Raw genomic sequence first — 115,343 nt, 5'->3', positions numbered from 1 at the left:
TGACGGCCGTGGTGAAGTAATTGTTGGTCGCCACATAGGCGCCGGTCGTGTGGTAGGAAGCAACGTAGGTGGTATTGGCGGCGATGGAAACCGCGGACGGCAGATTCACCGTCTGCCAGCCGGAGGCTGCCGTGTTGGTAAAGGTCGCGCTGGCAAGAAGGGTGCCTGTCGAGGTCCAGAGATCAACGACGTCGGCGCCAGTATCGCTGGCGCTGCGATAGAACTTCAGCGCCGTAATCTGACCGGCCACGGAGGAGGTGAACTTCACCCCGACCTCGAGCTGTTGCCCGTCATTAAGGCTGGTCTGCGCCGGTATATTTGACGCGCTGAACAGGCTAACCGGAACCGCTCCGGGTGGTGCCACCGTGAAGCTAACGTTCGCGGTAGCGGTTCCGCCGCGTCCGTCCGAAATCGTGTAGCTGAAGCTCGCCGGACCGGTATAGCCGGAATCGGGTGTGAACGTGATGGTGTTGTTCTGCGGATTGGGCTGGGTATTGAGGACGACGGTGCCGTTCGTCGGTGCGCTCACCCCGATGACGCTCAATGCATCGCCATCGGGATCGCTGTCGTTGGCGGTCAGGGACGCGGCCGCGATCGTCGCCGCCAAATTCTGTGCGATGGTCGGCCCAACATCGTTCGCGGCCACCGGTACGCCATTGGCGGTGGACGGATTGAACATGACGTCAACCCAGTAATTCTCCCCCGAAAACGTGTTTGTTGGGAACGCGCGGTTACTGCTGTAGGTATAGACGCCATTGCCGTTGGCGAAAGCGGTCAGTGGACCGCTCGTCACATTGCTCGTGAAGTAATCAGGGCTGACGGAGTAGTGGCCCACATTCGTGTGGTAGGAAGCGACATAAGTGGTGTTCGGCGTCAGTGTGATCGGGTTGGAGAAGGTCACGCTCTGCCAGCCGGATGCGGTTTCGTTTGTGAAGGTAGCGGTCGCCAGCAAGGTACCGGTGCTGGTCCAAAGTTCGCCTGTGTGGGTTCCCGTATCCTGGCTACCCTTGTAGAAGCGGATCCCGCTTACAGTACCGGCCACCGAGGTTTGAAACTTCACGCCTAGCTCGACAGCGCTTGCATCCGTGACGTTGACGATATCGGGGGTTGCCGAGCCTGAGAAAAGCGTAATGTAAGATGGAGCAGAGACGACTACGGTGCGACCTGCTGAAGGCGTTTCCAGATTGATGGAATCGTCGACCGCGCGGCTCTTAATCGTGTAGGTCCCGGCAACCTGCGGCGACCAGGTATAGGTCCAGTTCTCGTCGCCGATTGCATTATACCAGGTTACTCCACCGTCAGTCGAAACCTCTACGGCGCCGATCACGCCACCACCAAGGTCCGATGCCGTACCGGAAATTGTGACCACGCTTTGCGCGCTAAAGCTGGCTATCGGATTGATGGTGGAGGTTGGAGCAGTGGTATCGGTTGAGGCGGTCGTGGGGACCAGCCCCGACTGAAGCGTTCCCGGCTGGATGCCCATGTCGGCCAGAAGGTTGACCATCGCCTGTTGGACGCGCGGGTCGCTGGGAGTTGGTTGCAGGTCGTGATTGTCGCTCAGGCCCCACGACCAGTAGACGGTTCCGGCGCCGAAGACCAATGCGCCGCTCGGCGCGCGATAGAGGGTTAAATTATGTGTCGAGACGCCAGGTCCGACTGTGTTGCCATAGTCGAGTAGATAGGTACTGACCGGGAGCGTTGTTGAGGAGAGCCGGACCAGGCCGGCCGGATCGAACCCGTTGTCGGGCGCTTCATCCCACTCGTAGCCGAGATAGTTCTTCGTCAGCGTCGCTGTCTGCCCCTGCTGAAGATTGGCGACGGTGGTATTGCGCCAAAAGCGCAGGTTGGCGTCGTCGTAGGGAATTGTGATTGCCTGCAGGGCGTCGGGTTGGGTGACGCCGACGTCATCGACCTGGAACAACTGCCCGATCAAGGCATTTTCCGGAATACCTCCGCCGGTCGCTGGCGGGCTGAAGCGCGGATCACGAAACGTTCCAGTCCACTGGTCTGTCGGATCAATCGACGAATTTGCCCAGGTCTCTTTATAGGAGATCAATGTGCGGTAGGCCGTGCCGTCGCTACTTATGCTGTTGCCCCAGCGCGTGCGCCAATACATCTCGTTGCCGCTCCAGAACGACAAATTCACGCCGGCATCGCGGGCCGCCTGGACGTTGTCGCGTTGCTGCCCCGACCAGTATTCGTCGTGGCCAACGTCGAGATACATTTTGTGGTTAAGGAGCAAGCTGCCGTAACGGTCAGTATCGACGCCCGCCATGTAGGAGACATCGTAACCGTTCTGCTCTAGCCAGTAGATCGCTGAGTACTCAGCACCGAACAGATAGTCTTGCGGCCCGGAGGCCTGACCAATTCCGCCACGGGTGGCAATCGGACGGTTGTAACTCACCGCGTACGCGCGTCCTGCGCCTTGACCCGTTGCCGGACCGTTACCGCCATAGAAATTTGCTCCGCCCCAGCCATTATAGGCCTGCCACGTCGTATCCGAGGTTTGGAAGATGATGTCGCTGGTGCTGCTGTCATCCCTCACGATGAATGGGATATGATTTGCGCCTTCGACTCCGTCCTGGCGCACGAGCTTCGCAATGTAGACGCCGGACACTGCATCCGCCGGAACGTCCCAGGATGCGGAAACAGACCAATTGCCGGCATCGACGAGGCCGGTGGTCGCGTCGCGCAGCGGCGCAGGCTGGTTTTGCACGCCCGTATGCTGGATGGTGGTGACCAATCGAGCACCCATGCCGCCATAGTAGCCAAGGCGGTAGATCTCGATCCGGTAGTTTGATGAGTCCGTATTGATCTTGAAGTCAATTCTGTTGCCATTATCGACGCTGATGTCGGTAGCAAAACCTTCGATATTCGAGCTGCCGGCGCCATCGATATCCCACACACTTTGCGGGGTGCCCTGCTTCTGATTCTCGAGCACGATCGGGTTAGTAGATGTCGCGGCGGCCGTGACGAGGTTGGACGATTCCGTGGTGGCGGCTCGCGAAACCGTTGTGGTCGTAACCGAACCCGACAGAACTCCGCCTTGGCCGGTCCCAGGCCCCGGATCGGTCTGGCCTCCTACCAACGTCCAATCTTTGATTGGAGCAACATTCTGTAAAGACATCTCCGCGCTGACCGAGGCTCCCATGATCCCGGCCTGGCCGGTCAACAGGAAATCCGCCCCGCCTGATACTCGGCTATCATTCACTTGGCCGCTCAAACGCACATGCGCCGCGTTGGCCGCTATCTGGTCGAGCACCCGCGTAGGAGCCAGGAAGTAGCCGCAACCACAAATAGCGGCAGCCGCCGGAGGGGGCGCAGATGACCCAATGCTAGTTGGGGCCAACGCCGCCGAAGGGACCCTGCCTAGGAGCACAACGGGCTCTGACATTGCTGGCGTGGCTGCCGCAGTGGCTGGCGCTCGAACTTCCGCTGTCAACCCTGCGAAGCGTGCCTCGGCGATTTGAGTGAAAGGCGAGGCGGCGGCACCCAAGCCGATCATGCCCGGACCCTCCCACCATTTCCGCGCGGCGAGAAGCTGCTCGATATCAGTGTCCAAATCGGATGTGCGGGCATTTCCTCGCAGGAGAGTGCGCGGCCAAGTCTGCAGTCCGAGAGCAATACGGCCCAAACCGGAATCTACGTAGAAGGACCTCATGATATCCTCGCGCGAGAAAGGGGAATACGTATGAGAGGCTGCAGCCGTGATGACTGGGCGGATACAGGAGCGACAGCTTCAATGGACGGCCCACTCGTGGATCGCTGGACCGCGATGCTGCGCTGGGTAGTGACCTCAAGCGAGCACGCATGCTGGTTCGACAAGTCACAGCGTTCGATCTGCCGCTCGGCCATGGTCGCGTCGCTATCCGCAATAGTTGCTAAGACCATGGCCGCACCGGCAACGTTTAATTTCCATTGAATTTAAATGAAATATTAATTCTTTAAAGATATTTAATATCAAATTTTCTTCCGTGTCGAGCAGCAAAGTTTTGGTGGTGACCAAATGTCGATCCAAGCCGACCCAATCGGCAAATAGCTCTGGTTTTCCAGCAGATTGGTCCGGGAAGGACGTTTGGCCTGCTATAACCATTCTGATTGTTTTTTATTGAGGTGATCAACCTGAGATTTAATATGGGGTGGAGCTCGCCCCAATTTGCCTCTCCAGCGCGGAGGTTCCGACAACGCTCCGCAGACGCTTTGCCGAGGTCATTTTTGCGTCGGGTCTGCTCGCGACGGTTCCTTCCGCAATTAAGCAAGAGCCTTTCACTGGGAAAGGGGATGATGGTTGAGCAGGACCGCGTCCTGCGAGCCAAGTCCTGCGAGCCAAGTTGAATACCTTGCTGAGAAAATGGTCGCAGTGTGATCCCAAGCGCCCCCTCGAGACCGAGGCGACTAGACGGTGACAGTAGAGATTGCAGCCGTTCGCGGAGGCGATCTTCGTCAGGGCCTTACGAAAAGCTACGGCCGCCTTCAATCGGAAAGCCGAAAGATTGCCCGGATAACGCACGGCACCTGCCGATCACGAGAATACAAGATTTGGACCGGCATAAAATCCCGCTGCACCAATCCGAAGGTGCAGCGTTATCCGCGATATGGTGGCCGGGGCATAAAAATCAGTGAGCGGTGGCAGACTTCTTTCGAGGCGTTCCTGGCTGATGTTGGCCCATGCCCATCGCCGCTTCATGAGATCGATCGATAGCCCAACAATGACGGCCATTACGAGCCCGGCAACGTTCGCTGGGCTACGGAAGAAGAGCAGGCGTGGTCGAGGCGAGGTGACCATCACTACAGCCGACGGAACGCAGCAAACGAGGTGGTGAGATGATGGTGATCCGCAAAGACGCTTATGTGGGGATCATAGTCTGCGCGACTGTGATCGGGTTGTCGCTGGCGTGATCGCAGCGCAGTGGGGATGATCAGGATGGCGAAACCGAGCAGACTGCCACCGACCGGGAGCGCAAGTTTCAACTCCATTACGCCCGCGTCATGCTCGCGGAAGCGCGGCGGCGCCGCACGTTCCACGGCATGTATGCCAATCTGCTGCAGTGGGCCGCCGAGGCGCGAAAGCGGGCCGCATCGATTGATCCACGCGGCAACCAGCCGGGCCTGTTCAGATGAGGGGAAAAGCAATGCACGAGCACAAGATCATCACATTCCGCGGCTGGCTGGGCGAGGATGCGGCCGCCGAGCTCAACGAGCTCGGGCCGATGGCTGGCAGGTAGCAGCCACCGCATACGCCGTTCCGGAACTACCCAGCACCATGGTGACGCACGTCTATGTGCTGAAGCGGTCGATCGAGGCGGAGACTTCCCAAAACGTGGCCAATAATCCGGTCGGAAAAGGAGGTGAGGCGCCGAAGGGCAAGCGATGATGAGAAATGGCGCTAAGGCGCGAGCACCGTGCAAAGCCAGGACGTATTCCCTCGGGTGGTCTTCGCCTCATCTACTACGCTCATTTCCCGTTTTGCATCACGCAAAACAGCCATAGATCGACGCGACGTCGTATAAGTTGAGAGAATGATGCAGCCGTCGGATTTTAGGGTTTGGGCATAGCGTCCGAGCGAACCTATTGGGTCTCGCAAATAGTAAAGGGACTCGTTAAAAACGATGGCATCGAAGCGTCCGACTGGTTCATGGATATCAGCATTCGCCTGAGTGAAACTGGTGCGCTGGTCGTTGTGGAGCTGTAGTTTGCTTATTGCCACGTCGGAAATGTCGATACCAACATAGCGCTGATACCCGAGCCGCTTGAAGCGTTCGAACAATACGCCGTCTCCACAGCCGACGTCGAGGTATTCCCCACCGCGTCGATAAGCGTCCATGAACCCGATTAGGAGCCAATAGTTGGCCAGCTCCTTTTGCAGGTGAGACCAGCGTCCATCCCCATATTCAGCATCCCATCTTGCCTTCTCTTTCGGGCTGTCGCCGAATCCCTGCGCGATCTCCCACTCGCTGACTGCCCGCCCCAATAAATCGCCAAATGGCAATCTGGAAAGCCCGAAGGCGTAATATGCCGCCCGCGCGCGCCGCCATGCCTGATAATGAAGTGCAGAAAACATGCTCAGGCCCGCTCAAAGATTAAATCCGCTGACGGGTGCCTTTTTAGCTGTTTCGAGAGGAGGGCGCTAGATGGATCGCCCTCGGCGAGGAAGGCCGCATCGCCTTTTGCTGCACCCGCGGCGTTCACTTCGTCCTCGCGTACCGTCTGCAGCTCTGGAAACAGGAACGGCCTTCGCGGGACCGGGCCGCGATCGTCGAGAAGCTTGCGCAGCTCGCTGATGAAGGCGGCGTTGGGCTAACATCGCACGCCACTGCCATCGAGCGCGCATTGGCTGCGGTTGTCGCCGTCAACGAGGCGATCGATAAGATGGGCGCCACAGGAGAACTGAAGGCCTTCAACCGAGCCTTCAAGGACGCCCGGAACGTTGATCCCAGCATCCGCTATTTCGACTATTTGCATGCCCGTAAGGCGAGCATGCTCGAAGCCATGGCGAGGGAGGCGCATGCGTGAACGAACCTCGAAGCGCCGGTGGAAGGCACGCTTCCGGATGGGGAAATGGATCCCGCTGGAGGCCGTGTACAATCATCGGCTGGAGCGCCTCGTCGACGGTGCGGAGACGCGCTACGGGACGATGTTTAGGCGGTGCTTGCCTGTCACAGGACGGCGGTCGGCGCAGAACGCTTGGCGTGAGCGGGGGTAGGGGGCAGGCGAGGATTTGGCCCTCTTTCGTCCCCAAAAGGGGCACCTGCCGAGCTACGTTCCGAAGGTTGCGCACCCCTTCTCACGGGAAGCTTGGGCGGTAATTTAGCGGTATTTGTGCACACTGAAAAACCCCTCCTCCTCCTCCTCTGTGAGGGAGGTGCATCTACCGGTCACCATCAGTGCACCGGTGCAAATCAGCGCGATTTTGGCCGAGTGCTAAAATTATTTCGTTCATAATACGGTGCATCGACCCGGTGCATGACGGTGCATCTACGGTACACCGCTGCTGATTTCCTCTAACCTGCGAACCTCAGCATTTGTACTGAATTTGCTGCGGTTTTTGGTGATGCTCTCTGACGGTGCATTCGCGGAAACCGGCAACCAGCAATCGTGCACCGTTGACAGAACTTGAATTTCAGCGCTTTCCGTAAGGCGCGGACTTGCCAGAAGAGCATCTGGATGAGACCGGCCTTCAGGCCGTCCGGTCGAATAACCACCGCAGGCATCCATCCTTGTCCCGATCCAGACGCCATTCCATCCAGGGAGACCAGGACACACACCAGCTTCGCGATGCGTGTCTGCAGCCGAACGCATCGAACAACCGGCAACACACCCGAGACCGGGCGAAGCAAGCCCGGGTAGATGCTCAAGCGAGGCTGGACCGAGGGCCGGCCGAAGATCGGTGGCTGATCTGCCGGAAAAATTCGGACCGATCGCCTCGCAGGCAAGACGAACCTGTCATCCTCGCGATGGCTGGTGAAACTGTTCGAGATCACTGACGGTGGGGTCGCGACGGGACGCGCGCTCTCGCGTCGCCATTGCGGTGGAGGTGCCAGTTAAGCCGCCTATCTTCGCCGCGGGCGTCTCGCGCGCCGGCAAGCATTGAGCTCCAGCTAACGAAGGGACACGCCGATATTGTTGGTGTGATCAGGATAATGCCACGGTGGAAAAGGGTCGCTCAGATTGCGCCAGCTCTCCGGATCGAACCCAGAGTCCGAACGGGCAAGGCAGGCATCGAGCGAGGCTCGGATGTACACTTCGTCCATGTCTGAACCGATGAACACGAGTTCCTGGCGACGGTCGCCCCAAGTGCTATCCCACCTGCCGTTGAGATGTTCTTGAAATTGAGGATGGCTTGGCCAGCTCGGCTTCGGGACCGTCGCCCACCAAAAGCCCATGGGCTCGCACCGACGTTGTATCCCGGCAACGGAGAGAAGGCCCACCCAATTCGGACGCGTGGCAAGCCAGAAATGTCCCTTGGCGCGTATGACACCCGGCCAGGGCTCATTGAGAAAAGACAAGAGTCTGGCGGGATCGAAGGGACGTCTTTCCCTGTAAACGAAACTGGATATGCCGTACTCCTCTGTCTCCGGCACATGGGAATCGGGGCTGTATAGTTCCCTATACCAGAGCGGATGTGTCGCAGCCTTCGCTTCATCGAAAAGGCCGGTGTTAAGAATCGCCTCGAGAGGAACCTTGCCGAAGTCAGTCTCGACCTGACGTGCCTGGGGATTGAGTGCGGCAATTACCCTGCGAATTTCCGCACGCGTTGCCTCAGTCGCTTCTGACGCCTTGTTGATCACCACCACATCGGCAAACTCGATCTGGTCAACCAGAAGATCGACCAACGTTCGCTGGTCGTAGACATCGCGCAACTCACCACGGTCGCGCAGCAGATCGCGACTGCTATAGTTGGCGAGCAGGCTCAAGGCATCCACGACGGTGACCATCGTGTCGAGTCTCGCAACATCGGAAAGAGAGACACCGGCCTCGTCGCGAAACGAGAACGTTGCCGCAATCGGAAGGGGTTCAGCAATCCCAGTTCCTTCGATCAGTAGATAATCAAAGCGCCGTTGTTCAGCCAATCGCCTGACCTCCACCAGGAGGTCGTCGCGTAACGTGCAACATATGCAACCATTGCTGAGTTCCACGAGCGACTCGGTCGTGTGTGATAGATTGGCGCCACCGTTGCGGACCAGATTCGCGTCTATGTTCAACTGACTCATGTCATTGACGATGACCGCAACGCGCAGGCCTTCGCGATTCGTCAGTACGCGATTAAGTAATGTTGTTTTGCCTGCACCCAGAAATCCGCTGAGCACCGTTACTGGCAGCCGATCGGCCTTGCTCGGTCTGTCCTTCATTAAGTCTTCCTGGCTCAAGACCTGCGGACGGAACGGAATGGCGCGCAGGCATGCAATTCTACTGCGTTCGCAGTTCGCTCGCGATTAAATTTCGGCGTCAATCTAATATGGTTACATAGATTATGTAAAGTTAGCCAAGCTGCTCACCAATTAAATGATTGCGTTAAGCTGAATGAACACTCGCTTGCAGTGCATCCATTTGGCCGGCGAGCCGTTTCCGCAGAAAGATGTAGCGGCATGTCTGATAAATCGCGAACAGGCTGGATAAAGGTGGTCTCGAGATCGGTTACACAGAGCGCGATCGAGTACGGAGATAACAAATCAGGGCGCATTTATTGTGGGCCCCCGATAGCCGGCGCAAACTAGTTGCGGCATTTACCTGAGCCACATTGTTGAATGCGCGCAGAAAATGCCAACGGGTGAGTTGATCGTTCGCAGCCGTTTATTTCAGTTTAACTGTCTATGTACGTTTCCATGCATATGAGCGCAGCGCAAAGCAGAAAGGCGACGGTTGCCGTTGTCCCCTCCTATTCTTGCCAAGATTGCTAGTCAGCAGAGCAGACCAGTAAAGCAAAGGAGCATCGAGGACTGGCTGTGACCATCAAGAATATCGTGATCCCGTTGGAAGTTGAATATCTCCAGGCGGCTGCAAAGCAGCGCGGTGTCTCGCGTACGCGACTTGTGCGGGCTGTGATGGAGAAGGTCGTTAAGGATGAACTGGTCGCGGATATTCTGGGAGAAAACGAAGTGCCGGCCGAGCCGCTCCCAACTAGGTATCGACGCTTTCGAGATCGAGATACTTCATCGACATGAATCCGTGCACTGGGCTCAGAATCCGCCGCTGCGATCACCGCCTTCGACCGCCGTTAAGATGGAATGGACAATCCAGAGGCCACCTCGCGTGCATCTGGTGATATAGCTCGCAACGATGGTTTGCGTCCTTTATTGACGTTTTGGCGCGCGAGGTAATGCAGAGGGGAGTCCGAGGCAGCTTTCTCTCTGCTATCGCGGTCGAAGTCGAGCCGCAACGAAAGCCTGCAGCACCGATGAACAATTGATCCCGCAACGTTACTGGCCGCATGTTGTGATAAAATCTAAGCCCTGCGCAATTCTGGGCAAGAGCGACAAAGTGAGACCGCACATTGCGGGTTAGTTGGCGCGTTTGCTGGAATGATCCTCGGGCGTTCAATCGGCCGAAGATGATAGGCGGGGGCGATATCAATCAGGAGCAGAACAAGAGTTGCGTCGGACCGGCGGCAAACCGCGGTCAAACCACTGCTTGTCGCTTGATAAGCTTGAAGCCATTTGGCACTCTTCGGCGTGTGCGCTCCAGATCGGGGTTCTTATGAAAAAATCGTTCTTTGCAATTGCTGGCGCAGCCATTTCGCTCGTGGTCCTTTCAACCAGCAGCGCTTACAGCGGTCCTTATCCCTTCGGGGATGAGCCTTATCGGCTGGATTGGGGATATGATTCTGCGGTGGAATCCGGATGCTTGAAGTGGAATTGGCAGTTGCACCAGTGGAACGATCACTGTGCGCGCTATGTCCAGTCCAAAGCCTATATGCACCCCCGCGCTTCGCACGTCGTAGTCCGCACAAAGGGGTAGGGGCTGGCCTATTCGGCCCCGATTTTACGTGGAGTCAGTGCGTGATCAGGAGCGCTGGATCGTGCATGCGACCTGACTGTGCTTTCCGAAGTTGAGCAGCGCGTTCTCGCGGAAGCCGTCCAGCCATACTCCGCGCCCGGCATATCGGTAGCCGACGCCCATCGGGACCAGCCGAACGTGAATGCCCCCGCGGTTGCCCGTGTGCAGCGATGCGGTAACGACTTCACCGACGACGCTCGTTGCAATCGGGCAGAGCGGATACTGCCTGCCATTCTCGCAAGTGAAAACGAATTCGGAGCAATTACCTATTGAGCCGGGCCCAGCGGTTATCAAACCGAGGTCCGCTGCGCCGGCCGGATGCGCGCTTGCCCATGCGGTGAATCCCAATGAAGCTGTGATCAAAACGAATTTGCCCAATGCGGCGCGCATGGCTGCCCCCAAGTCAAAAAAGAGAATGCAGTCAACAGAGCAAGAATCAGCCGTACCGTCAAACTGATAATCCGTTGTGCACCGGCAGGACCGTGTCTTTGGCGGTGGTTTGCTGCTGGTCACCCTGGATCGAGCCCGGCCCTTGCGATTTCCCGTTGAGGACAATCTCCCGACGAATCCGCCATCAGGGTCGGTGCTGACCAATCAAATCGCGGCGATTAGATTTTTTGTCCTCCGCCTGCACTCATGACGTTCACGGTAATCTTCTGGATTTCCGTACGGCCGCCGGCATATTTGACCTCAATCGTCAACACGTCATTACCGAGGAAATCCGCGGGCGACTTGTAGAGCGCGACATAGGCCGGCACTTCCAGTGCCAGGCAGGCCTTGTAGTTGGTAGCCTTGACCTTCGCGTTCTTGACGACAACCTTGCCGGAGGCGGGCGGGCTGACCAGTCGAATCGTTGGCAGTGGCCCGGATGTGCAATCGGGTTGCACGTTGAGGTAGACCCCGATCCGGGTGTCCCTGTTCGGCACGCTTTTGACCGTTCGCTCGACCGTCCGGGACTGCTCCTGGGCCGAGGCGCAGCCTGCCAGGCCGGCGAAAAACAGGGCGCCGGTGAGCAATAAAACCTTCATCTGATGTCCTCGCTCGGCCGCGAATGTTGGTCAGTTCGAGGCAAGTCGCTCATTTCAAAGCCGTTTTCAAGGCGGCAGCCGTCGTTTCAAGTTTACCACAGCGAGGCAAAAAACGGAGGTTAACCAATTGATTTTGTTGACCGCGCCGGCTGGTTAACAATAGCTTAATACGTCAAAAGTTTGGAATATTTTTTGCAAACTTGAATTAAACGCATTTTTTGGCGGAGTACTTTGACTAATGAACGCGCAATTTCAGGTCGCTCAGCTTTCCGGTTCCACCCCCGCCAACAGTTCCGCACCTCCCCGAATTTTCAAGCTGACGAAGCCGATGGGCGACCAGGCGGTGGTCGTCAATCTCGGATACGACCAGAAGGTCAAGGTCGATTTTTCAGGGATCGCGAATGAGAAGATCACGCTCGTCCATGTCGGCGATAGGTTGATCATCCTGTTCGACAACAAGTCGACCGTGACAGTCGAGCCGTTTTTCGATTCAAGGCATGATGCCCTGAAGAACCTGACTATCGAAGTGGCGCCGGGGCGCGACGTTTCGGTCAGCGAATTCGCAAGCCTATTTCCGATCACCACGGACCAGTCGATTTTGCCGGCGGCCGGCGAGGGCGGCGGGAATGCCCAAGCCAGCGGCGCGAACTTCAGCAATAGCTCCGTCGATCCGCTGGCAACGGGCAATCCGCTCGACCTGCTCGGACAGGAGTCGCTCGGCACTTTCGCCCTTACTCCCGAAATTTTCAACGGCACTCCGAACGTCGCGCCCTCGGGCAGCTTCACGCTCGCGGGCGTCTTGACGGTTCATGACGAGACGCTCGGTGTACAACTCACCGCAGATGATCAAGCCAATCCACTCTTGCCGGCCGTCTTCCAGCAGGCCGGACTGATTGGGTGGGCGCAGAGCGCCGTGTCCGAAATCGCCGCGGCGAACGTCAACTTCGGCACCAATGGTCCCGGTACGGTGGCCTATGTGCTGACCACGTCGACCGGCGCCGCATTTGCCGGAGTCGATACCGGATTGAAAGCGACCGCAACCGGGAATGAGATATTCCTGTTCACGGAAGGAAATCTCATTGTTGCGCGTGAAGGGAACGGCACGACCCCCAACGCCGGCGGCGCAATCGCGTTTGCGCTCTATCTTGATCCCGTCTCCCTCAAGCTGAGCGTCGCGCAATACGAAGCCGTTCAGCACAGCAACACGCTCGATCCGAATGATCGGATCGAACTCGCGGACGTTGTTTTCGTTCAGCAAGTCGTTACCGATGCGCTCGGCGTGGTCGTCACGCACGTATCGACAGATTCCATCGGCGTCGCATTCGACGATGACGGTCCGGCCATTTCCGTATCGGTGGTCGAGCCGGTCGAAGGCTCTGCGCAGCTGGCGACTTTATCGCTCGACGAATCTATCGGCTTTGATCCCAACCCCGACGGCTTCCCGGGACCGCTTGATGATACCGGCTCGACGACGCCGGATCCGACCGGCACCGTCCCGATCGGCGAAGTGAAGACGGCCGTGGGCGGCGAAGAGCAGGGTCAGGGCGCTCTGCAGGCGTTGTTCAATGTGGTCAAGGATCCCGGAACGGACGGTGAGAAGTCGACCACCTATCAGTACAGCTTCTCGCTGACGGGGGGCCCCGGTCCGTCTGGTAGCGTCGCCAGCACACTGAAGGTGACCGATCCCAGCGGCCTGTACGGTGACGACACCATCTATCTGTTCAAGGTCAGCGACACCGAGATCGTGGGTCATGTCGGCAACGATCCCAATGGTCCGATCGCGATCCGCATCACGCTCGTCAACGCAGGCAGCCTGTCGGGCGGTCAACTCGTGATCGACCAATACATGGCAATCGACCATGGCCAGGACGGCAACAATTTCGATTCCAGCAAGGCCCTTACCCTGCTCAGCTCTAACCAAGGTGAAGGCGGGGTCGTATTCGCGAGCCTCGGCATCACGCTGACGGCAACCATCACTGACGTTGACAACGACACCGCAACGTCCTCGGCAACGATCCAGATCGCCGGCGGCGAAACGTCCAGCATCGTTTTCCAGGACGATGGTCCAGTGCTGATCGGCGAGGGTAGCGTGATCGGCACTGTCGACGAAGACGGGCTGGCAGTTCACAATGCCGACGCTGGACGCACGGGAGAGCTAGGGGGAACGGGTTCGGCCGTTGCTACCGGCTCGCTGGCCTCGCTGGTCGATTTCGGCACCGATGGACCTGCGGCGGCCGGATTCAAGGTGGCTGTTCAGAACACGCCAGTCGATTCCGGCCTGACGTCGCAGGGCGCTCATGTGCTGATCGTGTCCGATGGCACGACGCTGCATGGCTATGTCGAAACCGGCGTTGCCGGATCGGGCTTCTCTGACGGTGATCGCGAAGTCTTTACGCTAACGGTTGGAGCGAATGGCTCCTACACCTTCACGCTGAAGGACCAGATCGATCACCCGACGCTGAATAATTCTGACGGGGACAACGGCGAAAACATCCTCACCACATCGCTCGATCTTTCGGCCTTCATCGTTGCCACAGACGGTGACGGTGACCACATCAATCTGGACGAAGGAACGTTCAAGATCGAGATTCAGGACGATATCCCCGTCCTGACCGGCGCCTCGATTTCCCGCACGGTCGATGAGGACGATATCCTCACGCCGTGGTCGCAGGGGACCAGCCCGAATGACGGCAGTGCCGACGGCTCCACCACCGAGGATTCCACTGGCGCTGCGATCGTGTCGGGCACGCTGGCCGGCCTGGTTTCGGTCGGCGCCGACGAGACCGGCTCGTTCGGCTTTTCGTCCGACGCAATTGCGAAGCTGAGCGCGCTTGGATTGTACTCGAAGCAATCCGCCCAGGGCGATGGCGAGAACGGCAAGCTGCTGACCTATGCGATTTCAAACGGCCCGGTTGGCTCCCACGAAATCATCATCACGGGCAACGAACCAAGTCCGCATGGCAACCCGGTCTTCTCGCTGACGTTGAATACCGAGACTGGGGCGTACGAATTCCGCTTGTATGACGAATTGATTCATACGGAGGGCAGCGGCCAGAACAGTGATCTGCGCTCCGGCCCGCTTGACGATGGCGTCCAGCACTCGATTCCCAACATCGACCTCGGCTCCATCCTCACCTTCACCGACAAGGATGGCGATAGCATCTCCTTGACCGGCAAGTTCACGATCAACGTGACTGATGACGTTCCGCATGCCGATATCGATCTTGGTTGGGGTTCGGTCACGGTCGACGAAACGCCAGGCAACCAGGCGGACGATACGACGTCAAACAGCGTCAGGAATCTGTTCGCCGACCTCGAAGCAACTTTTGTCAATGGCGCGCGCCTTGTCGGCGATGATCCGGACGTGTCGGGCGACAGCAATGGCGGCAATTCGGGCAACGGCGCAATCGCCTACGCGCGGTCGGATTTCGCTGTTGTTATTGACGATTCTGTCATCGGCGCCGATTATCCGCCCTATCCGCACACGTTCACATTGAGCGTGGCAGGCGGCAACGGAACGGACTCCGGTCTGTTCGTGACCGACGGCGGCAAGATTGTGCTCTCCGTCAATGCCGACGGTCTGATCCTTGGCACGGTTTCTGACGCCAACAGCGCCTTCGACGGTAAGGTTGCGTTCGCGATTGCCATTGATTCCAACGGCAAGGTCAGCGTCGCTCAATATCTCTCGATCAAGCATGACGACCGCGGCGATTTCAACGAGAGCAACGACAACGGCCACAATTGGAACGACGCGCCGCCCGACGACCCGCTTACGGTCCAGCAAAATCTCGACGGCAAGATCATTGCTACGCTTGCCGTCACCGATTCCGACGGCGACAAGTCGTCCGACTCAGTCAATATCGGCAAGCTGATCACCTTCCTCGATGACGGTCCGTCGGTCGAAGTACATACCGCAAGCGGCTTCTCCGTCGTTCATGACGAGACGCCGGACGTTCAGTCATCCGACGACGATACGACGGTGCAGGCGGTCAGGGATTTGTTCGCCAATGTTCACCACAAGGGCTCGGATCCGCACCTTACGAACGCCCAAAAGGTCGATGGCGCGATCGGATTTGCGCAGAGTGAGGGCGCGGCGCTGACGGTTTCGACCAATTTCGGCGCCGATGGTCCGTCGACCTCCAATTCCAAGGTGTTCTCGCTCACTTTGAACGGTGGAAACGGCACTAATTCCGGTCTCGAAACCACCGATGGCAAGAACATCTATTTGTTCAAGGAAGGCGATCTGATCGTCGGCCGCTACGACGGGCCGGACTTCGGCTCTGGCGTGAGCAACAGCGGAAGCGACCCGGCGGCATTTGCGATCGCGATCGATCCGGTCACCGGCAAGGTTTCAGTAGTCCAGTACGTCTCGCTGGAACACAATAATACGGGCGACGCGGACGAGTATGTTGCGATCGCAAGCAATAAGGTTTTTGCCACGGTTACGGTCACCGATGGTGACGGCGACTCCGCGAGGGATTCGGCGGATATTTCCGGCAAGATCCGCTTTGAGGATGACGGCCCGACGGTCACCGAGGCCACGATCTCGGTTGCCGTGGATGAAGACGGATTGCCGACGCGCAATCTCGACGCAGACCGTGCTGGCGAGACCACCGGCACGGGATCGGCCGTTGCCAGGGGCACCGCAGGCGCGCTGAACGCGCTGGTCAATTTCGGTGCGGACGGTCCGGATTCGCCGGCATTCGAGCTCGCGGTTCAGAACAGCCCGGTCAACACCGGCCTGGATTCCAAGGGCGGCGACGTCTTCATCGTATCCGACGGCACGATGCTGCGCGGCTACGTCAACCAGGGCGGGACTTCGGGTTACCAGGTCGGCATCGATCGCGAGGTCTTCACGCTCACGGTCGGATCCAACGGTTCCTATATCTTCACGCTCAAGGACCAGATCGATCATCCGTCGCTGAATGGCGGCGGCGGTGACAACACCGAGAACCTGCTGACGACTGCGCTTGATCTGTCCAAGTACATCATCGCCACCGACGGCGATGGCGACACGGTCAAGCTGGCGACCGGTGCGTTTACGATCCAGATCCGGGACGATATTCCAATCCAGGTCAGTGGCGCGTCCGTTACTGCGACCGTTGAAGAAGACGACCTAACCAACGGTAACAGCGGCGGTAATTCGGTCGGCAATAACGAAGACGGGTCGAGCGGCAAGACGGTTGCTAACGGTTCGCTGACCTCGCTCTTCAAGGTGGGCGCGGACGAGAACGGATCGTTCGTTCTCGACAGCAGCGGCATCTCCGCCTTGCAGAACCAAAATCTAACGTCTCACAATACCGCGCTGAGCTACAGCATTTCGGGTGACACGCTGACCGCCAAGGCGGGCGGCATCACCGTGTTCATGCTGCAGATCCAGTCTAACGGCAACTACACGTTTACGTTGAAGGACCAGCTCGACCATGCCGCCGGCAATGGCGAGAACACCGTCAGCATCAATCTTTCGTCCGTCGTGCGCTTCGTCGATTACGACGGCGACGGCGTGACGCTTTCCAGCGGTTTCACCATCACCGTCCAGGACGATATCCCGGTTCAGACCGGCGCGTCGGTTTCCGGTGCGGTTCAGGAAGACGCGCTGACCGACGCCAATTCGAATCATCAGTCGATCGGCAATGCTGAAGGCGGCCAGACCACTGTTGCGACGGGGTCGCTGGCGACGCTCGTTTCGGTCGGCGCCGACGAGCAGGGAACCTTCTCGCTGATCGCCAACCCGAGCGGCCTGACGGCAGTGACGTCCAAGGGCGCTGCGGTGCTCTACAGCGTCTCGGGAACGGTGCTGACCGGTTATGTCGATAGCGATGGCACGGCCGGATTCTCCGGCGGCGACCGCGTGGTGTTCACGCTCGACGTCCAGCCGAACGGCAACTATTCGTTTACGCTGAAGGACCAGATCGATCATCTGCCGAACGCGCCGGCGAATGACGATAACCAGAAGCTGATCCTCGATTTCACGGGCGCGATCCAGTTCACCGATCAAGACGGCGATACAATTCGGCTCCAGGGGCCGACCACGACGACGAAGGTGACAACCGGGCTAACGCTGCAGCCGGGGCACTACGACACCTATACCGTGGGCGGCGTGACGTTCGACGGCCTGACCTTCACCGGCACGGCTGCGAACAGCTTCGTCAATACGGCTGGTGACAATGCAGCCTCGTTCAACGTCTCGGGGCAAGGCGTCGGGATCGGCAATAACCTAATCCAGGACAACCAGGGCTTCATTTTCGAGCGAGCCGGCACTGATGCGGTCAGCTTCACCATCAATGGCAGCGGCACCGGAACGATTTCCTGGGTTGCCTATCATGGCGGCGTACCGGTGTCCGGCAGCGCGGGCTCTGACAGCGGCACGCTGACGCTGCCCAGCGACGGAAGCGCGGTGACGATCGACCCGACCGGGACGTTCGACCATCTCGTCATCCGCTTCGATCTTGCGGACGGCGACAAGATCCGCGTCAACAATATCTCCTATACCTCCACCACAACGACCAGCGGCGGCGTGTTCACGATCGGAATCGAGGACGATATTCCGGTCGTCGGACCGAACGCGTCGGTGACCGTCGACGAGGACGATCTGGCCTCCGGCAATCACGACACCGCATCTGCAGGCGACAACGCCGCATCGGTGTCGCCGATGACCGGCACGTTGAACTTCTCGGTCGGCGCGGACGAGGCGGGTACCGTCAGCTTCGCGTCGCTGGACGGATTGGCGGTTGTCGATGCCGGCAACCATGCAATCACGGCGGGCAACCAGGCGCTTCAATACTTCTGGGATGCCGGCACCGACACCCTCTATGCGTCGACGCTGACCGATACGCCGTCGCATGCGTTCGCGACGGCCGCGTTCAAGATTCAGGTCAACCCGTCGACGGGCGCGTACAGCTTCTCGCTGCTTGGACAGGTCGATCATCCCGTCCATGATGATCCGAACGTCGGCGGTACGCAGACGGCCTATGAAGACAACATCAACATCAATCTGACCTACACCGTCACCGATCGCGACGGCGATGCCGTCAAGGGCACGCTCTCGGTTTCGATCGACGACGATATGCCGATCATCGGGCCTGTGGCGGCGGTGAACAATCTCGTCGTCAATGGCAGCTTCGAGCAAGGTCACGGTCTCGGCAATAACCAGTGGTCGATCTACCATAGCCTTGCCGGCTGGACCTCATCGGATATCGGCGTGGCCGGTCCCCATGGGGATGTGCCGTTCGAAGTGCAGACCGGCAATGCCGGCGGCGTGTTCGCACAGGACGGCAACGCGCTGATCGAGCTCGATTCCGATCTCAGCAGCGGGAATCTGTCCGGCGGCGACCACTACAACGACTCCGGCCACACCAACACGATCATTCAGCAGGTGATCGCCGGTACGCATGCCGGCGAGGCCTATGAACTGACGTTCTACTATTCGCCGCGTCCCAACGAGGGTAACGCCGACAGCGGTAGCCTGAACGTGTTGTGGAACGGGCAGGTGGTGAAATCGATCGACTCGACGGGCATGACGGCGGGTGTCTGGCAACTGATCACCGTCAGCGTGATCGGGACCGGTCCGGGCGATGTGCTCGGCTTCCAAGGGGCCGGGCAGGAGAATTCGCTCGGCGCCTATATCGACAATGTCAGCCTCGTTCCCGTGACCTTCGTCGACGAGGACGGTCTGACAGGGCCGCTCGCGTTCGGTAGCCACGACACTCAAGTGGGCGACAATTACGTTGCCAACACGGATGGCGACGCCAATGAGACGACGTCAACAGGCTACCTCAACATCAAGTGGGGTGCCGATAACCTCGATAGCGGCGTGGACATCAATTCGGGTTCGTTCGGCACGCTGACCCAGGATCATCCGGATGGTGTCGGCGATCGCAGCCTGACGTTCGCCAATGCGAGCGTCGGCGTGTCGGGCGTGTCCGCGCTCACCTCGATGGGCGAAGCGTTGGTCTTCTCGACCAATGGCGATGGCACCATCCTGACTGGCGTTGCCGGCGGACGCACCGTCATTGAAGTATCGTTGTCCGATGAAGGCGCTGGCGCATTCCGCGTCGTGCTGAAGGATCAACTCGACCACGCTACGGGCAACAACGAGAACGACATCCGCCTGACGTTCAACTATACCGCCACCGATTCCGACGGTGACGCTGTGAACGGCAGCTTCACGATCGGCGTCGATGACGACATGCCGTCGGCGAACGCGGACACCGATTCCGTTTCAACCGCCGTGCAGACCCTGAATTTCGATGACGTCGTGCTTGCTGAGAATGGCGAGACGCCGATTGCGTCGCCCTATCACGGCTTCAATTTTATTCAGGCGGGTGTTCACAATCCGCCGGGCTCAGGTCCTTACGCGACTTATGCGCCTCACTCCGGCAGCAACCTTGCCTTCGTCGGTGAAAAGAACGGCGTGGAGCAACCGGGCTATACCGGAACTGCGGGCGACCCAATCACCATCGCCCACACCGATAGCAGCAGGTTCACGGCGCTTGGAGCCTGGTTCTCGTCGAATGGCTCTGAGCCGATGACGATTACCTTTTCCGGTTATGTGAATGGCATTCTGGTCAGCAGCTTTTCGCAGGAGATCCATCAGGGCGCAGCCGGTGGGCCCACCTATGTGAATCTCTCCGCTCTGGGCAGCGTCGACAAGATTGTAGTCGACGGTCCCGGTTACTTCGGTTTCGATGATTTTTCATACGCCGACAATGCGACGGCTACTGGCAATGTCATCACCGGGGTAGGCACGACCAATTTCGGCGCAGATGTGCTTGGCGCAGACGGCGCGAAAGTTACGGGCGTCGTCGGTATCACCACCGTCACGACGCCGGACGGCTCGCAAAACTTCCAGGTCATCGGCCAGTACGGCACGCTCGTTCTCAACGAGAACGGCGACTACACCTATACCCGTTTCGACGGGTCGCCGGTTGTTGCGAACGACGTCTTTACGTATGCGCTGACCGACGGCGACGGGGATGTCTCGACCGCGACGTTGACGATCGGCATTTCCGATCACGGCGTCACGATTTCGGGCATCAACGACGAAGACGGCGATATCACCGTCTATGAAAACGATCTGCTGGCGAGCCGTGGCGTAGGCGAATCGGCCGGCTCGAGCCCGGACTCCGGAAACCTCTCGCAGAACGGAACATTTACTATTGCGGCGGCCGACGGGGTTAACAGCCTGATGATTGACGGTCACGCCATCGTCACGAACGGAGTTTTTACCGCTACTTCGTTTACGACAGCAACCGGGAATACGTTTGCAGTAACCGCGTTCAACGGCACCACCGTAAGCTACAGCTACACGCTTGTTGACAACGAGCAGCATGCTTCGCTGCAGGGTAACAACGGCCTGCCCGAAAACCTGAGCGTCGTAGCTACGGACAGCGACGGCGAAACTGCTACGTCGACGATCAAAATCAATATCGTCGACGACGTTCCGACGGCGGCCAATGACATCTGGGCAACGACCGTCACCGATGCGACGGTTTTGACCGGCCTGTTGGGTAACGACAGGTTCGGTGCCGATGGTGTCGATACGGATAATTCGCCGCTCATCGGCCAGGTTACCGTCACAAATGGCGCGCACGGCACCGTCGTGTACAACGACAACGGCACCTTCACCTATACACCGGACGCTGGCTATACGGGTGCTGACAGCTTCACCTACACGATCAGGGACGGCGACGGCGATACCTCAACGGCAACCGTGACGCTTAGCAGCGTCCAGACGAACTCGTTGCCGACCGCAGGAAACACCTCGGCTTCGCTGGACGACGAAGGTCTTCCGAACGGTATTGCGGGCAGTACCTTCGGCGACGATCTGTCCGGGCAGGCCATCAGCACCAGCGGCACCTTGCCGCACAACTACAACACGGACGGCAAGGCGACCTCGGATCCGATCAACTTCGCGCCGATGGACGGCACGCCGGGTCTGGTTGGTTCCGAGAGCGTTACGTATAGCTGGAACGCCACCAACAATACCCTGACCGCATCGTCCGCCGCGCGCGGCGCGATCTTCACGGTCGTCGTGGATGGCGGGTCGGACAATGGCAACGGTAACTATGTGTTTACGCTGCTCAAGCCTGTTCTCCATGATGCGGGCAACAACGAGAACGACGCGACCGTCAACCTGACCTACGAGGTCAAGGATGCCACGCTGCCCGCCGCCGACAAGGCCACCGGCACGCTGGCCATCACCATCGATGACGACATCCCGGTCGCTGCGCCGATCGTCAAGACCGTGACCGAGGGATCCTCGGACACCAACATCCTACTGATCCTCGATCGTTCCGGAAGTATGGGGTTCGCTTCCGGAGTATCGGGTTATGCGACGCGTCTCGACTTGCTCAAGGCGGCCGCCAAGGAGTTGCTCGACCAGTACGACGCCGCCGGCGACGTGAGGGTCCAGATCATCAAGTTCAACGACTCCGCGAACAAGCAGGGCAGCGTGTGGCTGTCGGTAGCGGATGCAAAGACCTACATCGATGGCCTGACGGCGGACGACGGCACTGATTACGACGAGGCCGCGGCGCTCGCGCCCGATGCGTTCGCTGATGCGGGCAAGCTGACAACATCAGGCGTGCGCAACGTCTCCTACTTCATCTCGGACGGGCAACCCGATCCAGTTGACGACCAGGTGTCCGGCTCCGAACTGACCAACTGGGTCAACTTCGTCAATGCTAACGACATCGTATCTTACGCAATCGGACTGGGCTCCTCGGCGCCCAGCACCTACCTCGATCCGCTGGCCTATGACGGCACGGGCTCCGGCACCGATACGGACGCCCTGATCGTCACCGACCTGAACCAGCTCCAGTCGACGTTGTCCGGTACGGTCAATCCGTCCGTTTCCGGCTCGGTGATCGACGGCAGCATTCCGACTTCGTTCGGCGCTGACGGCGGCTATGTGAAGTCGATCGAAATCGGCGGCAAGATCTACACCTACAACCCCGCGACCGACGCGATCACCACGTCGGGTTCGGGCTGGAACGCCGCCACTTTCAACGCCACCTCCAACAAGTTGACGATCACGTTCACCGGCAGCGCCGGCGAGAGCTTCGTCATCGATCTTGATGACGGCACTTATGTCTACACGCCGCCGACCACAGTCGCGGCAGACTTCAGCCGTCCCTTCACCTACACCTTGACGGACAATGACGGCGACACCGCAACTTCGACGCTGACGATCAACGTCGATAACGTGAACGGCGCGCCGGTTCTCGACGCATCGGATTCGCCGGTCATAGCGGCCGTCAATGAAGATGCGCCTGCGCCGTCCGGCGCAGTAGGCACGCTCGTGTCCGCACTGCTCGATACGGCCGGCGGCGGCTTCGACAACGTGACGGATGCAGATGGTCCCGGCCTCGGCATCGCCATTACCGCTACCAACAGCGCGAACGGCACCTGGTACTACTCGACCAACAATGGCGCCACATGGACTGCAGTAGGAACGGTCAGCAACGCCAATGCGCTGCTGCTCGAAGCCGACGCCAATACCCGGCTGTATTTTAAGCCGGCTGCTAATTTCAACGGCACGGTGACGGACGGCATCACATTCCGCGCGTGGGATGAGAGCACCGGGACCGCCGGCACGAAGGTGGACACCTCGACCAACGGCGGCAGCTCCGCGTTCTCGATCGCCACCGATACCGCATCGGTCAACGTCAATGCGGTGAACGACGCGCCGACGGCAACGATTACGCCGGCGCCCTACAGCGCAACCGAGCAGACGAACCTGAACCTCCACAACACCGGCATGTCGGTCGGCGACATCGACGCAGGCAACAATGTCATCTCCATGACGTTGTCGGTCGAAACCGGAACGCTGACCGTTGCGGCCGGCAACAGCGGTGTCAATAGTATCACCGGGAATGGGACTTCCTCTGTCACTGTTACCGGGACGCTCGCAGAGCTCAACAATCTGCTGGCCGGCACCGACACCAATGGCGGATGGTTCGGAAGTGGCGGTACGATCGTCTACAACGCCAATGTGGATGCGCCGCCGGCGAGTACGACGCTAACGCTGCTGGTCAATGACACCGGCGACACCGGCAGCGGTGGCTCGCTGACCGCTACCAAGACCGTGACGATCAACATCACCGCGGTGAACGATGCGCCGACTGCTGCCGCAGATACGGTCATTACCAATGTCGGCAACAATGCAGCCGTTGTGATCCCGGAATGGGCGCTGGTAGCCAACGATACCGATCTGGACAACGTACTGGATGTTACTGCGGTCAGCGCAGGCACCAGCGGTACGACCTCTCATGCGACCGGGACAGGCAACGGCGGTTCTGTAACGTTTACGGACGACGGAAGCAACTTGAACGGCGGGAACAACGGCTCGTTCACCTATAAGGCCACTGATGGATCTGCCACGGCGGCGGCTGTCACAGTGACGATCGACAACAGACCGACGAGCGCAACGACCCTGACCGGTGGTAACGCCAACGAAATTTTGATCGGTAGGTCTGGGGCTTCCAACGCGCTTAACGGCGATAACGGAAATGACGTTCTGATCGGTAACAATCTCGCCGATACACTTAACGGTGGCGACGGGCGCGACATCATGTTTGGTGGTGCCAGCGGGGATACGTTTAGCATCTTTAGTGGCGAATCTGCAGTTACGATCGGAGGCAGCGGAAACGGCGGAACGATTGCCGGCTACGATATTATCAAGGACTTCAATGTTTCTGCTGACAAGCTAACGCTCAACGGCACGCCTTTTGCCGCGTCAAGTACGGCGGGTACGAACGGATCCAACTCGGACCTGACGATCGGCGGAAATCAGGTAAGATCGCACGCCATTTCGAACGGCATTATCACGTTTGATGATGCGGACTCCTTCAGTAGCGCGCTCTCGCTTGATTCAATCCAGGATGTCGCTGCTGTAGTCGACTATCTCCGGCAAAACGATTTGGGCGGCGGCGGCGCTACGGTAGCCTTCACGGCCACGATCGACGGCGTCAACCACACCTATGTCTACGAACAGGTTGGCGGTAACCAGAGCGACAACAACGATATCCTGGTCGATCTGGAAAATGTTACCCTGACGAGTGGCGGGACCAGCCTCGCGACGTTGATCGGGAACGGGCGCGTCGATCCTATAGTTCTTGATCTCGGAGCTCACGGCATTTCGTTCAGCTCCATCAGCGACGGGGTCCAGTTCGACATCAATGGCGATGGTGCACAAGACCAGACTGCCTGGACCGCCGATGGCCAGGACGGCATTCTTGCGCTGGATCTCGACGGCTCCGGCAGGATCGAAAGCGGTAACGAGCTGTTCACGCCGAACTTCAGTGGCGGTCACTTCGCTGACGGCATTGCCGCGCTGGCGAGCCTCGATGGCAACAATGACGGCGTGGTCGACAGCAAGGATCAGGCATTCGGCGACCTCGTGGTCTGGCGCGACGCCAACCACAACGGCGTCAGCGAGGGCGGCGAACTGATCAATCTCAGCGACCTCGACATCAAGAGCATCGATCTTACGACGACGCCTGGCGCTCCCATCGACGGGCAGACGATTGCGGGGGTCGGCTCGTTTACGTACGCCGACGGTACCAACGGTACCTTCGTCGAGGTCGATCTCGATGCGTCGCTGGGGGCATCTGCTCCGGCCGATACGGCCCACCACGAGCTGCCGCATGGATTCGATCAGATCCTCGACTTCGGGCCGGGCCATGGCGAGCTGAGCTTTCCGCCGGGTGGTCTGGACTCCCAAGGCGAAGGCGAGCTGATGCATTTCACGACCGTCGATCAGCCGCTCACGCATGAGGCCTACGGCGATACCTCAGCGGCGGCTGCGAAGATGGCTCTTGCCGTCATTCAGGCCGGCGGGACGGTGGATGCGGCTCATCTGCAGCCGGGTCTCTGAGCTGACCCATCGAATAAAGCCCGCCGGATTCGTCTGGCGGGCTTTTTTCTTGACCTTTCGGGACGCCGATGGCGGCAGAGCGTATGCGTTACATCAGCAAGGGCAGGGTGTTCAGCCCGGATTCGCCGTCGGTCGACGCGCCGACACCAATCGTCTTGTCGCTGGTGGCTGCCGCGGGCGCCGCCTCGACCTCGCCGCCAACGAGCGGTCGCTTCGCATAGGGCGTGGCGAAGAGATGAACGCCCTGGTGATCGATAGCGAACAGAGGCGTGAAGCGGGAGGCTTCGGAATCCGCCATCAGCGTGGAGAATCGGTTGTCAAGCAACAGCCAGCGGCCGTCTAGGCGCGCAGCCAGTACAGCATGATCCTGGCGGACCATACGGTCACGGACCAGCACGAGCTGCAGGTCGTTGCGGGGGAATCCCGCAGCGCTCAGCACGACATACTTGGTGATCGCATAATCTTCGCAGTCACCTTTCGTCGAGGCGAACGTCGCAAGCGGCGTACTCCATCGATCCGGCTCGCCGTGCTGCGATAGATCGCTGACGTAGCGGACGGCCGCGTTGACGCCCCGGTTGGCCTCATCAAGCTTGTCGCGTCCCAACTTCGCCCCGACCGCGTCGACGAGCCGCAGGAATTGGGCGGCGTGCGCGGGACAATTGCCGGCGTCCGCCCGGCAATGATCGAGGATAGCCTGATCCTTCACCATGGCGGCTTCGACGCCGCGCCATTTGCGCCAGAGCAGGCCGTCGGGCGCGCGGAATGTGAACAATCCGAACGGTTCGGCACCAACCGCGGGTGCTTCCCGAAGCGCAGGCGGCGCATCCGTCGCCATGTTCGAAGGGGTGAGGGCGGCGAGGCGGACCGCATCGGTGATGCCCCGACCACGCTGACGATCATGCTTGGCAAGGACGGCATTGATGCTGAAGAATTTCGCCGGCGACGCCTGGTCGCCGCCCGGCGCGAGATCTGCTCCGGCCTCGTCCAGCGACATATCCTCGGCGGCCAATGCGCCGGATGCAGCGCCAACACAGAGCGCGAGAATAATCCCCGCGGCCAACGCGTGCGAGCGCGGGCTCCGCAGTTTTACGCGCGGCGTCATGACGTCCCCTTTGTCCAGGAGCGTCAGCCAACGTCTTTGCGTCGATCGGCCGCCCCAATCTGTTATCGGGACGGAAACTGCGGCCTTCGCCGCTTATGGTGAGTTAAGGGGAGGCAAGGATAGAGGGAATGTCGGAAAAGGCGGTCAATCGCCGGTTTTCCGGATGCTTCAAAATCACTTCAAAGTTGAACTGGTGAGAGTAACGTTCCGTTAAGCAACATCCTCACCGCTCGCGCATGGCCTCGTCCCGCAGGGTACGGGCCGGCTTGAGAAGGTAATCGAGCACGGATTTCTCGCCTGTCAGGATCTCGACCGTGGCGACCATGCCGGGAATGATCGGCAACGAGTTATCGGTCGTACCCAGATGGTTCTTATCGGTGCGAACCATTACGCGATAGAAGGTTTCCTGGCGCTCCGACCGGTCGGCCGCCTTATCATCGACGATAGTATCGGCGCTTATCCGCTCCACCTTGCCCTTTAGCGAGCCGTACACCGACGAGTCATAAGCCGAGAGCTTTACCACCGCGTCCTGATTGGGGCGGATGAAGGCGATATCCTGGGGCCGTATGCGGCCTTCCACCAGCAGCGTGTCATCCAACGGGATGATATCCATAACATTGGCGCCGGGCTGAACCACCGCACCGATCGTCGTCACGTTCAATTTATTAACGATGCCATGCACCGGGGCCTTCAGGTCAGTGCGGCGCACGCGATCCTGAGCGGATTTGATGTTTTCATCCAGAACCGCGAGATCTCCCTTTGATTTGGCCAGATCTTCGTCTGCCTGCGATCGAAAGGACGCAAGGGTATTGGCGATCTTCGATTGTGCCTCGGCGAGCTGCCCGCGCATTTCGGTGGCCTGGCGGTCGAGCCGCAGCATCTCGATCTCGGGTACCACCTTCTGCTCATAGAGCTTGCGGGTGAGTTCGAGTTCGCGTTCCAGAAGCTTGAGCGTGCCCGTCAGTCTGGTTACCTGTTGCTTTAGGACGTCCACATCCTGCGCCAACTTTTGTCCCCGCATCTTGAAGACGCTGGTCTCGGTAGCGACTGCCGCGGGAACCACTTGGTCGAGTTGTTCGGGGAACATAATCTCGCTTCGTCCGCGCGCCTCTGCCTCTAGTCGAGCAACGCGCGCCGCCATCGCACCGCGTCGTTCCCTGATCTCACCAAACTCGGACGCGAACTTGGTGTCGTCGATTCGCATCAGCGATTGGCCCTGATTAACGATGGCGCCTTCCTGAACGAGGATGTCACCGACGATACCGCCTTCAAGGGTCTGGACGACCTGGGTCTGGCGGGAAGGCACGACGCGGCCATTGCCCCGTTTAACTTCATCGAGGACCGCGAAATGCGCCCAGACCAGAAACGTCACGAGCAGGGCGAGGAAAGCCTGCAAGAGCATGCGCGAGGTTCGCGGTGTGCGCATTGCCGCTGCCGCACGGATGTCATTGGCGAAGGCAAAATCAGATGCCGGCATTGGGATTTTGCACCAGGGCTGCGCGAGGCGCGACAGTGGGTTGAGCCACGGTTTCGGGCGGAGCTGCCGCAGGCTTGCCTTGCAGCAGAGCGAGGACCTTGTCCCGTGGTCCGTCTGCAACCAGCCGACCATTGTCAAACAGCAGCAGACGATCGACCATTCCGAGAAGCGAAAGGCGATGGGTGGAGATGATGATGGTCATCTGTTCTCCGCGCATGCCCTTGAGCCGTTCCAGGAATTCAGTTTCGCTGCGCACGTCAAAATGCGCGGTGGGCTCGTCCAGGAACAGCACGCGAGGCTTCCTGATGAGCACGCGCGCCAGCCCGATCGCCTGTTTCTGCCCACCCGAAAGACTGCGGCCACCTTCGGCGATGGGCATGTCGTATCCCATGGGATGGTTGGCGATAAAGCTCTCGACGCCGGACAGACGTGCCGCAGCAAGCACCTCTTCGTCCGTCGCCTCGGGCTTGCCCAGCGCAATGTTGTCGCGCAGCTTCCCGAAGAAGAGGTCGGTGTCCTGCATCGCAAATCCGATGCCGGCGCGCAGGTCCGACGGATCATATTGCCGGGAGTCGACGCCGTCGACGAGGATGCGTCCTTCTTCCGCCTCGTAGAGACCGAGCAGGAGACGTCCGACCGTTGTCTTGCCGGAGCCGACACGGCCGATAATTCCAATTCGCTCGCCGGCCTCGATCTTGAAGGAAACCTTGTCGAGCGCTTTGCCGGGCGCGTTCGGATACGAGAAGCTGACGTTTTCGAAGCTGATGCGGCCCTGCTCAATTTTGCGGGCGACATAGGCGCGTTGCGGAGACCGCTCGCGTTCCAGCGACATGATACGGTCGATCGACTTGAGCGCAGACAATGTCTGGGTGCCGCGTGTAATGACGGACGCGATCCCGGCAATCGGCGCCAAAACCCTGCCAGCCAGCATATTGGCAGCAACGAGGGCGCCAACGCTGAGCTTGCCGTCAAGAATGAGAAACACGCCGATGATGAGCAGGAGGAGGCTGGTAAGCTGTTGCGCCGCATTCGCGCTCGTCAATGTCAGCGACGACCAGAAATGGACGTCTTCTCCCGACCGCGCGGTTGCTGCGACCGACCGCTCCCAGGCCGTTTGCATCCGGGCCTCGGCGCCTGTTGCACGGACCGTTTCCATCCCCGCGAGGGATTCCACCAGCACGCCATGGCGTGCAGCGGACTCGGCCTGCATTCGTTTTATGGCGCGGTCGAGCGGACGCTGCATCGTAAATCCGAGCGCGAGCATGATGGGCAGCATCACGAGCGGAATCCACGCCAGCGGACCGGCAATCGTGAACAGGATGGCGATGAAGAGCACGGCGAAAATGAGGTCCGTCGCAGAGACCACGCTGCCGGACGTGAAGAACTCGCGAACCGAATCGAAGTCACGAAGCTGATTGGCGATGATGCCGACTGAGGTCGGACGCTGCGCCATCTTCACCGCCATCACGTGTTCGAAGATGTTGGCGGCGAGAACGACGTCTGCGGTCTTCCCGGTCATGTCGATGATGCGGCTCCGCACAGTGCGCAGCACGAAGTCGAAAACGATGGCCAGACCCATTCCGATCGCCAGCGCGACCAGAGAGGGGAGCGCGCCGTTCGGAATGACCCGATCGTACACGCTCATGGTGAATAGCGGCGTCGCCAGCGCGAGCATGTTGATCAGGAAGGCTGCGAGAGCAACGTGCCCGTAACTGCGCCAATGCACTTTGACGACCGACCAGAACCAGTGGTTCCGGGGAAGATCTCCCGCGGCAACGGCTCGCGCATTGGCTTCGGTCGCGGCTCTCACCAGGAAGGTGTAGCCTGTGTAATCCGCATTGAGCGCTTTGATGCTCTGAACCTGCGGCGCGGCAGGCTGGTTCGTCGGGTCTAGGATCTTGGCGCTTTGGCTAGCCTGATCGATTCCCAGAAGGATCAGCGCCTTGCCGGTCTTCATGATCAGGACCGCAGGGAGAACGATGGCGGGGATGTCGAGGATGTCCCGCTTGACCGCCTCGGTTTCCAGTCCGGCGCGCCTGGCGGCACGGTCATAGAGAGCGACCGACAGCCGTCCATCAAGGATGGGCAGCCCGCCCAGTAACGCCTCGCGACTTACCGCTCGGCCATGATGGGCAGCCAGATAGGTCAGGGACGCTGCGAGGGGGTCCTGACGTGGCGGATGGACGTCGGCGGCGCTAATGACCCCGTCCGCTTCGTCTTTGGCCAGCCGAGCTTGCGCCTGTTTGGAGGTCCGCGAGAACAACCTAGTGCCTCTGATCATCAGTAAAGTAAATAGGACCCGCGCAACCGACGCGGCTAATAAGCCATCAGAATATAATAAAGCGCCGTCCGAAGCATGGGCTGGATTCGGCTATTCTTTCAGACAGTTAATTAGCAGACACTTCCGGCGTCATTAACCGCACATTATATTAACGCTCACCTCAGATAACTGTCGTTTACTTCTTCTCGGAGGGGAAGGCCGACAACAGCCAATACGGCCTGCCCTCATACGCCGAAGCATACGACATCGATAGCTGCGCCGTCGGGTCGACGTGAGCGACGACCGCCTGGCTTGGGCTACGGCCATGCTTCTGGGCGAACCATTCCGGCGCTCCGAGCATCCTTGCTGCGACAGCCCCACGCGGCCAGCGATCGGTAAAGCCTGCCCGTGGTTCCGCGGCAGCAAAGGCCAAGGGAGCTGCGGAAGCGTCGATGGCCGCATTTGCAACACGCAGCGGCTCCGATCCGGTTTGCGGCAAGGTCACGCGTGGCGTCGGAAACTTGTAGACGGGCAGGCCAAGCGGCGCCAGATCGATCGGCGCAGCATCCACGGGAGGAGGAGCCTTGAGATATTCAAGCAGCGTCCCCATCGCCGCCAGCATCTGATAGTCGGCGAAGACAATGACGCCACGCGAAGAGGTCAGCGAGACCGCCGCGTTGAAATACTGGTTCTGCGCATTGAGCAGATCGATCAACGACCGTTGACCGAGTTCATATTCCTTATCATAGGCCGCGATGGCTTTCCGGTCCGCCTGCAATTGACGCGTCAAGGCCGCAACGCGTGTTGCAGTAACCGTCCGCGCAGCCCAAGCCTTGTCGATGGACTCCAGCGCGTCCCGCTGCAACCGCGCGTGACGCATGGTCGCTTCGGTGTGACGCTCGGCCATCTCGGTGCGGCGCCACGCATCCTGGCCGCCGCGGAAGACGTCCCAGGACATCACGACCTTGCCGCTATAGTCGTCGTGAGTAACGCCGAGATACGGATAGGTATTGTCGAGGTGGGTCGCCCGGCCCTCGAGCGAGACGTTTGGCACGAAAGCGCCGTCCGTGACCCGGAAAGCGTGTTTGGCCGCGTCCACATCTGCCTGCGCAGCCCTGATGGTCGGATTGAAGCGAACCGCGATCGCCAGCGCTTCATCCCTGGTAGCCGGCAACCCCGCCAGCGGGGCCGGGAAGCGCAGATTATACGCCTCCAGTCCCACGACCTTGCGGTACTTGGCCCGGGCCTCCTCCAGATTCCTTCGAAACTCCGCGAGCGTCGCCCTCGCGTTTTCCACGCGCTCCCGCGCCTGTTCCAAGTCGCCTTCGCCGGCCCGACCGCCCGAGAAGCGGGATTGCACGTTGGCGAATATCCGCTCGTGGTTGGCAACGTTTTGCTGCCCGAGATCAACCAGCCTCATATACCGGACGACATCAACATAGGCTTCCGCTGCATCCAGCGCGATCAGTTCTGTCCGTTCCCGGACCCGGAAGGCGGCCGCGTTAACCCTGGCCGTTTGCCGCCAGATGTCATGAATGGAAGCAAATCCATCGAACAGTACCTGTCGTACGACAACCGACCCTTGGGTTCCATTTCGCCAAGTGCCAGTTCCGGGTGCGGGAACCGGCAGCGCCGAACCGCTCACCACCGCAGCGCTCTGGTCGAATTTTTCAGGACCGTACCGGGCCTCCACGCGAACCTGTGGCAGCAATGTGCTCTGCGTCTGGCGGAGTTCTGACTCTGTTGCGCGCCGATTTGCAGATGCCTCGCCGACGCCCGGATTCGTGAGAGTGGCCTGCTTCAATGCATCATTAATGGAAAAGGGTTCCGCAGCCACAGGCGCGGCTGTCGCCAAAAGCACGCTGGCGACCGCACAAAACGACGATTTCATCTGCCCCCGTCCCCACCCAATTTGAAAAAACTTGATGTTAAACGCTTCAATAATTGCGCTAAATCGGGCACAAGCTAGCAAACGGAACCGGATTCCCCTATGACATTTCAGCCACACGTTTGCCCAACTTAAGGCATCCTTGAATAACTGTGAGTTCCGGTTAATTAGTAGCATAATACCGACGGGCCGATGGGATCGGCGGCAACGGCTCGCAGGCATCTAGCGAAACGGCCCCAGTTTCTGGAAAGAAACTGGGGCCGCCTTCTTCCGGGTTGGGCTTGGGGGCTGGTCCCCGGAAGCCATGCTAGCTCAAAGAGCGGGCTAATAGGCGGTTGATGACCGCGCAGCTTCGTTAGCGGTATTGGTCATCCTTGCCGTTTGGGCTGTTGTCACCACCACCATTGCCGTAGCCGTTGTTACCCTTCCGCAGGCCGTTGCCCGAACCCGCGATTGCGTCGGATGTCAAGGAAGTAGACAGCAACAAGGTAATCGCTGGAGGAGTTACGGCTGAAAACCTGCCTGCCGAAATGAGAAAGTTCCGCCGGTCGTTGAACTCTTCTTGCGCGCGGGTATCCATGACGGCCTCCCACCGGTTATTTTGGACGGGCCTCCCACCGGTTATTTTGGCAAGGATTATCTCATTTAAATTCCGGCCGAGTAGCAATATTTAATTCGTTTTAATCACCATCTGTTGACACGACCCTGCGCCGTTGTCGTGTACGTGCGCCGCGCTGAATTTTTGAAGGCGCCTTCAGAGATACCAGGCCAAGACGGCCCTGAGCAGGGCGTTTTCGATCACGGGAAGAACGACGATCTGGTTCATGCCCGCTGCGCGAGCCGTCTGCGCTGCGATGGAGTCATCGACCTTCAGATGCTCGTTGATGGCGGGCATGCCCGTCGCCCAGGCGCCGCCGATACTGCCTTCGCCTTTACGTATCGCTTTTGCGGTGTAGAGTGAGGCCAGATCGGCATTCCTGCTGCAATCGCCAGACTGAAACACCAGTTCCGTTCGCGCCGGGTTCGGCACCCAGATCTCGAAACGCCTGGCGATCGGCGTTGCCTGCGCAGACAGGAAGGTCATGACCCAGGTCTGGTCCGGCGGCGTCGTGTAGGGAATGCCGACACCGCAATTGATTCCGATTTCGCTCGCTTCCTCCCAGCGAAGGAAACTCCTGGCATTGTGCAGGTCCTTGATAATGAGCGGCATGCCCGCCTTCCACGCACGGCCGGGCAGGCCAAACCCGCGCGGGAACTTTGTATGCCGTGAATTCAACTCGAACATGTCGGCGGTACCGTAATAGCCGTCGACCAGTCCCATTTCGTGGGACTTCTCGGGATCGTTGTGCCAGAGCTCGATCGCGCCGACGTGCTTTTCGTCGTCGCCGCAAAGCAGCACCATCACGGCCATCAGGAATTCGCCGGCAAAAACCGGCAGCGCCACGCCGCAGCTCAATCCGGCTTCGATCGCCTCATCCGTGCGCTTGAAATAGGAGTTTGCAAATTTCGTGAGGATGACGGGACGGCGGCAAGCCCAGGCCTTGCCGGGCAGCCCTTCGTCATAGGCAAACAGCGCGTTCTCGCTGACAGCCTTGAACTCCAAATATTCGTCGCTGCAAAGGCAGCCGCCGAATTCCAGGCGCGTGCGGGTTCGGTCGGGCACCCACAATTCAACGACGCGAATGAATGTCTTCATCGGACGCACCTGTCGCTACGCCTGACGTCAGCATCGGCGATCTGACGACGATATGTGCGATCAAATTACAGGCAGGCGCCGCCCAAAGTTCGTGCGGGGTCTCGGTCCTTGTCTGCGATCTCACGTCCGGTGACGATTGCCGAGCGCCGTCGCGATCGATTGTGGATTCCGGATGCGCTCGATCAGCATGTCGATGCGATCGCCGCCCCAGAACAATTCGCCATTGAAGACCATGGTCGGCACGCCGAACACACCGAGCGCTTCCGCCTCATTGATGATGCGGTCGTGCTCTGCCCGCGCGGGGCCGTGGACGTAAGCTTCGAATTCTTCTGACGACCCGCCGAGCGAGGCGATCACGCTGGAGATCTCGGAGAGCTCGTCGATCTCGAGATCATGACTCCAGAACCGGCGGAAAACCGTGTCATGATAGGAGCGGAACAGGCCGTGGCGCTGCGCGAACAGCATGCCGGCGCTGGCATAGAAGGCATCGTAGATGCGCCGCGGACCCTTCATGATGAGGCCCTGTGCATTGGCGTAGCGGCGCGCGTCCATATAGGCGTAGCGCACCTTGCGCCAAAAATGCGGCGTGCGCTCCTCCACCGTGCCCATGAATTCCGGGATGCGCAGCGTGTAGGGCAGCCATTCGAGTTCGACGCCGTAGATCTCCTCGAGCTCGAACAGCCGCTTGTTGGCGACGAACGCGTAGGGGCTCTTGTAGTCGGTGTAGACGCGGACGCGCGGCCTATCCATGGCGTTTCCCCGTTCCATCGGATCAGTATCTCCGATCCGAGTAGAGCACGGAACCATGCGACGCGGTTTTGACATTCCACATGAATGGGCCCCGCCAAAACGAATGGGCCCCGGTGCATAAGAGCATCGCGGGGCCCTACATCTTCGTTATAGGCGAAGGATTTCTGGTAGACACCAGTATGTTCTCAGGATCCGGCTTGCGCGTGGCCTTTGCGCTCCAGTCCTGCGGATAGGTTTGGATTGTTGAAGGTGCAATGAGGCTGGCAGCTGCTTATGACCTCAACCGCACCTGGACCTTGCGCTGAGCAAGGTCACCGGGCTGATCCGGTGGCGTCATGCTCCTCTCCAAGAGTTGGCCAACGGACGATGCGTCCGCTTCCGCTGCGTGTCGTCTCGATCATCTAACCGAGCCGCCAATGCCTGCGGAGCGGGGAGCCCAATGCTCCGCAACTCCTACAGGTGCAGTCGTGCTAAATGCTGCGGCAGATGAAGGCAGGTGTCAAGTAAACACATCTGTCGGGTTCCCGCGCGCATGTATGTCAGGCCTTCATGTGGCGGTAATCCTGTAAATCAGGATCGTGGGTCATCGACCAGTAGTCCACGAAACGCCATGGCATCGCCGAAAAAACTCTACCTTGCTTGTTGCGGTAATAGGTCGTCATCCCGGGATGCGTCCAGATCAGTTGTGCGTGCTCGGCATCCACCTTCTCGATGTATCGATCGTGCGCCTCGGGGCGAACATCGATCGCAGCGATACCTTGCTCGATCATTTCGACGAGGCAAGCCGAGATGTAGCGGCTCTGGCACTCCGACTGGAAGATCACGCTGCCGCCATGTGCGGGACCTGAATTGGGGCCGAGCATCACGAAAAGATTTGGAAAGTTCGGCACCGTGAGCCCGAGATAGGCGGTTGGGTTGTCGTTGGCCCAGGCCGCCTTCAGATTTTTTCCATCGCGCCCCGTGATGTTGAGGCGAGCCGCCATCTCCGTGACCTTGAATCCGGTGGAAATGACGATGATGTCTGCGGGCCGCAACTTGCCGTCGGAGGCGACGATGCCGTCGCGCGCGAAATGGTCGATCCTGTCGGTGACCAGTTCGACATTCGGCTTCGTCAGCGTCTTGAACCAGTTGTTGTCAAGCAGGATGCGCTTGCCATAAGGCGGATAGGTCGGCACGCATTTCTCGATCAGATCGGGGCGATCCTTCAACTCCGAGAGAATGAAATTGGTAAGCTCCTCGCGATGCCGGTCGTTACCTTTGTTGACGGCACGCTCGGGATGCGGCCAGTCGGGGTCCTTGCGCAGGAACGGCAGCAGGCCGTCGCCATATCGCCAGAACATATTGAAGCGATACCACTGCACATAAAACGGCAGGTGCACGAGCAGCCATTGCGCGCCCTCGGCGATGGGATCGGAATAGCCCGCCACCGGGCGTGCCCATTGCGCGGTACGCTGATAAACGGTGACCGACGCCACACGGTCGGCGATCGACGGCACCAGTTGCATGGCGGTAGCGCCGGTGCCGATGACGGCGACGCGCTTGCCGTCGAGCTTGATGTTGTCGGACCACAGGGCGGAGTGCAGCATCACGCCCTTGAAATATTCCTCGCCCTTGAAGTGCGCTGGGTGGGGGTCGTTGAGCTGACCGATCGCACTGACCAGCGTGTTCGATTCAAATATCTCTTCGCCATTGGCGGTCTTCAACGTCGATATCCAGCGTCGCTTGCTCTCGTCCCAGCGCGACGACGTCAGCTCCGTATTGAGCCGGAGATGCTTTCGGATGTCGTATTCCAGCGCCACCTTCTTCAGGTAATCGAGCAATTCCTGGCGCTGGGCGAAATAGCGCGTCCACGGATTACGCGGGCCGAATGAGAACGAGTACGAATGGTTGGGCGTGTCGACGCCACACCCGGGATAGCGATTGACATACCAGGTGCCGCCGAGTTCGTCGTTCTTCTCGACAATGGTGTAGGGGATGCCGAGCCGGCCAAGGGCGACGCCGAGCGCGATGGCGCAGACACCGGCGCCGACGATCAGCACGTGCTGCTGCGCCAGCTTTTCGTCCGATGGCGGTTTGGTCCAGCGCGCCTCCCGGGGAATGAAGCCCATTTCCTCGCGCATCAGCGACGCATATTCAGGTGCCACGTCTTCGCCCAGCGTCGCCCGCATCATCTTCAGCATCAATTCATTGCCGGGATCGGTGAAGACGGGCTTCGGTTCACCGTTTGCGAACAGCTTCAAGACGGCCGCGCGGATCTCGCCCTGGATTTCCGGGGGCATGCCGGCCTGCGGATCCGGAATCAGGCGGACGTCGCGCTTGGGCCTGTAAGGCGGTTCCAGCCAGCGCTCATCGCCGGTCATGTGCACCAGCACCATCAGCAGGACACGGATATCGCCCTCGGCGATGGCCGATGACAGATCGAGTTTCTTGCGCGGCAGCTCGATATTCATGCTGGTGTCCTCGTTTTACGCGCCCGGTGCTTTCGGCAAGCCGCCATAGGCGGCCCAAGTGGTGCCGGCGATATAGCCGGCATCGACGGGAAGGTTGATTCCGGTGACGCCGCTGCTCATTGGTGAAAGCAGCCAGGCGATGGCCTGCGCGACTTCGATCGGCTCGACCAGCCGGTTCATCGCGGTCGGACTTTCGAGCCACTTTTTGTTCAGCGCGCCCGAAGCGATGCCGGCTTCCAGCGCCGCGGTGCGCGTGAAGCCGGGCGAGACCGCGTTGACGCGGACGCCGCTGCGTCCCCATTCGGCCGCCAGCGTCTGCGTGATCTGGATGACACCGGCCTTCGCCGCGGTATAGGCGTGGATCGGGCCTGAGGTCATGCCGGCAACGGAGGCGACATTGACGATCGCGCCGCGCCGGCGCTCGGCCATCTTCACGCCGACGCTTCGGGCCACCAGAAACGTGCCGCGCAGATCGATATTGACCTCGCGGTCCCATTGTTCCATCCGCACGCGTTCGATTTTGTGCATCTTGCCGAACACGCCGGCGGCGTTGACCAGCCCTGTGATCGGGCCATGCGCGGCCTCGATATCGGCGATGCCGCTGACAACAGCACTTTCGCTCGCGACATCGAAGGGCATCGGCCACAGGATGGTTTGCGTGTCCGCGAGCGGTTCGGGCGCAATATCGACAATAACGACCTTCTGGCCCTGTCCGGCGAGAAGCATCGCGGTGGCGGCGCCAATGCCGCGGCAGCCGCCGGTGACGAGAACGATGCCTTCAGCGGTCATGGCTGTTGCCCTTATCCGGTGTGAACAGCCCACGCGTGACCAGCTTTCGATAGGCGGAGATGACATGGTCGGGCGCGGCCGTTACCGCGCCGTCGGAGTATGAGTATCGCCGGCTCAGGTAGCCGCGCGCGCCCATGAACATGTGAACGATGGCTTCGAACTCCTCGTCGCTGAAATCAACGATGGCGCCGGCCGTGCGGGCGCGCTTGAGAATGCGCACATAGGCGGTCGCGATATTATCGAGATGCTTCTGGTAGCCGACCGGTGCGAAATACTCGGCCTCGTTGAGGATGCGCAAAAATTCCGGCACCTCGCGGATGAAATCGAAGAAGGCGCTGAAGCGCTCGATCTCCTGCCTCGCGGCATCTGCGGTCCCGGTGCGCTCGCGGATGAAGTGAACCATGTCGATGCCGATCTTCGGCAGCAACTGATCGAGCAGTTCCTGGCGGTTTTCGAAATGGTTGTAGAACGTGCCTTGGGCCACGCCGGCTGCCTCGGTGATGCGGGCGACGGAAGCCTCGGCGTAACCGTACTTGCCGACGATCTTGGTGGCGGCGTCGAACAATCTGCGCTTGGTCCAAGCGTTGCGCTCGACGCGGTTCAACTTCGTGACCTTACCGGATGCGGCTTGCGATGATTGCGTCATGCGTGAGTTTCCAGTTCGGCGCGCAGCACGCGCTTGAGCACCTTGCCCGAAGGATTGCGCGGCAGATGATCGCGGATAATGAGTTGCTTCGGTACCTTGAAGCCGGCGAGGCGCGTGCGGCAATGTTCGATGAGATCAGGCAAATCCAGCGTGGCGCCGTCCGAAAGCACCACGACCGCAACCGGCTTCTCGCCCCAGCGCTCGTCCGGCATGCCGACCACGGCAACCTCGCGCACCTGCGGCAGCTCGTAGATGACGCGCTCCACCTCGGAGGAGGCGATGTTCTCGCCGCCCGAGATGATCAGGTCCTTCTTGCGGTCGGTGAGATAAAGGAAGCCATCTTCGTCGAGATAACCGATATCGCCGGTGCGGAACCAGTCGCCGAAGAAAGCGGCGGCGGTCTTTTCCGGATCCTTCCAGTAGCCTCGCGTGACCTTCGGTCCGCGCAAGCAGATCTCGCCGTTCTGGCCTGATGGCAGCCGGTTGCCGGCGTCATCGCGAATTTCGATTTCGACATGGGCGATGGCGCGCCCCGTCGAACCGATCTTTTTGATCTCGCGGCCGGCTTCCATGAAAGTGTCGCCGCCGCAGGTCTCCGTCAGCCCATAGGCGTCGATGTAGCGGGCATTTTTGAAGTAGCCGGAGAAGGCGCGGATGCGTGCTTCCGGGGTTTTCTCGCCGCCGCCGATCGCCCATCGCAGGCTGGAGACATCGTAGCGGTCGCGGGTCGGGCAGGTGAGGATCGCGGTCGTCATGACCGGCGCAAACCAGGCGGCGTTGAGCTTCTCGGCTTCGATGGCGGCGAGCGCCTGCTCGGGCTCGAAGTTACGGTGGATGGAAAGCAGGCCGCCATGCCAGAGCACCGCAATACCCGGCAGGTCGAGCGCGCCGACATGATAGAGCGGACCGACCACCAGCAATCGCGTTTCTGCGCTCAATCCCAGAGCCAGCGTCTGATCGGCCGACTTCCAGTACATGTTCTCGTAAGTGAGCATCACGCCTTTGGGGCGGTCGGTGGTGCCTGACGTGTACATCAGCCGCATCAGGTCGCGCGGCTGCCGCACCTGCATCGGGGCGGGCGCGATGTCGGGCGCAAGCCGCGTGACCGTGGATTGCGCTGACGCGTCGAGCAGCACTACCGGTGCGCCGCTGGCGGCAAGCCTTGCGAGTTCTTCGTCCGCAATCAGGATGCGCGCGCCGGAATTGGCGACGATGTAACCGACTTCATCTGCGGACAGGCGATAATTGATCGGCAGAAACACCGCGCCGATGTGGCTGGCCGCAAATGCCAGTTCGAGAAAGGCCGTGCTGTTCTGCATCAGCACCGCGACGACGTCGCCGGGGCCGATCCCGCGCGCGGCGAGCCAGCCGCCGACCCGCCGGATGCGGTCATCGAATGTGGCGTAGGAGACATCCTCGCCGCGGTATTTCAGCGCACAGCGGTCCGGCGTCCGCCTGGCGTGGAAAGCGATGAAGCTCGAAAGGTTGATCATTTGCCGCTCGAAACGCCGCTTTCGGTCTGGTTTTCCGATATATGAATTCTGACTCGTAATTCATCTTTGGCTTGACGTCACCCCCCTCGCTCTGAAATCCTCTGGCATACGGAGACGTCACGATCTCCGGAAGGGATTGGGAACGCCAACCCCACAGGGAGGAAGCAATGACGAGAACCCGCAAACCGGGCGTAAGCCGACGTGCGACGTTGGCGATAATGGGCGCCGGTGCCGTATCATTCGCGACGCCCTGGGTGGCGCGCGCGCAAGCCAAGACCATTAAGGTCGGCATGCCGACCATTCTCTCCGGCCGCGTGGCACAGCTTGGAACCTCATCGCGCAATGGCGTGATGCTGGAAGTCGAGAAGGTCAATGCTGCCGGCGGTCTCGCTGGACGCCAGATCGAGATGGTGATCCGCGATTCAAAGGGGCAGCCGCAGGAAGCCGCCCGCGTCGCGCGCGAGCTCGTCAACACCGACGGATGTGAAATCCTGATCGACGCGGAAGCGTCGTCGGGCGCGTTCGCGGTGCACGAGGTGGCGCGCGATCTCGGCGTGCTCTGTCTTCACACCAATTCGGAAACTTCCGCGCTGACCGCCGATCCCAAGCAGCACATTCCGAACGCCTTCCGCACCGCGCGTCAGGGCGTGCATGACTCGATCGTCGGCGGCAGCTATGCGGCGGCGATTGCGAAAGCCAAGGGGCTGAAGAAATGGGCGACCTGTTCGCCCGATTACGCCTATGGCCGCGACACCACCGGCGAATACGTGACGTATCTGAAGCGCTTCGCGCCCGACATCGAGATCATCAGCGAGTCCTGGCCAAAGCTGTTCCAGCCTGATTACACCGAGGTCGTGACAAAAATCCTGCAGGCCAAGCCGCAGGCGCTGTATTCCTGCCTGTGGGGCGGCGACCTCACGTCCTACATCGACCAGGCCAACATCTACGCGCTGTTCAGTCAGATGGAAGTGTTTGCAGTCAACATGGCCGACTACACCGCGCTGACTGTCGTGAAGAACCTGCCGAAGGGCATTCACTCCGGTAACCGTTATATCAAGACATATCCTGCAACGCCGGAGAACGCCGCGTGGGGCGATGCCTATAAGGCGAAATACAATGAGTATCCCACCAACTGGTCCTGGGAGAATGCGACGGCGATCATGCTGCTGGCGGAGGCGTCCAAGAAGGCGAATTCCGCCGACGGCAAGAAGGTTGCGGAGGCGCTCCGCGGTCTGAAGATCAAGTCTCCGTTCGGCGCCGACGGCACGGTCACGATGCGTGCGGAGGACCAGACGCTGGTGGGTTATGCGATCGGCTGGGGAACCACGATCCCACAGGAGCCCTACGTGCCGCAAGTTCAGCCGGGCGACTGGAAGACGATCTTCGAACTCGAAGCCGAGTGGAAGAAGAGCAAGGGCTATACCTGATTGAACGCGACGGCGGAGGCGGCGCAAGCTGCCCGCTCGCCGCCGAATGATCTTCGCGTGCTGTTCCGGCGCGCTCGAATGGATGTTCTCCCTTGGACCTCGACGCGCTTACCGGCTGTCTCGCCAGCTCCGCCTGTCTGGTGACGCAAACCACCAGCGGCTTCATCATCGGCATGTTGCTGTTTCTCGTCGCCGTCGGGCTGACGCTGATCTTCGGCGTACTGAAGGTCGTCAACTTCAGCCACGGCGCCTTCTATATGTTCGGCGCCTATTTCGCGATGACGGCCTATCAGTTCTCCGGCAGTTTTGCGCTGGCGATGCTGTGTGGTGCGGCGGGTACCGCCATCCTCGGTCTCATCTTCGAACGCGTTTTCATGAGCCGGGTCTACGGCGCTGACGTGTTGATGCAGCTTCTCGTCTGCTACGCCTTCGTGCTGATCTTTGATGACGTGGTGCGGATGATCTGGGGGCCCGAGTTCAAATCGATGGGCATGCCGGCGGCGTTCCAGGTAGCGCCGCTGTTCATCGCCGGCGGGGTGGTGCCACCATACTATCTGCTCTTGATCGGTGTTGCGCTCGTGGCCGCCATGATCCTCGGCCTCGGCCTTGCCCGCACCAGGATCGGCAAGGTAATCCGGGCGGCCGCCCATAACCCGGGCATGGTATCCGCGCTCGGCATCAACACCGGCCTGATCTACGGCGGCGTGTTCGCGCTTGGCGGCATGCTGGCGGGACTGGCTGGGGCGCTCGCGGCGCCGGTGCGTTCGCTGACGCCCGGCATGGGATTTTCGGTGCTGATCGAATCCTTCATCGTCACCGTAATCGGCGGCATGGGCTCGATCCTCGGCGCGTTGATCGGGGCGCTCTTGATCGGCATGATCCGCTCGTTCGGTTCACTGGGCTTTCCGCTGTTTACCGAGGGGCTGATGTACCTGTTCATGGTGATCGTGCTGGTGTCGCGGCCGACCGGCCTGTTCGGCAAGGAGGTCGCATGACCGAATTGCAGGCCGAGCAGGCACTCGAGGTCCCCCATGAAGCAAAGACCCGGCGCAATCGGGATGCCGTGATCGCGCTTGCGGTCTTTGTCGTGCTGGCGCTGTTGCCGGCGGTCTTCAGCAGCAAATTGCTGCTCGACTTCGTGATCCGCTGCGCCGCCTACGGGCTGTTCGCGACGTCGCTCAACCTTCTGGTCGGTTACACCGGCCTGATTTCGTTTGGCCACGGCATGTTCTTCGGCCTCGGCGCCTACGGCTTCGGGTTGATGATGCAGAAGACCGGCGTTCCCGTCCCGGTGGCTTTCGTTGCAACGCTGGCGATCACGCTTGTCGTCGCCCTCGTCATTGGTGCCATCTGCGTGCGGCTGAAGGAAATCTATTTCGCCTTCGTAACACTGGCGTTCCAGATGCTGATCCACTCGACGATTCTGTCCTGGGTATCGCTGACCGGCGGCGATCAGGGATTGCGTGGTGGCATTCCGCGACCGCCATTTTTGGGCATTGATCTGTCGAACCAATTGCATCTCTATGTCGCGAGTTGCGCGTTGCTGGTGATCGGGCTGTTCTTGATGCATCGGATCGCACAGTCGCCGTTCGGCTACACGCTGCGCATGATCCGCGACAACGCAACGCGTGCGAGCTTCATCGGCATCGACGTCTGGCGTGCCAAGTTGACGATCTTTGTGCTCGCGGCGCTGTTCGCCTCGACCGGCGGGATCATCATGGCGCTATTCGTCTCGGGGGCCTATCCGGAATTCGCCTATTGGACCATTTCGGGCGAAGGCATCTTCATCAACATGCTCGGCGGCGTGACCACGTTCCTCGGGCCGATGGTCGGCACCGTGCTGCTTCTGATCCTCAACGACACCGTCACCCGCCTGACCGATTATCACGGCCTCGTGCTGGGGATCGTGATCCTGTTCTTTGCGATCGGCCTGCGGAAGGGCCTGATGGATTTCGTCGTCGAATGGTACGCGCAACGCCGTAACGGTGCCAGGGAGCGCGGCTAGCGATGCTGGAGATACGCTCCCTTTCCAAGTCGTTCGGCGGCGTCAAGGCGACGGACAATGTCACGCTGGATTTCGCGGACGGTTCGCTCACCGCCGTGATCGGCCCCAACGGCGCCGGCAAGAGCACTTTCTTCAACCTGATCACCGGCGCGCTGAAGCCCGACGCTGGCCAGATATTGCTCAACGGCCTCGACTTGGCCGGGCGCACGCCGCCTGAGATCGTTCGCCACGGCATCGGCCGTGCGTTCCAGGTCGCGAGCATCTTTCCGTCGCTGACGGTGCAGGAGACGATGCTGGCAGCGGTGTGCGCCGATCAGCGCAAAGCCGGCCTCCTGCACCGTCGCTTCCCGCTGGCGGAGACCCGCGACCGCGCCGAGCATGCGATGGAATTGCTGGGACTGGCCAGCAAGCGAAACCGCACCGCGGCGACGCTGTCGCATGGCGACCAGAAGCTGCTCGATATCGCACTCGCGCTGGTACTCGATCCCAAGGTGCTGCTGCTCGACGAGCCAACCGCCGGCATGGGCACTGAAGAACGCTGGCGCATGATCGAGAAGGTGAGAGAGCTCTGGGAGACGCAGAAGATCACGGTGGTGTTCATCGAGCACGACATGGATATCGTGTTCAAGATCGCGCCCGAGATCGTCGTGCTCTGCTACGGCCGCATACTTGCAACCGGCAAACCGGATGCGATCCGCCGGAATGAGGCGGTGATCGAGGCCTATCTCGGCACCGAACATCATGCGGGGATCACTGTATGAGTGCGCAGCCGGTCGTGCAGGTCGAAGACCTCGACGTCTATTACGGCACCAGCCAGATATTGTTCGGCGTCGGCCTGGCGGTGCGGCAGGGCGAGACGATGGCGCTGCTCGGCCGCAACGGCGCCGGCAAATCGACCACCATGAAGGCCATCATGGGGCTCGCGCCGGCCCGCCGCGGCACGGTCACCTTGCAAGGCAAGGTTGTCTCCGGGCTGAAGCCGCATCACATCGCGCGCGCCGGCCTCGGCTTCGTGCCGGAGGATCGCCAGATCTTTCCCGAACACACGGTCGAGGACAATCTGGTCATCGGGACAAAGAAGGGGCCGAACGGCGAGGACGAATGGCCGATCCGGCGCATTTACGAGGTGTTTCCGCTGCTGGAGCCGCTGCGGCATCGGATCGCGGGAAGGTTGTCGGGTGGCGAACAGCAGATGCTGGCGATCGCGCGCACGCTGATGGGCAATCCCGCATTGCTGCTGCTGGACGAGCCGAGCGAGGGGCTGGCGCCGATCATCGTGCAGCGGATCGGCGAACTCTTGCGGCAGCTCCGCGGCACCGGAGCCACCGTGCTGATCGCCGAGCAGAACATGCATTTTTGCCTTGGCCTTGCGAGCCACGCGACGGTTATCGACAAGGGCCAGATCGTCTACACATCCGGGATCGAAGAGCTGAAAGCCAACGAAAACATTCGGCAGCGCTATCTCGCGCTGTAGCTTTCGGCCTAGCACTATCGACGATCTGGTCGAGGCCGGCGCGGTGCGTCAGGTCAGGGGAGGCACGGCATGAGTACCGATCTGGTTGGTTATTCTGTATCTAGCAATATTGCCGAGATCATGCTGGATCGCCCGCCGGTCAATGCGCTCAGCATGGACCTGATCGACGCGCTGCTGGCGGCGCTTTCGAAGGCGAGGGACGACGAGGCGGCGCGCGCCGTTATCATCGGCAGTGCGCACAAGGTGTTTTGCGCCGGGCTCGATCTCGACATCGTCCGAGGCAAGCCTGGAATCGAGACCAAGAAGTTTCTCGAACGGCTGTATTTCGCGCTCAACGATATCCAGTATCGCATGGGTAAGCCGACGATTGCCGCAGTCGACGGCGCGGTTCGCGCCGGCGGCATGACGATTGCGATCTCCTGCGACATGATCATCGCGGGCGAAGGCTGTACCTTCGGCTATCCGGAGATCGATGTCGGGCTGATCCCGGCCATTCACTTCGTGCAACTGCCACGGCTGGTTGGCAAGCACCAGGCTTTTGGGCCGCTGTTCCTGGGCGAGCCTTTCGATGCGGCAACCGCCTTTCGCATGGGGTTGCTGAGTGAGGTCGTTCCGAAGGGAGCCGCGCTGGATCGGGCGCGGGAGATCGCGCGCAAGCTTGCGGCCAAATCACCCATCGTCATGAAGATCGGGCGCGATGCCTTCATGCGGGCGGTCGACGCCGATTTCCGCCGCTCGGTCGAAAATGCCGCCGAGAGCTTTGCACTCGTTGCAACGACGGAGGACTGTCAGGAAGGCTTGAATGCGTTCGTCGAGAAGCGAACGCCAAACTACAGGGGGCGCTGATGGCGGGATTGTATTTCGAGGAGTTCGAAGTCGGCCGCGAATTCCATCATGAGTTCAGCCGCACGGTGACCGAGATGGACAACACGCTGTTCAGTCTCCTGACCATGAATCCGCAGCCGCTGCATATCGATGCGCATTTCGCCGAGAATACCGAATTCGGCCAGCGGCTGTTCAACAGCCTCTATACGCTTGGCATCATGATCGGTATGAGCGTCTACGATACGACGCTCGGCACCACGATCGGCAATCTCGGCATGACCGATGTGAAATTTCCAAAACCGGTATTTCATGGCGATACGCTCAGGGCGCACACCAGGATCATTTCCAAGCGTGAGAGCAAGTCGCGGCCGAACCAGGGCATTGTCGAGTTTGAGCACACCATGACCAATCAGCGCGGCGAGGTGGTGGCAAGCTGCCGCCGAACTGGCCTGATGCATTGCAAACCGAAGGCGTAAACCGATGCGATCGTTCCTGTTCGTTCCCGGCGACAGCCTGCGTAAGTTCGAGAGCGCCAAGAAGACTGCGGCTGACGCGCTGATCCTCGACCTCGAGGACTCGATCGCGCCGGATGAGAAAGTCGGCGCGCGGCGGATCGTGCGCGAGATGCTCGACGCCCGGAATCCGAACCAGAAGATGTATGTCCGCGTCAACGCGCTCGATACCGGCTTGACGCTTGGCGACCTGGCCGCGGTCATGCCGGGCCGGCCAGACGGCATCGTGCTGCCGAAATGCGCCGGCGCTGCCGACGTGAACCGTCTGTCGCTGTATCTCGATGCCTTCGAGGCCGCCGCCGGGATTGAACAGGGATCGACGAGGATCGTCACCGTAGCGACGGAGACCGCAAGGGCGGTGCTCAAGCTGCTGGATTTCGAGAACATGAGCCCGCGCCTGTGGGGCATGATGTGGGGCGCCGAGGATCTCGCCGCGTCGCTCGGCGCGTCGCGCAACCGGACCGCCGGCCGCTTTCATGGTCCGTTCCTGCTGGCGCGCGATCTCTGCCTGATCAGCGCGGCCGCAGCCGGCGTCGTCGCCATCGATACCATCGCCACCGACATCAACGATCTCGACGCGCTCAGGGAAGAATCCATTGCCGCGCGGCAGGATGGGTTCCTTGCCAAGGCGGTGATCCATCCCAAGCACGTCGATGTCGTCAACGCCGCCTTCATGCCGACGGATGAGGAAATCGCCTGGTCGGAGAAGGTCGTGAAAGCGTTCAACGACAATCCGACGTCAGGTGTCGTGAAGATCGACGGCAAGATGATCGACAAGCCGCATCTGCGCGCCGCGGAGAAGATTCTGGCGTTGCGAGGACGGTAGCGCGCTCATCTGCGCAGCCCTTAACAAGGTATTGCCTTAACAAAGTATTGCCTTAACAAAGTGTTGCCATCGCGCCCTCAGCGCATATCCGCATCCTGTTTTCGGACCTAGTCGCACCGGGCGAATTGGTGTTTTTTACAACCTCGCCCGATTCGAAAATTGCTGCCTATCGAGATTGCCGTGACACCGCCCCCCGCCGCAGCCGCCAGGCTGGACAGCGCTCACCTGCCTTTGCCCGAAAAGAAGTCGACGATCCGCAAGGCGCCCGCGCGCGCCGATCGGCCGTTCAAGGGTATCGCGCTGGTGCTGGCCTCGACGGTGTTTCTCGGCGCCTCCGACGTCACGGCGAAATATCTGTCGGCGACCCTGCCGTCGATCGAGATCGCCTGGATCCGCTTCCTGGTGTTCGCGATGATCATGACGCCGGCGATGCTGCCGGGTTCCCCGCTCTATGCGCTGCAGACCAAACGCCGCGGCCTGCATCTGTTGCGCGGCGCAGCGCTGTTGGGCTCGTCGCTGTTCTTCATCTCCGGCCTGCGGTTTCTTCCCATTGCAGAAGCCTCCGCCACGGGTTTCGTCGCGCCGCTGTTCGTCACGGCGTTGTCGATCATCTTTCTCGGCGAGAAGGTCGGCCTGCGCCGCTGGATTGCGACCGGCGTCGGCCTCGTCGGCGTGCTGATCATCCTGCGTCCCGGCACTGGCGCGTTTCACCCCGCGGCGTTCTTTCCGCTGGTCTCGGCGCTGGCCTGGGCCTGCACGCTGATCATGACGCGGATGATGAGCGGCACCGAGCGCGCGATCACCACCATGACCTATTCGTCGATCGCGGGCCTGTTCATTCTCTCCGCGCTGGTGCCGTTCGTCTGGGTGACGCCGACCTGGCACGATATCGCCTTCGGCATCCTGATCGGTGTCGCATCGACCGCGGGGCAGTGGATCGTGGTGCTGGCGTTCCGCTACGCCGACGCCTCCGTGTTGGCGCCGTTTTCCTACACGCAATTGCTGTGGGTCAGCGTACTCGGCTTCCTGATCTTCGGCGAAGTCCCGGATGCCTACACGATCACCGGCGCCGCCTTCATCGTCGCCTCAGGCCTCTACACCGCCCATCGCGAACGCGTCCGCCGCTCGCAGCTTCTGACGGTCTCGGGCGAGTCGTCGCCCAACGCCTGATCCAGGTCACCCACAAGGCACCAGTTCCTACGCCGGCAAGGGCGTTGTACGCTATTCGTGGTGATCCTCCGTGCTAAGGTGAGCAAAATCACCGGGAGGATCCTTCGTGCGCGCAGCCATTTTCCGCAACGGGGAAATTGTCGTCGACGAGATGCCGGAGCCGAAACCCGGTGCCGGGCAGGTGCTGGTGAAGTCGCTGGCCTGCGGCATCTGCGGCTCCGACCTGCACGCGCGCAAGCACGCGCACCGCATGGTGGAGCTCGCCAGGCATTTTCCGGGCCGCAAGCCGATGGACCTTTCGCGCGATGTCGTGTTCGGCCATGAATTCTGCTGCGAGGTGCTGGACTATGGTCCCGGCACCACGGGCAAGTTCAAGGCGGGCACCAAGGTTTGCTCGCTGCCGGCGCTGCTGACCCCGGAAGGCCCGCAGGGTATCGGCTATTCCAACGACAATGTCGGTGCCTATGCCGAGCGCCTGCTGCTCAGCGAAGCACTGCTGCTCGAAGTTCCGAACGGCCTCGCCGCCGAGCACGCCGCGCTCACCGAGCCGCTCGCGGTCGGCGTTCATGCCGTGGCAAAAGCCAACATCAGGGGAGGCGAGGTGCCCTTGGTGATCGGCTGCGGCCCGGTCGGGCTCGCCGTCATTGCAGCGCTGAAGATCAGGGGATTGCACCCGATCGTGGCCGCCGATTACTCGCCGGCCCGCCGCGCGCTCGCCGAAAAGCTCGGCGCCGACGTCGTCGTCGATCCCGCACGCTCACAGCCCTACGCGACCTGGGCCGAGCATGCCCAGATGTCGCCGGAGGAAAAGGCCGCGCGCCCGCCGCTGCAGGCGCTGTTGCCGGCGCTGAAACCCGCGCTGATCTTCGAATGCGTCGGCGTGCCCGGCCTGATCCAGCAGGTGTTCGAAGGCGCGCCGCGGGATGCCCGCATTGTTGTGGTCGGCGTCTGCATGGAGACCGACCGCTCCGAGCCGATGCTCGGCATCCTGAAGGAGCTCAACGTTCAATACGTGCTCGGCTACACGCCGGAGGAATTCGCCTATTCGCTCCGCCTGATCGCGGAAGGGCAGGTGGACGCTGCCTCGATGGTGACCTCCACCGTCGGCATCGGCGGCGTCGCCAAGGCCTTTGCCGATCTCGCCAACCCGGGAGTGCACACCAAGATCATCGTCGAGCCGTGGCGGTGAGGGCCGTCTAGCAGGGTAGGGTGGGCAAAGGCGCGTAGCGCCGTGCCCACCATTCATCCACAATCTCGTTTGATGGTGGGCACGCTGCGCTTTGCCCACCCTACGGCACTACAATGCTACGGCGTCGGATGCTTCGGATATTCGAGCTGCATCGCGACGAAGTCGGCGGTATCCGTTCCGTAGCGCGCAGCAATGCCCGCAAGCGCGTTGTCCAGCGCTTCTGCCGGTTTCGCATTCTCGCTCGCCGGCAGCAATCGCGCCGCGGGCCAGCTCGCCGCAACCTGGTCGGGAATGATCCGCAAGCCGCCGCGACTGTGCTGCGCGCCGCCAGTGCTGGCGAACGTCACCGCCTGTGAGCGATAGGTCCGCGACCAGGCATCGGTGACGAGCGCCAGCGACACCTCGTCGACACCGCCCTTGAGTTCGATGCCGAGCTGCTCATGCGCCCAGAACGCGGCCGTATTGCGGATAGCCGTCAGCGCAAACGGGCGCGTGAACTTGAACGCGTCGCTCTGGTGGCGCGTATCCCACTCGGCGAGGCCGATCTCGCGGCCGACGGCGCGCGCCTTGTCAGGTCCGGCAATCGCCTCGATCAGCGTGAGCGACATCGGCATCGACGCCGTGATCCCAGTGGTCGTCGCCACGCCCTTGTCGACCACCAGCCGCCGGTCTCTGACATAACGCATGGTGGGATGCTTGCCGCGCAACTCCTTGACGGAATACCAGTGCGTGGTGGCCTGCTTGTCGTGCAGCAGCCCGGCATCGCCGACCACCTTGGCACCGACGCAGACGCCGATCACGATTGCACCCTTGGCCGACTGGCTCCGGATCCATTGCAGCGCCTCGGGATCGTCGTCGCGGCTCATGGCGGGGACGATGACATAGTCGGCGCCGTGAGAATGCTGTGCATCGAACTCCGCGATGGTCGCCTGCGGTTCGACCTTGAGCGTCGGATAGAGCGTCACCGGCCCCGGTTTCGTCGCCAGCGTGACGACATCGGCGACGTCGGCGCGCTTGAGGATGCCATAGGGCATCAGATAGTCGGTGGTCTCGGTGGCGTCGTTGATCCCGATGATGGCGATCAGCGGACGCTGCCGCTTCGGCGGCTTCAGCGCCGCGATCGTCGCATCACGCTCGTCTTGCGTGATCGCCGGCGGGGCCGCGGCCGAGGGCGCCGGTGGCAATGAGAAAATCCAAGCTCCGCCGACCACGGCGACAAGCGCGACTGCGCCGAGCGCGCTCCACAATACACGTCGCGAATTCATCGGTTTGCCGGCACGCGCCCTCACTCATATCGACCAACCACAGTCTACAGCCGCAGTGATCCGCCTGAAATGACGTAAATCCGGCGAAAACGGCCATGCGTCCAGGAATGTGAAATGACAGCGGCGACCTCGACGACGAAGTCCGCCTCAATCTCGTATCCCGGACGCGGTGCAGCGTGTCCCGGCGATGCGAAGCATCGTCCGGTACGCTGCGCCGCAGAGCCGGGACCCATTGTACCCGCGAGATGGACCCCGGCTCTGCAGCGCACCGCCGGAGTCGCGCAAAGCGCGATCCCGGACGCGCTGCGCAGCGTCCGGGGAACGCAAGCTGAGAGACTTTCACACAGCATGAACGGCGATCGCTGCCGCCGGGATCCTCCCGGTTTGCGGGAATGTCCATCCGGCCCAGTGGCCATTGTCTCATGCCGGGTGAGGCCGCAGCTTTGCGGGTGAGTGTCACGACCTCTGGACAAGGAGGGCTTCATGCCATCGGACAGACGTATGTTCCTGGGCGCAGGCCTCGGCGTCACCGCCGCGCTCGCTTCGCACGCCAGCGCCTTGGCAGCATCGGCGCAAGCGGTGTCGTCAGATGGTTCGCCTCTGCCTGCCAATGTCCGCCTCGAGCCGGAGGTTCGCGCCGCCGCGGCCCATGATTTTGGCCGCCTCATTCACCAGCAACCGCGCGGCGTGCTCAGGCCCGCATCGAGCGCCGACATTGCGGGCCTGATGCGCTGGGCCAGAGGCGCCGATGTCAAGGTGGCGGCGCGCGGTCAGGGCCACTCGATCTATGGCCGCTCGCTGTCCGCGGACGGCGTCGTGGTCGATATGAGCGCGATGAACGCAATCCGCGAGATCCAGCACGATCGCGTCGTGGTCGACGCCGGCGCAGTATGGCGAGATCTGCTTGACGCAACCTTGGCGCAGGGACTCACGCCGCCGGTGCTGACCAACTATCTCGGTCTATCGGTCGGAGGAACGATCGCGGTGGGCGGCATCGGAGCGACGTCATCCCGGCATGGCATGCAAACCGACAACGTCATCGCGCTGGACGTGGTGACGGGCGATGGCAATGAACTGAGTTGCTCGGCGGACAGTAACGCCGATCTCTTCGACGGCGTCCGCGCCGGCCTGGGCCAATGCGGCATCGTTACTCGGGCAACACTGCGCCTGGTGCGCGCTCCCGAGCGTATCAGGCGCATTCAGCTCTTCTACCGCGATTTGCGCTTCCTGATGGCGGACCAGCGGCGCGTGCTGACGGAAGGGCGCTTCGACCAGTTGCAGGGGGCCATTCTTCCCGATGGCAGCGGCGGTTGGCGGTACCAGCTCGACGGCGCGATCCCTTATAGCAGCGGCTCGGCCCCCGATGACAAGGCGGTGCTTTCCGGATTGTCGGATGAGCGCGGCGCCGCCGTCATCACTGACCTGACCTATCGCGAGGATGCCCTGGCGTTTGGAAAATTTGAAAATCTGCTGCGCTCCAAAGGCCAATGGTCCAATCCGCAGCCCTGGTTGTTGACGTTCCTGCGCGGCAGCAACGCCGAACGGGTCGCCGGCGATATTCTGGCTGGCCTGAAGGGCGATGCCGTTGGGCCGTTCGGGCGGATAACTCTCTACCCTTTGCTCACGAGAGCGTTTCGCACGCCGCTGGTTCGCCTGCCGAAGGAAGACATGGTCTTCGTCTTCAATCTCATTCGCATCCCCGCATCAAACGATGCGGCGGCGGCAGAGCGGATGGTTGCGGCAAATCGTACGCTCTACGATCGCATTCGCGAAGCTGGCGGCGTTCAGTATCCGGTCGGTGCCTTCGCCATGTCGCCTGGCGATTGGGAGGTTCACTTCGGATCAAGCTGGCCGCAGCTTCGTGAAGCCAAGCGGCGCTACGATCCACAACATCTGCTGGCGCCGGGATATAATGTATTCTGACGTGCTAAGCTAAAGCAGATCGGTCTTCAGGCTGCTCGCCAGAAAATCCACGAACCGCCGGACGCGCGCCAGCGGCGCCCGTGTCGGCGGCCAGACCAACTGAATCTGCATTCCCTCGGCTTCAAATTCCGGCAGCACGATCGCGAGCGCGCCCTGCGCGACGAGATCGCTGATCTGCCACAGCGGCAGCCGGGCGAGGCCGGTGCCTTCGCGCGCGGCAGCCCGGATCGAAGCGGCGCTGTTCGAACGAAAGCGGCCGTGCACCCTGATCGACTGCAGCCGGCCGTCGATCCGAAACGGCCATTTGTCGATCACCTCGGCGCCGGCCCGCAGGATGCAGGCGTGCCGCTCGAGATCGCCTGGGTGCTGCGGCCGGCCATGTTCGGCGAAATAAGACGGCGCGCCAACGATGACCACGCGCAGCGTGTGCAAGCGGCGGGCGATCAGGGATTCATCGGCGGAGTCGCCGATCCGCACGGCAATATCGAGGCCATCAGCAACGAGATCGACCTGCTCGTCGGAGGCGCGAAGCTCGACATCCACGTTCGGATAGAGCTTTAGAAAGCGGCTGACGATCGGCGCCACGTAGGATGACGCAAACAGAATGGGCGCGCCGATTTTCAACGGTCCCAGAATTTCGCCGCGCAGGTTGGCTGCCTCGGCCCGCGCCTCGATGATTTCTGCAACCGCCGGCTTGATGCGTTCGTAAAACACCCGCCCGGCCTCGGTTGGCTCCGACCGTCGCGTAGTGCGTTTGACGAGCTCGACGCCGAGCGCGCGCTCCAGCGCCATCAGGGACCGGTTGAGGGATTGCAACGGTCGCCGAAGATGACGTGAAGCCGCCGCCTGGCTGCCCTTCTCGATGACCGCCAGGAAGGCTTCGAGATCGTCCAACCGTTCCAATTCGATATGCCGCGTCTGATATACCGCCCCTTGGGAAGGTGGATCGAACATCCAGTAATTGCAAGGTCGGCGGCGGAGGCAGGCAAATCACTTCTGATTTTCAGAAATCGTGTCAAGCCCGGGAATCGAAAATATTCCGCTTCACGCGAGAGGCAAATCAGCCGCATATTTCCGCCCGTCTCACCCATTGAGGGGCGCTCGCGATCGTCACGAACGTGCGGTGAGATGCGATGGACGCGGAATGCGCAAGACGTAGGCGCAGGAAGCGTACGGCGAAGTCGTGTGGTTCGGGCGCCGCGGTGCTGGCGCTAAGCTGCGTGAAACTGTTTGCGCAGCGACGGAGGCAAAAGAGCCGTTCTCCGGGAAGAGCACGAAGTAAGCCGTAAAGCCATTGCGCAGGGAAGGCCGGGATGCTCCCGCTGTACCTGTATGCTCGTGTGCGTGTTCTTTATGCGCAATGGCACACGAGACCGCGGGTGCAGCAAGCACCCGGTCTTCCCTGCGCCCTCTGAATGAGGAGGGCGGGAAGCTGAGAGCAAAGCTCGGACACAGTGTGTCGCGAGAACGTTGCCTCATATTCAGTCGTCATCCCCCGCGAAAGCGGGGGATCCAGTATTCCAGAGACATCGATGATAGAACCGAGAAGCCGCGGCGTACTGGATCCCCGCCGGAGCCTGTCATCGGGCGCGCATTCGCGCGACCCGTTGGCGGGGATGACAGTCGAGTGTGCGTCGCCTCCATCGTCATTGCGCGCGAGCGATGTCACACCGGCAGCGCGATCGAATACTTCACCTGGCTCAACGCAAAACTCGACTCGATCGAAGCGATGCCGTCGAGCCGCGTCAGCTTGGTCTTCAGGAACGCTTCATAGGAGGAGAGGTCGGCCGCCACGACGCGCAGGAGGTAATCGCGATTGCCCGTCATCAGATAGCACTCCAGCACCTCGTCCCATTTCGAGATCGCCTTGGCAAACCGGTTGAGGTCTTCCTCCTTCTGCCGCGCCAGCTTGATCGAGATGAAGACGCTGACATGGAGCCCCAACGATTTCTGGTCGACGGTCGCGATGTAGCGGGTGATGACGCCGCGTTCTTCCAAAAGCTTGACGCGGCGGTGGCAGGGCGACACCGACAGGCCGACCTTGTCGGCAAGCTCCTGCATGGTCATGCGGCTGTCGGACTGCAGCAGGGCAAGGATCTTGCGGTCGATGGCATCGAGGGAGGGCATTGGGATGAACTCGGGGTTTGGAGGCGGATTGTGGGAAACTATCCCAATATTGGGCGGGATGTCGCAGGAAATTGAGAATTTTGGCAGCCCTCCGCCCGCTAAAATCGGCGCATACTGAACGCCTCCGGAGCATGGCCATGCCGATCGAGCCCGCACGCCTGGAAATGCTGACCGCGCTGGCGCGCAAGGTTTTGTGGCTGTCGTCATGGACCATCCATCACGCCAATCACGTCAGGCCTAACGTCGACGGCTTGAAGGTCGGTGGCCATCAGGCCTCATCCGCCTCGCTCGCCAACATCATGTCGGCGCTGTACTTCTCCGTGCTACGGCCGCAGGACCGCGTCGCGGTGAAGCCGCATGCGAGCCCGGTGTTTCACGTCATCCAGTATCTGTTCGGCCACCAGACCCGCGACAAGCTGGAAAATTTCCGCGGCTTCAAGGGCGCGCAATCCTATCCGTCGCGCACCAAGGATGCCGACGACGTCGATTTCTCCACCGGCTCGGTCGGTCTCGGCGTCGCGCAAACCCTGTTCTCCTCGCTGGTGCAGGATTACGTCACTGCCCACGGCTGGATGAAGGAGCGCCCCGAGGGGCGGATGATTGCGCTCGTCGGTGACGCCGAGATGGACGAGGGCAATATTTTCGAGGCGCTGCTCGAGGGCTGGAAGCATGCGCTGCGCAACACCTGGTGGGTGGTCGATTACAACCGCCAGAGCCTCGATGCGGTCGTCCGTGAAGGGCTGTGGGCGAAGTTCGAGACGATGTTTCGCAATTTCGGCTGGGAGGTCGTGATCGTGAAATACGGCCGCCTGATGCAGGCGGCATTCGCCGAGCCCGGCGGCGAGGCCTTGCGGCGCTGGATCGACAATTGCCCGAACCAGATGTACGCCGCGCTGTGCTTCCAGGGCGGCGCAGCGTTCCGCAAGCACTTGCAGGACGACATCGGCGATCAGGGGCAGGTCTCGCAACTGATCGACCGCCGCAGCGACGACGAATTGCTGGCGCTGATGTCCAATCTCGGCGGCCACGACATGGCTAGCATGATCGAGGCGTTTGAATCCATCGATGACGATCGGCCCGTCTGCTTCATCGCCTACACCATCAAGGGCGTCGGCCTGCCGATGCAGGGCCACAAGGACAACCATGCGGGCCTGATGACGGTGGCGCAGATGGAGAAGTGGCGCGCCGCGCAGAACATCCGCCCCGGCCATGAATGGGACAAGTTCGAAGGCCTGTCGCAGTCGCCGGCCGAACTCGAAGCATTTTTGGCGGCAGCGCCCTTCAACCAGGAAGGCCGCCGCCGGCTGACCGCGCCTGACATCGAGGTGCCCGAGCGGCTTGCCTTCAAGCCGGCGGCGCAGATGTCGACACAGCAGGGTTTTGGGCTGGTGCTCAATGAACTCGCGCGCGGCGATACCGAACTGGCCGCGCGCATCGTAACCGCATCGCCTGATGTCACCGTCTCGACCAATCTCGGTGCCTGGGTCAACCGTCGCGGGCTGTTCGCCAAAGCCGAAAACCACGACCTGTTCCGGCAGGAGAAGATCCCGTCCGCCTACACCTGGGAGTTCTCGCCGAAGGGGCAGCACCTCGAGCTCGGCATCGCCGAAATGAATCTGTTCATCATGCTGTCGGCGCTCGGCCTGTCGCATCAGATCAACGGCGAGCGGCTGCTGCCAGTCGGCACGTTGTACGATCCCTTCATCGAGCGCGGCCTCGATGCGCTGAACTATGCCTGTTATCAGGACGCGCGCTTCATGGTGGTGGCGACGCCATCCGGCATCACGCTGGCGCCGGAAGGCGGCGCGCATCAGTCGATCGCGACGCCCTTGATCGGCATGGCGCAGGACGGGCTGGCTTCGTTCGAGCCGGCCTTCGTCGATGAACTTGCCGTGATCATGGGGTGGGGCTTCCGCCATATGCAGCGCGAAGACGGCGAGGGCGGTTCAGTCTATCTGCGGCTGTCGACCCGCACGGTCGACCAGCCGCAGCGCATCATGACTCCGGCCCTGCAGAGCGACATCACCGCGGGCGCTTACTGGCTGCGTGAGCCAGGCGCCAATTGCGATATCGTGATCGCCTATACCGGCGCGGTCGCCCCCGAGGCGATCGAGGCGGTGGGCTTGATCGGCGAAAGCCACCGCGATGTCGGTTTACTGGCGGTAACCTCCGCCGACCGGCTGCATGCGGGTTGGTCCGCCGCGCGGAACTTGCGCCGTGACCGCCGTGGCATCCAGCATCTCAGCCATATCGAAAAGCTGCTGGCGCCGCTGTCGCGCGATTGCGGCCTCGTCACCGTGATCGACGGCCACCCGGCCGCGCTCGGCTGGCTCGGCAGCGTCCGCGGCCACCGCACTGAAGCGCTCGGCGTCGAGCAGTTCGGCCAGACCGGCACGATTGGCGACCTCTACCGCCACTACGGCATCGACGCCAACGCCATCATCGACGCCGCCGAAAGCCTCACCGTAGGAGCGCCGGTGCGGCATCGGAAGATGGCGGTGTAGCCGTCGTTTATAACCGTCGTCCCATAACCACAGGGGGTAGTTGCGTCAGGAAGTATCTGCCAGCGTGGCCAAAGATAGGCCGCGGCGTATGGGTCCCTGCGTTCGCAGGGACGACGGTAAATGGAGGCACCTTGCTTGCCTCCGCTCCCCATCCTTATATCCAGCGCCTGCCGCATTGCGGCACCCCGCATATGGCGGGTTCAACTGCCGTGGCTTTCGTGCAAGGATGCCTGCCGAACGCTTCCGTTCCTCCCTCCATTGCTCCGAGATTAAAGAGGTTTCCGATGGTCAATCGCATGCAATTCTACATCGATGGCGCCTGGGTCGATCCCGTCGTCAAGAAGTCCACCCCCGTCGTCAATCCGGCGACCGAAGAAGCGATGTATGAAGTTGCGCTCGGCTCCAAGGCCGACCTCGACAAGGCCGTTGCCGCCGCCAAGCGCGCCTTCGTGACCTATTCGCAGACCAGCCGCGAAGAGCGCATCGCGCTCTTCGAAAAGATCATCGAGGTCTACAAGGGTCGCATGAAGGAGATCGGCGCCGCCGTGTCCGACGAGATGGGCGCACCGCTGCCGATGGCCGAACGGCTGCAGGCCGGCGCCGGCCTCGGCCACATCGCCTCCACGCTCGAAGTGCTGAAGAACTATCACTTCGAGGAGACGCTTCCTTCGGCCGTGGTCGTGCGCGAGCCGGTCGGCGTCGTCGGCATGATCACGCCGTGGAACTGGCCGCTCAACCAGATTGCCTGCAAGGTCGCGCCCGCGCTCGCCGCCGGCTGCACCATGATCCTGAAACCTTCGGAATTCACGCCGACCTCGGCCCTGATCTTCGCCGAAATCCTCCATGAAGCCGGCGTGCCGAAGGGCGTGTTCAACCTGCTCAACGGTCTCGGCCCCGAAGTCGGCGCCGCGATGGCCGAGCATCCGGACATCGACATGATCTCGTTCACGGGCTCGACCCGAGCCGGCGTCGACGTCGCCAAGCGCGCTGCGCCCACCGTGAAGCGCGTCAGCCAGGAACTCGGCGGCAAGTCGCCGAACGTCATCCTCGAAGGCGCCGACCTCACCAAGGCCGTCACCGGCGGCGTGATGCACATGTTCAACAACTCCGGACAGTCGTGCAACGCGCCATCGCGGATGATCGTGCCGCTGTCGAAGATGAAGGAAGTCGCCGCCATCGCCAAGGGTGTCGCCGACAAGACCAAGGCAGGCGATCCGCGTGCCGAGGGCACCACCATCGGCCCCGTGGTCAATCGCGGCCAGTGGGACAAGATCCAGGCGCTGATCAAGAAGGGCATCGACGAAGGCGCAACCCTGGTTGCCGGCGGTCCCGGTCTCCCCGAGGGCGTCAACAAGGGCTTCTATGTCCGCCCGACCATCTTCGCCGACGTCACCAACGAGATGACGATCGCCCGCGAAGAAATCTTCGGACCGGTGCTGACGATCATCGGCGCCAAGGATGAAGCCGATGCGGTGCGCATCGCCAACGACACGCCCTATGGTCTCGCCGGTTATGTCTCCGGCGATACGGTAGAAAGCGCGCGTCGCGTCGCTCGCCAGATCCGCGCCGGCAACGTCAACCTGCAGGGCGTGCCGAACGACCGCACCGCGCCGTTCGGCGGCTACAAACAGTCCGGCAACGGCCGCGAATGGGGCAAGTACGGCCTCGAGGAATATCTCGAGGTCAAGGCGGTCGCCGGCTACAACGCGGCGTAATTGATGCGGCACTCGCGCCGTTCGTGAAGATGCCGGCTGCGGAACCGCGGCCGGCATTTTTTTGACCAGAATCGTCGTCAGGCTGAAGCCACCGTCAATGCGCGCCGATACAGCGACAATCTACAAGAAAAGTGTGGAGGATGCCCGTGAAGAAAATTGCCGTTGCACTCGTCGCGCTGATGTCGCTGACCGCCGCCGCGGACGCGCAAACGCCGAAGGATCTGCTCGCGGCCCTCAGGGTAAAGTGGAACACGCCGGCGGAGCCGTTCAAGATGATCGGCAACGTCTATTATGTCGGAACCGACGGCCTTGCGTCCTATCTGATTACGTCGCCGCAGGGCCATATCCTGGTCGATACGGTGATGCCGGAGTCAACGGCGCAGATCAAAGCGAACATCGAGAAACTCGGATTCAAGATCACCGACGTCAAATATCTGCTCAATACCCACGCGCACATCGATCACACCGGCGGCCTCGCCGAAATGAAGCAGGCCAGCGGCGGCCAGATGGTCGCCGGCGAAGCCGACAAACCGCTGCTCGAAGGCGGCTACTATCCGGGCGCGCGGGAAGACACCTCGCTCGCGTTTCCGCCCGTGAAGGTCGATCGCACGGTTCGCGAAGGCGACACGGTCAAGATCGGTGACGTCACGCTGACCGCCCGCGAAACCCCCGGCCACTCGCCGGGCTGCACGAGCTGGGCATTCTCGGTAAAGGACGGCGATGCCACGCGCTCGGTCCTCATCTTCTGCAGCGGCACGGTGGCGCTGAACCGCCTCGCCGGCAATCCGACCTATTCCGGAATCGTTACCGATTACCGGAAGACGTTCGCGCGGGCAAAGGATATCAAGCCGGATGTGCTGCTCGCGCCGCATCCGGAAATGTACAAGATGGCGGAGAAGCGCGCCAAGCTCGCCGAAGGTGGACCCAATCCGTTCGTCAGCCCCGGCGAGTTCAACACCTATGCGGCGACACTGGAGAAGGCGTTCGAAGACGCGCTTGCCAAGCAAACCGCCGCCGCGCAGGAAAAGAAGGGCTGAGCGGGCGAGTCTCTGACCATCCTGTCGTCCCGGACAAGCGAGCGTAGCGAGCGCCGATCCGGGACCCATAACCACAGGAAGTCGTTTTGCGAAGGCTGGTGCTCCAACCTGCTTCAACAACTCGATCCTGTGGTTATGGGTCCCTGCGTCCGCAGGGACGACAGTTGTGTGTGCGGGGAGCTATCCCCCCGGTGCGCCCTGCGTGTTCACATAGAGCGCGTAGATCGACTGGCTTGCGGCCATGAACAGTCGGTTGCGCTTCAAGCCGCCGAAGCAGAGATTGGCGCAGCGCTCGGGCAGCGCAATGCGACCGATCATGACACCGTCGGGCGCGAACACCACGACGCCGTCGAGCTCGGGATCGCCCATGCCCCAGCCGCACCATAGATTGCCGTCGATGTCTATTCGGAAACCGTCCGGCGTGCCTGGTCCTGCATCGACAAACACGCGCTTGTTGGAAAGCTTGTCGCCGGAAGGCGAGACGTCATAAGCGAGGATCTTGCGGTTGGGTACGCCGCGGGACTCGATGATATAGAGGATTTTTTCATCCGGCGAGAAAGCGAGCCCGTTCGGTCCCAGCACGCCTTCTGCGACGATGGTGGCTTCGCCGGTCGCGGTATCAAGCCGATAGACATTGGCGTCGATCTCGGGTTCGGCCTTGTAGCCCTCATAGTTGCCGAGGAGGCCGAACACCGGATCGGTGAACCAGATCGAGCCGTCGGACTTCACGACGACATCGTTCGGAGAGTTCAGCCGCTTGCCGTCGAAGGAATCGATCAGCACCGTGATCGATCCGTCATATTCGGTGCGCGTCACCCGCCGCCCGCCGTGCTCGCAGGTTACCAGGCGTCCCTGCCGGTCGCGGGTGTTGCCGTTGGCGAAATCCGACGGCTTGCGGAAGATGCTGACCGCGCCGGTCTCCTCCTCCCACTTGATGATACGCTGGTTCGGAATGTCGCTGCAGAGCAGATACCGCCCGTCGCCGAACCACACCGGCCCTTCGGCCCAGCGCAATCCTGTGGTCAGCCGCTCCACCGCCGACAGCTTGAGCCAGTATTTTTCGAAGCGCGGATCGAGCGCACGGATAGCCGGATCGGGGTAATAGGTGGCCGGGCTCCAGCCGGCTGAATGCGATGCTGCATCGGACATTTGCTGTTCTCGTTGGTGCGTTCCCAGAGCGTTTGGGTTAGCTATCATTACCTGCTAATGACCGCAAATCGATCGCGAGACCAAGAGGAAACAAATGCCACGCATATTGATGACCGGCGCGGCCGGCGGGATCGGCACATCCTTGCGCAAGCTGTTGCCGCCGATCTATCCGGACCTGTTGCTGAGCGACTTGAAGCCGCCGGCCGATCTCGGCAAGGACGAGAAGTTCAAGCCGGCCGATCTCGCTGATCTGGCGCAGGTCGAGGCGATCTGCGAAGGCATCGACGGCATCCTGCATTTCGGTGGCTATTCGGTCGAAGGTCCGTGGGATTCGATCCTGCAATCCAACATTATCGGCGGCTACAATCTGTTCGAAGCGGCGCGGAAAAAAGGCGTCAAGCGCGTAGTGTTCGCCTCGTCGAACCATGCGGTCGGCTTCTATCCGCGACATCACCGGATCGGCACCGACGTCACCGCGCGGCCCGACAGCCGCTACGGCGTCAGCAAGGTGTTCGGCGAGGCCGTGGGCGGGCTCTATGCCGACAAGCACGGGCTTGGCGTCACCTGTATCCGGATCGGCAATTTCGGCGAGATGCCGCTGGATCACCGCCGCCTGTCAATCTGGCTGAAGCCGGAGGACCTGGTGCAGCTCTGCCGCATCGGGCTCGACCACCCCGACATTCACTTCGAAATCTTCTACGGCGCCTCCTACAACGAGCGCGCCTGGTGGGACAACCATCGCGCCTACGAGCTCGGCTATCGGCCGACCGGCCGGGCCGAGGATTTCCGCGAGCACGCGATAGCCGAGCAGGCCAAGCTGAAGCCGGATCCGGTCGGCGATTACTACCAGGGCGGCACGTTCTGCAGCATGGAGTTCGACGGCGACGAGAGCCGGATCATCGACTGGAAGTGAGGTATCGAATTCCGGGTCATGCACCCTTGCGGCGCGGGCCCGGAAACCATACTGACGATCATATCGTGGCCGGGGCTTACCAGATGCCTGGAAGCCAAGGCCTCGAAAAAGGGAATAAGAAGATGGCCGACGGACTTCGCAAGGGACTGACGAGTTATGGCGATGCTGGCTTCTCGCTATTCCTGCGCAAGGCCTTCATCAAGGCCATGGGCTACTCGGATGATGCGCTGAACAGGCCGATCGTCGGCATCACCAATACTTACAGCGACTACAATCCCTGCCACGGCAACGTTCCGCAAATCATCGAAGCGGTGAAGCGCGGCGTGATGCTGTCGGGTGCGATGCCGATGGTGTTCCCGACGATTTCGATCGCCGAGAGCTTTGCCTATCCGACCTCGATGTACTTGCGCAATCTGATGGCGATGGACACCGAGGAGATGATCCGCGCGCAGCCGATGGACGCCGTTGTGGTGATCGGGGGATGCGACAAGACGTTGCCGGCGCAGATCATGGCCGCGGTCTCGGCCGATCTGCCGACCGTCGTCATTCCGGTGGGCCCGATGGTGGTCGGGCATCACAGGGGCGAGGTGCTCGGCGCCTGTACCGATTGCCGCCGGCTCTGGGCGAAATATCGCGCAGGCGAGATCGATGACAACGAGATCGAAGCCGTCAACGGCCGGCTGGCGCCGTCGGTCGGCACTTGCATGGTGATGGGCACCGCCAGCACCATGGCGTGCATCACCGAGGCACTCGGGCTGTCGCTGCCAATGAGCGCGACGATCCCGGCGCCGCATGCCGAACGTTTTCGCTCGGCCGAGGCCAGCGGCAGGGTCGCGGCTGAAATGGCGAAAGCCAAGGGACCGAGGCCGAGCGAGATTCTGACGTCGGCATCGTTCCGCAACGCGCAGGTCGTGATGCAGGCGATCGGCGGCTCGACCAATGGTCTGATCCATCTCACCGCGATCGCCCATCGCTCGCCGCACAAGATCGACCTCGAGACATTCGACAGGCTCGGCCGCGAGGTGCCGGTGCTCGTCGATCTGAAACCGTCGGGCGAGCATTACATGGAGCATTTCCATCATGCCGGCGGCGTGCCGAAGTTGATGGCGCAACTTGGCGATCTCATCGATCTCGACGCCAAGACCATCACTGGTCAGACGCTGCGCGATGTTGTCGCTGGCGCGGAAGATGTTCCGGGACAGGACGCCATCCGTCCGCGCGACAATCCGATCAAGGCCGAAGGCGCAATGGCCGTCCTGCATGGCAACCTCGCGCCGCGTGGCGCCGTCATCAAGCAATCGGCGGCGAGCCCAAAACTGCTGCAGCACACCGGGCGCGCCGTGGTATTCGAATCGGTCGAAGACATGACGCTGCGGGTCGACGACCCGGATCTCGACGTCAACGCTGACGACGTGCTGGTTCTGCGCAACGCCGGCCCCAAGGGCGCGCCGGGCATGCCGGAAGCGGGCTATCTGCCGATCCCGAAGAAGCTTGCGCGTGGCGGCACCAAGGACATGGTGCGGATATCAGACGCGCGTATGAGCGGAACGGCGTTCGGCACCATCGTGTTGCACATCACGCCGGAGTCGGCCGTGGGCGGGCCGCTGGCGCTGGTGAAGAATGGCGACATGATCCGGCTCGACGTCGCCAAGCGTAGCATCGACCTGCTCGTCGACGAGGCGGAGCTGGAAAAGCGACGCGCGGCGCTGGCACCGGCCGTGACGCCCGACTGGGCCAAGCGCGGCTACGCGCATCTGTTCAACGAGACGATCCTGCAGGCCGACGAGGGCTGCGATTTCGACTTCATGCGCGGGCAGGGGAAGGACTAGCTTTTCGAAGCCACGATGTCGTCCCTGCGTTCGCAGGGATGACAGCGAAAGTGAGGCGCTGTACACGCCAAATGATCACTTCGACTTGCTGGTGAACTTCTTCACCGCGACACGAAATTCATCCGTTTGCATGGCATCGATGATCTTCGCTTCCTCGGCATCGAGCTGCTGCTTCGTCGGCGTAACCGCGGCCTGATAGATTAGCGACTTGGTGCCGGCGATTGCGGCGTGCGGGTTCTGCGCCAGCCGCTCGGCGAATTTGCGCGTTTCGGCTTTCAACTCCGCCGCCGGAACGACGCGGGCGACCAGGCCCCACTCATAGGCCTGCTGCGCGGTAAAACTGTCTTCGGCCAGAAAGATCTGCAGGGCGCGGCGGGTGCCGACGGTGCCGACCATGCCGACCGTGCTGCCGCCATCCGGCGAGACGCCGATCTTGGCATAGGCTGGCGTGAAACGGGCGTCATCGGCTGCGATGCAGAGGTCGGTGACGAATGCCAGGCCCATGCCAGCACCGGCAGCGGACCCGTGGACGCTCGACAGCACGATCTTGGGCATCCGCCGCACCGCTTCGATGAAGGCATGGTAGTGCTTCAACAGCTCCCCGACCACGGGCGCGATCGTATCGTTCGCGGCGGCGGCGCCGATGGTCTGCAGGTCGCCGCCGGCCGAGAAGGCGCGGCCTTCGCCCTCGATCACCAGCACCCTTATGTCGTCATTGCCTTCGACCTCCGCGCCGAGCTGCTCGAGCTTTTGCGCGATCGACAGATTGATCGAGTTGAAGGCCGCGGGGCGATTGAGCGTGATCGTGGCGATCGGGCCCTCGATCCTCAGCAGGGCAGGGGCGGCGGTATCATCGGAAGTCGACATGGCAAGGCCTCGGGGGCGCGCGGACGGGCGGGACATTTAAATAGAGAAGGCAAGAGGTGACAATCCCCGGCCAGGCCCGCAAAATGCGGCAAACGCCGCCCTCAGGGCCGCAGATGCCCTTGCGTCCCGTCGTTCCATGAGGTCAGATAGCGCCCGTCATCGTTCGGGACGGACACGAGCGCCGCTCCCAAGGGACGAGGCAGGCAAGCCAAAATCACCGGAGAGGAAACGACATGGGTCATTCCCGTGCGCTCGAACGTAGGATGTCCCTATGACGGCAGGAGCGGTTGTCATTATCGGCGCGGGCCACGCCGGCTATCAGCTTGCGGCCTCGCTGCGCCAGCACGGCTTTTCGGAACGCATCGTGTTGTTGAACGATGAAGGCCATCTGCCCTACCAGCGGCCGCCGCTGTCCAAGGCCTATCTGAAAGGAACCGGCGGGCCCGACAGCCTGATGTTCCGGCCGGAAAAATTCTATCTCGACCAGAAGGTCGACCTGATCTCCGATCGCGCGGTGTCGATCGACCGCGCCGCCTGCAAGGTGGCGCTCGCCTCCGGCGCTTCGCTTGACTACGGCCATCTGGTGCTGGCGACCGGCGCGCGCAACCGCCTGCTCGACATTCCCAACGCCAATCTCGACAGCGTGCGTTATTTGCGCACGCTCGACGAAAGCCAGTCGCTGCGCGACTACATCACCGAAGGCCAGCGCGTCGTCGTCATCGGCGCCGGATTTATCGGGCTGGAGTTCGCGGCGACGGCGCGGGCCAAGGGCCTCGAAGTCGACGTCGTCGAACTCGGCACGCGCGTGATGGCGCGCGCGGTGACGGCGGAGATCTCGGAGTTTTTCCAGTCGCGCCATACCGCGGCGGGCATTCGTATTCATCTGGGCGTGCAGGTGACCAGCATCGAGAGCGACGGCCACAAGGTGATCGGCGTCAGCCTCAGCGATGGCCGGCACATGAAAGCCGACCTGATTGTGGTCGGCGTTGGCGTGTTGCCGAATGTGGAACTGGCGGCGGACGCCGGCCTTCCGGTCGCGTCGGGCATCATCGTCGATGAGCACCTGCTGACCGCCGATCCCAATATCTCGGCGATCGGCGATTGCGCGCTGTTTGCGAGCCCGCGTTTCGGTGGCTCGCTGCGGCTGGAGTCAGTGCAGAACGCCACCGACCACGCGCGCTGTGTCGCGGCCCGGCTGACCGGCGATGCCAAGCCGTATGACGGCCTGCCCTGGTTCTGGAGCGATCAGGGGCCCGACAAGCTCCAGATCGCGGGACTAACCACCGGCTACGACCGCGTGGTGGTGCGCGGCGATCAAGCCAAGGCGGCATTCTCGGCTTTTTGCTACAGGGGCGGGCAACTCGTCGGCATCGAATCCGTCAATCGCGCGGGCGATCACATGTTCGGACGGCGCCTGCTTGCCGTCCATGGCTCGATCACGCCCGAGCAGGCTGCCGACGCGAGCTTCGACCTGAAGAGTGCGCTGACTTAAACTTGCGGCTTTGTAGGGTGGGCAAAGCGCAAGCGTGCCCACCATCCTTGCGAGATCCTGGATGGATGGTGGGCACGGCGCTGTCGCGCCTTTGCCACCCTACGAAGTCAGGCTACGTACGTAAAACCGCCGGTACCTCCGCTGCCGTCGGCATCGACGGCGCGGCGCCCATTCGCTGCACGCAGATCGATGCGGCGGCATTGGCATATTCAAGCGCGTCGCGGATTGCCTTGCCGTTGGCAAGCTGTGCGGCGAGGGCGCCGACGAAGCAATCGCCGGCGCCGGTGGTGTCCACGGCCTTTACGGCCCGTCCCGCGATCAGCGAGGGTTCGCCGCCGACAAGCGCGAGCACGCCGCGCTTGCCGAGTGTAACGCAGACGATTTTCTCGGAGCCCGCTGGCAGGCACCGCGCCGCTTCGGCGAAACGGATGGGGTCGTCGGTGTCGCGAAGATCGGTCTGGGCGAGAAGCCCGAGCTCGGTTTCGTTGAGAACAAGGATATCGACGAGGTCGAGCAGCTCGGGGCCGCAGACGGTCGCCGGCGCCGGATTGAGGATGGTGGTCGCGCCGGCCGCGCGTGCCCGTTTGAAGAAGGCGATGATCGTGGCTTGCGGAATTTCAAACTGACTCACGGCAACGTCGCCTTTGGCAAGCACGGGGGCTGTGACATCCCCGGTACTGACCAGCGCATTGGCGCCGGGTACGACGACGATGGTGTTGTCGGCGTCGGCGATGGTGATCACGGCCGTTCCGGTATGGACATCCGCGGTGTCCTTGACCAAAGCGAGGTCGACGCCTTGGGCGGTGAGAAACTGCCGCAACTGCTGGCCGAACGCATCCGCGCCCAGCCGGCCGATCAGCGTTGACGGTGCGCCGAGCTTTGCGGCGGCCACGGCCTGGTTGGCGCCCTTGCCGCCTGGAAAATAATGCACCGCTCGGCCTGCGACGGTCTCGCCGACCTTCGGATGTCGGTCGGCCGTCGCCACCACATCCATGTTGATGCTGCCGGCGACGAACACGCGCCCCACGCGTACTAACCCCCGTTCGCTTGCTCAGGCGCTGACCTGAAACTCCCGCGTGATCGCCTCGATGTCGGCGATCGTCGGCAGGCCGGCCTCATTGCCGAGACGCTGGACCTTGAAGGTCGAGGCGGCGCGCGCAAGCTCGAAATGCTCCTGCCAGCTTTTAGCGGGATTGGCGAGATAGGAATAGACGTAGGCGCCGTGGAAGACGTCGCCTGCGCCGTTGGTATCGATAACGCGTTCGGGCGTAACCGGAAGCGCGGGAAGGCGGCGGACGGCGCCGGTCTCGTCATACCAGAGCAGGCCCTTCTCGCCCATGGTGACGCCGCCGATCCGGCATCCGCGGCTCTTCAGATAATCCAGCATGGCCTCCGGCGTCTTGTCCATCTGTTCGCACAGCCGTTCGGCCACGATGGCGACATCGATGAATTCCAGCAGCTCATGGGTGTTGGTGCGCAGGCCGCCGCCGTCGAGCGATGTCAGAATGCCGTCCTCGCGGCAGAGTTTGGCATAATGGATCGCAGCGTCCGGCTGATGGCCGTCGACATGCAGCGCGCGGCAGCCCTTCAGGTTCAGCATCGGGAAGGGATGAATGTGCTCGTCGTCGCGGCAGCGTACGATGGCGCGTTTGCCGTCTTTCGGCATGATGAACGACAGCGACGAGGAGTTGACCTTGCGCGGATGGATAGAGATTCCATATTTCGCGGCCATGTCCTGAAACATGCGGCCGAGCCAGTCGTTGGCCATGGTCGAGATCAGGTCCGGCACGATTCCGAGCTTGGCGCAGCAGAACGCCGCCGTCACGGCGTTGCCGCCAAACGACACCGCATAGGCGGAGGCCACGTGTTTTTCGTCGCCGGTCGGCATGTGGTCGGTGATGAAGGTAACGTCGATATAGGTCTGTCCGATGAAGAGGGCCTGCATGCGTTTTCCGTCATATCCTGCAGAGTGTTGGGCAAAGATGGTCCCGGCGCGGCGCACACACATTAGCACTGGTTATCGGATGCATTCGCTGAAATTATTCGCAACCGTGCCGTCTTTGCTGCTTGAGATGGGAGTATAGAGGAGACTGCGACCGTCCTTAAGGGGGGCTGGGGCATACCGTCGTATAACGGCTGACGGCTGCCCGGGTTTCCCCAGCGGTGCGACAAAAGTGGAGGAAATGATGACGGTTTATTCCGGTCCCGTGTTCGACATGGCGGTTAATCAGTTTGGCGTCATCGCCAACCATCTGGAAATTCCGATGGATGAGCGCGATCGTATCCTGATGCCGAAGCGGGCGGTTACTGTCTCTTGCCCGATCCACCGCGACGACGGCACGGTCGCAGTATTCGAAGGCTATCGTGTCCAGCACCACCTCACCCTCGGTCCGACCAAAGGCGGCACGCGGTTTGCACCCTCTGTCGACATCGGCGAGGTCGCGGCGCTCGCCATCTGGATGAGCTGGAAATGCGCGCTCGTCGGGCTGCCATATGGCGGCGCCAAGGGCGGCGTCAACGTCGATCTCTCCACGATTTCCAAGCGCGAATTGGAAGGGCTGTCGCGGCGCTACATGCAGGAGATGATCCCGTTCGTCGGTCCGCATACCGACGTGATGGCGCCGGACATGGGCACCAACGAACAGGTGATGGCCTGGTTCATGGACACCTATTCGATGTACCAAGGCCAAACCGTGACCGAGATCGTGACCGGCAAGCCGGTATCGTCGGGCGGCACGCTCGGCCGTCGCGAAGCCACCGGGCGCGGCGTCGCCTATCTCGCCAAGCGGGTGCTCAAGGAGCTATCGATCAATCCGGGCAGCGCGACCGCCGTGATCCAGGGCTTTGGCAATGTCGGCTCCTACGCCGCGCTGGAACTACAACAGTATGGCCTGAAGATCATCGCGGTCAGCGATCACACCGGCGCGCTGCACGATCCGAAGGGGCTGGATATTCCGGCGCTGATGCGACATGCGGGCGCGCATGGAAGTATCGCCGGGTTCTCCAACGAGTTGACTTTCGATCCCGAGCAAATCCTCACGCTGCCCTGCGACGTACTGGTGCCGGCGGCGATGGAGCGGGTGATCGATGCCAGGGGCGCCGAAAACCTCAAGTGCCGCGTGCTGGCCGAGGGCGCCAACGGCCCGACCACGCCGGAGGCCGATCTGGTGCTGGAAAAGCGCCAAAGCGAAGTGTTCCTGATTCCCGACATTCTCTGCAATTCCGGCGGCGTCGTCGTCAGCTACTTCGAATGGGTGCAGGACCTGCAGCAATTGTTCTGGGAGGAAGAGGAAGTGACGCGGCGCGAATACGCGATCCTCGATCGCGCTTTCGACCACATGCTGCAGCGAGCGAAGACGGACAAGATCCCGCACCGCACGGCGGCGATGGCGATCGGCGTCGAGAAGGTGCGCGCCGCCAAAAACGTGCGGGGACTTTTTCCGTGATCACCGGCCTCGATCACGTCGTCGTTCTCACCGGCGACATCAACGCAGCCTCCGCCGCTTACCAGACCTTGTTTGCCCGCGCACCGGCCTGGCAGAACAGCGGGGACGGCGCCGACCGCGTCCTGTTCACGCTCGACAACACCACGCTGGAATTGATGGCGCCGAGCGGCGAGGGCGCCAACGCCGACCGGCTTCGCAGCGTTCTTGCCGCGCAAGGCGAGGGGCTCGCAAGCATCTGCTACCGTACCAGCGACATCGCCAAAATGCATCGCAGGCTCGACCGGCTGACGCTGAAGCCGGACGTGATCGCCGACGTCGAAAGCCGCGACGCGATCTCGGGTGCCGTGCTGTCGTGGAAGCGCACGCGCGCGGCAACGGAGGCCACGCGCGGCGTCCGCATGTTTTTCCTCGAGCGCGACAAGGAGCGCCCGCTGTCGGTGCGAACCACGCCCGGATCGATCACGGCGCTGGACCATGTCGTGGTCTCGACGTCGGACCCGGAACGGGCCGCAGCGCTCTACGGTGCGCGGCTCGGCCTCGACATGGCGCTCGACCGCTCGCACCCCGATTGGGGTCGGCTGATGTTCTTCCGCTGCGGCGACCTCGTCGTCGAGGTCACGCACCGGCCGGGCAAGGAGACGGATACGTCGCAGGACAAACTTCGAGACAAATTTCAAGACAACCTTCAAGACAAGCTTCGCGGCCTGTGCTGGCGCGTCACCGACATCGACGCCACCCATGCGCGGCTGGTCCAGGCCGGCGTCGACGTCTCGGAAGTCCGCACCGGCCGCAAGCCGGGAACGCGGGTGATGACGGTACGGAACGGCACATGCGGCGTGCCCACGCTGCTGGTACAGCCGTCGGCGGGGAAGGACGCGTGAGGGGAGGTGAACAACCTTCATTCTCAAACGCTTCCCTGCATGCTACAGCTTGCCGATGCGACCAACGGGCAACTGATTTGGCAAAGGCAAAACGCGTTCAGAAATGGCAGCGCGACCCCGAGGGGATGCGGCTTCGCATTCTCGAGGCCGCCAAGCAGGAATTCGCCGCCCATGGCCTGGCCGGCGCGCGCGTCGACCGCATCGCGGCCAATGCCGGCGCCAACAAGCGCATGCTGTACTACCATGTCGGCAACAAGGAAGACCTCTACCTCGCGGTGCTCGAAGGCGCCTATGAGAAGATCCGCTCCGAGGAGCGCGGGCTCGATCTCGAACATCTCGATCCGCCCGAGGCGATCGAACGGCTGATCGATTTCACCTGGAATTATTTCCTCCGCAACCCAGAGTTTTTGGCGCTGCTCAACACCGAGAACCTTGCAAAAGCGCGCCATCTGAAGCGCTCGACCAAAGTGAAGTCGATGCATTCGCCGTTTGTCGAGATGATCCGCACTGTGGTGACGCGCGGCGTCGAAAGCGGCGATTTCCGCGTCGCCGTCGATCCCGTCCAGCTCTATATTTCGATCGCCGCGCTGTGCTTCTTCTATCTTTCCAACAGCGCGACGCTTTCCGTGATCTTCGGTCGCGACCTCCTGAAGAAGGAGGCGAGGGACGAGCGCCTCGCCCATATGGTGGCGCTGGTGCTGGCGGCGCTGACGGGGAAATCGACCGCGGATTTCGGCAAGACCGTGGGGCAGGGCGTCCGGCCGCCAGCGCATCAGCCGGTGTGAGCCGTCGTTCCTGCGTTCTCGCAGGAACCCATAACCACCGCTTCCAGTTGTTGCACCGTGTGGTGGCCCCAGCCGTCGCAAAACACCCACTTGTGGTTATGGGCCCCTGCGTTCGCAGGGGCGACGGGAATTATCCGGGTTGCGAGCCGCCAAATTCGGCTCCGAAAGTCACAAATTGTCACACCAAACCCGCTTGCCAGTATTTATCCAACGGGTTAATTTCCCGTCCATAAGACGATGACCAGGGAGCGGGACGTGGCCGAGCTGAAGCGCGAGAGTGGCGTGTCGAAAGCGCTGAACGCGGCGTGGGTGCGGCCGTTCTTGTTCCTGCTGTTCATCGTGGTGATGTGGGACCTCACCATCCGCCTGTTCCAGATTCCGGCCTACCAGATCCCGGCGCCGGGCGATGTCGTGGCGGTGCTGCGGACGGATTGGCCGGAACTGCTGCGGCAGGCCTGGCCCACCACTTACGCCACGATCTGTGGCTTTGCGCTGTCGGCGCTGTTCGGCATTCCCGTCGCGATGCTGATTGCCGGATCGAAGACGGTGGAGAGCTATGTCTATCCGCTGCTGGTGTTCTCCCAATCTGTGCCGAAGATCGCGATCGCGCCGCTGTTCGTGGTGTGGTTTGGCTTCGGCATCATCCCAAAGGTGATCTCGGCGTTCCTGCTCGGGTTTTTCCCCGTCGTGGTGTCGGCCGTGCAGGGCTTTAAGTCGGTCGATCCCGACATGGTCGATCTCGCCCGCGCGATGCAGGGAAGCCGTTTTCAGGTGTTTCGCGCCGTCAACCTGCCGCACGCGATGCCGGCGATTTTTTCCGGCCTGAAGGTCTCGGTGACGCTTGCCGTCGTCGGTGCTGTCGTCGGCGAGTTCGTCGGCTCCAATTCCGGCATCGGCTACGTGATGCAGCGCTCGATCGGCACCTTCGACCTGCCGACGATGTTTGCGGCGCTGGTGATCCTGGCGCTGCTCGGCGTCGTCCTGTTCTGGGTCGTCGATCGGATCGAGCGCCTCGTGATTCCCTGGCATGTCAGCCAGCGCGAGGACATCATTTTTGCTTCCTAAGCCAAACCAACAGGCGGCCTATCCAAGGGCTGCATCACCAAACGGGAGGATGACCATGATACGAGTGATAACGGCGATCTCCGCCGCCCTGATCTGGACCGCGCTTTCGGTGCTTCCGGCATCGGCCGCCGACAAGGTCGTGCTAATGCTGAACTGGTACGTCTATGGCGAGCACGCGCCGTTCTATTACGGCAAGGCCAAGGGCATTTACGCCGCCGAGGGCATCGACCTCGAGATCCAGGAAGGCCGCGGCTCGGCGGCGACCACGCAGGCCGTTGCGGCCAAGACCGCCAATTTCGGCTATGTCGACGTGCCCACCATGATGCGCGCGGCCGTGAAGGGTGCCCCGATCGTGGCCACCGGCGTGCTGCTGCAGACCAGTCCGATGTCGGCGATGGGCTTTGTCGAAAAGAACATCAAGAAGCCCGAGGACATCAAGGGCAAGACGGTGGCGATCACGCCTGCGGACTCGATGACACAGATCTGGCCGCTGTTTTTGAAGAAGACCGGCCTGAAGGAAAGCGACTTCCAGACGGTGGCCGGCGACGGCCAGACCAAGCTCAACGCCGTCATCAACGGCCAGGCTGACCTGTTGCTCGGCTATGTCATGGACCAGTCGATGAAGATCAAGGACGCGACGGGTAAGGACGTCAACGCGATCAAGTTCGCCGACTACGGCATCAACATGGTCTGCTCGGGCGTCGTCGCCAACACCGATTTCGTCAAGGCCAATGCCGATCTCGTCAAGCGCTTCATGTCGGCGACGACGAAAGCGGTCGAAGCCGCCGAGAAGGATCCGAAGGGCGCGGCGCAGTCGATCCTGGATGCCAACCCGAAAGGCGGCAAGATCGAGACGCTGACGAAGGGTTTTGAGCTGACGATCCCGCTGTACCGCACGGCTGAAACCAAGAACAAGCGGCCGTTCCAGGTGACCGACCAGAACATGACTGACACGGTCAATCTGATGGTCGAATATGGCGGGTTGGATGCCAAGGCCAAGGACAATCCGAAGGCGTTTTATACCAACGACTACCTGCCGCAGGGCGGTTCGTAAATAAGCCGTCATTCCGGGGCGATGCGCAGCATCGAACCCGGAATCTCGAGATTCCGGGTCTGGTCCTTCGGACCATCCCGGAATGACGGGCATCTCGACAACGGAATGAGCTAAATGAATCCTGCGACCAAACCAACCGAGATCGACCAACCAGCCGCGCATCTGCGTCTGGTATCCGATCGCGCCAGCGGCGCTGCGTCCGGGATCACGCTGTCAGGCGTCTCAAAAACCTATCGTTCGCGGGACGGCGACGTGCCGTCGCTGCGGCCGCTGGATTTCCACATCAACGAGGGCGAGTTCTTTGTCGTGGTCGGCCCGTCCGGCTGCGGCAAGTCCACGCTGTTGAAGATGATCTCCGGGCTGCTCGCGCCGTCGACGGGGGAGATTCTGGTCGAAGGCGAGCAAGTTACAAAACCGCACGGCAATGTCGGCATCGTGTTCCAGAACGCGTTGCTGCTGCCCTGGCGCAACATCCTCTCCAACGTGATGTTGCCGATCGACATGAAGAAATTGCCGCGCGACGAATATCTGCCGCGGGCGAAAGCGCTGTTGAAGATGGTCGGCCTCGAGGGCTTTGAGAAGAAATTGCCCTGGCAATTGTCCGGCGGCATGCAGCAACGCGCCTCGATCTGCCGCGCGCTGGTGCACGATCCCAAGATTATGCTGATGGACGAGCCGTTCGGCGCCCTCGATGCCATGACGCGCGAGAAGATGAACGTCGAGCTCATGCGCATCCAGCGCGAAACCGGCAAGACCGTCCTGCTGATCACGCACTCAATTCCGGAAGCCGTGTTCCTGGCCGATCGCGTGCTTGTCATGACCGAGCGGCCCGGCGCGATCGCTGCGATCTACGACGTGCCGCTGCCGCGCCCGCGCTCGCTCGACGCGATGGCCGATCCCGCCTTCACCGAATTGGTGCAGCGGATTCGCAAGCACTTCTTCACCCAAAGCGCGCTGGACTGAAAGCTGGCTCGATGCCGTTACGCCTGGCCGTACGAGACATCTCCTTCTTTGAACGTCCGGTCACCTTCGCCCGGCCGTTCCGGTTCGGCGCGGTCGTCATCAATGCGACGCCGCAGGCCTTTGTGCGCGTCGAGATCGAAGTCGAAGGCAAGGGCAGGGCTGCCGGCGCGAGCGCCGAGTTCCTGGTTCCAAAATGGTTCGACAAGCGGCCGCATCTCGCGCCAGAGCAGACAGTCGAGGAGCTGCGGCGCTCGCTTCTGATCGCGCGCGGCATCTACCTGGCGTATTCCGGCTTCGAGACTGCGTTCGGCCTGCATGCGGCCTGCATCGGCGCGCAGATTGAAGCCTGCGCGCGAGAAGACATTCCGCCGCTGGCGGCGGCCTACGGGCCGGCCGAAATCGACAAGGCGATTCTCGACGCGCTGCTGCGTTGCACGGCAACCAGCTTCTTCGACGGCATGGCCGACAACATCGCAGGCGTGGATGCACGCCTGTCGCGCGATCTCGGCGATGATGACGTGTCGCGCTTTCTCGCAGCCCGCAAGCGGCTGGAGCGCGTCGCGATCCGGCATACGGTCGGCATGGACGACAAGGTCGAAGGCGAGGGCGGCGTTGCCGACATCAGAGAAAACGCCGGCGCGCGCTACTTCAAGCTCAAGCTAAACGGCGACCCCGCGCACGATGCCGATCGGCTGATCCGGATCGGCAATGAACTGGCGACGCTGTCGTACGATTACCGCGTCACGCTCGATGCCAATGAACAGTACGCCGACCTCGCTGCATTGAATGCGCTTGTCGAGCGGCTCGACCGCGACGCCGCGCTGCGGCCGATCGCGCAAAAGCTCCTCTATATCGAGCAGCCGATGCCGCGCGATATTACGCGCCAATCGCCGCTCGGCGCGTTGGCGCGGCGCGATTTCATCGTCGACGAGGCCGACGATTCCTACGACGCCTTCCCGGTGGCGCGGGCGCTCGGCTATAGCGGCATCTCGTCGAAATCCTGCAAGGGGATCTACAAGGCCATCATCAATGCTACGCGCGCGGCCAAATGGAGCGACGCCGGCGAAAAATGCTTCATCTCCGGTGAGGACCTCACCTGCCAGGCGGGCCTTGCCGTGCAGCAGGACCTCGCGCTTGGTGCACTGATCGGCGTCACCCACGCCGAGCGCAACGGCCACCATTACGTCGACGGTTTTGGCGACACGCCGGCCGCGGAGGCGAAGGCGTTTCTCGCGGGCCATCCCGATCTCTACGTCCGCGACGGCAATAAAATTCGTCTCGCGATCCATGACGGCGATCTCCTGACGAGATCGCTGACCACACCTGGCTTCGCCACGGCCACGCATCCGGACTGGTCCGCGATGTCGCCGCTCGCGCAGCCCACAGCCAGAATTCCTTTGGAGAAAGCAGTATGACGACCAAACGCCTCGGCCTGATCATGAACGGCGTGACCGGCCGCATGGGGCTGAACCAGCATCTGATCCGCTCCATCATCGCGATCCGCGACCAGGGCGGCGTGCTGCTGTCGAACGGCGACCGCATGCTGCCCGATCCGATCCTGATCGCCCGCGATGCGGACAAGGTGGAACGGCTCGCCAAGCGCTTCAATGTGGAGCGCTGGTCCACCGATCTCGAGAAGGCGCTGGCCGACAAGAGCGATACGATCTTCTTCGACGCCGCCACTACGCAGGCGCGCCCCTCGCTGCTGACCAAGGCGATCGAGGCCGGCAAGCACGTCTATTGCGAAAAGCCGATCGCGACCAACCTGGAGGAGGCGATCCAGGTGCTGAAGCTCGCCAAGACCAGGGGCGTCAAGCACGGCACGGTGCAGGACAAGCTGTTCCTGCCGGGCTTGAAGAAGCTCGCCTTCCTGCGCGATTCCGGGTTCTTCGGCCGCATGCTCTCGGTGCGCGGCGAGTTCGGCTACTGGGTGTTCGAGGGCGGCTGGCAGGAGGCGCAGCGGCCGTCATGGAATTATCGCAGCGAGGACGGCGGCGGCATCATCCTCGACATGGTCTGCCACTGGCGCTACGTGCTCGACAATCTCTTCGGCGAGGTCGAGAGCATCTCCTGCCTCGGCACGACCGACATCCCCGAGCGTTTCGACGAAAAGGGCAAGAAGTACACGGCGACCGCCGATGATTCCGCCTATGCCACGTTCCGCCTCAAGGGCGGCGTGATCGCGCATATCAACATGAGCTGGGTGACGCGCGTCTACCGCGACGACCTCGTGACCTTCCAGGTCGACGGCACGCACGGCTCCGCGGTGGCAGGCCTGACCGACTGCGTGATCCAGGCGCGCCAGGCGACGCCGCGGCCGGTGTGGAATCCGGACGAGAAGCGCACCCATGATTTCTATGCCGATTGGCAGAAGGTTCCCGACAACGTTGTCTACGACAACGGCTTCAAGGAGCAGTGGGAGATGTTCATCCGCCACGTCTGCGAGGACGCGCCCTACAAATACACGCTGCTGGAAGGCGCCAAGGGCGTGCAACTCGCCGAATGCGCGCTGCAGAGCTGGCGCGAGCGGCGCTGGATCGACGTTGCCCCGATCAAGGTGTGAGGAGGCTTAAGCATGAACAAGCCAGTCCTGCCGATGTCATCGCTATCGCTGAAGCTGCCGACCGGGAATCACAAAATCGAGGATTATCGCCTGGCGGCGTCGCGGACGTTTCCGGCGAAGCTTGAAGGTGCGCTCAACCGCGTGGCCTTCTCGGCCGCGCACGTCGTGGCGGACCCACTCGCCGACAACGACCCGTGGCTGACATCCGCCATCGACTGGGACCGCACCATCGCGTTCCGCGAGCATGTCTGGGATCTCGGCCTTGGCGTCGCCGAGGCGATGGACACCGCGCAGCGCGGCATGGGGCTGGACTGGCCGACCTCGCTGGAATTGATCCAGCGTTCGGTGAAGGCTGCGAAAGCGAAGGACAATGCGCTGGTGTTTTCCGGCGCCGGCACCGACCACCTCGCAGTGGAAGACGCAAAATCGATCGACGACGTGATCCGCGCCTATGAGGAACAGATCGCGGCGGTCGAGAAGGCCGGCGGCCGCATCATCCTGATGGCCTCGCGCGCATTGGCAAAGCTTGGCCGTAGCGCCGACGACTATGCAAAGGTCTACAATCGGGTGCTGTCACAGGTTCGCGAGCCCATGATCATCCACTGGCTCGGCGACATGTTCGATCCGGCGCTGTCGGGCTATTGGGGAACGGCCGATCTCGACAAGGCGATGGATACGGCGGTTGCCATCATCAACGCCAACGCCGCCAAGGTCGACGGCGTAAAAGTCTCGCTGCTCGACAAGCAGCGCGAGATCGACATGCGCCGGCGGCTGGACAAGAACGTCAAGATGTATACCGGCGACGATTTCAACTACGCCGAACTGATTGCGGGCGACGAGCGAGGTTTTTCGCATGCGCTGCTCGGCATCTTCGATGCCATCGCGCCGGCGGCTTCCTACGCGCTGTCGCGGCTGGCTGCCGGCGACGAGGCCGGTTTCCATGACGTATTGGGGCCGACGGTGCCGCTGTCGCGACATATCTTCAAGGCGCCGACGCGGTTCTACAAGACCGGCATCGTGTTCATGGCCTATCTCAACGGCCATCAGGATCATTTCACCATGGTCGGCGGGCAGGAGAGCACGCGCTCGACGCTGCATCTGGCCGAACTGTTTCGCCTTGCGGATAAAGCTGGGCTGCTCTCCAACCCCGAACTGGCAACGCGGCGCATGAAGACGGTGCTGGCAATGCGCGGCATCGAACCCTGATGCGTGATTTCTCGAGCGATCATCGCTGGCTGTCGCTGAACACGGCGACCGTCCGCAAGCAGGGCGATCTCGTTGCCATCATTGACGCCTGTGCGCGCCACGGCATCCGCGCCATCGATCCCTGGCGCGACCAGGTTGCGGCCATCGGCCTCGACCGCGCAGTGCGGGCCGTGCGCGACGCAGGCCTTGAATTGTCCGGCTATTGCCGCGGCGGCATGTTCACGGCGGATGCGGCGCATCGCGTGGAGGCGCGCGACGACAATCGTCGCGCGGTGGATGAAGCCAAGGCGCTGGGTGCGCCCTGCATCGTGCTGGTCGTCGGCGGCCTGCCGCAATATTCGCGGCCGGGAAGCGCCGCCTCGAAGGACATTGCGGCTGCGCGTACGCAGGTTCATGACGCGATCGCGGAAATGCTGGAGTATGCGAGAGAGGCCAACATGCCGCTCGCGATCGAGCCCTTGCATCCGGCCTACGCCGCCGACCGTGCCTGCGTGAACACGACGAAGCAGGCGCTGGACATCTGCGATCAGCTCGATCCGCAGCGCACCGGTGCGCTGGGCGTTGCGCTCGACGTCTATCACATCTGGTGGGACCCGGAATTGATGCCGCAGATCGCGCGCGCGGGGAAAGATCGCCTGCTGGCGTTTCACGTCTGCGACTGGCTGGTGCCGACAAAAGACATCCTCAACGACCGCGGCATGATGGGCGACGGCGTCATCGACATCACATCTGTGCGATCAGCGGTCGAGGCGCAGGGCTTTGCCGGCTATTCCGAGATCGAAATCTTCTCCAACGAGTGGTGGGCAAGGCCGATGGCCGAGGTCCTGCAGACCTGCATCGCGCGGCATCGCACGGTGGTCTAGCAGCCGTCACGCGAAGAAGCTTGTCTCGCTGTCTCAATGACGGACGATGTTGTCTCGTATGTGAACTGACGCGCGTTCTGGTTGTGATAGCGTCACGTGAAGAGACAGCGCGCGGTTCCAGATTTAACCTTTTCCGCGGGTATTTAGCTTAACAAAGGGTTACCGTTGCGCCTCGATAAACTCCGGCGCTAGCTAGTCGCACGGAGAAAGTCTCCTCGAGCGATGAGCGACACCATGAAAATCCTTTACGCAATTGCGGCACTGGCCCTGCTGTCGACATCGGCGCAGGCCTGGCAGGTCGTGGAACGCTGCACCTACAGCAAGTTCCACGGCAGGGTATGCACGACGTCCTATCTGGACGATCCGGTGCGCAGCGAGGCGCAGGATCAGGAAGACGCAAGGGCAAGGCGCACCAGCATCGAGAAGTGGGAAGCGTTCTGCAAGCCGCAACGCACCTACGACAACGAAGGTGTCGTCCGTCTGGTGTACGCCCGCAAGGGCTGCGAGTTCGGCCGCAGCGAGTAGCACGCTTCTCCTCGCCGCAAGCGGGGAGAATTCCGAGCCCCACAGCTCGATGAACGGGCAACGCGCGCCCAAAAGACCGCTAAACCTTTATCGACCAAATTGCGATCCGGTTAGTCACACAGCTTTACGCCGCCTCAATGCTTGTCGGTCATTCCTGACGGACGCATTCATCAAGGGGCAGTGTCCATGCGCGTCTTCATCGCAATCTCGATCGTCGTCGCTTCGGTATCGTCCGCGTCCGCGCAATTCGCGATGGACCACGGCCATGCCGCAGATGCCGCCCAGGCCGCCCGCGCGGCGCGGGCCGAAGCGAATGCCAAGGCCGCGGCCATTGCTTCGGGCGCGCCGTTGCTTCCCAGCCAGCAAACCAATTTCTACGTCGGCAGCCGCGGCACCGTGAAGATCACGCCCCGGACTGCGGAAGAACTGAAAGCCGATGAAGCCGCCCAGGCTGCCTGGAGGGAACGCTGCCGGCCGACCGTGGTCGAAGACCGCGAGGGCCTGCGGCGCGTGAGATATGCCGAACGGGATTGCGACCTTTCCCGCTTCAACACCGCGGGCAACTAGAACTTCCCGACATCTGTGGCGGAATCGGGCCGCGTGGAGCCGTCCGCTCCGGACCGGCAATCCGGGTTGCCTATGGTGTTCATTTTCGACGAGCGCTCTGCGGTCATCGTAACGCAGGCGATGGAGCGCGCTTTGGCATTGGCGCGCGCGGTGAAATGACCGGGGCTTTTTCCCGAAAACCTGCGGCGCTATCGTGATTGAGCAAGGAAGGCGATGATCTTTTTTCTATCCTCGCTCGATGAGAGGCCGCCATACGGCTTCATGCTGTTGCCGGGCACGACCTCATCGGGGTTGGCAATGAAGCGATCGAGCTTCTCCTCATCCCAGACGAATCCTGCCTCCTTCATTGCGCTGGAAAACCCATAGTCTGGTAGCGATCCAGCTTTCCGTCCGACAATCTTGTGCAGGTTGGGACCCAGCCGATTGTCGCCCTCTCTCATGATGTGGCACGTCCGACAGGCATTGTTGAACGCCTGTTGTCCTGAGACGCCCTCCGCGCCTTGCGGCGCCTGGGGCAGGGCGGAAGGCGAAGCAAGCATATACGCCAGTCCGCTCAACGCGCCTATCAGGAACGTCCGACCGTGCCGCCAACGTGCATCTCCACGGCTGGATATTGGCCGGGCGAGCAGCGTGACAAAATGCGATTGCCTCATATTCGATCCTCGTCAAGAAGGATGCCGGGCATGTTTCGGTCACTGGCTTGCGACCTGCGGCATCGTATTGAAGCGCGCCTTCTGCTCGTTGCTCAGCGTGGCATAGAACTCGTCCAATGCCGGCTGCACCAGCGCGGCTGCCTGCAGCATGGCCTCGAGCCGCTTCTCCATTGCCTCCAGCCGCCCGAGCGGTGTGAGCGGCACGTCGTCGGGGCAGGCGGCCTGCAACTTCTGAACCGCGTCGTTCGTCGCCTTGCTCAAGAGATCGAGCGCATCCTTCTGTTTGCCTGCCGGACGTATCACGGCCTCGATCCGCTCAATCGGTAGCCGAGTGAGGCTGGACTTCGGATCGCCGCAGGCCTCGGCTTGCGTATTCGCTTCCTGCGGCGGCTGCTGTTGCGAACGCTCGCCGACGTTCGGGCCGAGCGCGTTGAAGCGCGCCTTTTGCTCGTCATCCAGCGAATTGTAAAACCGCTCAAGCGCCGGACGCACGATCCTGACCGCGTCGAGCGTTGCCGTCACGCGGTTCGTCATCGCGCGCAGGCGACCGGGCGGCGTCATGGCAAAGGAGTCGGCGCAAGTATCCTTGAACACGTCGGCGGCCTTTGCTGCGGCGGCCTTCAGTTCGTCGAGCAGGGCGCGCTGCTCGGGCGTCGGCTGCACGGCGCGCACGATCGATGCAATCGGCCAGGCGGTCACGCCCTCATCCGGTTCTCTGCACACCTGCCGGAGCGTCTGCCGGCTCACGCTTGCGCGCTTGCCCGGTCGATAATCCGTGACCGCCGCCCCTGGCTCGGGATATCTGGCGTAGGCGGAATACGGGCTGTCCGTACCCCAAAACACCGTGTCGACGAAGTCGTCATAGGCATAGGCCCAATAGCCGGGGTCGTAGGCGTGGGGCCAGAACGTGTAATTGAAGATGTCGGAATAGGCGTAAGGCCAGAACACCGGGCCGAGCCATGCCACGAATGCGGCGCGATGGCCGCGCCGCCAGGCGTGGCGCGGAGCCCAGCGGTTCTCCCGGGCGGTCAGCGCCGCGCGGGCTTGCAGGGCATCATTGCTGCGGAACTGCGCGGAAAATCGCCCACGGGCCGCCGCCTGCATGGCCGCGGCGGAGGCGGATGGTTCAGCCGAGGGCTGAGGCCCTAGCCGCTGCAGGCGTGCCTGGTCACGTTCCTGGATGCGCTGCTCGCGCTGGAGCAGGCGATTTTGAGTCTGCAGCATTCTTTGCTGCTCGCGTTGCGCCCGGAGACCTTCCGGCTTCTGCGACTGCAACTGCTGGACACGCTGCTGCAAGCGATCGATGCGGCTCTGCCGCTCCGTGCTCTGGCGCGAAAGCATATCGCGCTGCCGCTCCTGCACGACTTGCCGCCGCTCTTGGATACGCTGCTCGCGCTGCTGGAGGCGCTGCTCGCGCTGTTGCGCACGCGTTTCGATCTGCTCCTGTCGCGACGGTCGGGCGCCCACAGCGGGCGATGTGCTCGGGCGCGATGGTGCGGCGATGCGCGGCTCGGGTCTCGTCACGGCCGGTCGCTGCGGCGGCGCTGCACGCTGGATCTCGGGTCGTGGTCCTGCAACGCGCGGTGTGACCGCTCGCGGCGGTGCGGCGATTTGCGGCGCCGCGCGCGGGGCCATTGCTGGACGCTGAGGCGGGGGAGCTGCACGGAACGCCGGCGCGGCGGGTCGCGCCATTGCCGGAGGTGCCGCGGGGCGGGCCATAGCCGGAGGTGCCGCTGGGCGGGCCATGGCTGGTGGTGCGGCGGGGCGGGCCATAGCGGGTGGTGGACCCGCCGGTCGGGCTGCGGGCGCCGCCCCGCCGCCTTGGCCAAGGCCTCTTCCTGGTTGGGCAGACGAGCCGGTGCTCACCGCCATCGCGGAGATACCGAGAAAAAATGCTGCGATGCGAGCGCCGCTCGAAAGCATGATCTCACTCCCTCGCTTCGTCGCCCAAGAGCATCAACGCGCAAGCGCAGGAATCGTTCGTCGCGGCTATGACTTACGTTGCGATTTTACGACGCAGGACCAATACAGTTCGCCTGCGCCTTAGGCTTGCTGCGTCACAAGTCCCTCATGGTGAGGAGCGCCAACGGGTCCGCGCATAGCGCGGCCCGATGACAGGCTCCGCGCGTCTCGAATCATGAGGCCCCGTCTGTGGCCTACACCCTTCGAGACGCCCGCTTCTCGCGGGCTCCTTCGGAATAAGCGCAAGTGCGCTTATTCCTGAGATGATGGGGATTGAGCAGCTATGACGCAGTAAGACTAGTTGACCGTGCAAGGCACGCTCAGAAATCCACGGAAGCGCACGCGGCCGCCGCGTACCGGTTCGCCGTCGAACGCATAATCCGGAAAGCGCGCGAGGAAACGCGAGATCGCGATGGCGCCCTCGAGCCGCGCCAACGTCATGCCGGCGCATTGATGCGCGCCGGTGCCGAAGGCCAGATGCCGGTTCGGCGTGCGGCCAATATCGAAACGTTCGGGATCGGCGAACTGGGCGGGGTCGCGGTTGGCGGCGCCGATGCACAGCGTCACCGGTGTGCCCGCCGGCATCGCGATGCCGCCGAGATCGAACGGCTCGACGGTCATGCGGTTGCCGAGCTGGTTGGAGCTCTCGAACCGCAGCATTTCCTCGATCGCGGTCTTGATCAGCTCGGGATTTTCAATCAGCCGGCGTTTCTCGCCTGGGTGGTTCAGTAACGCGACCAGCCCGTTGCCGATCAGGTTGGTGGTGGTCTCGTGGCCGGCATTGAGCAGGAAGATGCAATTGTGCAGCAGCTCCTTCTCGGTCAGCCGCTCGCCATTGTCTTCGCCCTGAATGAGCCGCGTCAGCACGTCGCGGTCGGGATTGCCGGGCTTGACCCGTCGCCGCGCCACCAGCCCTTCGAGGTACGCCAGGAAATCCTTCACCGCCTTGTTGCCGCGGGCGAAGGCGTCCGGGCCGATCACCGGCTCCAGCGCGCCGAGAATGGCCAGCGACCAGTCGCGCAAGGGATCGCGCTCGCTTTCCGGCACATCGAGCAGATTGCCGATCACTTCGATCGGAATCGCAGCAGCGAAATCGTCGATCAGGTCCACCTTGCCCTTGGCGGCGATGGCGTCGAGCAGACGGTCGACCAGCCGGACCAGGTCGGGCTCCATGCCGGCGATCGCGCGCGGCGAAAGTGCGCCCATGATCAGCCGGCGGACGCGGGTGTGGGCGGGGGGATCGTTGAACACGAGGCTCGTGGTGTGGTGCTCGTAGAGCAGGGAGTCGCCATACTTCGGCGAGAACTCCTTCTTCTTGTCGGACGAAAAGGCCTTGGTGTTCTTGTAGGCCGCGACCAGATCGTCGTAGCGGGTCAGGAAATACGACCCATTCGGCAACCGCTTGACCGGTTCGTTCTCGCGCAGCGCGCGATAGGTCGGGTAGGGGTTGGCATAGAACTCCGGCGTCAGCTTTTCGAGGTCGAATGTGGCCGCCAGTTCGCGCGCATCCAGATTCATGGCTCGCCGTACTCGTTGGGAAGACGGAAGGGTAAGCGGCCGTCAAATTAGTCGCATTTGCAACTATCTTAGACGCCGCGTTCAAAGCGTCAAGTCGGCGCAGCTTTCAGCCCCACGCCATCCAAGCGCCTTTATCCAAGCGCCTTGGGGTTGCGACCATTTCGGGATAAGTCTGCAACGCGAGAGCCCGATTTCCCGAAAAATCGTGGTCAAACAAAGCGATGAGGCTGTGTCTTTGACGCCACCCGGTAGCAGAATCCGCCTGGTGCGCTGCAATGTATCCTTGACTTCGTAAAGGTGAGTGATTACTCACGCCCCCATGTCTACCCTGCGCATGACCAGTGATTTGCGGCGGCAATTGATCTTGAGCGCCGCCAAGCGGTGCTTTGCCCGTCACGGCTTTGCCGGCACCACGACCAAGAGCGTGGCGGCGGCTGCGGCCATTTCGGAAGGGCTGTTGTTCAAGCATTTCCCGTCCAAGGCAGCGCTCTACGCCGAAATCCTCGCCGAGGAATGCGAGGCCGATCCGGATTTCGCGCACCTGCTCGGCCAGCAGCCTTCAACTGCCACACTAGTTGAGCTGGTCAAGAGCATGGTTGGCCATTTCATGGAGGTGTCGAACGGCTCGGATCAGGAGGAAGCGCAGCGGCTGCGGCTGATGACGACTAGCCACCTCGATGACGGCGAGTTCGCGCGTTTGCTCTACGACAAGATCGCCGGCCTGATCGGGCCGGTGTTCACCGCGTCGATCGAGCGCGCTGTAACGGCCGGCGACGCTGCGCGGATCGGCCGCGATCCGCTCAACCTGTTCTGGTTCGCGCATCACACCGTGCTGATGGCGGCGCTGACGAGGCTTCCGCCCGTGCCCTGTCTTTCCTACGGCAACGCCGCCGACCTGGAGCGGCAGTTGTGTCAATTCATCCTGCGCGGCATCGGACTTACCGAAGCCGCAATTGCTTCTCACCTGGACGGCGAGCTGTCACCGAATTCGGGACAATCGGTAACTGCAGAAAGTGCATGACATGAATATCGTGACCGAACACAAGATTTCGGGCAAACCGATAACGGAAAAGCCGCACAAGCGGCCGGTCCGAATGGTGCGGTGGCTCATCATCGTCGGAACGCTGCTGGCCTTGCTGGTTGGCGGCCTGGTCTGGTTCAACTACTTCCGCGGCAAGATGATCGCGCAGTTCTTCGCGACCATGAAGCCGCCGCCGACCAGCGTCAACATCGCCACGGCGAAGTCCGAAACGATTCCGAATCTTCTGACCGCGGTCGGCGATCTTGCCGCCGTGCACCAGGTCAACGTGACCTCCGACGTCAACGGCCGCATCACCGATATCCAGTTTACGGCGGGCGCCAGCGTGAAGGCAGGCATGCCGCTGGTGCAGTTGTTCGACGGTCCCGAGCAGGCGGACCTTGCCAACTACAAGGCGCAGCAGCGGTTGGCGCAGCTCTCGCTGGATCGCGCCAAGCAACTGGCCGAGCGTCAGGTCGGACCGCAGGCGACGGTGGATAACGCCCAGGCTGTGTTCGATCAGGCCAGCGCCGGCATCGCCAGGACCGAAGCGATCATTTCGCAGAAACTGGTGCGGGCGCCGTTCGATGGCGAACTCGGCGTTCGCAGGGTCGAAGTCGGACAATATCTGACTGCGGGGACGCAGATCGTCTCGCTGACCGATCTGTCGATGCTGTATGCGAACTTCACCGTGACGGAGAAGGACTCCGGCCAGCTCAAGGTCGGCCAGATCGTTCGGATCGCGGTCGACGCCTATCCGGGCCGCACCTTCGAGGGCAAGATCACCACCATCGAGCCGCAGATCGTCGCGGACACGCGCAACATTCGCGTGCAGGCGACGATCCAGAATCCGGACAAGATCCTCAAGCCCGGCATGTTCGCGACCACCACCGTGGTGCTGCCGGACAAGCCGCCGGTCGTCACCGTGCCCGAAACCGCGGTCGACTACACGCTCTATGGCGACTCGGTCTACCTCCTCAGTGAAAAGAAGGAGGAGGACGGCAAGACCAGCCTGATCGCGACGCGCACGTTCGTGCAGACCGGAAAGCGCATCGAGGGCCGCGCCGAAGTCCTGAAGGGCTTGAAGGAGGGCGACCGCGTCGTGGCGGTGGGCCAGCTCAAGCTGCAGTCCGGAGCTGCCGTGACGATTTCGAACGATCCGGTGCCGGCGATTCCGGCGAAGCCGCCGCGCTACTGATACATGATGCGGCTCCCTTGAGGAGCCGCGGCGAAAGAAAGATGGGCGGCGGTCCTATGGCTCGGCCGCGCCCCGGAAATGCTGAACCCAGCGGGATGATTTTGCGATGGCCTTCACCGATATTTTCATCAAGCGTCCGGTCCTGTCGGTCGTCGTCAGCCTGCTGATCCTCCTGATCGGTCTGCGCGCCGCCAGCGTATTGCCGATCCGGCAATACCCGAAGCTGTCGAATACGGTGGTCAACATCACCACCTCGTATCCGGGCGCGTCGGCCAACCTGATTCAAGGCTTCATCACCACGCCGATCGAGCAGGCGGTCGCTTCCGCCGAGGGCGTCGACTACATCACTTCCTCGTCGGTGCAGGGCACCAGCACGATTCAGGTCTACGTCAAGCTGAATTTCGACCCGAACCAGGCGCTGACCGAGGTTCTCGCCAAGGTAAACTCGGTCAAATATCTGATCCCGAAGGAATCGAACGACCCGGTCATAACCAAGACGACTGGCCAAACCACGGCCGTGATGTATCTGGGCTTCTCCAGCGAAGAACTCTCGGGGTCGGCGATTTCAGACTATCTGACACGCGTGGTGCAGCCGGTGCTGTCGACGGTCGATGGGGTGGCGTCGGCCGACATTCTCGGCGGCCAGACCTTTGCGATGCGGCTGTGGCTCGATCCAATACGAATGGCGGGCCGCGGCGTGTCGCCGAGCGACGTTTCCGCGGCGATCGCCGCCAACAACTTCCAGGCAGCAGCCGGTCAGTCCAAGGGCTATTTCATCGTCTCGAACGTCCAGACTAATACCGACCTGCGGAACCTCGAGCAGTTCAAGAAGATGATCGTCAAGTCCAAGGACGGCGGCTTCGTGCGGATCGAGGATATCGCAACCGTCGAGCTTGCGGCGCAAAGCTCGGACGCAAGCGTCGCGTTCAGCGGCGAGCGCGCGATCTTCATCGGCGTGCAGGCGACCCCGCAAGGCAACCCGCTGACGCTGGTCAAGGGCGTGCGCGCGTTGATGCCGGAGATCGAACGCAACCTGCCGCCGTCGATGAAAATGAAAGTGGCCTACGATTCGACCAAGTTCATTCAGTCGTCGATCGACGAGGTGCAGAACACGCTGATCGAGGCAGTGCTGATCGTGGTGGTCGTGATCTTCCTGTTCCTGGCCTCGTTCCGCTCGGTCATCATTCCAGTGGTGACGATTCCGCTGTCGCTGATCGGCGTCTGCAGCCTGATGCTGATGATGGGATTCAGCTTCAATCTTCTGACGCTGCTGGCGATGGTGCTGGCGATCGGGCTCGTGGTCGACGACGCCATCGTGGTGGTGGAGAACATCCATCGCCATCTGGAGGAAGGAAAAACGCCGGTCCAGGCGTCGCTGCAAGGCGCGCGCGAAATCGTAGGCCCCGTGATCTCGATGACGATTACGCTGGCCGCCGTGTACGCGCCGATCGGCTTCCTCGGCGGCCTGACCGGCTCGCTGTTCCGCGAATTCGCCTTCACGCTGGCGGGCTCGGTTATCGTGTCGGGCGTGATCGCGTTGACGCTGTCGCCGATGATGTGCTCGGTCCTCCTGAAGAGCGCGGACGAGGGGCGGTTCTCGAGGCTGGTCAACAGGGTGTTCGGCTCAATGACACGCTGGTACGGTCGCCAGCTCGACCGCTCGCTCGACTATCGCCCGATCACCGGCTTGTTCGCGCTGACGATCCTGGGTCTGGTCGGTTTCCTCTACATGAACACCTCCAAGGAGCTCGCGCCCGAGGAGGACCAGGGCATCGTGTTCTCGGTGACCAAGGCGCCGAAATACGCCAACATCGATTATGTCGACTTCTACGGCGACAAGCTCGACAAGGCTTTTGCCAAGTTTCCGGAAACGGACCTGCGCTTCGTCCTCAACGGCATCAACGGCCCGCAGGGCGGCATTGCCGGCATGCTGCTCAAGCCGTGGGACGAGCGTGAGCGATCCTCGATCGCGCTGAAGCCGCTGGTGCAGGCGGAGATCAGCAAGATCGAAGGCGTCCAGGCGTTTGCGTTCAACCTGCCGCCGTTGCCGGGCGGACCGGGTGGCCTGCCGATACAGATGGTGATCAATTCGACCGCCGGCTTCCAGGCCGTCTATGATCAGATGGCGAAGCTGAAGGACGCGGCGCGCAAGAGCGGTATGTTCATCGTCTCCGACAGCGACCTCGAATTCAATCAGCCGGTGGTTCGTGTCTCGATCGACCGCTCCAAGGCGAGCGACCTCGGCATCAACATGTCGCAGGTTGGCGCTACCTTGCAGACGCTGTTGGGCGGCAATTACGTCAACCGCTTCAACCTCGAGGGACGCTCGTATCAGGTGATCCCGCAGGTGTCGCGCGACAAGCGGCTGTCGCCGGAATCGCTTGGCGGTTACTACGTCCCGACCAACACCGGGCAGCTAGTGCCGCTGTCGACCATCGTGTCGATCGAAACCGCCACCGATCCGAATGCGCTGACGCATTACAACCAGCTCAATTCAGCGACGTTCTCCGCGGTGCCGATGCCGGGCGTGACGGTGGGGCAGGCGGTGGATTTCCTGGAGGGCGAAGCGAAGAAGATGCCTGCCGGCTTTGGCCATGATTACCTGGCCGACTCCCGGCAATATGTGCAGGAAGGCAATCAACTCGCGATCACCTTCGGCTTCGCGCTGATCATCATCTTCCTGGTGCTGGCCGCGCAGTTCGAAAGCCTGCGCGATCCGCTGGTGATCATGATCAGCGTTCCCATGGCGATCGTCGGCGCCTTGATCCCGCTGTTCTTCGGCGTAGCGACGATCAACATTTACACCCAGGTCGGGTTGCTGACGCTGGTCGGCCTGATCACCAAGCACGGCATTCTGATGGTGGAGTTCGCCAACGAGCTGCAGCTCAAGGAAGGCCTCGATAAGCGTTCGGCCATCGAAATGGCTGCCCGCATCCGGCTGCGTCCGATCCTGATGACGACGGCGGCGATGGTCACCGGTCTGATCCCGTTGCTGACCGCCACGGGCGCGGGCGCTGCCAGCCGGTTCTCGATCGGTCTCGTGGTGGTAGCCGGCATGTCGATCGGCACGCTGTTTACGCTGTTCGTGCTGCCGGCGGTCTATGTCTGGTTGGCCACCGATCACCAGGCCAAGGCCGGCTCCAAGCGGACCAAGGAGATCGCGGATTTCGATCTTGGGTCCGCGCTCAAGCCGACCTGAGCCTTTGTAACCGCAGAATAGCAAGCGGCGGCAGCGGGAAATCGTTGCCGCCGCTTTTTCATGCCGGGAGGTGCGACGCCGGTGTGTCTCCATGCTAAAAGATAGAAAAAGCAGGGAGCCAACATGACGAGCGACTTTCCCGCCGGTAATTACCGCTTCATTCCCGCCGTGTTCCAGTATTCGGGAGGTGTCGCAGCCAATCCCGGATTTGAGATCGAGCGGGTGCGCTTCGACAAATGGCTGCCGCTGGCCGAAGGCTTTGCGCGGATCGCAAGGTACATCGAGGCGGCGGGCAGGCCGCTGACCTCGTTCTGCGCCTGCGAATTGCGCTCGCCGGCGGCATTCACCGACGAGGGGTTCCGCAATTTCAACCTGCACTATGTCCAGACGCTCAGCGAATGGGGCGTCTATGACGGCACGACCAATCCGGTGGCACGCAGCAATGTCTGTCCGGAGATCGATCCTCCGGCCGAACCGTCATTCTACGCCTTTTCGTTCACGCGGCCGAGCCAAAACACGGCGCCGAGCTTCGTGATCGCGGGCAGCGGCGAGTCGCAAGAGGGCAATGCGAGCTATGCCGAACGCACCGTGCGTTACCGCGACGTCAGCCCCGAGGGTATTGCGGAGAAGGTCCGCTACGTCGCCGGCGTGATGGAGCGGCGCATGGGCGAGTTCGGGTTCGGCTGGAAAGACGCGACCGATGTGCAGACCTACACCATCCACGATTTCCACCACGTCTTTGCCGATGCGCTGGTTCGCCGCGGCGCCGCGCGTTCGGGTTTGACCTGGCATTTCGCCCGGCCGCCGGTGATCGATCTGGAATATGAGATGGATTGCCGAAGGGTGCTGCGGGAAGTGGTGATCTAGTTTCCGAACGGTCCCCTCATCCTGAGGAGCCGCGAAGCGGCGTCTCGAAGGATGTGGCCCCACTCTCGGCCTCATGGTTCTCCCGGCGATGCGAAGCATCGTCCGAAGACGCGCGCGAGCGCGCTCCTCACCATGAGGGTCTTAACTACCTCTCCCTCGGATCGAGCGCATCGCGCAGGCCGTCGCCAACCAGGTTGAACGACAGGACCACGAGAAATATCGCCAGTCCCGGCCAGACCGCCATCCACGGCGCATTGGTCAGGAAGCGCTGTGCGGCATTCAGCATGCTGCCCCAGGATGGTGCGGGCGGTTGCTGGCCGAGGCCGAGAAACGACAGCGCGGCTTCGGCGATGATGGCAGCCGCTATCGACAGCGTCGCCTGCACCAACAGCGCCGGCATGATGTTCGGCAGGATGTGAAACAGCGCGATACGCCAGCGCGGATTGCCCATGGCGCGCGCGGCCTCGACATAATCCTCGACCTTGACGCTCATCACCTGGCCGCGGGTCAGCCGCACGAAGATCGGCGTTGCCGAGATGCCGATCGCGATCATGGCGTTGCCGAGGCTTGGCCCCAAGAATGCCGCGAGCGCAATCGCCAGGATCAGGAACGGGCAGGCCAGCATCGCATCCGTGATGCGGCTGATCAGGGCATCGATGAAGCCGCCGCGATAGCCCGACAACAGGCCGAGCGGCACGCCGATCGACAACGCGATGCCGACCGAGATGGCGCCGGCCAGAAGCGAAGCCCGCGCTCCGTAGATCACGCGGGCGAGAATATCGCGGCCGAGCTCGTCGGTGCCGAACCAGTGCAGCGCCGACGGCGGCTTGCGCACCAGCGACCAGCTCGTCGCGATCGGTTCATAAGGCGAGATCAGCGGAGCAAACAGCGCGAGCAACATGAAGGTTGCGATCACGACAAGCCCGGCCACCGCGCCCTTGCGCTTGAACAGCCGGCGCAATGCGCGCCGCGCCGGGCTCTCCAGCTCGTCGGAAACAGCAATCGGTAATGCATTGAGCGTGGTGTCGGCCATGGCTTCAGGCCCTCAGCCGCGGATTGACGAGGACATAGGCGATGTCGGCAATGAGATTGAGCGTGATGTAGATCGTCGCCGTGGTCAGCACGACGCCTTGCACGACCGCATAGTCGCGGTTGAATACCGCATCGACGATCAGCTTGCCGAAACCGGGGATCGAGAAGATCTGCTCCGTCAACACCGCGCCCGACAACAGCGTGCCCAGCTCGAGCGCGCCGAGCGTGATCACCGGCGTCAGGGCGTTGCGCATGGCGTGCTTGAGAATGACCGAGCGCTCGAGAAGCCCCTTGGCGCGGGCGGTGCGGACGTAATCGCTTTCCAGCACTTGCAGCATGGCGCTGCGGGTGTGCCGCATCAGGATCGCAGCGATCGCGTTGCCGAGCACGAAGGCCGGCATGATGGTGGAGGCGATGCTGGCGCGCCAGTTTTCGGTCAGCGGCACATAGCCCGATGCCGGCAGCCAGCCGAGCTGGATCGAGAACAGGAAGATCAGCATGATGCCGAGCCAGAAATTCGGCGTCGAGATCCCCCACAGCGCAAAGAAATTGGCGCCATAGTCCCAGGCCGTGCCTTTCTTGACAGCCGATATGATTCCGGCCGGAATCCCGATCAGGAAAGCGATCACGATCGCCATCGACGCAAGCTGCATCGTCACCGGCAGCTTCTGAGCGATCAATTCGCGCACCGGCACCTTGTTGCGAAGCGACTCGCCGAAATCGCCCGACAGCACGCCCTTGACCCAGTAGACATATTGCACCGGCACCGGCTGATCGAGCCGGTACTGCTCGCGGATCTGCGCGATCACATCAGGATCGCGTTCCTCGCCGGCCATCACCAGCGCCGGATCGCCCGGTAGCAATTGCTGCAGCGAGAAGATCAGGATCGAGACGAAGAACAGCGTCGGGATGAGCTGGACGATCCGCCGCGCGAGGAAGTTCAGCATGGTGTCATCCGCGGCTGCGAGAATTAAGTGAGAAAAAAAGCTCTCGCCGCGCCGTTCCCTCCCCCCTTGCGGGGGAGAGACAGGGAGAGGGGTAACCCAACGGGATTCTGAGTTCGTGGCACCCCCCACCCCAACCCTCCCCCGCAAGGGGGGAGGGAGAGGACAGAGCGTGCCTGCGCATCGCGCTCACTTCAGCTTCAGCCCGACCACCCGCACCAGCCCGTCCGGCATCTGCTTGTAGCCTTCGAGCTTCGTCGTATGCGCGATCAGGATGCGGCGATGGTAGATGTAGAGCAGCGGCTTCTCCTCCAGCACGATCTTGGCCAGCTTTTCGTAGATCGCCTTGCGCTGCGCCTGATCGGTGACGAGGCGGCCGTCGTCGAGCGCCTTGTCGGCCTCCTTGTCGGACCAGCCGCTGTAATTTTGCGGCGCGCCGCTCTTCTGGAAGACGTAGGAATTGCCGTCCGGGTCGATCCGACCGCTCCAGGCCAGCATGAAAGCCTGGTACTCACCGGCTTCGGCCTGCTTCAGCGAGGTCGCAAATTCCGTGACCCTGATCTTCATGTCGAAGCCAGATTCGGAGGCCATCGATTGCACTACCTGTGCGACCGCTTCGGTCTCCGCACCCTTGGGCACCATGAGGTCGACGCTGACTGGCAGCGCGACGCCGGCTTCGTTCAGCAGCGCCCTGGCCTTCGCGACGTCGCGCCCGCGAAGCGGAAAGGCCTTCTGGTAATAGGGATGATCCGGATTGACCCATTGATTGCCCGGTTTGAACTCGCCGTTGAACACCACCTGGTTGATGGCTTCACGATCGAGCGAGAGATCGAGCGCCTGGCGCACCTTGGCGGACTGGCTGAGTGGTCCCTTGGCCTTATCCTTGCCGATGTTGAGCGTAATGCCCTGATAGCCGAGTTCGATTGCCGTCGAAAGTTTTAGCCGTGAATCGGTCCGAACGTCCTTGATGTCAGTGGCAAGCACGCGCTCGATCAGGTCGAGCCCGCCGGATTTGAGGTTGGCGAGGCGAACCGTGGCGTCCACGATTGGCAGGAACACGATGCGGTCGATGAACACATTGTCCTTGTTCCAGTAATCGGCAAACTTCTCGAACACCATGCGGTCCTGCTGAACGCGCTCGACGAATTTGTACGGCCCGGCGCAGACCGGACGGAGTCCGAACTTGTCGCCGGCTTCCTTGGCGGCTTTCGGCGAGACCATCATGCCGGCGCGATCGGTGAGCTGCGCGATCAGTGGTGAGAACGGCGCCTTCAGCCCAAGTTTGATCGTGAGGGGATCAACCACCTCGACACGATCGACGCTCGCCAGCTCCGGCTTGCGGAACGAGCCCTGCATGGTGAGGTGACGCTCGATCGAATATTTGGCGGCTTCGGCGTCCAGCGACTCGCCGTCGTGAAACTTGACGCCGGGCCGGAGCTTGATGGTGACTTCCTTGCCGTCGGCCGAGGTCTCGTGGCTCAGCGCGAGCTGCGGCACGATATTGAGCTTCTCGTCGATGTCGAACAGCTTGTCGCAGAACGATGCGAACACGATGCGGCCGACGTAAGTGCGCGCCATGGTCGGGTCGAGGATATCGGGGTCCTCGGCGAGCCCGATCCGCAGCGTGGTCTGGGCCTGAACGGTTGCCGGAAGCGACAGCAGTAGTGCCGCCGCGGTGACTGCCAAACGAAAGATTTTCATGCTGCCATCCCCTTATCCACGATTACACCGCACTTGGCCGTGTTCCTGATGCATCAACCCCGACGCGACTTGCACCTTCCGTGCCACCGCTGAAGGCGGCGACCAATTTTTCCAGCACCGGCGAAAATCCGCCATCGGCGGGAACGATGGCCCCGGGTGACGGCAATTCGGCCGTGCGGTGACACGCCGTGGCGTGTCCCGTGCCGTCGGCGAGCAGGGGCGGAATTTCGGTGCGGCAGCGCTCGATGACATAAGGGCAGCGGGTATGAAAGCGGCAGCCGGAAGGCGGATTGAGCGCGCTCGGCATCTCGCCTTCCAGCACGATGCGGCCGCGCCGGGCCTGCGGTTTGGGTACGGGAATCGCCGACAATAGCGCGCGGCTATAGGGATGCCGGGGCGCGGCGAACAGCGCTTCGGCGTCCGCCGTTTCGACGATACCGCCGAGGTTCATCACCGCGACGCGGTCGGCGATGTGCTTCACGACCGCCAGATCGTGCGAGACGAAGATGTAGGCGAGGCCGAGCCGGTCCTGCAGGTCGCGCAGCAGATTGAGGATTTGCGAGCGGATCGAAACGTCGAGCGCGGAGACCGGCTCGTCGCAGATGATCAGTTTCGGCTCTACCGCCAGCGCCCGTGCAATCGCGAGGCGCTGGCGCTGGCCGCCGGAAAATTCGTGCGGGTAGCGGCGGGCAAAGCGCGGCTCGAGCCCGACCAGCCGCAGCAGCTCGTCGACCCGTTCGCGGCGGCGCGGGGCCGGCACGAGATCGTGCAGCGCCAGCGGCTCGCTCAGAATCTGGCCCACCGTCATGCGCGGGTTGAGCGACGCATAGGGGTCCTGAAAAATGATCTGCGCATCGCGGCGGAAGGCGCGCAATTCGTTGGCGCCGAGCGCGCCGAGGTCGCGGCCCTCGAAGCGAACGTTGCCCGCATCCGGCTCGATCAGCCGCAGCACCAGCCGGCTGACGGTGGACTTGCCGCAACCGGACTCGCCGACCAACGCCAGCGTCTTGCCGGCCTCGACCGTGAAGCTGATGCCGTCGACTGCCTTTACGTAGGCCGTGGGCCGGCCGAATACCGACCGCGTGGCGACGAAATGCTTTACCAACCGGTCGACTTCGAGCAGCGCGGTCATCGCAGGCACCTTCCGTGTCCCGGGCGCGGCGCAGCGCCTCTTGGCGGTGCGCTGCAGAACCGGGACCCATGTCGCGTGGGACCACAGGTGGGCCCCGGTTCAGCAGTGCATCGCTGCGCTTCGCTTGCGCTGCACTGCGCCCGGGGCGCGAGAGCGGAGAGCGGCGCGATCATGATACCAGCCGCTCCAGCGGCGCGCGGATGCAGCGCGAGGCGTGGTCGGGACTGACCATCGCAAGCGACGGCGGCGCGGCGATGCAGGCGTCGAGCACGAACGGACAGCGCGCGGCGAAGCGGCAGCCGGCTGGCGGGTTCGTCATGTTCGGCACCATGCCCTCGATCGTCGCCAGGTGCTCAGTACGGCGGCCGAGCCGCGGGATCGAGCCGAGCAGGCCGACGGTGTAGGGATGCTGCGGGCTGGCAAAGAGTTCGTCGACCGGTGCGCGTTCGACGATCTCGCCGGCATACATCACCGCAACCTCGTCGCAGACTTCGGCGACCACGCCGAGATCGTGCGTGATCAGGATGATCGCGGCGCCGCTGGCGGCCTTCAGCTCGCGCATCAGATCGAGAATCTGCGCCTGCAACGTGACGTCGAGCGCGGTGGTCGGCTCGTCCGCGATCAAAAGGCGCGGGTCGCAGGCCAGCGCCATCGCGATCATCACACGCTGGCGCATGCCGCCGGACAGCTTGTGCGGATATTCGTCGACACGTTTCTCGGGCGAGGGGATGTGCACCCGCCGTAGCAGCTCGATCGCGCGCTCGCGCGCCTGCCGCCGCGACCCGCCGCGATGGCGCAGGATGGTCTCGATGATCTGGTCGCCGATGGTGAAGCTCGGATTGAGCGAAGTCATCGGTTCCTGAAAGATCATCGCGAGCCGATTGCCGCGCAGATCGCGCAGCGTATCGTCGGGAATGTCGAGGAGATCAAAACCGTCGAAACGGATCGAACCCGACACTTCAGCGGAACGCCTCGGCAATAATCCCATGACGGCGAGCGAGGTCACGCTCTTGCCGCAGCCGGATTCGCCGACGAGGCCAAGCGTCGCGCCAGTGGCCACGCTGAGATCGACGCCGTCGACCGCGTGCGTGGTGCGGCCATCATCGCCATGGAAGACCACGCGCAGGCCCTCGATTTCGATCAGCGGGTTTGCCGTCATGCCTTGCCCGTCGTCGCGGCTTCGATGCGGGCATCGATGACCGTGCGGTCGGTGATCCCCGCCGGATTCTTCCGCGTCGGCAGGAACGGGCGGAAATGCACCCAGCGCTCGCGGCTCACCTGTTCGAGACGTTCAAGTTCGGCCAACGGATCTGTATGGTCGTCGACACGCAGGTCGAGATCTGACCATTCTTCCTCGCCATGGATCAACAGCGCCGCCGATTGCTTGCCGCGCTTGTCGCCGCCGGCGGCTTCGCCGGCCTTCATCGCCACGATCAGCCGCTGCGCAAAGGGCAGGCTGGCATTGGCGACAAAGGTTTTCGCCGTGTCATCGAGCACGGCGGCGCCCGCCAGCATGTTGCCGGCAAGCGAAAAGCCGTCACCCTGGATATGCCCACACCAGTCGATGCATTCGCGCCCCGTATGCGCTGCGATGCGGCCCTTGATATCCATGACATGAAGTTGGCGGGCCTCGTGTCCATCGTCGGTAACGAGCAGAATGTCCACCACCTCGCGGGGGCTGCGGCCTTCGCGCAACAGCTTCACGCCGTCGATACCGTAGTAGGGATTGACCAGCGCCTGCGTCGCGATGCCTCCAACACCCGGGGCGATATGCGGCACGCGTGCGCCGACCGCAAAAAATCGGGTCGCGACCGCGATGCCGATCTGGCCGGTTGAGGATTCACGGGCAATGATCGACCAGGTCATCTCAAGTCGCCTCTACCGGCCCGCCGCGTAGCCCTGCATGCCCCTCGGATTGGCGGCGGCGCGGCGGCGACGACCGACCTTGGAGGCCGCGGTGAGGCGGCCTTCCGACCATTCGGGACCGACCTCGACGACATGGCCGCGGCTCTTCAGCGTGTCGATAGTCGCGTTCGGTACGCGGCTTTCGAGCACGAGCACGCCGGGCCGCGCGGTACGCGGCCAGAACGAAATCGGAAAATGCTCGGAGTGCCAGGCCGGCGCGTCGATCGCTTCCTGCAGGTTCAGTTTGGCGTGGACATGCCGCAGGAAGAACTGCGTGGTCCATTGATCCTGCTGGTCGCCGCCGGGCGATCCCCAGGCCATGTACGGCTCGCCGTCGCGCAGCGCCATGGTGGGCGAGAGCGTGGTGCGCGGGCGCTTGCCGGGCGCAAGTGCCGCCGGGTGATCTTCCTCCAGCCAGAACATCTGCGCGCGGCTGCCAAGGCAGAAGCCGAGTTCGGGAATGACCGGCGAGGATTGCAGCCAGCCGCCGGACGGCGTCGCCGAGACCATATTGCCGGCCTGGTCGATGATGTCGAAATGCACGGTGTCGCCGCGCACCTCGCCGAACCGGCCGACGGTCGGCTCGCCCGCGCCCATGGCACCGACCGCCTCGCGATGGCCTTCCGCACGGCGCAGCTTGACGACCGAGCCGAAACCTTCGACCGATCCCGGGATGAAATCGAGCGAGGCCTTATCCCCAGAGATCAGCTTGCGGCGCTCGTCATTGTAGGCGTCCGACAACAGCGTCGCGATCGGGATGTCGGTAAATTTCGGGTCGCCATAAAACTTCTCGCGATCGGCGAAGGCGAGTTTCGCGCATTCGATCTGCAGATGGATGAAGTCGGGCCCGGCGGGGTCGAGCCCGTCGAGCTCAAACCCCTTGAGCAGCGCGAGTTGCTGCAGCATCACCGGGCCCTGGCTCCAGACGCCGGGCTTGCAGACGGTATAGCGACCATAGTCGTAAGTGAGCGGCGCCTCGACGGTCGGCTGCCAGCGTGCCAAGTCGTCGGCGCTCAGCACGCCGCGATGTGGTGAGCCGCTGACGTCCATCACTTCCTGGGTGCGGCAGAACTTGTCGATCGCTTCCGCCACGAAACCCTGCGACCATGACTTTCGCGCGCGCTCGATCTGTGCGACGCGATCGCCGCCCGCGCTTTCCGCTTCTTTAAGGATGCGGGCGTAGGTTTCGGAGAGCTGCTTGTTGGTGAACAGCGTGCCGGGTCTCGGTACTTCGTTGTTTGGCAGGTAGACCGCCGCCGATGTCGTCCAGTGCTTCCTGAACAATTGCTCGACGACCTGGATCGTTGCGGAAGCGCGCTCGACCAGCGGATAGCCGTCGCGGGCGTAGGCAATCGCCGGCTCCAGCACGTCGCGCAGCCGCATCGTGCCGTAGTCACGCAGCAGCAGCATCCAGGATTCGAACGTGCCGGGCACGCAGGCGGCGAGAAGGCCGGTGCCGGGCACCATTTCCAGGCCTTCGCTCTTGTAATGCGCGATGGTCGCCTTCGCAGGCGCCGGACCCTGGCCGCAGATCACCTCGGTGCGGCCGCGCCTGGTGTCATGCACGATGATCGGCACGTCGCCGCCCGGGCCGTTCAGGTGCGGCTCCACCACCTGCAGCGTGAAGGCCGTGGCAACGCCGGCATCGAATGCGTTGCCGCCCTTTTCCAGGATGCTCATCCCGACGGCGGTCGCGATCCAGTGGGTCGAGGTGACGACGCCGAAGGTGCCTTCGATTTCCGGCCTTGTGGTGAACGGATCGGGATTGATGTTGCTCATGGGAATCCAATGCCGGCTGGGTATCGCGGTGCGCGCGCACTTGACCACAGGCGAGGCTGGATGCCAACTACTGGGATGCCACGCATTGCACCCATCTCCGTGATCATACCAAAGCGGCAGCCTCAACCGGTTGGTTGACGGCGTGGCAGGCAACCCCGTTGATCAGCTCGGGCGTTTGCCGCCGGCACAGATCGAAGGCGAGCGGACAGCGCGGGTTGAAGGCGCAGCCGGGTGGCGGGTCGATCGGATTTGGAATTTCGCCCTTGACCGGAATCCGCTGGCGGCCGCACATCGCGAGGTCAGGAACCGCGCCGAGCAGCATTTTGGTGTAGGGCATCCGCGGATTGGCGAACAATTCGCGGCCCTCGGCGATTTCAACAATGCGACCGAGATACATCACGCCGATGCGCGTCGCCATGTGGCGGACCACGGCGAGGTTATGGCTGATGAGGAGATAGGTGAGGCCGAATTTGTCCTGCAGGTCGCGCATCAGATTGAGGATCTGCGCCTGCACCGAGACGTCGAGCGCCGAGGTCGGCTCGTCGCAAACGATGAATTCGGCATCTGACGCAAGCGCGCGCGCAATCGCGATGCGCTGGCGCTGGCCGCCGGAGAATTCATGCGGATATTTCAGGCCGTCGTCGGGATGCAGGCCCACGAGATTCAACAATTCGCCGACGCGCAGGCGGATATCGCGCTCGCCCTGGATCAGGTCGAAGGCGCGGATCGGCTCGGAGACGATGGCATCGACCCGGAAGCGGGGATTGAGGCTCGCGTAGGGGTCCTGAAAAATCATCTGGATCCGGCGGCGCAGCCGCTGCCGTGCCTGCGCCTGCCTGGCATTCGTCATCGAGACGCCGTCGATGATGACTTCGCCCGAAGTCGGCGGCAGAAGTCCCACGACCATCCGTGCCACGGTGGTCTTTCCCGAGCCGGATTCCCCGACGAGAGCAAAAGTCTCGCCCTTCCTGATGTCGAACGTCACGCCATCGACGGCTTTCAGGAATTCCGGACGGCCGCCTTCCAGCACGCGGTTGAGCCACGGCTTCGAGACGTCGAACACGCGGCGCAAATTCCTCACATCGACAAAGGGCGGGCTCATGCCACGGTCTCCTTCGCCGCTTCATGGGGCGCGGTGTCGAAGAGATGGCAGGCCACGGCGTGCGAACCGTGCTTGAGTGGCTCCGGCCGATCGACGCGGCAACGGTCGAATGCAAAGGCGCAACGCGGATTGAACGAGCAGCCTGGCGGGATCGCCGACAGCCGCGGCATCGAGCCGGGAATTTGCACCAGCCGCTTGTCTTCGCCCGCGAGTGTCGGGATCGCGCCCATCAGGCCCTTGGCGTAGGGGTGCAGCGGGTTCTGCACCACATCCTGCACCGGGCCGATCTCGGCGATCCGGCCCGAATACATCACTGCGACCCGGTCGGAGGTCTCGGCGATCACGCCCATATCGTGGGTGACCAGCATCACCGCCGTGCCGTGGTCGCGCCCGAGACGCTTGATCAGCGAGATGATCTGCGCCTGCACGGAGACGTCCAGCGCGGTGGTCGGCTCGTCGGCGATAATCAGTTCCGGCTCAGCGCAGATCGCCAGCGCAATCACGACACGCTGGCGCATGCCGCCGGAGAATTCGTGCGGATAGGCGTCGATGCGTTTGTCCGGTGCGGGGATGCCGACCTCGGCCAAGAGATCGATGGCGCGCTTGCGCGCAGCGGTCTCCGACAGGTTCATGTGGGTTCGAATCGTCTCGACGATTTGGTCGCCGATCCGGTAGAGCGGATTGAGGCTTGTCAGCGGATCCTGAAAGATCATCCCGATCCGTTTGCCCCGGATACGGCGGATTTCTTCCGGCGGCAGGTGATCGATCCGCGTTCCCGACAGATAGATCTCGCCGCCCGAAATGCGGCCGGGAGGATCGATCAGCCCGATCACGGCCAGTCCCGTGACCGATTTGCCAGCGCCGGATTCGCCGACCACGCCGAGCACTTCGCCCTTGGCGATGTCGAAGGAAACGCCGTTGATCGCGCGCAGCGCGCTGCGGCGGGTGAGGAATTCCACCTCGAGGTTACGCACGGAGAGGACGGGAACGGTCATCGGAGTTTCGGATTGAGCGCGTCGCGCAGCCAGTCGCCGAGCAGGTTGATGGAAAGGATCAGCCCCGCCAGCGCGATGCCGGGGAAGGCGACGATCCACCATTCGCCGGCGAACAGATAGTTGTTGCCGATCCGGATCAGCGTGCCGAGCGAGGGCATGGTGTCGGGCATGCCGGCGCCCAGGAACGACAGCGTCGCCTCGGTGATGATGGCGAGCGCGAGGTTGATGGTCGCAATCACGAGAATCGGGCCCATGGTGTTGGGCAGCACGTGGCGCAGCATGATCTTGGGGGCGGGAAGGCCGATCAGTTGCGCGGCCGCGACATAGTCCTTGTTCTTCTCGACCATGACCGAGCCGCGCACGGTGCGGGCGTATTGCACCCAAAAACTCAGGCCGATCGCAACGACCAAGACTGCCAGCGTGCTCCCGGCGTCGAGCCGGTTGTTGAACACCGATTTGGCGACGCCGTTGACCAATAGCGCGATCAGGATGGCCGGGAAGGTGAGCTGCACGTCGGCGATGCGCATGATCAGGCCATCGACCGCGCCGCCGACATAGCCTGCAATGAGGCCAAGCGTAATGCCAAGCGTGCCGGCGAAGATAACGCCGAGCACGCCGACGACGAGCGAAATCCGCAAGCCGTAGAGGATCGCAGAAAACACGTCACGGCCCTGTTCATCGGTGCCGAGCAGGAACGGGCTCTGGCCTTCGGCGGTCCACAGCGGCGAGATCCGCGAATTCATCAATTGCAGTTGCGCCGGATCGAACGGGTTCTGCACCGCCAGTTGCGATGCAAAGATCGCCAGCAGGAAGAACAGGACCGTTACCCCCGCCGCCACCATCGTCATCCGGGAGCGGCGGAACGAGTAGAAGATGTCGCTGTCGAGCGCGCGCTTCAGCCAGCTCGCGTTCGAGCGTGCCCGCTGCGGGCTCGACTCTATTCGGTGTGGTACTACGGCGTCAGACATATCAGTCTCGCTCATGCCGGACGGCGGATGGTCGAGCGCAGGCGCGGATCGACGACGGTGTAGAGGATATCGACCACCAGATTGATGGTAACGAAGATCAGCGACACCATCAGCAGGTAGGCGGCCATGATCGGGATATCGACATTTTGCACGGCCTGTACGAACAACAATCCCATGCCCGGCCACTGGAAGACGGTTTCGGTGATGATGGCAAATGCAATTACCGAGCCAAACTGCAAGCCGGCGACGGTAATGACGGGAACCAGCGTGTTCTTCAGCGCGTGGCCGAAGTGGATCGCGCGCGTGGTCAGGCCGCGGGCGCGGGCGAAGCGGATGTAGTCGGTGCGGAGCACTTCGAGCATTTCAGCGCGCACCAGTCGCATGATCAGGGTCATCTGGAACAGGCCCAGCGTAATCGATGGCATGATCAGCGCCTTCAGGCCGGAAAGCGTGAGCAGGCCGGTGGTCCACCAGCCGATCCGCACCACGTCGCCGCGGCCGAATGAAGGCAGCCAGCCCAGCGTCACCGAGAACAGATAGATCAGAAGGATGCCGATCAGGAAGGTCGGCAGCGAGATTCCGATCAGCGACACCGCCTGGAAGAACTTTGTCAGAATCGTATCGCGCCGCAGCGCCGAATAGACCCCCATCAGGATGCCGAACACCATGGCGAGAACGGTGGCGCAGGCGGCAAGCTCCAGCGTCGCCGGCATGCGTTCCATCAACAGGTTCGCAACCGGCTGACGGAACTGATAGGAGACCCCGAACTTGAATTGCGCGGCATTGGCGAAATAGCGTGCGAACTGCACCGGCACGGGATCGTCGAGCCCGAGCGACTTGCGGACCGCCTCGCGTTCGGCGGCCGGCGTGTCCAATGAGACGATCTGGTTGACGGGATCGCCGGCGAAACGGAACATCGAGAACGCAATGACGCCGACCGCGATCATGACGCCGATGGCCTGGATAGCGCGGCGAAGAGTGAAAGCGAGCATGTATTCCTTTCACTGCTCTCTTGGTGCGGCGTGGTGCGGCGGCGGACGTCGCTGTCGCCTGGAAACGAAAAGTCCCGGAAGCCGCTAGAGCCACCGGGACCCGTGTTGACGCCTGATTAGTCCTGTTTGGTCGCCCAGTACAGCAGGACCTGGTTGTCGGCGCGCTGGCTCAGTTTCACTTTCTTCGACACGCCCCAGGCCAGCGCCTGCTGGTGCAGCGGGATGTATCCAAAGTCCTTTGCGCCGATTTCGTACGCTTGCTTGATCAGAAGGTCGCGCTTGGCCATGTCGGATTCCTGCAGCACCTTGTCGGCGAGCTCGTCGAGCTTCTTGTTGCAGTAGCCGCCAAGATTGGCCTCGCCGCGGCTCGATTTTGGATCGTCGCGGCAGCCCATGATGTCATACAGGACGTTGTGGGAGTCGAGCGTGCCGGGTGTCCAGCCGAGCAGATAGAACGAAGTCTGGTAACCGCCGGGCTTCAGCACCTTGGCGAAATATTGCGCCTTGGGCTGCGCCAAGAGCGTTACCTTGACGCCGATGCGGGCGAGCATGCCGACGACCGCCTGACAGATCGCGGCGTCGTTGACATAGCGGTCGTTGGGGCAGTCCATCGTAACTTCGAAGCCGTCGGGATAGCCGGCTTCGGTGAGAAGCTTCTTGGCGCCGTCGGGATCGAGTTTCGGACGGGTAAAGTCGCCGGACAATTTGAACAATTGCGGCGCGATCATCAGCGCCGAAGGCGTCGACAGCCCGCGCATGACGCGGGTCTTGATCAGTTCGACATCGACGGCCTTGAAGAAGGCCTCACGCACCTTGATGTCCTTGAACGGATTCTTGCCCTTGATGTTGGAGTAGAGCAGTTCGTCACGCACCTGATCCATGCCGAGGAAGATGGTGCGGAGTTCCGGTCCCTTCAGTACCTGGGCGTTGGGGCTGGAATCGACACGCGTGATATCCTGGATCGGAACTGGCTCGATGACATCGACTTCGCCCGAGAGCAGCGCGGCGACGCGCGTGGCGTCTGAGCCGATCGGGGTGAAGATGATTTCCTTGAGATTATGCTCGGGCTTGCGCCACCAGTTCGGATTGGCCTTGTACACGGTCTTGACGCCGGGCTGATGGCTCTCGACGGTGAAGGGGCCGGTGCCGTTGGCATTGAGCGAGGCAAAGCTCGGCGTGGTGGCGGCAGCAGGCGTCGGTTCGACGGCGTTGTTCGTCTCGGCCCACTTCTTGTTCATGATGTACCAGGTATCCCATTGCGAATTGAGAATGGGATTAGGCGAGGTCAGGATGAAATCCACCGTGTGGTCGTCGATCTTGACGACCTTGGCGTCGGCGGGAATACGGGTCTGCAGGTTTGAGCCCTTCTTGCGAACACGATCCGCCGAAAAGACGACATCGTCTGCGGTGAACGGGTCGCCATTGTGGAATTTCACGCCCTTGCGCAGATGGAACCGCCAGCGGGTCGGCTCCGGGGTCTCCCAGCTTTCCGCCAGCGCCGGGATGATCTTCAGGTCCTTGTCGCGAGCGGTAAGGCCTTCGAAGACATGTGCGAGATGCGCGTGGGTGGTGCTCTCGTTGAGCGTGTGCGGGTCGAGCGACTTGAGGTCACCCTGATTGGCATAGCGCAGGCTTTGGGCCGATGCCGGCGCCATTGCCACGGCAAGGATGGAAGCCGTGGCCGCTGCAAGCAAAGTCTGACGTACCGACATTTGTTCGATTTCCCCGCTTTTGATCAGCAATTTCCGCCGGATATTGCCGAGCCAATTTGCCAGAGTCCAGCCGCCGCGCAAGCATCATTATCCCGCAGTGCGTGCCGGTTTGCGCGGCGGTGCGGCAAAGTCTAGGTTGCACCTTAAAAGGTGCGCAGGAGCACGTGACATTAAACTTTTGGAGTGCCGGATGGCGGAACTGAAGGCCGACGTTCTCGTCCTGGGTGCGGGCATGGTCGGTGTCTGCGCCGCTTTGCACCTGCAAAAACGCGGCCGGAACGTGGTTCTGATCGACCGCCATGATACAGCCGGCGAGGAAACCAGTTACGGCAATGGCGGGCTGATCGAATGCGCTTCGGTCTTTCCCTATATGTTTCCGCGGGACGTGAGCCAGATCCTGCGCTACGCGTTTCTTCGCGCGCCGCACGTGCGTTATCATTTCAGGGATTTGCCGATCTTCCTGCCGTGGCTGACCCGGTATTTTCTCGCCTCTTCACCGGAGCGTGCACTGCACAGCGCAATGGCCGAACTGCCGCTGATCCAGCGCAGTCTGATCGAGCATGAGGCGCTGATTGCGGAAGCCAATGTGCCGGAGCTGTTGCGGCGGACCGGCTGGATCAAGCTGTTTCGTTCCGAGAGGACCCTTGCGGATGCGGTGCAGGACCTCAAGCGCGCAGGCCAGCACGGCGTCGTCGGCGAGGTGCTGGATCGGCCTGCGATATCAGCGCGCGAGCCGCATCTGACCGGCGATTTCAGCGGTGCGATCCATTTTCCCGCGCCGGGATTTGTGCCCGATCCCGGTGGGCTGGCCAAGGCCTATGCGGCGCTGTTCGGCCGCAAGGGCGGGCGCTATCTTGTCGGCGACGCCCGAACGCTCGAACAGTCCGGCGGACGGTGGCGGGTGGCGACGCTAGAAGGCACCATTACGGCGCGCGAAGTGGTGGTGGCGATGGGGCCGTGGTCCGACCAGATCCTCGCGCCACTCGGCTATTCGATCCCGCTTCAGGTCAAGCGTGGTTACCATTTGCATCTCAAGCCGCGCGGCAACGCGGTCTTGAACCATCCCGTGCTGGACACCGATCTCGGCTATCTCCTGGCGCCGATGAACCGCGGCATTCGGCTCACGACCGGCGCCGAGTTCGCCCACCGCGATGCACCACCAACGCCGATCCAGGTCGAGCGGGCCCTGCCGCGGGCGCACAGACTGTTCCCGCTCGGCGAACCGGTCGACACCAAGCCCTGGATGGGTGCGCGGCCCTGCCTGCCGGATATGCTGCCGGTCATCGGCAAGGCTCCCCGCCATGGCGGGCTATGGTTCGATTTCGGCCACCAGCACCACGGCCTGACGCTCGGACCCGCGACCGGCCGCCTGCTGGCCGAAATGATGACCGGCGACACGCCGTTTGCCGATGTCAGGCCGTTTGCCATCGAACGCTTTGGTTGACCATATCGGGAGTTGACCATATCGGGAATTGAGGGGGCCGGGGACCGGGTCTTGTCCTTGCGTGACTCGGGTCATCGTGGCGATACTGCACCAAGGGCAGCAAAAGGAGCGGTCATGAAGGTTAACGTGGAAATAGATTGCACGCCGCTGGAGGCCCGTCAGTTCTTCGGATTGCCCGACGTCTCGCCGATGCAGACCGCCGTGATGGACAAGATGCAGCAGCAGGTGATGGCCAACATCGAAAAGGTCTCGCCGGAATCGCTGATCCAGAGCTGGTTCACGTTCGATCCCAAGATCGCCGAGCGATTCCAGGATATGTTCGTGACCATGGCCGGGCTCGGCGGCATGGCCAAGAAGGACAAGTGAGAGTGGCCATCGCGGAAGGCGGTGCGGCAACAGAAGAGCAGCGGCTTCGACCGCCAAGCCTGTTTCTGATGCTGGCCGAGACGCGGGCGCTGTTCGAACTGAATTCGAGCCTGTTACTGTCGCCGCTCTTGTTGCGTGCGCCGAGGGGCGACGGGCATCCGGTGCTGGCGCTGCCGGGCTTTCTCGCCAGCGATCTATCGATGGTGCCGATGCGGCGCTATCTGAAAGAACTCGGCTACGACACCTATGCCTGGGACATGGGCCGCAATTTCGGCGGCATCGCTTCCAAGCGTGGCGCACTGCAAGCTCTCCTGAAGCGGACCTATGAAGCCACCGGCCGAAAGGTCAGCCTGGTCGGCTGGAGCCTCGGCGGCGTCTATGCGCGCGATCTCGCACTGCAGATGCCGGACATGGTGCGCTCGGTGATCACGCTCGGCAGCCCGTTTGCCAGCGATATCCGCGCGACCAACGCCACGCGGCTCTACGAGGTGCTGTCGGGGGAGACCGTCGACGACAATCCGGAAATCCGCTTGGCCATCGCCGGTGACCTCCCGGTGCCGGCGACCTCGATCTATTCCCGGACCGACGGCATCGTGAACTGGCACACCAGCCTGTTGCGCCCATCCGCCACGGCCGAAAACATCGAGGTCCACCTCGCCAGCCATATCGGGCTTGGCGTCAACCCCGCAGCATTGTGGGCAGTAGCCGACCGCCTGGCGCAGGCGGAGGGCGAGTTTAAGCATTTTGACCGATCAGGACCATTTGCCATTGCCTATGGGCCCCCCGAAAATGCACAATCTTGAATCCACGCCCTGAGCTTAAGGGCATGATCGCGAAAGATCCGCCCTGCAATTGATGCAGGATGGCTGCCGGTTTTCGGATATGCTCCAATAACAAAGACATTCCAGACGCCAGAAGCGCCGCCAAGGCGCCGCGTTTTCTACTGCGGGAGGAAAATATGGCGGACGCCAAGAAGCTGTCTTCGCTGGACGCGTCGTTTCTGTATCTGGAAACCCCGGAAATGCCGATGCATGTCGGCAGCATGGCGATCTTCCGTCTGCCCGAGGGCTACAAGGGCGACTTCTTCGAAGAGTTCAAGGCGATGATCGCCTCGCGGCTGCACATCGCGCCGATCCTGAAAGCCCGCCTGGAGAAGGCGCCGCTCGACATCGATCATCCGTCCTGGGTCGAGGACGACCAGTTCGACATCGACCGCCACATCTTCCGCGCCAGCCTGCCGGCGCCGCGCGATCGTGCGACGCTGGAGCGCATCGTCGGCTGGATGCATGCCAAACTGCTCAACCGCGCCCGCCCGCTCTGGGAGTTCTATGTCTTCGAAGGCATGAAGGACAACGAGATCGGGCTTTACTCCAAGATGCACCATGCCTGCATCGACGGCGGCGCCGGCGCCGCACTCACCAGCATGATCTACGACATCACCCCGGTGCCGCGTCAGGTCGATCCGCCGACGGCGCGCAGGGTGGCGCCGGAGCCGCGCGACATCGCCGCCAACCTGATCGATTCCTACCAGCAGCTCTGGACCCAGCCGTTCGACCCGAAGGCGGCGCCAAAGAGTCTCGAGCTGCCGCGCTCGGGAAAAAGCGATCTCGGATCGATCTTGTTCGACAACGCCATGTTCCAGATCGAGAGTGCGGTGAAATTCGCCAGCAGCATTCCGACAATGCTCAAGAGCGTGTCCGATGTGGTAGGCAAGGTTTCCGATCCGAAGTCGCGCGACAGCCTGGCCAGCATGGCCTCGCCGCCGACGATCCTCAACAAGACGATCTCGTCGGAGCGCAGCTTTGCCGGCGTCTCGATCTCGCTGTCGCGCGCGAAAGCGCTGGCGAAAGCCTCCGGCGGCAAGCTCAACGACGTCGTGCTGGCGCTGTCTTCCGGCGTCGTGCGCCGCTATCTGATCAGCCAGGGCGCGCTGCCCAACAAATCCCTGACCGCAGCGGTGCCGATCTCACTGCGCGAGGAGGGCAACGCCGATGCCAACAACCAGGTGTTCGGCATGATCTGCGCGATCGCCACCAATGTCGACGATCCCAAGACGCGGCTGGAAACCATCATCGCGCAATCCACCAAGTCGAAGGAGATGTCGCATCCGCTGCGGGCGCTGATGCCGCAAGTCTCCAACCTCTCGATGCTGGGCGCGCCGATCGTGACCCAGATCCTTGCGCTGCTCTATAGCCGCTCCAACCTCTCCGACGTGCTGCCGCCGGCGGCCAACATCACCGTATCAAACGTGCCCGGGCCGCGGCAGACGCTGTATGCCGCCGGCGCCGAGCTGCTGCACATCTTCCCGGTGTCGATCTCGACGCATGGCATTGCGCTCAACATCACCGTGCAGAGCTACCGCGACCAGCTCGATTTCGGCTTCATCGCCGGCGCCAACATCATTCCGCATGTCCAGATTCTCTGCGACATGCTCCCGGTCGAATTTGAAGCGCTGGAGGCGGCGTTCGCGCCGCCGCCGAGCATGACCAGCGCCGCTGAATAGGGGGCTGACATGATTGAAATGCCGCCGCTGCAATTCGCCGAGGTGAACGGTATTCGCATGGGCTATTACGAGGCGGGGCCCAAATCGGACAAGCCGCCGGTCATCCTCTGCCATGGCTGGCCGGAGATCGCGTTCTCCTGGCGGCACCAGATCAAGGCGCTGAGCGAGGCCGGCATCCGGGTGATTGCGCCGGATCAGCGCGGCTATGGCGCGACCGACCGCCCCGAGCCGGTCGAGGATTACGACATGGAGCATCTGACCGGCGATCTCGTCGGTCTGCTCGATCATCTCCAAATCGACAAGGCGATCTTCGTCGGCCACGACTGGGGCGGCTTCGTCGTCTGGCAGATGCCGCTGCGTCATCTCGATCGCGTCGCCGGTGTCGTCGGCGTCAACACCCCGCATTGGGATCGCATGCCGGCCGATCCGATCGAGCTGTTTCGGCAGCGCTTCGGCGACAAAATGTACATCGTGCAATTCCAGGACCCTGGCCGCGAGCCTGACAGGATCTTCGGCAGCCGCGTCGAGCAGACCTTTGACGCGTTCATGCGCAGGCCGGTGGCACGGCCCCCGGGGACGCCGGAGGAGCAGCCGATTGCGGGTGTCGGCGCATCAGCGCGTCTCAATCTGGCGTTTCCACAGATGATCGCGAATTACGATGCCAAGCACGATCCGCGCACGCCGATCCTGTCGGCGGAAGAAAAGCAGGTATTCGTCGACACCTTCACCAAGACCGGCTTCACCGGCGGCATCAACTGGTACCGCAATTTTTCCCGCAACTGGGAGCGCGCGGAAGGGCTCGACCATACCGTCCGCGTGCCGTCGCTGATGATCATGGCCGAGAACGACGCGGTGCTGCCGCCATCGGCGACCGAGGGGATGGAGAAGCTGGTGCCGGACCTCGAGAAATATCTCGTGCGCGACAGCGGCCATTGGACGCAGCAGGAAAAGCCGGACGAGGTCAGTAGCAAGCTGATCGAATGGCGTAGAAAAAGATTTGGCTAGGTCCGCATAATCGGCCGTCATTGCGAAAGCGAGCGGAAACTTGCGCCGTCATTCCGGGATGGTCCGAAGGACCAGACCCGGAATCTCGAAATTCCGAGTTCGATGCTTCGCCTCGCCCCGGAATGACGGCGTGGATGGGATTAGGCAGGGGAGACACTTCGACAATGGCGTCCACCAATAAACTCAGTCCGATCCCGCATCCGCCGAAGAAGCCCGTCGTCGGCAACATGCTGTCGCTGGACCCGAACGCGCCGGTGCAGCATCTGGTCAAGCTGTCCAAGGAACTCGGACCGATCTTCTGGCTCGACATGATGGGCGCGCCGATCGTGATTGTCTCCGGCCACGCTCTGATCGACGAACTCTCCGACGAGAAGCGTTTCGACAAGACGGTGCGCGGTTCGCTGCGCCGAGTTCGTGCCGTCGGCGGCGACGGGCTGTTTACCGCCGACACGACAGAGCCGAACTGGAGCAAGGCGCACAACATCCTGCTGCAGCCGTTCGGCAACCGCGCGATGCAATCCTATCACCCGAGCATGGTCGATATCGCCGAGCAACTCGTGAAGAAATGGGAGCGGCTCAACGCCGACGAGGAGATCGACGTCGTGCACGACATGACGGCGCTGACGCTCGACACGATTGGTCTCTGCGGCTTCGACTACCGTTTCAATTCGTTCTACCGCCGCGACTATCACCCGTTCGTGGAGTCGCTCGTGCGCTCGCTCGAGACCATCATGATGACCCGCGGGCTGCCGCTGGAAAATCTGTGGATGCAGAAGCGGCGCAAGACGCTGGCCCAGGACGTCGCCTTCATGAACAAGATGGTCGACGAGATCATCGCCGAGCGCCGCGGCAATGCGGAAGCCACTGAGGCCAAGAAGGACATGCTGGGCGCGATGATGACCGGCATCGACCGCTCGACCGGCGAGCAGCTCGACGACATCAACATCCGCTACCAGATCAACACCTTCCTGATTGCCGGCCACGAGACCACCAGCGGACTTCTCTCGTGCACGATCTACGCGCTGCTCAAGCATCCGGAGGTGCTGAAAAAGGCCTATGAGGAAGTCGACCGGGTGCTCGGACCGGACATCAACGCCAAGCCGACCTATCAGCAGGTCACGCAGCTCACTTACATCACGCAAGTGTTGAAGGAAGCGCTGCGGATGTGGCCGCCGGCGCCCGCCTATGGCATTACGCCGCTTCAGGACGAGGCCATCGGCGGCGGCAAGTACAAGCTGAAGAAGAATACGTTCATCACCGTGCTCGTGATGGCGCTGCACCGTGACCCCAGCGTCTGGGGTCCGAACCCGGACGTCTTCGATCCCGAGAATTTCAGCCGCGAGGCCGAGGCCAAGCGGCCGATCAATGCCTGGAAGCCGTTCGGCAACGGCCAGCGCGCCTGCATCGGCCGCGGCTTTGCGATGCACGAGGCGGCGCTGGCGATCGGCATGATCCTGCAGCGCTTCAAGCTGATCGATGTGCATCGCTACCAGATGCACCTGAAGGAAACGCTCACCGTCAAGCCGGATGGTTTCAAGATCAAGGTGCGCCCGCGCGCCGACAAGGACCGTGGCGCCTTCGCCGGCCGTACCGCTGTTGCGGCCGCTGCCTCAAGCGCGGCGGCGCCGCAGGCGCGGACCCGCCCGGGCCACAACACGCCGCTGTTGGTGCTCTATGGCTCAAATCTCGGCACCGCGGAAGAGCTGGCGACGCGGGTGGCTGACCTCGCCGAGGTCAACGGCTTCGCCACAAAACTCGGCGCGCTCGACGATCACGTCGGCAAACTGCCGGAGCAGGGCGCGCTGATGATCTTTTGCGCTTCCTACAATGGCGCAGCCCCCGACAACGCCACGCAGTTCGTCAAGTGGCTGGACAGCGGCCTGCCAAAAGACGCATTCGCCAAGGTACGATACGCCGTGTTCGGCTGCGGCAACAGCGACTGGGCTGCGACCTATCAATCCGTGCCGCGCATGATCGACGAGCAGTTGGCGGCGCACGGTGCGCGCAGCCTCTACGGCCGCGGCGAGGGCGACGCCCGCAGCGATCTCGACGGCCAGTTCGAAAAATGGTTCGCGGCGGCAGCACCCGCGGCCATGAAGGAGCTGGGGGTCGATTCCGGCTTCGCTCGCAGCGCCGACGACGCGCCGCTTTATTCGATCGAGCCGGTGGCGCCATCGGCCGTTCACACCATCGTCGCGCAGGGCGGCGTCGCGCCGATGAAGGTGCTGGTGAATTCCGAACTGCAGAACAAGGCCGGCGCCAGTCCTTCCGACCGCTCGACCCGCCACATCGAGGTGGAATTGCCGCCGGGCGTCACCTTCCGCGTCGGTGACCACCTGAGCGTAGTGCCGCGCAACGATCCGGCGCTGGTCGATTCCGTCGCGCGCCGTTTTGGCTTCCTCCCCGCCGACCAGATCCGGCTGCACGTAGCCGAAGGCCGCCGCGCGCAATTGCCGGTGGGCGATGCCGTGTCGGTTGGGAGGTTGCTGACCGAGTTCGTCGAGTTGCAGCAGATCGCGACCCGCAAGCAGATCCAGATCATGTCGGAACACACGCGCTGTCCCGTCACCAAGCCGAAGCTGCTCGGCTACGTCGGCGACGACGATGCTTCCACCGAACGTTACCGATCGGACGTGCTGGCCAGGCGCAAGTCGGTGTTCGATCTCCTGGAAGAGCATCCGGCCTGCGAACTGCCATTCCACGCCTATCTGGAAATGCTGTCGGTCTTGGCGCCGCGCTACTATTCGATCTCATCGTCGCCTTCGATCGATCCGTCGCGCTGCAGCGTCACGGTCGGCGTGGTGGAATCGCCCGCGAGTTCGGGGCGTGGCGTCTACAAGGGCGTCTGCTCGAACTATCTGTCCGGCCGCCGCGTCGGCGATATCGTGCATGCGACCATACGCGAGACCAAGGCCGGCTTCCGGCTGCCGGACGATCCGGCCCAGCCCGTGATCATGATCGGTCCCGGTACGGGGCTGGCACCGTTCCGCGGCTTCCTGCAGGAGCGCGCGCATCGCAAGGCGCAGGGCGCGAAGCTCGGCCCGGCGATGCTGTTCTTCGGCTGCCGCCATCCCGAACAGGACTTTCTCTACGCGGATGACCTGAAGGCCTTCGCGATCGACGGCATCACTGAGCTGCACACCGCCTTCTCGCGCGCCGACGGGCCGAAGACCTATGTGCAGCATCAGGTGGCGGCGCAAAAGAACCGGGTCTGGAGCTTGATCGAGCAGGGCGCGATCGTCTATGTCTGCGGCGACGGCGGCAAGATGGAGCCGGACGTCAAGGCCGCGCTGGTTGCGATCTATCGCGAAAAGTCCGGCGCCGACGCCGATGCCGGCCTGCGCTGGATCGACGATCTCGGCACCAAGAACCGCTACGTGCTGGACGTCTGGGCGGGCGGATGAATCTTGTAAATCGTAAATCGTAGGGTGGGCAAAGGCGCGTAGCGCCGTGCCCACCATGCTTGCGCACGTCGAAGTTGGTGGGCACGCTTCGCTTTGCCCACCCTACGGTTCTGCGGACTATGCTAAAGCTTCCACATGATTCCCTGGGAAAAGCTCGACACCGCCCGCATTCCTGGCACCGGCAGCGAACTCCGCCTGATGCGCCGCGGCACGGAGTTTTCCATCAAGCTGGGCAGCAACGAGTTGATGAACAGTCGCCTGTCGGGCTCGGAAGCCGCGCTCGCGACGCTCGCTGCGAAGAAGATCGAAAACGTCGCTAAGCCGCATGTACTGATCGGCGGATTGGGCATGGGCTTTACGCTGCGTGCCGCGCTCGCCGGGCTCGGCAATCAAGCGCAGATCGTGGTGGCGGAGCTGGTGCCGGCGGTAGTCAATTGGGCCCGAGGCCCGATGGCGGAAATCTTTGGCGACAGCTTGGACGATTCCCGCGTCAGCATTCGCGAGACGGATGTCACCGACATCATCCGGTCGCATCGTTCGACGTTCGATGCCATTCTGCTCGATGTCGACAATGGACCGGAGGGGCTTACTCGTGAGGCCAACGATGCTCTCTACAGCGCTGCTGGCTTGCGTGCGACGCACGCCGCACTGCGACCGGGCGGCATCCTGGCCGTATGGTCGTCAGGACCCAATCCCGCATTCGCAAAACGTCTTCGCACCGCGGGCTTCGACGTCAATGAAGTCAACATTCGCGCCACCGGCAAAGGCCGCGGCGTGCGCCACGTGATCTGGATCGCGACGAAGAGTTAAGAAGGTAGGGTGGGCAGAGCGAAGCGTGCCCACCATTTCCACCGGCTATTTGGATGCATGGTGGGCACGGCGCAAGTGCGCCTTTGCCCACCCTACTGGCTACGCCGCCTTCGCCGCCGCACCCTGCGCGTGCCCGGCGATCGCGTTGATGATCTGCGGCCACATCGGGATCGGCAACGCGTGGCCCATGCCTTCGATCATCAGGAGCTTTGCGCCGGGGATCGATGCCGCGGTATCCTTGCCGCCTTCGGGGCGCACCAGCGGGTCGACGGTGCCGTGAATGACGAGCGTCGGGATCTTCAGGTGATGCAACCGTTCCTTGCGGCTGCCGGAGGCGAGCACCGCCCGCAACTGCCGGCCGACGCCGTTCGGATTGAGGCCGCGCTCGTAGGTGCGGGCGGCACGCGCTGGGTCGAGGGCCTCGTCTTCCGGGAACGAGCCGACGCGCAGCACTTTCCAGGTCTGGGCGAACCGGTCGAAATACTCCTCCTTCGTCCGCGGCGGCGGCGCCATCAGCACGGCGCTCGCCTCCCGCGTCGGTGGCGGGAGCTTGGGGTTGCCCGTCGTCGACATGATCGAGGTCAGCGAGCGCACCCGCTGCGGGAATGAGAGCGCGACTTCCTGTGCGATCATGCCGCCCATCGACGCGCCGACGAGGTGCGCCGATTTGATACCGAGCACGTCCATCAGGCCGACGGTGTCCTTGGCCATGTCGATCAGCTTGTAGGTCGACGCGACCGGGATCTTCAGGAACCGCTGCTTCAAGAGTTCGAGTGCAGTCAAACGCTTGCCGCCGGAAAGGTGGGAGGATTTGCCGATGTCGCGGTTGTCGAAGCGGATGACGCGAAAGCCGCGCGCGGCGAGCTGGCGGCAGAAATCGTCATCCCAATGGATCATCTGGGCGCCGAGCCCCATGATCAAGAGCATCGGTTCCGCGGCCGGATCGCCGAAAATCTCGTAGCAAATGTCGATGCCGTTGGCGCGGGCGATCTGAGGCGGCTGATGGGCGAGCATC

General features: G+C 62.2%; 83 protein-coding genes and 1 pseudogene (1 of these 84 only partly in view). 44 read left to right on the top strand and 40 right to left on the bottom strand.

What is annotated here, in order from left to right:
- Nucleotides 1-3,505: the 5' portion of a DUF4082 domain-containing protein gene (locus LMTR3_RS06025; RefSeq protein WP_502686605.1), read on the bottom strand. 2,027 nt of this gene lie to the left of the window's left edge; 3,505 of the gene's 5,532 nt are visible here — the first part of the coding sequence; its start codon is at nt 3,503-3,505; the stop codon falls past the left edge of the window.
- 1,484 nt (nt 3,506-4,989) lie between these two features.
- Here LMTR3_RS06025 and LMTR3_RS39755 point away from each other — a divergent pair.
- Nucleotides 4,990-5,121, top strand: a complete 132-nt coding sequence (locus LMTR3_RS39755) for a hypothetical protein (RefSeq protein ID WP_283809273.1) — start codon at nt 4,990-4,992, stop codon at nt 5,119-5,121.
- A 265-nt stretch (nt 5,122-5,386) separates the two neighbouring features.
- On the opposite strand, the gene LMTR3_RS06020 is transcribed toward LMTR3_RS39755, so the two are convergent.
- A complete protein-coding gene (locus LMTR3_RS06020; protein WP_065744163.1) occupies nt 5,387-6,061 on the bottom strand; it encodes a class I SAM-dependent methyltransferase in 675 nt (224 codons plus the stop codon).
- Between the two features lie 269 nt (nt 6,062-6,330).
- On the opposite strand from LMTR3_RS06020, the gene LMTR3_RS06015 reads away from it, so the two are divergent.
- A complete protein-coding gene (locus tag LMTR3_RS06015; protein ID WP_065744162.1) occupies nt 6,331-6,513 on the top strand; it encodes a hypothetical protein in 183 nt (60 codons plus the stop codon).
- Nucleotides 6,514-7,598: 1,085 nt separating this feature from the next.
- Here LMTR3_RS06015 and LMTR3_RS40190 read toward each other — a convergent pair.
- Together LMTR3_RS40190 and LMTR3_RS40185 are read right to left on the bottom strand one after the other, a co-directional pair.
- Nucleotides 7,599-8,081 carry a GTP-binding protein gene (locus tag LMTR3_RS40190; RefSeq protein ID WP_502686604.1) on the bottom strand — a complete coding sequence of 161 codons (483 nt, stop codon included), beginning with the start codon at nt 8,079-8,081 and terminating at the stop codon, nt 7,599-7,601.
- Nucleotides 8,082-8,213: 132 nt separating this feature from the next.
- Nucleotides 8,214-8,855 (bottom strand): annotated as a pseudogene (locus LMTR3_RS40185) (GTP-binding protein); the annotation flags it as partial.
- A gap of 588 nt (nt 8,856-9,443) precedes the next feature.
- Between LMTR3_RS40185 and LMTR3_RS37330 the strand changes: the two are divergent.
- Nucleotides 9,444-9,662 carry a hypothetical protein gene (locus LMTR3_RS37330; RefSeq protein WP_141686487.1) on the top strand — a complete coding sequence of 73 codons (219 nt, stop codon included), beginning with the start codon at nt 9,444-9,446 and terminating at the stop codon, nt 9,660-9,662.
- An 838-nt stretch (nt 9,663-10,500) separates the two neighbouring features.
- Here the strand turns inward: LMTR3_RS37330 and LMTR3_RS06005 are convergent.
- Both LMTR3_RS06005 and LMTR3_RS06000 read right to left on the bottom strand, forming a co-directional pair.
- Complete coding sequence (locus tag LMTR3_RS06005; RefSeq protein WP_065744161.1) at nt 10,501-10,884, bottom strand: hypothetical protein; 384 nt, start codon at nt 10,882-10,884, stop codon at nt 10,501-10,503.
- Between the two features lie 218 nt (nt 10,885-11,102).
- A complete protein-coding gene (locus LMTR3_RS06000) occupies nt 11,103-11,522 on the bottom strand; it encodes a hypothetical protein (RefSeq protein ID WP_065744160.1) in 420 nt (139 codons plus the stop codon).
- Nucleotides 11,523-11,760: 238 nt separating this feature from the next.
- Here LMTR3_RS06000 and LMTR3_RS05995 point away from each other — a divergent pair, with 238 nt between their 5' ends.
- Entirely contained in the window at nt 11,761-25,401 is a 13,641-nt protein-coding gene (locus LMTR3_RS05995; RefSeq protein WP_065744159.1) for a T1SS-143 repeat domain-containing protein, read from the top strand.
- Nucleotides 25,402-25,489: 88 nt separating this feature from the next.
- Here the strand turns inward: LMTR3_RS05995 and LMTR3_RS05990 are convergent, their stop codons facing one another.
- From LMTR3_RS05990 to LMTR3_RS05940, 11 genes are all read right to left on the bottom strand, one after another.
- A complete protein-coding gene (locus LMTR3_RS05990; protein WP_065744158.1) occupies nt 25,490-26,503 on the bottom strand; it encodes a transglutaminase-like cysteine peptidase in 1,014 nt (337 codons plus the stop codon).
- 223 nt (nt 26,504-26,726) lie between these two features.
- Nucleotides 26,727-27,980, bottom strand: coding sequence for an HlyD family type I secretion periplasmic adaptor subunit (locus LMTR3_RS05985; RefSeq protein ID WP_065744157.1), 1,254 nt, complete (start codon nt 27,978-27,980; stop codon nt 26,727-26,729).
- Nucleotides 27,967-30,180, bottom strand: a complete 2,214-nt coding sequence (locus LMTR3_RS05980; protein WP_245319775.1) for a type I secretion system permease/ATPase — start codon at nt 30,178-30,180, stop codon at nt 27,967-27,969. The genes LMTR3_RS05985 and LMTR3_RS05980 overlap by 14 nt, the downstream gene beginning before the upstream one ends.
- A gap of 256 nt (nt 30,181-30,436) precedes the next feature.
- Entirely contained in the window at nt 30,437-32,131 is a 1,695-nt protein-coding gene (locus LMTR3_RS05975; RefSeq protein WP_065744156.1) for a TolC family outer membrane protein, read from the bottom strand.
- 352 nt (nt 32,132-32,483) lie between these two features.
- Nucleotides 32,484-32,708: a hypothetical protein gene (locus LMTR3_RS05970; RefSeq protein WP_065744184.1), complete on the bottom strand. Its 225-nt coding sequence runs from the start codon at nt 32,706-32,708 to the stop codon at nt 32,484-32,486.
- 174 nt (nt 32,709-32,882) lie between these two features.
- Nucleotides 32,883-33,824, bottom strand: coding sequence for a GAF domain-containing protein (locus LMTR3_RS05965; RefSeq protein WP_065744155.1), 942 nt, complete (start codon nt 33,822-33,824; stop codon nt 32,883-32,885).
- A gap of 120 nt (nt 33,825-33,944) precedes the next feature.
- Complete coding sequence (locus tag LMTR3_RS05960) at nt 33,945-34,574, bottom strand: 2-hydroxychromene-2-carboxylate isomerase (protein ID WP_065744154.1); 630 nt, start codon at nt 34,572-34,574, stop codon at nt 33,945-33,947.
- Between the two features lie 539 nt (nt 34,575-35,113).
- Nucleotides 35,114-37,024: a flavin-containing monooxygenase gene (locus LMTR3_RS05955; protein ID WP_065744153.1), complete on the bottom strand. Its 1,911-nt coding sequence runs from the start codon at nt 37,022-37,024 to the stop codon at nt 35,114-35,116.
- 15 nt (nt 37,025-37,039) lie between these two features.
- A complete protein-coding gene (locus tag LMTR3_RS05950) occupies nt 37,040-37,813 on the bottom strand; it encodes an SDR family NAD(P)-dependent oxidoreductase (protein WP_065744152.1) in 774 nt (257 codons plus the stop codon).
- A complete protein-coding gene (locus tag LMTR3_RS05945; protein WP_065744151.1) occupies nt 37,803-38,459 on the bottom strand; it encodes a TetR/AcrR family transcriptional regulator in 657 nt (218 codons plus the stop codon). Before LMTR3_RS05945 ends, LMTR3_RS05950 begins: the two co-directional genes overlap by 11 nt.
- Nucleotides 38,456-39,952 (bottom strand): AMP-binding protein, encoded by a 1,497-nt coding sequence (locus LMTR3_RS05940; RefSeq protein ID WP_065744150.1) that lies wholly within the window; start codon nt 39,950-39,952, stop codon nt 38,456-38,458. The genes LMTR3_RS05945 and LMTR3_RS05940 overlap by 4 nt, the downstream gene beginning before the upstream one ends.
- Before the next feature lie 167 nt (nt 39,953-40,119).
- On the opposite strand from LMTR3_RS05940, the gene LMTR3_RS05935 reads away from it, so the two are divergent.
- The 10 genes from LMTR3_RS05935 (at nt 40,120) to LMTR3_RS05890 (ending at nt 49,380) form a co-directional block, all read left to right on the top strand.
- Nucleotides 40,120-41,379: an ABC transporter substrate-binding protein gene (locus LMTR3_RS05935; RefSeq protein ID WP_065744149.1), complete on the top strand. Its 1,260-nt coding sequence runs from the start codon at nt 40,120-40,122 to the stop codon at nt 41,377-41,379.
- A 92-nt stretch (nt 41,380-41,471) separates the two neighbouring features.
- Nucleotides 41,472-42,374, top strand: a complete 903-nt coding sequence (locus LMTR3_RS05930; protein WP_065744148.1) for a branched-chain amino acid ABC transporter permease — start codon at nt 41,472-41,474, stop codon at nt 42,372-42,374.
- Nucleotides 42,371-43,384 (top strand): branched-chain amino acid ABC transporter permease, encoded by a 1,014-nt coding sequence (locus tag LMTR3_RS05925; RefSeq protein WP_065744147.1) that lies wholly within the window; start codon nt 42,371-42,373, stop codon nt 43,382-43,384. Before LMTR3_RS05930 ends, LMTR3_RS05925 begins: the two co-directional genes overlap by 4 nt.
- A gap of 2 nt (nt 43,385-43,386) precedes the next feature.
- Nucleotides 43,387-44,145: an ABC transporter ATP-binding protein gene (locus LMTR3_RS05920; RefSeq protein WP_065744146.1), complete on the top strand. Its 759-nt coding sequence runs from the start codon at nt 43,387-43,389 to the stop codon at nt 44,143-44,145.
- On the top strand, nt 44,142-44,858 hold the full coding sequence (locus LMTR3_RS05915; protein ID WP_065744145.1) for an ABC transporter ATP-binding protein: 717 nt from the start codon (nt 44,142-44,144) through the stop codon (nt 44,856-44,858). The genes LMTR3_RS05920 and LMTR3_RS05915 overlap by 4 nt, the downstream gene beginning before the upstream one ends.
- A 69-nt stretch (nt 44,859-44,927) precedes the next feature.
- Nucleotides 44,928-45,704, top strand: a complete 777-nt coding sequence (locus tag LMTR3_RS05910; protein ID WP_065744144.1) for an enoyl-CoA hydratase/isomerase family protein — start codon at nt 44,928-44,930, stop codon at nt 45,702-45,704.
- Entirely contained in the window at nt 45,704-46,159 is a 456-nt protein-coding gene (locus LMTR3_RS05905; protein ID WP_065744143.1) for a MaoC family dehydratase, read from the top strand. The genes LMTR3_RS05910 and LMTR3_RS05905 overlap by 1 nt, the downstream gene beginning before the upstream one ends.
- A 4-nt stretch (nt 46,160-46,163) precedes the next feature.
- Nucleotides 46,164-47,021, top strand: a complete 858-nt coding sequence (locus tag LMTR3_RS05900) for an HpcH/HpaI aldolase/citrate lyase family protein (RefSeq protein WP_065744142.1) — start codon at nt 46,164-46,166, stop codon at nt 47,019-47,021.
- A gap of 225 nt (nt 47,022-47,246) precedes the next feature.
- Nucleotides 47,247-48,191, top strand: coding sequence for a DMT family transporter (locus tag LMTR3_RS05895; protein ID WP_065744183.1), 945 nt, complete (start codon nt 47,247-47,249; stop codon nt 48,189-48,191).
- A 106-nt stretch (nt 48,192-48,297) separates the two neighbouring features.
- On the top strand, nt 48,298-49,380 hold the full coding sequence (locus LMTR3_RS05890; protein ID WP_065744141.1) for a zinc-binding dehydrogenase: 1,083 nt from the start codon (nt 48,298-48,300) through the stop codon (nt 49,378-49,380).
- A 116-nt stretch (nt 49,381-49,496) separates the two neighbouring features.
- On the opposite strand, the gene LMTR3_RS05885 is transcribed toward LMTR3_RS05890, so the two are convergent.
- Entirely contained in the window at nt 49,497-50,645 is a 1,149-nt protein-coding gene (locus LMTR3_RS05885; RefSeq protein ID WP_065744140.1) for a DJ-1/PfpI family protein, read from the bottom strand.
- Between the two features lie 483 nt (nt 50,646-51,128).
- Here LMTR3_RS05885 and LMTR3_RS05880 point away from each other — a divergent pair, with 483 nt between their 5' ends.
- A complete protein-coding gene (locus LMTR3_RS05880) occupies nt 51,129-52,568 on the top strand; it encodes an FAD-binding protein (protein ID WP_065744139.1) in 1,440 nt (479 codons plus the stop codon).
- Nucleotides 52,569-52,577: 9 nt separating this feature from the next.
- On the opposite strand, the gene LMTR3_RS05875 is transcribed toward LMTR3_RS05880, so the two are convergent.
- Both LMTR3_RS05875 and LMTR3_RS05870 read right to left on the bottom strand, forming a co-directional pair.
- Nucleotides 52,578-53,471 carry a LysR family transcriptional regulator gene (locus LMTR3_RS05875; protein WP_065744182.1) on the bottom strand — a complete coding sequence of 298 codons (894 nt, stop codon included), beginning with the start codon at nt 53,469-53,471 and terminating at the stop codon, nt 52,578-52,580.
- A gap of 762 nt (nt 53,472-54,233) precedes the next feature.
- Nucleotides 54,234-54,695 (bottom strand): Lrp/AsnC family transcriptional regulator, encoded by a 462-nt coding sequence (locus LMTR3_RS05870; protein WP_057844495.1) that lies wholly within the window; start codon nt 54,693-54,695, stop codon nt 54,234-54,236.
- 137 nt (nt 54,696-54,832) lie between these two features.
- Between LMTR3_RS05870 and LMTR3_RS05865 the strand changes: the two genes are divergently transcribed.
- From LMTR3_RS05865 to bla, 3 genes are all read left to right on the top strand, one after another.
- A complete protein-coding gene (locus LMTR3_RS05865; protein ID WP_065744181.1) occupies nt 54,833-57,199 on the top strand; it encodes a thiamine pyrophosphate-binding protein in 2,367 nt (788 codons plus the stop codon).
- A 284-nt stretch (nt 57,200-57,483) separates the two neighbouring features.
- On the top strand, nt 57,484-58,914 hold the full coding sequence (locus LMTR3_RS05860) for an aldehyde dehydrogenase family protein (RefSeq protein ID WP_065744138.1): 1,431 nt from the start codon (nt 57,484-57,486) through the stop codon (nt 58,912-58,914).
- A gap of 146 nt (nt 58,915-59,060) precedes the next feature.
- Nucleotides 59,061-59,951, top strand: coding sequence for a subclass B3 metallo-beta-lactamase (bla, locus tag LMTR3_RS05855; RefSeq protein ID WP_065744180.1), 891 nt, complete (start codon nt 59,061-59,063; stop codon nt 59,949-59,951).
- 180 nt (nt 59,952-60,131) lie between these two features.
- Here bla and LMTR3_RS05850 read toward each other — a convergent pair whose 3' ends face one another.
- Complete coding sequence (locus LMTR3_RS05850) at nt 60,132-61,100, bottom strand: SMP-30/gluconolactonase/LRE family protein (protein ID WP_065744137.1); 969 nt, start codon at nt 61,098-61,100, stop codon at nt 60,132-60,134.
- Nucleotides 61,101-61,194: 94 nt separating this feature from the next.
- Between LMTR3_RS05850 and LMTR3_RS05845 the strand changes: the two genes are divergently transcribed.
- Nucleotides 61,195-62,013 (top strand): NAD-dependent epimerase/dehydratase family protein, encoded by an 819-nt coding sequence (locus LMTR3_RS05845; RefSeq protein ID WP_065744136.1) that lies wholly within the window; start codon nt 61,195-61,197, stop codon nt 62,011-62,013.
- Nucleotides 62,014-62,135: 122 nt separating this feature from the next.
- A complete protein-coding gene (locus tag LMTR3_RS05840) occupies nt 62,136-63,842 on the top strand; it encodes an IlvD/Edd family dehydratase (protein WP_065744179.1) in 1,707 nt (568 codons plus the stop codon).
- Nucleotides 63,843-63,917: 75 nt separating this feature from the next.
- Here the strand turns inward: LMTR3_RS05840 and LMTR3_RS05835 are convergent, their stop codons facing one another.
- On the bottom strand, nt 63,918-64,709 hold the full coding sequence (locus LMTR3_RS05835; protein ID WP_176721824.1) for an enoyl-CoA hydratase/isomerase family protein: 792 nt from the start codon (nt 64,707-64,709) through the stop codon (nt 63,918-63,920).
- A 271-nt stretch (nt 64,710-64,980) separates the two neighbouring features.
- On the opposite strand from LMTR3_RS05835, the gene LMTR3_RS05830 reads away from it, so the two are divergent.
- The gene (locus LMTR3_RS05830) at nt 64,981-66,201 is read left to right on the top strand and encodes an NAD(P)/FAD-dependent oxidoreductase (protein WP_065744134.1); all 1,221 of its coding nucleotides are present in this window, start codon (nt 64,981-64,983) and stop codon (nt 66,199-66,201) included.
- A 112-nt stretch (nt 66,202-66,313) separates the two neighbouring features.
- On the opposite strand, the gene rbsK is transcribed toward LMTR3_RS05830, so the two are convergent.
- Complete coding sequence (gene rbsK, locus LMTR3_RS05825) at nt 66,314-67,228, bottom strand: ribokinase (RefSeq protein WP_065744133.1); 915 nt, start codon at nt 67,226-67,228, stop codon at nt 66,314-66,316.
- 24 nt (nt 67,229-67,252) lie between these two features.
- Nucleotides 67,253-68,146 carry a sugar kinase gene (locus LMTR3_RS05820; protein ID WP_065744132.1) on the bottom strand — a complete coding sequence of 298 codons (894 nt, stop codon included), beginning with the start codon at nt 68,144-68,146 and terminating at the stop codon, nt 67,253-67,255.
- Nucleotides 68,147-68,387: 241 nt separating this feature from the next.
- On the opposite strand from LMTR3_RS05820, the gene LMTR3_RS05815 reads away from it, so the two are divergent.
- The 12 genes from LMTR3_RS05815 (at nt 68,388) to LMTR3_RS05760 (ending at nt 80,119) form a co-directional block, all read left to right on the top strand.
- Nucleotides 68,388-69,647: a Glu/Leu/Phe/Val family dehydrogenase gene (locus LMTR3_RS05815; RefSeq protein WP_065744178.1), complete on the top strand. Its 1,260-nt coding sequence runs from the start codon at nt 68,388-68,390 to the stop codon at nt 69,645-69,647.
- Nucleotides 69,644-70,528: a VOC family protein gene (locus tag LMTR3_RS05810; protein ID WP_065744131.1), complete on the top strand. Its 885-nt coding sequence runs from the start codon at nt 69,644-69,646 to the stop codon at nt 70,526-70,528. The genes LMTR3_RS05815 and LMTR3_RS05810 overlap by 4 nt, the downstream gene beginning before the upstream one ends.
- Nucleotides 70,529-70,605: 77 nt before the next feature.
- The gene (locus LMTR3_RS05805; protein WP_176721823.1) at nt 70,606-71,313 is read left to right on the top strand and encodes a TetR/AcrR family transcriptional regulator; all 708 of its coding nucleotides are present in this window, start codon (nt 70,606-70,608) and stop codon (nt 71,311-71,313) included.
- Between the two features lie 255 nt (nt 71,314-71,568).
- Nucleotides 71,569-72,378, top strand: a complete 810-nt coding sequence (locus LMTR3_RS05800; RefSeq protein WP_065744177.1) for an ABC transporter permease — start codon at nt 71,569-71,571, stop codon at nt 72,376-72,378.
- 55 nt (nt 72,379-72,433) lie between these two features.
- Nucleotides 72,434-73,432, top strand: coding sequence for an ABC transporter substrate-binding protein (locus tag LMTR3_RS05795; RefSeq protein WP_065744176.1), 999 nt, complete (start codon nt 72,434-72,436; stop codon nt 73,430-73,432).
- A gap of 114 nt (nt 73,433-73,546) precedes the next feature.
- Nucleotides 73,547-74,395, top strand: coding sequence for an ABC transporter ATP-binding protein (locus LMTR3_RS05790; protein WP_065744129.1), 849 nt, complete (start codon nt 73,547-73,549; stop codon nt 74,393-74,395).
- 11 nt (nt 74,396-74,406) lie between these two features.
- A complete protein-coding gene (locus tag LMTR3_RS05785; RefSeq protein WP_065744128.1) occupies nt 74,407-75,810 on the top strand; it encodes an enolase-like domain-containing protein in 1,404 nt (467 codons plus the stop codon).
- Nucleotides 75,807-76,958 carry a Gfo/Idh/MocA family protein gene (locus LMTR3_RS05780; protein WP_065744127.1) on the top strand — a complete coding sequence of 384 codons (1,152 nt, stop codon included), beginning with the start codon at nt 75,807-75,809 and terminating at the stop codon, nt 76,956-76,958. Before LMTR3_RS05785 ends, LMTR3_RS05780 begins: the two co-directional genes overlap by 4 nt.
- A gap of 12 nt (nt 76,959-76,970) precedes the next feature.
- Complete coding sequence (locus tag LMTR3_RS05775) at nt 76,971-78,164, top strand: dihydrodipicolinate synthase family protein (protein ID WP_065744126.1); 1,194 nt, start codon at nt 76,971-76,973, stop codon at nt 78,162-78,164.
- A complete protein-coding gene (locus LMTR3_RS05770; RefSeq protein WP_065744125.1) occupies nt 78,164-79,027 on the top strand; it encodes a sugar phosphate isomerase/epimerase family protein in 864 nt (287 codons plus the stop codon). The genes LMTR3_RS05775 and LMTR3_RS05770 overlap by 1 nt, the downstream gene beginning before the upstream one ends.
- Nucleotides 79,028-79,261: 234 nt before the next feature.
- Nucleotides 79,262-79,552 (top strand): hypothetical protein, encoded by a 291-nt coding sequence (locus LMTR3_RS05765; RefSeq protein WP_141686484.1) that lies wholly within the window; start codon nt 79,262-79,264, stop codon nt 79,550-79,552.
- A gap of 186 nt (nt 79,553-79,738) precedes the next feature.
- Nucleotides 79,739-80,119: a hypothetical protein gene (locus LMTR3_RS05760; RefSeq protein ID WP_065744123.1), complete on the top strand. Its 381-nt coding sequence runs from the start codon at nt 79,739-79,741 to the stop codon at nt 80,117-80,119.
- A gap of 188 nt (nt 80,120-80,307) precedes the next feature.
- Here LMTR3_RS05760 and LMTR3_RS05755 read toward each other — a convergent pair whose 3' ends face one another.
- The 3 genes from LMTR3_RS05755 to LMTR3_RS05745 all read right to left on the bottom strand — a co-directional run bounded on the left by LMTR3_RS05755 (nt 80,308) and on the right by LMTR3_RS05745 (nt 84,252).
- Nucleotides 80,308-80,658, bottom strand: a complete 351-nt coding sequence (locus LMTR3_RS05755) for a c-type cytochrome (RefSeq protein WP_176721825.1) — start codon at nt 80,656-80,658, stop codon at nt 80,308-80,310.
- 153 nt (nt 80,659-80,811) lie between these two features.
- Nucleotides 80,812-82,296: a Spy/CpxP family protein refolding chaperone gene (locus tag LMTR3_RS05750; RefSeq protein ID WP_245319771.1), complete on the bottom strand. Its 1,485-nt coding sequence runs from the start codon at nt 82,294-82,296 to the stop codon at nt 80,812-80,814.
- Nucleotides 82,297-83,031: 735 nt separating this feature from the next.
- Nucleotides 83,032-84,252 (bottom strand): cytochrome P450, encoded by a 1,221-nt coding sequence (locus LMTR3_RS05745; RefSeq protein WP_065744121.1) that lies wholly within the window; start codon nt 84,250-84,252, stop codon nt 83,032-83,034.
- 319 nt (nt 84,253-84,571) lie between these two features.
- On the opposite strand from LMTR3_RS05745, the gene LMTR3_RS05740 reads away from it, so the two are divergent.
- The 4 genes from LMTR3_RS05740 to cnbZ all read left to right on the top strand — a co-directional run bounded on the left by LMTR3_RS05740 (nt 84,572) and on the right by cnbZ (nt 90,534).
- A complete protein-coding gene (locus LMTR3_RS05740; protein ID WP_065744120.1) occupies nt 84,572-85,273 on the top strand; it encodes a TetR/AcrR family transcriptional regulator in 702 nt (233 codons plus the stop codon).
- A gap of 1 nt (nt 85,274) precedes the next feature.
- Nucleotides 85,275-86,468: an efflux RND transporter periplasmic adaptor subunit gene (locus LMTR3_RS05735; RefSeq protein WP_065744119.1), complete on the top strand. Its 1,194-nt coding sequence runs from the start codon at nt 85,275-85,277 to the stop codon at nt 86,466-86,468.
- 106 nt (nt 86,469-86,574) lie between these two features.
- Complete coding sequence (locus LMTR3_RS05730) at nt 86,575-89,667, top strand: MexW/MexI family multidrug efflux RND transporter permease subunit (protein ID WP_065744118.1); 3,093 nt, start codon at nt 86,575-86,577, stop codon at nt 89,665-89,667.
- A 123-nt stretch (nt 89,668-89,790) separates the two neighbouring features.
- Nucleotides 89,791-90,534: a 2-amino-5-chloromuconate deaminase CnbZ gene (gene cnbZ, locus LMTR3_RS05725; protein ID WP_065744117.1), complete on the top strand. Its 744-nt coding sequence runs from the start codon at nt 89,791-89,793 to the stop codon at nt 90,532-90,534.
- A 145-nt stretch (nt 90,535-90,679) separates the two neighbouring features.
- Here the strand turns inward: cnbZ and LMTR3_RS05720 are convergent, their stop codons facing one another.
- The 12 genes from LMTR3_RS05720 to LMTR3_RS05665 all read right to left on the bottom strand — a co-directional run bounded on the left by LMTR3_RS05720 (nt 90,680) and on the right by LMTR3_RS05665 (nt 104,796).
- A complete protein-coding gene (locus tag LMTR3_RS05720; RefSeq protein ID WP_065744116.1) occupies nt 90,680-91,567 on the bottom strand; it encodes an ABC transporter permease in 888 nt (295 codons plus the stop codon).
- A gap of 4 nt (nt 91,568-91,571) precedes the next feature.
- Nucleotides 91,572-92,513, bottom strand: a complete 942-nt coding sequence (locus LMTR3_RS05715) for an ABC transporter permease (RefSeq protein ID WP_028350083.1) — start codon at nt 92,511-92,513, stop codon at nt 91,572-91,574.
- A 186-nt stretch (nt 92,514-92,699) separates the two neighbouring features.
- A complete protein-coding gene (locus tag LMTR3_RS05710; protein WP_065744115.1) occupies nt 92,700-94,211 on the bottom strand; it encodes an ABC transporter substrate-binding protein in 1,512 nt (503 codons plus the stop codon).
- A 22-nt stretch (nt 94,212-94,233) separates the two neighbouring features.
- Complete coding sequence (locus tag LMTR3_RS05705) at nt 94,234-95,343, bottom strand: ABC transporter ATP-binding protein (RefSeq protein ID WP_065744114.1); 1,110 nt, start codon at nt 95,341-95,343, stop codon at nt 94,234-94,236.
- Nucleotides 95,344-95,512: 169 nt separating this feature from the next.
- Nucleotides 95,513-96,502: an ABC transporter ATP-binding protein gene (locus LMTR3_RS05700; protein WP_065744113.1), complete on the bottom strand. Its 990-nt coding sequence runs from the start codon at nt 96,500-96,502 to the stop codon at nt 95,513-95,515.
- The gene (locus LMTR3_RS05695) at nt 96,499-97,209 is read right to left on the bottom strand and encodes a DUF1028 domain-containing protein (RefSeq protein ID WP_065744112.1); all 711 of its coding nucleotides are present in this window, start codon (nt 97,207-97,209) and stop codon (nt 96,499-96,501) included. Before LMTR3_RS05695 ends, LMTR3_RS05700 begins: the two co-directional genes overlap by 4 nt.
- 12 nt (nt 97,210-97,221) lie before the next feature.
- Nucleotides 97,222-99,027 carry a gamma-glutamyltransferase family protein gene (locus tag LMTR3_RS05690; RefSeq protein ID WP_065744111.1) on the bottom strand — a complete coding sequence of 602 codons (1,806 nt, stop codon included), beginning with the start codon at nt 99,025-99,027 and terminating at the stop codon, nt 97,222-97,224.
- Between the two features lie 103 nt (nt 99,028-99,130).
- The gene (locus LMTR3_RS05685; RefSeq protein WP_065744110.1) at nt 99,131-100,129 is read right to left on the bottom strand and encodes an ABC transporter ATP-binding protein; all 999 of its coding nucleotides are present in this window, start codon (nt 100,127-100,129) and stop codon (nt 99,131-99,133) included.
- Nucleotides 100,126-101,124 carry an ABC transporter ATP-binding protein gene (locus LMTR3_RS05680; RefSeq protein ID WP_065744109.1) on the bottom strand — a complete coding sequence of 333 codons (999 nt, stop codon included), beginning with the start codon at nt 101,122-101,124 and terminating at the stop codon, nt 100,126-100,128. The genes LMTR3_RS05685 and LMTR3_RS05680 overlap by 4 nt, the downstream gene beginning before the upstream one ends.
- Entirely contained in the window at nt 101,121-102,092 is a 972-nt protein-coding gene (locus LMTR3_RS05675) for an ABC transporter permease (protein ID WP_065744174.1), read from the bottom strand. Before LMTR3_RS05675 ends, LMTR3_RS05680 begins: the two co-directional genes overlap by 4 nt.
- Nucleotides 102,093-102,103: 11 nt before the next feature.
- Nucleotides 102,104-103,084, bottom strand: coding sequence for an ABC transporter permease (locus tag LMTR3_RS05670; RefSeq protein ID WP_065744108.1), 981 nt, complete (start codon nt 103,082-103,084; stop codon nt 102,104-102,106).
- Nucleotides 103,085-103,200: 116 nt separating this feature from the next.
- Nucleotides 103,201-104,796 carry an ABC transporter substrate-binding protein gene (locus LMTR3_RS05665; protein WP_065744173.1) on the bottom strand — a complete coding sequence of 532 codons (1,596 nt, stop codon included), beginning with the start codon at nt 104,794-104,796 and terminating at the stop codon, nt 103,201-103,203.
- Nucleotides 104,797-104,986: 190 nt separating this feature from the next.
- Between LMTR3_RS05665 and LMTR3_RS05660 the strand changes: the two genes are divergently transcribed.
- From LMTR3_RS05660 to LMTR3_RS05630, 7 genes are all read left to right on the top strand, one after another.
- The gene (locus tag LMTR3_RS05660; RefSeq protein ID WP_065744107.1) at nt 104,987-106,240 is read left to right on the top strand and encodes an NAD(P)/FAD-dependent oxidoreductase; all 1,254 of its coding nucleotides are present in this window, start codon (nt 104,987-104,989) and stop codon (nt 106,238-106,240) included.
- A gap of 114 nt (nt 106,241-106,354) precedes the next feature.
- Nucleotides 106,355-106,606, top strand: a complete 252-nt coding sequence (locus LMTR3_RS05655) for a DUF6489 family protein (RefSeq protein WP_065744106.1) — start codon at nt 106,355-106,357, stop codon at nt 106,604-106,606.
- Nucleotides 106,607-106,674: 68 nt separating this feature from the next.
- The gene (locus tag LMTR3_RS05650; RefSeq protein ID WP_245319773.1) at nt 106,675-107,409 is read left to right on the top strand and encodes an esterase/lipase family protein; all 735 of its coding nucleotides are present in this window, start codon (nt 106,675-106,677) and stop codon (nt 107,407-107,409) included.
- 155 nt (nt 107,410-107,564) lie between these two features.
- The gene (locus LMTR3_RS05645) at nt 107,565-109,109 is read left to right on the top strand and encodes a WS/DGAT/MGAT family O-acyltransferase (protein WP_065744171.1); all 1,545 of its coding nucleotides are present in this window, start codon (nt 107,565-107,567) and stop codon (nt 109,107-109,109) included.
- A gap of 9 nt (nt 109,110-109,118) precedes the next feature.
- A complete protein-coding gene (locus tag LMTR3_RS05640; protein WP_065744105.1) occupies nt 109,119-110,114 on the top strand; it encodes an alpha/beta fold hydrolase in 996 nt (331 codons plus the stop codon).
- A gap of 164 nt (nt 110,115-110,278) precedes the next feature.
- Entirely contained in the window at nt 110,279-113,518 is a 3,240-nt protein-coding gene (locus LMTR3_RS05635; protein ID WP_065744104.1) for a bifunctional cytochrome P450/NADPH--P450 reductase, read from the top strand.
- 135 nt (nt 113,519-113,653) lie between these two features.
- Entirely contained in the window at nt 113,654-114,328 is a 675-nt protein-coding gene (locus tag LMTR3_RS05630; protein WP_065744103.1) for a spermidine synthase, read from the top strand.
- 99 nt (nt 114,329-114,427) lie between these two features.
- Here LMTR3_RS05630 and LMTR3_RS05625 read toward each other — a convergent pair whose 3' ends face one another.
- Complete coding sequence (locus LMTR3_RS05625) at nt 114,428-115,342, bottom strand: alpha/beta fold hydrolase (RefSeq protein WP_065744102.1); 915 nt, start codon at nt 115,340-115,342, stop codon at nt 114,428-114,430.
- Nucleotide 115,343: the final 1 nt, after the last annotated feature.

Source organism: Bradyrhizobium sp. LMTR 3 (assembly GCF_001693485.1).
In the GTDB taxonomy this organism is placed as follows: Bacteria; Pseudomonadota; Alphaproteobacteria; order Rhizobiales; family Xanthobacteraceae; genus Bradyrhizobium.
Note: the sequence above shows the minus strand (reverse complement) of the source record. Positions and strands in the feature narration are given on the sequence as shown.

What these genes read in the sequence shown, in the direction of transcription:
- LMTR3_RS39755 (WP_283809273.1), top strand. Translation starts at nt 4,990, where the DNA reads ATGCTCGCGGAAGCGCGGCGGCGCCGCACGTTCCACGGCATGTATGCC.
- LMTR3_RS06020 (WP_065744163.1), bottom strand. Translation starts at nt 6,061, where the DNA reads ATGTTTTCTGCACTTCATTATCAGGCATGGCGGCGCGCGCGGGCGGCA.
- LMTR3_RS06005 (WP_065744161.1), bottom strand. Translation starts at nt 10,884, where the DNA reads ATGCGCGCCGCATTGGGCAAATTCGTTTTGATCACAGCTTCATTGGGA.
- LMTR3_RS06000 (WP_065744160.1), bottom strand. Translation starts at nt 11,522, where the DNA reads ATGAAGGTTTTATTGCTCACCGGCGCCCTGTTTTTCGCCGGCCTGGCA.
- LMTR3_RS05995 (WP_065744159.1), top strand. Translation starts at nt 11,761, where the DNA reads ATGAACGCGCAATTTCAGGTCGCTCAGCTTTCCGGTTCCACCCCCGCC.
- LMTR3_RS05990 (WP_065744158.1), bottom strand. Translation starts at nt 26,503, where the DNA reads ATGACGCCGCGCGTAAAACTGCGGAGCCCGCGCTCGCACGCGTTGGCC.
- LMTR3_RS05985 (WP_065744157.1), bottom strand. Translation starts at nt 27,980, where the DNA reads ATGCCGGCATCTGATTTTGCCTTCGCCAATGACATCCGTGCGGCAGCG.
- LMTR3_RS05975 (WP_065744156.1), bottom strand. Translation starts at nt 32,131, where the DNA reads ATGAAATCGTCGTTTTGTGCGGTCGCCAGCGTGCTTTTGGCGACAGCC.
- LMTR3_RS05970 (WP_065744184.1), bottom strand. Translation starts at nt 32,708, where the DNA reads ATGGATACCCGCGCGCAAGAAGAGTTCAACGACCGGCGGAACTTTCTC.
- LMTR3_RS05965 (WP_065744155.1), bottom strand. Translation starts at nt 33,824, where the DNA reads ATGAAGACATTCATTCGCGTCGTTGAATTGTGGGTGCCCGACCGAACC.
- LMTR3_RS05960 (WP_065744154.1), bottom strand. Translation starts at nt 34,574, where the DNA reads ATGGATAGGCCGCGCGTCCGCGTCTACACCGACTACAAGAGCCCCTAC.
- LMTR3_RS05955 (WP_065744153.1), bottom strand. Translation starts at nt 37,024, where the DNA reads ATGAATATCGAGCTGCCGCGCAAGAAACTCGATCTGTCATCGGCCATC.
- LMTR3_RS05950 (WP_065744152.1), bottom strand. Translation starts at nt 37,813, where the DNA reads ATGACCGCTGAAGGCATCGTTCTCGTCACCGGCGGCTGCCGCGGCATT.
- LMTR3_RS05945 (WP_065744151.1), bottom strand. Translation starts at nt 38,459, where the DNA reads ATGACGCAATCATCGCAAGCCGCATCCGGTAAGGTCACGAAGTTGAAC.
- LMTR3_RS05940 (WP_065744150.1), bottom strand. Translation starts at nt 39,952, where the DNA reads ATGATCAACCTTTCGAGCTTCATCGCTTTCCACGCCAGGCGGACGCCG.
- LMTR3_RS05935 (WP_065744149.1), top strand. Translation starts at nt 40,120, where the DNA reads ATGACGAGAACCCGCAAACCGGGCGTAAGCCGACGTGCGACGTTGGCG.
- LMTR3_RS05925 (WP_065744147.1), top strand. Translation starts at nt 42,371, where the DNA reads ATGACCGAATTGCAGGCCGAGCAGGCACTCGAGGTCCCCCATGAAGCA.
- LMTR3_RS05920 (WP_065744146.1), top strand. Translation starts at nt 43,387, where the DNA reads ATGCTGGAGATACGCTCCCTTTCCAAGTCGTTCGGCGGCGTCAAGGCG.
- LMTR3_RS05915 (WP_065744145.1), top strand. Translation starts at nt 44,142, where the DNA reads ATGAGTGCGCAGCCGGTCGTGCAGGTCGAAGACCTCGACGTCTATTAC.
- LMTR3_RS05910 (WP_065744144.1), top strand. Translation starts at nt 44,928, where the DNA reads ATGAGTACCGATCTGGTTGGTTATTCTGTATCTAGCAATATTGCCGAG.
- LMTR3_RS05905 (WP_065744143.1), top strand. Translation starts at nt 45,704, where the DNA reads ATGGCGGGATTGTATTTCGAGGAGTTCGAAGTCGGCCGCGAATTCCAT.
- LMTR3_RS05900 (WP_065744142.1), top strand. Translation starts at nt 46,164, where the DNA reads ATGCGATCGTTCCTGTTCGTTCCCGGCGACAGCCTGCGTAAGTTCGAG.
- LMTR3_RS05885 (WP_065744140.1), bottom strand. Translation starts at nt 50,645, where the DNA reads ATGAATTCGCGACGTGTATTGTGGAGCGCGCTCGGCGCAGTCGCGCTT.
- LMTR3_RS05880 (WP_065744139.1), top strand. Translation starts at nt 51,129, where the DNA reads ATGCCATCGGACAGACGTATGTTCCTGGGCGCAGGCCTCGGCGTCACC.
- LMTR3_RS05870 (WP_057844495.1), bottom strand. Translation starts at nt 54,695, where the DNA reads ATGCCCTCCCTCGATGCCATCGACCGCAAGATCCTTGCCCTGCTGCAG.
- LMTR3_RS05865 (WP_065744181.1), top strand. Translation starts at nt 54,833, where the DNA reads ATGCCGATCGAGCCCGCACGCCTGGAAATGCTGACCGCGCTGGCGCGC.
- LMTR3_RS05860 (WP_065744138.1), top strand. Translation starts at nt 57,484, where the DNA reads ATGGTCAATCGCATGCAATTCTACATCGATGGCGCCTGGGTCGATCCC.
- LMTR3_RS05850 (WP_065744137.1), bottom strand. Translation starts at nt 61,100, where the DNA reads ATGTCCGATGCAGCATCGCATTCAGCCGGCTGGAGCCCGGCCACCTAT.
- LMTR3_RS05845 (WP_065744136.1), top strand. Translation starts at nt 61,195, where the DNA reads ATGCCACGCATATTGATGACCGGCGCGGCCGGCGGGATCGGCACATCC.
- LMTR3_RS05840 (WP_065744179.1), top strand. Translation starts at nt 62,136, where the DNA reads ATGGCCGACGGACTTCGCAAGGGACTGACGAGTTATGGCGATGCTGGC.
- LMTR3_RS05835 (WP_176721824.1), bottom strand. Translation starts at nt 64,709, where the DNA reads ATGTCGACTTCCGATGATACCGCCGCCCCTGCCCTGCTGAGGATCGAG.
- LMTR3_RS05830 (WP_065744134.1), top strand. Translation starts at nt 64,981, where the DNA reads ATGACGGCAGGAGCGGTTGTCATTATCGGCGCGGGCCACGCCGGCTAT.
- LMTR3_RS05820 (WP_065744132.1), bottom strand. Translation starts at nt 68,146, where the DNA reads ATGCAGGCCCTCTTCATCGGACAGACCTATATCGACGTTACCTTCATC.
- LMTR3_RS05815 (WP_065744178.1), top strand. Translation starts at nt 68,388, where the DNA reads ATGACGGTTTATTCCGGTCCCGTGTTCGACATGGCGGTTAATCAGTTT.
- LMTR3_RS05795 (WP_065744176.1), top strand. Translation starts at nt 72,434, where the DNA reads ATGATACGAGTGATAACGGCGATCTCCGCCGCCCTGATCTGGACCGCG.
- LMTR3_RS05790 (WP_065744129.1), top strand. Translation starts at nt 73,547, where the DNA reads ATGAATCCTGCGACCAAACCAACCGAGATCGACCAACCAGCCGCGCAT.
- LMTR3_RS05785 (WP_065744128.1), top strand. Translation starts at nt 74,407, where the DNA reads ATGCCGTTACGCCTGGCCGTACGAGACATCTCCTTCTTTGAACGTCCG.
- LMTR3_RS05780 (WP_065744127.1), top strand. Translation starts at nt 75,807, where the DNA reads ATGACGACCAAACGCCTCGGCCTGATCATGAACGGCGTGACCGGCCGC.
- LMTR3_RS05775 (WP_065744126.1), top strand. Translation starts at nt 76,971, where the DNA reads ATGAACAAGCCAGTCCTGCCGATGTCATCGCTATCGCTGAAGCTGCCG.
- LMTR3_RS05770 (WP_065744125.1), top strand. Translation starts at nt 78,164, where the DNA reads ATGCGTGATTTCTCGAGCGATCATCGCTGGCTGTCGCTGAACACGGCG.
- LMTR3_RS05765 (WP_141686484.1), top strand. Translation starts at nt 79,262, where the DNA reads ATGAAAATCCTTTACGCAATTGCGGCACTGGCCCTGCTGTCGACATCG.
- LMTR3_RS05760 (WP_065744123.1), top strand. Translation starts at nt 79,739, where the DNA reads ATGCGCGTCTTCATCGCAATCTCGATCGTCGTCGCTTCGGTATCGTCC.
- LMTR3_RS05755 (WP_176721825.1), bottom strand. Translation starts at nt 80,658, where the DNA reads ATGCTTGCTTCGCCTTCCGCCCTGCCCCAGGCGCCGCAAGGCGCGGAG.
- LMTR3_RS05745 (WP_065744121.1), bottom strand. Translation starts at nt 84,252, where the DNA reads ATGAATCTGGATGCGCGCGAACTGGCGGCCACATTCGACCTCGAAAAG.
- LMTR3_RS05740 (WP_065744120.1), top strand. Translation starts at nt 84,572, where the DNA reads ATGTCTACCCTGCGCATGACCAGTGATTTGCGGCGGCAATTGATCTTG.
- LMTR3_RS05735 (WP_065744119.1), top strand. Translation starts at nt 85,275, where the DNA reads ATGAATATCGTGACCGAACACAAGATTTCGGGCAAACCGATAACGGAA.
- LMTR3_RS05730 (WP_065744118.1), top strand. Translation starts at nt 86,575, where the DNA reads ATGGCCTTCACCGATATTTTCATCAAGCGTCCGGTCCTGTCGGTCGTC.
- cnbZ (WP_065744117.1), top strand. Translation starts at nt 89,791, where the DNA reads ATGACGAGCGACTTTCCCGCCGGTAATTACCGCTTCATTCCCGCCGTG.
- LMTR3_RS05720 (WP_065744116.1), bottom strand. Translation starts at nt 91,567, where the DNA reads ATGGCCGACACCACGCTCAATGCATTACCGATTGCTGTTTCCGACGAG.
- LMTR3_RS05715 (WP_028350083.1), bottom strand. Translation starts at nt 92,513, where the DNA reads ATGCTGAACTTCCTCGCGCGGCGGATCGTCCAGCTCATCCCGACGCTG.
- LMTR3_RS05710 (WP_065744115.1), bottom strand. Translation starts at nt 94,211, where the DNA reads ATGAAAATCTTTCGTTTGGCAGTCACCGCGGCGGCACTACTGCTGTCG.
- LMTR3_RS05705 (WP_065744114.1), bottom strand. Translation starts at nt 95,343, where the DNA reads ATGACCGCGCTGCTCGAAGTCGACCGGTTGGTAAAGCATTTCGTCGCC.
- LMTR3_RS05700 (WP_065744113.1), bottom strand. Translation starts at nt 96,502, where the DNA reads ATGACGGCAAACCCGCTGATCGAAATCGAGGGCCTGCGCGTGGTCTTC.
- LMTR3_RS05695 (WP_065744112.1), bottom strand. Translation starts at nt 97,209, where the DNA reads ATGACCTGGTCGATCATTGCCCGTGAATCCTCAACCGGCCAGATCGGC.
- LMTR3_RS05690 (WP_065744111.1), bottom strand. Translation starts at nt 99,027, where the DNA reads ATGAGCAACATCAATCCCGATCCGTTCACCACAAGGCCGGAAATCGAA.
- LMTR3_RS05685 (WP_065744110.1), bottom strand. Translation starts at nt 100,129, where the DNA reads ATGAGCCCGCCCTTTGTCGATGTGAGGAATTTGCGCCGCGTGTTCGAC.
- LMTR3_RS05680 (WP_065744109.1), bottom strand. Translation starts at nt 101,124, where the DNA reads ATGACCGTTCCCGTCCTCTCCGTGCGTAACCTCGAGGTGGAATTCCTC.
- LMTR3_RS05675 (WP_065744174.1), bottom strand. Translation starts at nt 102,092, where the DNA reads ATGTCTGACGCCGTAGTACCACACCGAATAGAGTCGAGCCCGCAGCGG.
- LMTR3_RS05670 (WP_065744108.1), bottom strand. Translation starts at nt 103,084, where the DNA reads ATGCTCGCTTTCACTCTTCGCCGCGCTATCCAGGCCATCGGCGTCATG.
- LMTR3_RS05665 (WP_065744173.1), bottom strand. Translation starts at nt 104,796, where the DNA reads ATGTCGGTACGTCAGACTTTGCTTGCAGCGGCCACGGCTTCCATCCTT.
- LMTR3_RS05660 (WP_065744107.1), top strand. Translation starts at nt 104,987, where the DNA reads ATGGCGGAACTGAAGGCCGACGTTCTCGTCCTGGGTGCGGGCATGGTC.
- LMTR3_RS05655 (WP_065744106.1), top strand. Translation starts at nt 106,355, where the DNA reads ATGAAGGTTAACGTGGAAATAGATTGCACGCCGCTGGAGGCCCGTCAG.
- LMTR3_RS05650 (WP_245319773.1), top strand. Translation starts at nt 106,675, where the DNA reads ATGCTGGCCGAGACGCGGGCGCTGTTCGAACTGAATTCGAGCCTGTTA.
- LMTR3_RS05645 (WP_065744171.1), top strand. Translation starts at nt 107,565, where the DNA reads ATGGCGGACGCCAAGAAGCTGTCTTCGCTGGACGCGTCGTTTCTGTAT.
- LMTR3_RS05640 (WP_065744105.1), top strand. Translation starts at nt 109,119, where the DNA reads ATGATTGAAATGCCGCCGCTGCAATTCGCCGAGGTGAACGGTATTCGC.
- LMTR3_RS05635 (WP_065744104.1), top strand. Translation starts at nt 110,279, where the DNA reads ATGGCGTCCACCAATAAACTCAGTCCGATCCCGCATCCGCCGAAGAAG.
- LMTR3_RS05630 (WP_065744103.1), top strand. Translation starts at nt 113,654, where the DNA reads ATGATTCCCTGGGAAAAGCTCGACACCGCCCGCATTCCTGGCACCGGC.
- LMTR3_RS05625 (WP_065744102.1), bottom strand. Translation starts at nt 115,342, where the DNA reads ATGCTCGCCCATCAGCCGCCTCAGATCGCCCGCGCCAACGGCATCGAC.